Source organism: Paenibacillus sp. MSJ-34 (genome assembly GCF_018918005.1).
GTDB lineage: Bacteria > Bacillota > Bacilli > Paenibacillales > Paenibacillaceae > MSJ-34.
The window spans coordinates 1-92,234 of sequence record NZ_JAHLPR010000025.1; the positions used below are offsets into that span (position 1 = coordinate 1).

Sequence of the window (92,234 nt, forward strand, 5' to 3'; positions counted from 1 at the left end):
ATTGATACACCAAAAAGCTTTCGACCTATGATCTGCCCATATTAATTACCCCAAAAACGGATACAGTTTGCAACTCTATTTTCATTTATGGCGATGGTCGTCAGGCCATGGGGGATTTGTGTGAAGATTACAGTCCGTCATTTATCGAAAATATATGGCAGCGGCGAAAACAAAGTGACCGCCCTAAACGATGCCAGTTTCGACATCGCTTCGCGCGATTTTATTTCCGTCATGGGGCCGTCCGGCAGCGGCAAAAGCACGTTGCTTCACCTCATCAGCGGATTGGATAAGCCCACTGCCGGTACTGTCCTTTACGACGGTCTCGATATTCACCGCGGAAACGATAAGGAGTTGTCCGCTTTCCGCCGACAAAGAATCGGATTTATTTTCCAACAATTTCATCTCCTGCCGGTCCTGAGCGCAAAGGAAAATATAATCATGCCGTTGCTGCTTGATAAAAAAGATCCGGATGAGGTCTATGTATCGGAGGTCGCAGATTTGCTAGGGATCGGAGACCGATTAACTCATTTGCCCGGCGAACTGTCCGGCGGACAGCAGCAACGGGTCGCTATTGCCAGAGCTTTGATTGCCAAACCGGATATTATTTTTGCCGACGAGCCGACCGGCAATCTTGACAGCAGAAGCGGCAGCGAGGTCATGAGGATGCTCTGCGATATCAGGGAGCGGCTTGGAAAAACAATCGTTGTCATTACGCATGACAGCCGGATTGCAAACATGGCGGATCGCCGGTTTACGATCGCAGACGGCGCGCTTACGGAGGTTACGGCATCATGAGTATGAAATCCTATCAATCCTATGCATGGAAAGAAATGAAATCGCATAAAGTTACTTCGATCCTTATTCTGATTGCCGTCATCCTCTCTACCATGATGACAACGGCGATCGGCCAGTCCATCGGAATATTGGACGCTATGCGTCAGCAACAGGCGGCGTCGCTCAACGGCAACCGCTATGCAACATTCCACCAGCTCGCCGGAGAACAGATGGAAACGCTCATGAAGAACGATCGGATTGCATTTGCGGGCAGCTTCGTTACGGTTGGCGTTGCGGACTTGGGTACGAGCGGCATGTCCGTACAGCTTCGGGAATATTTCGGCGAAGGTTTATCCGTTTATCCGACAATTTCCCAACTTAAGGAGGGACGTTTGCCGCAAAAAGCGGGCGAAGCGGCTCTGCCTGAGGATGCGCTCCAATTTTTAGGCTTCAAAGGGGAAATTGGCGATACGATATCTCTCGACGCCAAGATTTCGTTGCTGCGGGATACGCAATTACCTTATGAATATACCGCGGATTTTACGTTGACCGGAATATTGAAGAGCAATTACCTCGGATACGCTTCCGGCACGGTAAGCGGTATCGTAGGGGCGGGGACGGCGTCGGAATTATTGCCCGAACGTTATATGCTATATTCCGCCGATTTCCGGACGAAAGGGAAAGCGAATTTTCAGCAAACCGTTTATCATTTAGCCGATCAACTGAACGTGCCCGAAGAACATATCCAATACAATTGGGTATATCTGAACGCTTTAGGGATTCCGTACGACAAAAAGGAGGCGGGCGCGGCAAAAGGTTCGGGCTTCTCCTATATGAAGGCAGCGGGCATCTTCGCCGGTTCCTTGACGCTGATGGCTGCCGGGCTTGTCATCTATAATATCTTGAAGATCGCGGTTGCCAAGCGTATGAAAGAATATGGGATTTTGCGGGCCATCGGAGCGGAAAGGGGCCAGCTATATCGACTGGTGGCTATGCAGCTTCTCTTGCTGTGCGCCATCGGCATCCCGCCGGGCGCGATTGTCGGCGTTCTTTCGGCCGAAGGCATAACGGCGGCAGCGACCGGTTTATTCTCGCCCGAAGCATTGTTGGCGGGCAGCCCGGAGGAACTGGCCGCCCTGGTTGCCGGGAATCGTACGGGAAGGCTTCTGCCATTGATCATAAGCGCCGTTGTCACCCTGTTGTCTTCGTTCATCGCCGCCATGCCTGCCGCCCGTTACGCGGCAAAAGTTTCCCCGATGATTTCGATATCCGGCCGGACCGCCGCATTCAAGCGCAAGAATCGAAAAAGCAGGCGCATCCGCCGCTTTGAAGCGTATTACGCGAAACTGAACTTGAAGCGCAACCCGGGCCGTACGGCGATCACGATATTGTCTATGGCGATGAGCTTTACCGTGTTCGTAGCGCTGCAAAGCTTTTCCAATCTGCTTGATACTTCAAACGAAGTACGGAAAATGCACTTGGGCGATTACTCTATTACAAATGATCTGGTAGGGTTTGCACCCTCTATCGCGGACGAGCTAAAAAAACAGCCGGAAGTCGTCTTTTTACATACGTTAAAATTTAGTCTGTATAAACAAGATAAAAACGGTATGCTCCCTATTCGTACAAGCGTTGCGTTATCCCCCGGCGAAACGTTCCAGATCGTCGGCGTTGACGCGAAGCGGCTTCCATCGCTCGCCCCATCCCTTACGGCAGAAGAGATGCAGAAGTTAAAGGACGGGAAAGCATGCTTGATCAAAAATCCGATTGCACTCTCTTATGAAGGCGCTCCGCTGGCTGCAACTTCGATTTCAGCCGGCGACACGATCTCTGTCGGGGGCATGGAACTTGATGTGATTGCAATTTCCGACCGTTCCGTAGGGCTGGACAATGCCGGATTTGTCAATGGGGTTCAAGTCATTGTGTTCGATACGGTTTACGATGCGCTCACCGGTCAAGACGCGTACTCCGAGGTGTACCCGGTGTTGGCGGATAAGGCGGATGCCCGCGCCTTCGAAGCGAAGATCGAAGAAATTGCCGGTACAACGCCCGGCAGTCGCTGGCTTTCTTACCGGGACGCGGACCGCCAGCTGGAAGAAAGCTATCGACAAATCCAAACGCTTGCGTGGGGTGTGATTTTGTTTATCGGTTTCATCGGCGTTTTGAATATCGTCAATACGGTTTATACCAATATTCATACCCGCATTGCCGAAATCGGCGTCCAACGGGCGATCGGAATGAGCGCTTCCGGCCTCTATCGAACTTTCATGTGGGAAGGCGCCTATTACGGTATGATCGCCTCGGCCATCGGCGCAGCGGCCGGATCTATTTGTACCGTTTTGATCGGCGCAGCGGCCGCGGAGTCGGTTTCGTTCACGGCTGTGCCTGTGATACCGATGTTGCAAGCAACTGTCATTTCGATCCTTGCCTGCCTGCTCGCGACATGTATTCCGTTGCGGCAAATTGCAAGCATGAATATTGCGGACTCCATTGAAAGGGCTGCATTATAAGCCGGATCGCCGGCTCCCAATTTACGGCTTTGCGACTTGAATGGAAGCCGTCATGCCGGCTTCCTGGTGGCCCGGCAAAGTACAGACGACTTGATAGTATCCCGCTTTCTCGAAACGAACGAGCGCGCTGTTTCGATCGCCGGGTGCGGCGTGAATGTGCACGTTCGTTCCGACGATTTCAAAATCATGCTCCGTTCGGCCCGCGTTCTCCAAAGTAATTGTAATGTTTTGGCCTGCATAGAGTCGGATGGAGGAAGGGGAAAAGGAATATTCCGTCGCACTCACAAGAAGTTCTTGGTCCGCTTGATCCGGCGATTCGGTTCGATTCGAGTCGTGCGCATGCCCCGAATGTTCGGCAGATTGGCCCGGCGGAGACGGACGGGCGTCTTCCGGATCGTCGTATAGCGAGCTCGCCTGAATGGATAGCAACGCAATAAGAATGACGGAAAACATGGAGACCGGTTTTGCCAGCACAAAAGATTTTTGTCCTCTCTTGTCGGAGTTCACTTCTCCGTGCAGCGTAACAAACAGTAGAAACAAGATGCCGCTGCATAGGACCGACATGATGTTGACCGTGGTTTCGGCGTAGGGCGCAGGCACCATCACCATGAGCATCGTTCCCATCATGCCGCCCATGATGCCCGATAACAATCCCTCGATCAATGCCAAGAAACCGACAGGGATGCCGGCAGCCGCCCCTGCGGCCCCGCCGATTATCATTCCGACCATGGTAGAATGGAAGAATTGTCCCGGAAGCCAGAGGGCGAGCAGAGCGCCCATCGCCAAACCGATCGTCATTCCTGCCGCCATCGCCGCCGTCATGCCAACCATGCCGTTTATATTTTTGCGAAAAAAGACGATGAATCCTATCGTCCAAACGGTAAGCGCACCGAATAAAGCACTAACCAGAATCAAACTCATATACCATACCCCCTTATCCTATATAACATACCAATATGGCTTGACCCAAAGATTTATGACAAAATCCAAAATGGATGGTAAAATGCCCCTTGAAATGGGTGGTGACTGCGTCATCGTTCTGTACTAGAGTAAACGATAGGTATACTGCGAACTTTGGAGGGATTGTCAGTGGATGTGCCGGTTATCGTATGGATTGCGTCGGTTATTATCATTGTACTCATTTCCTATATTACGTTCTGGGTCACGAATAAGGCCTATTCAAGAAAATGGGAAGACAGCGAATAGTGCGTTCATTAGACGGAGCTCTTCATTTCAATATGAAGAGCTTTTTGCATGGATTTGTTGTGAATAAAGTTTGTCAATTTTATTGCAATTCTTTGAAAATGGCTGGTTCATTCATGTCGATAGCGGTTGGTGACATTTATCGCAATTCCCCTTAAAGTAAGACGTGATCATTTTAAAAAATACAACATGGAGGGTCAACACGATGAAAAAATATAGTTTCCTGCTGGCTGGTCTAGTTCTTCTTTTACTCGTCTCCGCTTGCTCCGATTCCGGCACCGCCGAGCCGTCCGAACCGCTTCAAGTTGAAATCAGCACGGTACAGGACATTTTGCAACCGGGACGGGCCATTCTGATTGACGCAACCGTTACACAGGGGGCGGAGAAGGTGACAGACGCCCAGGAGGTCGAATTCGAAATTTGGAGGAAAGATCAGGAGAAACATCGGACCGTCACTGCGAAGCATTGGTTGGACGGCACTTATCGCATCAAAACGATGTTCCCCGAGGATGGCGTCTATTATGTCGTTGCTCACGTTACGTCCGGGGATATGCAGGCGATGCCGAAAAAAGAATTGGTCGTTGGCAATGTAACGGCGGGTTAACCGGCTCTCCTTGGATCATACGAAATAGAAAGGTGAATGAAGCGGCTCGTATGTTCGGATATACGCCTTCATTCACCTTTTTGCTATGTTAGGAACCTAGAACCGCGCGAATCGCTGCGGCAAATTTGGCAACGCCCGGGACGATCGTATCCGTATCGGGCCGAGCGTACGTAAATCGCACATAACCCGAGTCCGAACCGTATACGCTTCCGGGAACGAAAACGACTCCGTGTCGGATCGCTTCCTCCAGCAGTTTTGCATCGTTCACCTCGGGCAATATGTTGCACCATAGATGCAAGCCTCCCTCCGGAACGGAGAAACGGACCGAATCCGGCAGTTCTTTCCGAAGCGCTTCGACCAATAGATCCCGCTTAAAGATCAGCTGCGTTCGCAAACGTTCGAGATGAGGCCGGATATAGGAGGATTTCAGGAACTGCGCGGCAATCTGCTGAGGGACGACGCTAAGTCCGAAATCCATTTGCTGCCTGGCATCGGCCAGCCGTTTGACAACGGAATGCGGGGCGACCATCCAGCCTACGCGCAGCCCGGACGCCGCGATTTTGGAGAAAGAGCCGATATAGAGGACCGAGCCGATCGAATCCATCGATTTAAGCGGCTTCGGCGGCGTTCCGTCATAAGCCGTCAAACTGAAGGGATCGTCTTCAACAATCGGCAGCCCCAGTTCGCTCGCGACGTTAAGCAATTCCTTACGGCGTTCCGTATCGAGGACAGTGCCTGTCGGATTCTGATAATTCGGATTGATGAATACCATTTTGATCCGATGTTTTTTGTACAGAGAGCGGACATCTTCAGGGTTGATCCCTTTGGCATCGACCGGAAGCCGGAACAGTCGAAGGCCAGCCGATTGAAACATGGGCAACGAGTAGCAATAAGAAGGATCCTCAATCGCGACCGCGTCTCCCGGGGCCAGCAAACATTGCGTAATTAAATATAAGGATTGCTGGGAGCCGGACGTAACGAGAATCGACGAATCCGACGTTTCAATCCCCCGATATTGGCGTAGATAGGGGACAAGCGTTTCTCTAAGCGGGACGTATCCTTGTGGATTGTCATATCCCAGATATTCCGTGTAGTAATGTTCGCCGATGAGCGTATTGATTTCATGGACGGGCGAAATATCCGCGCCCAGTTCGCCGCTGGCAAAATCGATTAGCGTCTTGTTTTGTTGAAGAGCTTCCCGGATCCGACGCAGAAAAGGCAGATTAGGCAAAAAACTGCCGCCTTCCACATACCTGTGCCAGTTCGGCGTATGCTTCGGCGTAGCCCCCCACTTATATTTGTTTACGCGAGTTCCGCTGCCCGAACGGCTTTCGATAATCCCAAGCGAGCGCAACTCGGCGTAAGCGAGAATCACCGTGCTGCGATTCACTCCCAATTGTTCGGCTAATTTGCGCTCGGAGGGCAGCATACTGCCCGGCGGAAACTCCCCGTATGAAATTCGCCGTTCGATATCGTCGGCAATTTGTTGATACAAAGGTTGGTCGCTGGAACGGTCGGGTTTCCGTATGATCATCACCTTCTGCCTTGTGTTTAAATTGGGTTATCTGACTATGTGACTATGTGACTATGTTCATCATAACATTTGGCTTATGAACGAAGAGCCGCTTTTTATGGCAATGTATTGCAATTTGTTGAACATGGCGGGCAAAGTTGTTTGCCGCTAGGAACGTTCCAACGTAACGAATGATGCTTATTTACAATATTGACTATTTTTGAGTTGTTATAATGGCAATTGCGAAAAAACTAAGGTTTTGAGTCCTTGCGCAATCGCCGCCGGCATGCTATTCTCTCTTTAAGACCGATCGGTCTCTTGAAGGAGGAGCCATAACAATGCGAAAAGGAACGATCACCCGGGAACGCATCATTATACAAGCCGCTGAGTTATTCAATCAGCAAGGCTATGCCGGTTCTTCGGTTTCCGACATTATGCGTGTAACCGGACTGCGCAAGGGAGGCATTTATAATCATTTTGGCAGCAAGGATGAGCTTGCGCTTGAAGCGTTCGATTATGCCATCAACCGGATGCGCCGCAAATACGCGGAGGCGATCAAGGGAAAAACGTCCTCCATCGACCAGTTAATCGCGATTGTCTCGATCTATCGCAATATTGTCGAAGACCCTCCGTTGAAAGGCGGCTGTCCTTTGTTGAATACGGCCATCGAGAGCGACGATACGCATCCGGCCCTGCGCGATAAAGCCCGCGAAGCGATGGAACAATTTTTGAAATTTATTCGTATCGTGATCAACAGAGGAAAGCGCAAGGGGGAAATCCTTTCTTCCGTCGACGAAGCATCGGTATCCGTCTATATCGTTGCGGCGATGGAAGGAGGCGTGATGATCAGCCAGTTATATCGCGATAGCGGCTATATGCGGCATACGCTGGAACATTTAACGCATTATTTTGAGAGCTTTCGTGCATGACCCTTCTTTTTTTTAGGCAAAAAACAGACCGATCGGTCTTAAACTAAGAAGAAAACTCGTGGGAAGGTGGAATAGCGATGGTTGTTATGATAAGTATTTTTCTGTTGGCGATTGCGATTGCAGGGATAGCGGCGGGAATATGGTGGATGGTTGTGAAAAGCCAGACGCCGAAGCGGGTGCCGACGAACAAGACCCCGGATGTGCCCTATCGGGATGTTGTCATTCCGAATGGAGATGCCAAGCTGAAAGGATGGTTTATACCGGCCCCAACAGGCAAGCGACCAAGCCCTTTGATCATTATCGTGCATGGCTGGGGATCGGGGAAAACGCGAGTGCTGCGCTACATGAATCCGCTGCATCGTGCCGGCTACGCGATTCTGATGTTCGATGCGAGAAGTCATGGCGAAAGCGATAGCGTAAAAGCGCCAACCGTAAAAACATTCCGTGACGATCTTCTCGCTGCCGTGGAGTATGCCCGTCAGAGAGAAGAGATCGACCCGCGGCGGATCGGAGTGCTTGCCCACTCGCTCGGCGCTTTCGGCGGCATTATCGCCAATACGAAGCCGCTCGGCATCCGGGCGATCGTTACCGATTCGATGCCGACAAGGTTCCGCACGATTATGGAAGCGTCGTTAAGCCATTACAAGCTGCCGTACTTCCCCTTGGGGCCGATTCTGTCCAAGCTGATGTTCATGAGGGCGGGACTATCCAAACAGGAACTGCGGCAGTTCGATGTCCTTGAGGCGATGGACCGTCAGCAAGCGCCCGTATTGATGGTGCATTCCAAATATGATCACTATGTGCCGCCAACGGAGCTCGCTTATTTGCTCGATCATCATAAAGCGGATGGAACGATGAAGTCGTATCTATATGTCGAAAGCCAAGGCCACCGCAGTTCCGAAACGGACCCGCAATTTTGGCCCAAAGTGCTTGAATTTTTTCAAAAGCATGTCACCGGGAACTGAGTTATAATTAGACAACATATACATAGAAAACGATCCCTCTGCTCATCTTCACGCTCGGTTCGGGCTATGCGCCTGACTACGGCTTGATTATGACGGCGCTCGTGATCGCGACCTTGCCGACGGCGCTCGTATTTTTTCTGATGCAGAAACATTTTGTGGCGGGAATGATGGGATCCGTGAAATAGAACGGGAAACATCCCGGTCCGGTTCGACGGATCGGGATGTTGTTTTGTCCGGGGCAAGCGCGTCGTTGGCAGAAGCCGCTGTCGGCCTTTACGGGGATTTCGTGTCACTATGTCTTGTTTTGCCCGCTTTGACGTACTTCAACTGTGCCACGATAATGACGCTGATAATGACGAGCAGAAACCACGAACTGATTTTGCCGAAGCCGACGGGCTGCCATATAACATGTTGATCGGGATATTTCCAGGCGCCGAAAAATGTCGCGATGTTCTCCGCCAGCCAGATGAAAAAGCCGACGAGCAGAAAGGCAACCGTTAACGGCATCCGGTACGTCGTGGCGCGAACCGTGTACCAAATCCGGGTTTTCCAAAAAACGATCGCTACGAGTGCCATGAGGTACCAGCGGAAATCAGGAATAAAGTGATGGGTGAAAAAATTGGCGTAGATCGCCGCCCCGAGCAAGCAGGCAGGAACCATGCCCGGCCAGCCGGTCATATCCATCTTCAGCCTCCGCCATACTTGGCACATATAGCTCGCTACGCTTGCGTACATAAAACCGCTATAGAGCGGGACGCCGAGCCATTTTGTGTACCCCGGTTCGGGATACGACCATGAGCCCATATGTACTTTATACAGTTCCAGCATGAGGCCGATAATATGGAACACGCAAATGACCTTGATTTCGTCAAGCGTCTCCAGGCGGCTGCGATACATGAAGTATTGTACGGCAATCAGGAGAAGCAGAATGAAATCGTACCTGTGGATGAACGGGACGGCAAGCCATTTGGAGACGGCCAGCGTGCCGAAGATCGCCACCGGAAAGATGCAGCTCATCGCCTGTTGATAACCGAAATGAAGCAATTGCAGAAATGCGCGGCCATAAAGGTTCTGGCGCCGTATCGTTACTCCCGTCCCATTCGATTGTTTCGTTTGCATGCGCGCCTCCTTTGAATCTCTCTATCATTGGAATTGATCAGGTTTCTTTGGAATATTCCAATAGATCCCCCGGTTGACAATCCAGCACTTCGCATATTTTTTCCAAAGTCGAGAAACGAACCGCCTTCGCTTTCCCATTTTTCAAAATGGAAAGGTTCGCCATCGTGATTCCCACTTTCTCGGAAAGCTCCGTTACGCTCATTTTTCTTTTTGCCAGCATGACATCGATATTGATTATGATCGCCATATGAACACCTCAAACCGTCAAGTCAATTTCCGTTTTCATTTCAAGCGCATGGGCTAACAGTTCCTGGAGAACAGCCGCAAACACGGCTACGGCCGAAGCGGCGAAAATAATGACAGCTCCGATGACGGCAAGGACAGATTGGAACCCGGTCAGGAAGCCGATGAACGCTACACCTGCTGCATAGACGATGACGATCGAAATGGCGCAATACTTGATGGATTTCAACGATTCGATCGCCAGTTCGGAAAAAGCGTTTTTCCGTTCGATAAGATGCAATAGTTTGAATGCCTGGTACAGCACGAAATAAAACGGTATCGCGGTAATATACACGACGATAAGCACGGGATATCTCATATAAGCGAAATCGGGATTGTTGTCTGCGGTATGTCGAGCCAAATCCGGCAGCCAAACGATGCACAGAATAAGAGCCAACACGCCCATCATGACAATCACTAGTTTCAGGAACGTTGTTTTTCCTTGCAACATGGAGCACCTCGCAATCGTTATTGGCAATAGCATATCATGCGATTTATCGTTTTACAATAAATTTTTAGTTTTTTACAGCAAAAATTTATTATAAATCGGAGATGGGACGTTCCGGATTTCCCGCTGCCACTTAACACAAGCGGCATTATGGAAATCGTATTTTTGTATGAAAAATCGCCCATTATGCTCGTACAGACGATTGAAAATTGAAGATTGTATGAAAAATCATATACATTTAATATTGACATCAAAACCCAAAAGATATAAACTGCTAAATGATAGTCAATGTCAAAAAATGAAAGGGTGATTGGAGCTGAATTCGCAATATCAACAAAGATGGTGGGTACTGGCTTCGCTTGCGTTCGGAATTCTTGCGGTCGGACTGGACATGACGATTTTAAATTTGGCTTTGCCGATAATGGCCCAAGATATGCATGCAACAAATGCCGAGCTTCAATGGTTTGTCGATGCTTATAATCTTGTTTTTGCCGCGTTGCTGCTGCCGATGGGGATGCTGGGGGATAGAATCGGGCGCAAGCGGATGCTTCTTGCCGGATTGCTCGTTTTTGGCGCAGCCTCTCTTGCGTGTGCGTATGCCGCATCGCCATGGGAACTCATAACAGCACGTGTCTTTCTTGGCTTGGGCGCTTCCTTGATCGTGCCTTTGTCCATGGCTGTGATTCCGGTGATGTTCGCAGAAAAGGAAAGGCCGAAAGCCATTGCCGTTTGGATGATGGCCAATGCGGTCGGAATACCGCTTGGTCCTATTCTTGGCGGTTGGCTCCTGAACAACTATTGGTGGGGCTCGGTCTTTATCATCAATCTTCCGCTGGTTATTGTAGCGATCACGGCAGTATTTTTCCTTTTGCCTGAAACTCGAAGCGAAGAACGCCGCCCTGTGGATTTGCCGGGGGTGTTGATTTCAAGCTCAGGGTTGATCGGTTTAACGTATGGGGTTATTGAAGCGGGTGAAAGAGGCTGGGACGACGTAATTGCATTAGCATCCGTTCTTGCAGGCATGCTTCTCCTATTGTGGTTTATTGTCTATCAGGCTCGAACCCCTCATCCGCTGGTTGATCCTTCGTTATTCCGATCTCGAAGTTTTGCGGGCGGAACATGGATAGGTTCTATCATCTCTTTTGCTCTATTCGGCGTCTTGTTCGCTTTGCCTCAATATCTTCAGGCCGTATTGGAAATGGACGCGCTAAGCGCCGGTTTGAGACTATTGCCGCTCGTAATAGGCCTATTGATTGGAACGCCGATATCCGATGCTCTGCAGTCGCGCTTCGGAACCAGGACGGCGATTGTTATCGGATCCGTACTGCTTGGAATCGGATTGGCGATGGGCAGCGCCACAGATCTATCGACCGGACACGGATTTACTTCCATTTGGATTTCTGCAGTGGGACTTGGCATTGGATTAGCTCTTCCGGCTGCGATGGATGAAGCCGTCTCGGCGCTTACACCCGAGAGAAGCGGCGTGGGATCGGCACTTCTTATGGCCATGAGACAGGTTGGAGGAACGTTAGGGGTTGCAATTCTAGGGGCTGTTTTGAGCGCTGGTTATCGCAATCATCTCAACCCGGATGAATGGCCTGCGGAAGCGGCTGAAATGGCGCAGCGAAATCTGTCTTCCGGTCTGGCGGCTGCGCGTCAAATCGGTTCGGATTCACTCGTTCATTCGGCGAAAACCTCTTTTGTCGGCGGCATGGCCTATATGTTATGGGTATGTGCGGGAGCTGCGGTGGTTGGAATTGTTTTTGCCTTCTGTGTCTTAAGAGCGCGCCCAGTGAAGAGTAAAAACGCCACGACGAGTCTTGAAGCTAAGGAATAATTTCGATGTGTCTTATCAATTGCGGAAAGGAAGTGCTCGCGTTGGAGCGCCAAAAGACGTTAGCCATTCATATGAACAATGTAAATAAATATTACGGTTTGAAACGCGGAGTGGCTGATATAAATCTAGCCGTAAAAAAAGGCGAGATCGTTGGATTTATTGGGCCAAACGGCGCAGGAAAGTCGACTACGATCCGTTTGCTCATGCAGATGATCAGCCCTACGTCCGGGGATATCTCGGTTCTTGGAGAACGAATACAGAAGGATCATCCAATGATACGCAGCCGAATCGGCTATCTGCCTTCCGAGATTAGACTTTACCAGGATTTAACCGGAAAACAGATGCTGGAGCTTGCAGCAGGCATTTATGGGGTTGATTTGAAAAAAACAAGGATTCCCGAGTATGCGCAGAAACTGCAATGGGAGATGAAACCCCGGATCCGAACCTACTCATTAGGAAATCGCAAGAAACTAGGCATACTGCTGGCACTTCTGCATGAGCCCGAATTGCTTATCCTGGATGAACCCACCTCCGGGCTTGATCCCCTCGCTCAGCAGAGCTTCTTTGAAATTATTCGTGAATTAAATGAGTCGAACGGTACAACGGTATTCTTGTCTACTCACATATTAACCGAGGTGGATAAGGTCTGCCACAGGGTCGCGTTTATACGAGACGGGAAGATCATTCAAGATGCTTCTGTTTCCGATCTAACCAGAGGAGGGGCTCATCTATACGAGGTGATCTTTAAAGAATCGGGTGATCTAAGGCGAACGTACGGACTGCTAAATATCGATCCCAATTCGAAATATATCGATGGGGTTTGCAGCGGAAGGGTAGAGGATCATCGCCTAAATGAATTGATTTCTATTCTTGCCGATAAGCCCATGAAAGATTTGAACCTTCGAAAAATGTCTCTTGAGGAGAGATTTATGGAAAAGTATAGCCGGAACAAAGAGAAGAAAGATGAGGGACCCAATGATGAGCAAGTTGTTTGAGTTGGAGTGGCGTCAAAATCAACGGAGTTTTTGGATCGCTCTTTGCGTGATTGCGGCAATTCAAGCCATCCCGGCCGCCGCTTCCAAGGCTTATCTAGATAGCCAAATCTCCGGCGGAACAGATCATGCGGATTCCATCGCACTTTCCACTTTTGAAGGATGGATGGCCGGCCAGCCGTTTATGTTTTTCGTGCTTCTTCTAGGGTGCTTCGCCATCAACTGGTCGATAGGATCCATTGTCAAGGAGCGGGATCGTCAAACGGCCGAATTTCTGTTCGCAACCCCCCGCAGCAGAACGGCTATCTATCTGGCAAAATGTGCGGCGCATGTTGCGAAAGTCGGGATGATCGCCGGTGCATCCACTGGTATTGTGCTGCTGATTGGCAAAGGTTTAGGCGTGATGAATGACGTTGTCGCCGTAAGCAGCGTCATGGCGGCCGGTCTGTTAATCATTCTCGGATTTATGGGAATCGGTTATGCGCTAACGTCTTGGCTTACGTCCGAACGCGGTGCGTTATCGCTTGGAATCGGAATTGTGTTTCTCATGTTCTTGCTCTACATGCTTTCTGATTTGGCAGCATTAGAATGGCTGGGGGCCGTGTCGCTCTTTAACCTGTTTGATGTGTACGCAATAAGCCAGGGTGGCGGGCTTGCATGGGGTTCTGTGATTGGAGCGCTCGCCGTCTTTTTGATCGGCGGATGTGTGGGCTGGAGGAGGTTAGTTCATAGCGATTTGTAAAACAATCGGCGATCGGTGAAAGTTGATAGTTTATGAACTTGAGTGTAAGTTGACATTGACTCTAATGTAAGTGACAATATGCTTGAAGTTACAGTTTTCGAAGTTTGATTCGAACTTGGTTAGGAGTGCAAAGGGATGTCTGAAGGTGCGAAACAAAAAGTCGGATTGCGTGAGCGAAAAAAAGCGAAAACGATGGCCAATGTTCAGATGCATGCATTAAGGCTTTTTCGAGAAAATGGTTATCATGCGACAACGGTTGAACAAATTGCCGAAGCTGCGGAAATCTCCCCGAGTACGTTTTTTCGTTATTTTGGAACAAAAGAGGATGTCGTATTAACCGATAATTACGATCCTGTTCTCGTCGCTGCATTGGAAAACCAACCGTCAGAGTTGAGTCCCTTGCAAGCCGTTCGGAATGCAATGATTTCGGGAATTGCCGAAATGACTGACGATGAGTGGGAAACAGTACGTCAGCGAAATGAACTGATCTTGACGGTCCCGGAGCTGCGCGCGGCAGCGATGAATAACTTAACTCAGATGATGCAGCTGTTAACTCAGATTGTCGCCAAACGAACAGGCAGAAATTCCGACGATCCGGCCGTACGAACCTTTGCCGGCGTGGTCGTTGGGGTAAATATATCGTTAATGGATTATAATGCTAAGGCTACAAAATCAGAGTTTGCCAAATTGTTGGATGAAGCTTTAGACGTAGTGGAGAAAGGTCTGCGGATATAATGAAAATCTTGCCGGAATGTTCCGTAGCTCGATCGACAAACAATATGAATATTGGTTGAAAAATCATAAAACTCATGTCCAAGGCATGGGTTTTTCTTTTGGCAATGGGTATGATAACCTCAAAATATAACTTGGAAATATCCAGAAAACAAGGAGGTGTTGCCCTATGTCAACGAACAATAACCCCAATCGATTAGCCAAGGAAAAGTCGCCGTATTTGCTGCAGCATGCTTACAATCCGGTTGATTGGTTCCCTTGGTCGGATGAGGCTTTTGAGAAAGCGAATCGTGATCATAAGCCGATCTTGTTATCTATCGGTTATTCAACTTGCCATTGGTGCCACGTTATGGAACGGGAAAGCTTCGAGGACGAAGAAGTCGCTTCCTTATTGAACAACCATTATATCTCGATCAAGGTCGACCGGGAGGAGCGGCCGGATATCGACCATTTGTATATGAGCGTTTGCCAGTCGATGACGGGACATGGGGGATGGCCGCTTACTATTTTCATGACGCCGGATAAGAAGCCTTTTTTTGCCGGGACGTATTTTCCGAAGCATAATCGATTCGGCCGCACGGGACTCGTCGAGCTTCTGGTGAAAATTCGCGGCATTTGGGAAAAGGAGCCGGAACAAATCAAGGAGGTAAGCGCGCAAATTACGGAGCAGGTCAAGGCGCATGAAACGGCGCATTTGCATGGCGAATGGGACGAACGCGTGCTGCATCGCGCCTTCGAACAATTTCAAGCCGAATTTGACGTAATGTTCGGCGGATTCGGCTCGGCGCCGAAATTTCCGACGCCGCATAACTTATCGTTTCTGCTCGCTTACGGACGGACATACGATCGGAAGGAAGCGATCGCGATGGCCGAACGGACGTTGGAAGGGATGGCGCGCGGGGGCATTCGCGACCATGTCGGGCACGGCTTCGCCCGTTATTCGACCGACGAACGGTGGCTCGTGCCGCATTTCGAGAAAATGCTGTACGATAATGCGCTGCTTGCGATGGCGTATTTGGACGCCTATCAATGGACAGGAAACAAGCGGTATGCCGATTTAGCCGAGTCGATCTTCGCTTATGTGCTGCGCGACATGACTTCCCTCGAAGGGGCGTTCTATTCGGCGGAGGATGCCGACTCCGAAGGGGTGGAGGGCAAGTTCTACGTATGGACGCCGCAACAGGTGAAGGAAGCGCTTGGAGCGGAGCGGGGCAGCCGGTACTGCGAGCTGTATGACATTACGGAAGAAGGAAATTTCGAAGGGAACAGCATACCGAATTTGCTGCAGCGGACAGTAGAGCAATATGCGCGGGAACGCGGTTTGGATCCGGAGACGCTCGAAGCGGAGATGGAAGCGTCGAGAGCGGCCTTGTTCGAATGGCGCGAACGGCGCATCCATCCGCATAAGGACGATAAAATATTAACCGCCTGGAACGGATTGACGATCGCGGCGCTTGCCAAAGGAGCCAAGGCGTTGCAATCATCCGAATATGCGGATGCGGCCGCGCGCGCCGTACGTTTCATCGAAACGCATTTGCGCAGAACGGAAGACGGGCGGCTGCTGGCGCGCTATCGCGACGGAGAAGCGGCGCTTCTCGGCTATATCGACGATTACGCCTTCTACATATGGGGCTTGACCGAATTGTACGAAGCGTCGGGCGATGCCTCGTATCTTCACAAGGCGCTTGCGCTGCTGCGGCAAATGATCGATTTGTTCTGGGACGGGGAACGCGGCGGCTTCTATTTCTATGGCCGGGACGGCGAACGGCTTCTGACCCGGATGAAGGAAATATACGACGGCGCGCTTCCTTCCGGCAATTCGGTGGCGGCGATGCTGCTGTCCAAATATGCTGCCATAACGCAAGAGGCTGAGCTTTCGCAGCTTGCGGAACAACAATTGAAAGCTTTTGCCGGAGCGGCGATGCGCTACCCTGCCGGATATTCGATGCTGATGCAAGCGATGCTTGGTGCGTTCCGCGGATCGCGGGAAATCGTCATTGCCGGCGCCGGCGACGATTCGGAGGTGCAACGGATGCTAGCTGCGGTTCGGCAAACGTATTTGCCGAATTCGATCCTCCTGTTCGTTCCGGACGGGGAAGAGGGGGAACGGCTTCGAAGCTTGCTGCCTGCGCTGCAAGACAAAACCGCGATCAACGGCAAGCCGACCGCATACGTATGCGAAAATTTCGCCTGTCAACAACCGGTGCATGACGCGGATGAATTGAAACGGCTTTTGTCTCGAGGATGATGTAAGTTCTTCGCGATTGAAATGGGAGGGATTAGATTGAACATTCAGGAAGAACTCAAACCAACCGCTCATGAGTTGATGGAGCTCCATATTGAAGCGCTGTTCACCCATGACCGGAATATGCGGCTCCGGACGGTTAACGAGCCTTGGCCCGGGGATAAGGATCCTGCTCCCCGATTTATATTAGGGCGAACGATAGAGGGGACGGCCGTCTGCCGGTTTCGGCACGATGTTCCGGATGCAATCGCCGGGCAATTGGAAGAGTTATGCGCCGATGAACCGAAAATGTCGGATATTCATATGAAACCGAAACATTTCGAGTCGTATATGGCACTTCTGCAAGGGAGGGAGCATACGGCGGGACCTTGTTATCTCGTGCCTGCCGTCACCTCTCCGTCAACGGATGCGGTCGCCATTACCCGCGATAATATTGCCGAGCTCCTGCACGACGATTTCGAATGGCTGGTCTCGGAGATTGATTTTGTGCAGCCTTGCATCGCAATGGTGCGCGATAACAAGGCGGTTTCGATCTGCCGCAGCGTCCGCATCACACCGAGGGCGCATGAAGCGGGGCTCGAGACATTGACTTCTTATCGCGGAAGAGGCTGCGCCGCCGAGGCCGCGGCCGGATGGGCAGCGGCTGTAAGGCGACTCGGGCGCCTTCCTCTGTACAGCACTTCCTTGGAAAATCTCTCTTCCCAAAGCGTCGCGAGGAAGTTGGGATTGTTTTTATACGGAGTAAATTTGATTATCAAATGAGTCAATTTCATAATAGCTTGCACGGCTGACAGCCCGTCGAGCGAGCTAACGAAACGCTAACACGCTAATGCCTGCTAAATCACCTTGTTGCCGATGCAACGAAACTGAAACACGCTAATGAGGGGAAAAAGGCGGTAAAACAGCCGATTTCCGGGGAATAACGATACCTGCTTTCGTTAGGATTGGAACGTCTTCATTTTGAGCCCAATAAGGATTGTTAGTTTCGTTAGCGCCAAACAAGAAGCGTAGGTCCGCGGGGGATCGCCTTCGAAATACTTGAATATCTGCAATAGCTCATGCGCGACCAGGAGGTGAATCGTTATTGGGGCTATGCCCGTCAAGGATCGTATGAAGAAATCGTAAGCGTATTTCAAGAATATGTAACCGGAGATGAACCGACCGACCCTTATTTGATTCTCTATGGCGACTTCCAATCGGATATATACAAACGTTGAAGGGAGTGAAGTGATTATCCAGACGATGGACAATATGTCGATCTTACGAATGCGGCGGTTGCGTCATCAATCCGGAGACGAGCAATAAGGCGGCCATTCGCGTCTATGAAAACGCATTATACGGGAAAGCGAATATGCTTCAGTTGCGTTTTCAAACGTTCGAGTCTTCTTCCCAACTTTCCTTTGCGATCGGGCCGCAAGCCGACGTTCGCCATCGAGGCAATCGTTTCCGCAACCTGCTCAATCGACATCCGATCCGTATCCAGATGATGCTTGAAAACATCGTCAGACAAACCTTGCACGCATCGATCAATCTGCCGCATCGGCCATGAACTGCTTCGTTCGCCTCGTTTGCGCAGTCTTTGCCGCAGCACTTCCTTTGAAGCGCATAATGCAAAATGATGGACGACGACGCCGTCATTCCTTAACCTCCCGACGATTTCATCAAAATATTGGGGGTTAACGATTGTCATAGGCACAATGATGGTCCCTCCATATTCGCTGTATATATGTTTCAACATCGAGACATTAAATTCGCGCCACATCGCATAATCTTGAAAATCGTCCCTGGACATTTCTCTGGGGATGTTTTTTCGGATATAATAGCCTGCATTTTCCGGATCGAATACGAATGAATCGGACAATCTTCGATGTAGCTCAAAAGCGGTCTGCGTTTTCCCGGCCCCGAACGCGCCGTTTAACCATATAATCATCGTCTTGCCTCCCATCATTTCATTTTTTTTCATTATTGCCTAAATATCGTTCCGCGGCAATATCGATCGATCGCTTCATCTATGTTACAATTTTATGGAAATGATCATAGGAGGCGTTGTTATGGTTAGCGATACGATTACGATACGGGTACAACAAGCGAGGGAGAACCGCATCATCGCCCGATAAACTGCGTGATTCCCCTCAATATGAGAAAGGGGTATCCCATTGAACGAAGAATTGGCAACAGATGAAGCGAAAGACAATGAACGCAATGAGCGCGAGGAGGAAAGGGTATTGTCCGCCGCCAAATCCGTCAGCCATAAGTACAATATGGTGCTGCGGCCGGCGGGAGCATGGTCCCGGAGCGTACATGCAGTGCTCAAACATTTAGAGTCGTGCGGTTTCGCGGCGGCGCCGCGTGTGATCGGCTCCGGCTTTGATCTTGAAGGCCGCGAGACGCTCGGTTATATTGAGGGCGAATTTGTGCATCCCGGCCCTTGGAGCGACGAAGGACTGGCCGCAGTCGGCCGGATGCTTCGCCGGCTTCACGACGCGGCGGCTTCCTTCGAAGCGCCTGTCGATGCCGAGTGGCAACCATGGTTTTTGCGCGAATTGGGCGGAACGCAACGAATTATCGGTCACGGCGATGTGGCGCCTTGGAATACGGTGACGCGCGGCGGGATGCCGGTTGCGTTCATCGATTGGGAGTATGCCGGCCCGATCGATCCGATGGTCGAACTGGCGCGAGCATGCTGGCTTTTTCCGCAGCTTCATGACGACGATGTAGCCGAAATGGCTGGTTTGCCGCCATTGGACGTCCGGGCGCGGCAGCTCCGTCTCTTTGCCGACGCTTACGGCGTTGCCGCCGATCAGCGGCGGACTTTGGCGGATCGAATGATCGAAGTCGCGATTTGCGAGACCGCCGAGGAAGCGATCGAGCGACATATTACCCCGGACAGCGAAGGGCCGCTGTGGGGTTTGGCGTGGAGAGCCCGCGCGGCAGCCTGGATGTTGAAGAACCGGGCCGTCTTGGAACGAGCGCTGTACTAACTGAAGTGAGAAGGAGATTAGCATGATTTCTGTATCCGAAATTATCGAAGAGACAACGAAAGCGTTGCAAGACGCGCCCGGCATTGTAGGCATTGTCCTGGGCGGTTCAAGGGCAAGAGGAACGCATCATCCAACATCCGATATAGATATCGGCATTTATTACGATGAATCGGCAGGTTTTGACGTAAGGCATATCGGACCCATCGCCGCGAAATTGGACGACGAGCATCGAGAGAATTTGGTTTCGGAGTTGGGCGGATGGGGACCGTGGGTCAATGGCGGAGGATGGCTCGTTGTGCAAGGATTTCATGTCGATCTTATTTTTCGCGATGTAACAAGAGTTGCGAAGGTGATCGACGAATGCTTATCCGGTTCCGTCACGGCGAATTACCATGCGGGGCATCCTCACGCATACTTGAACGTCATGTATATGGGCGAAATATCGATTTGCAACATTTTATCGGATCCGACCGGTCGAATTGCCAAGCTGCAGGCGAAGACGGCGCCGTACCCGAAAGCGGTGCAGGATGCGATCATTCGCTATTTTATGTTTGAAGCTTCTTTCTCGCTGATGTTCGCGGATAAGAATGTCGATAAAGACGATATTTCTTATGTTTCCGGCTGTTGTTATCGAACGATTTCCTGCTTGAATCAAGTTTTGTTCGCCATCAACAACGAATATTGCATTAATGAGAAAAAAGCGGTAGCGACGGCGGATCGATTCGCAATGAAGCCCCATGGTTACAAGAAAAGAATAGATCGGATCGTCACGCTGTTGTCTTCGAACACCGGCAGCGCCAGGGAAGGCGTCGACATGCTCAAAGACCTTGTTGCCGAAACGGAAAAGCTGCTTCCGATTCAAACTAACTGAACATCGAAGGTGTGTAAAATGAATATGGCGGTAGACAACCAATATGCGAAATCGATTCAACGCATATACCCCGAGCTGTTCATACATTCTGTCGAGCGCTTCGGTTCCGGGCAAAATAACGATACGGTGCTCGTTAACTCGGAGCTCGTATTTCGTTTTCCAAAGTATGAGGAAGGGATCGAGCAGTTAGAGCGCGAGGCTGTTTTTTTGCATCGTATCGTCGACCGCGTTCCGATGGAAGTTCCCCGTCCGATATACCGCAGCTTTTACCCGAACGGCATAGGGGACGCGTTTATCGGGTACAAGAAAATTGCCGGAGAACCGCTCGAGACGGAAATGCTTCATACGATTCGAGACGAATGCGAACTGCGTCGATTAGCCGGTCAATTAGGCTTATTCCTGAAACAATTGCATACGATGGAGCCGGACGATATCGGCTTGTACGGGACGGCTGACGGCGTTTATGCGGAATGGTCGAATATGTACGAACGCATTCAAACGAAGCTCTATCCCTATATGAAACAGGAAGCCCGGCATTGGACAGATTTCCATTTCACGGGCTTTCTGAAGGACAAAGGAAACTTCGAGATCGCCCAGGTGCCTATTCATGGCGATTTCGGCACTTCGAACATATTATATGATTCGCACAGAAGGCATATTAGCGGCATCATTGATTTCGGTTCGGCCGGCATCGGCGATCCGGCTGTCGATTACGCCGGTCTGCTAGCTTCTTATGGGGAACGCTTCTTCCGTTTCGTCGCGGATGAATATCCGGAAGCGACGGACATGATGGACCGAATCGTCTTTTATCATGGTACGTTTGCTCTGCAGGAGGCCTTATTTGGCATCGAGAATAACGATCCCGCAGCGTTCCGGAACGGTATGGAACGTTTTCGCTAGCGGACTGAACGGTAGATAAGAAAGAGGGGCATTGAAATGCAAGAGATTAAGATTGTCAATTATAACGAGAATTGGAGCGAAGCTTTTGAAACGGAGAAAAACAACATATTCGCTCTTTTCGAGGGCGAAGCGGCGGCCGTCGAGCATGTGGGAAGCACGTCCATTCCCGGCCAAGCGGCCAAGCCGATTATCGATATTTTCGTCGGCGTAAACTCATTGCAACCGTTGGCATTTTACGAATCGAAGTTTGATTCCGATTGCTACCGTTATGTCCCTACGGGCATGAACGGAAGATATTTATTTGCCAAATATACCGATGGAACATGGACGCACAATATTCACATCCTCCCGTTCGACGATGGATTTTATGCGCGGAATGAGTTTCTTTTGCGGGATTATTTGCGAGAGCATCCCGATTTGGTGCGGGAATATGGAGAAATGAAAAGGCGTTCCGCCCAATACGATGGAATGACGATGGAACAATATACCCGCTCGAAAACGGAGTTTATCCAAGCGGTCGTCGATGCGGCAAGAACGGAAAAGGGATTGCCGCTGCAAAATGTTTGGGAAGATTGATGAATCTGTATCGTGCGGATGAAGGAGTTTGCGAAAGATGGACATTATTGAACATAATAAAGGGAATTGGAATGATAAGGTAGCGAAACAAAATCAATGGACCGTTCCTGTCGGCCGCGAGGAAATCAAGCGAGCGCGGGAAGGGGAATGGACGATCGTCGTTACGACGGAAAAACCGGTTCCGCACGAGTGGTTTCCGGAACTAAAGGGCAAGCGGGTATTATGCCTTGCCTCCGGCGGAGGGCAGCAAGGCCCGATCTTGGCTGCGGCGGGAGCGGAGGTAACCGTACTCGATTTCTCGGAAGAGCAATTGAAGCAGGATGCATTCGTGGCCGAACGCGACGGCTTAACCATTCATACGGTTCTAGGTTCGATGACGGATTTAGGCATGTTCGATGACGCGACGTTCGATCTCATTGTGCATCCGGTATCCAATGTGTTTATTCCGGATATTCAACCGGTATGGGAAGAAGCCTATCGCGTATTAAAGCCGGGCGGAACGTTGATCAGCGGGTTTATGAACCCGGTCTTCTATTTATTCGACTGGAAATTGCAGGAACAAGGCATTCTTCAAGTGAACCATAAGCTTCCGTATTCCGATTTGGATTATGCCTCCGAACAAGAAATCGCTGAGAGCGGGGACGCTCTGGAATTCGGGCATACCTTGGAACAACAAATCCAAGGGCAGATCCGCGCCGGGTTTATGATTGCCGGATTTTACGAGGATACGTTCGGCGGAACCCGGTTATTGGATCGCTATTGCAGCAGTTTCATCGCGACGAGAGCGATCAAGCCGTAACGCTGTCCGCAATGCGAACAAACGACCTCCGTCATTTGGACGGGGGTCGTTTCCGTTTCGTTCGCAAGTGGCGGATAGACGGGAAAAGTCGTGCCTGCGCCAAGCGGACTCGCGACGTTGAAGCGCAAGCACCTAGCGTTTCGGTGGCACCGCCGTCCGAATGAGGCTCTAACGGAAGTCAGCGACCTTATTTTGCCGATAGAGCCTCTTTTTGAAATGTAACGGATCTGAGCGACCTTATTTGAGTTTTTTCCTACGGAAAAACGCGAATGATTAGCAAATAGCGGCGTATAGTTCCGTTACAATTTCAAAAGGGCCGATTTTTCGGAAATAGCGGCCGTGACATCCGTTAGAGTTGCTGCGCAAGGCGGCACGTACGATAGCGCTAACCTCGCTTTAGAGGGGACACGTACGATAGCGCTAACCCTGCTTTAGAGTTGCTGCGCAAGGCGGTACGTACGATAGCGCTGAACCCCGCTTGCGATGGAAAGCAAATTTTTGTCCACTAATTGATGAAGAATTAGTCTCGTTCGGCGCTCCGAGAGCCTCAAATGTTCGGCTAGCTCTTTGGGAGCGAAGGGACGTAAGAGCCTGCGGGCAAAACGCAACGTTTCCGCTTCCGCCCAGTCAAGCTGCGGCAACAATTCAATCGACAAAAACTTGCCGACAAAGGAAAGCGTCAGCTGCTTGCAAACCCCGGGATCGTCGCGAATCGATAAGTAGGCGACAGGAAGGAAATACCAATCGTCAAGGACGAGCAATGCCTGCTTCATACATAAATCTTTAAAACGGCTGACCTCGACATCCCTGGCATGGGAGCGATAACCATGAATTTCGATGCAGCCTTTCGCGCCGCCGGGCATATAAGCGAGGTCCAGATAACGGTATCCGTTATTGAAATCGCGCACCTCATATTCGGGATATAGATGATCCAGACTGCCGATCACGGGAAACCAGATCGATCGCAAAAACTCAATCGTTCCATGTCCCAACCCCTTTCGCAAAAGTTCACGCCGCCTCGGATTGTTCTCTTCGTTCGTTTGTTTCTGCAGCCAATCTTCATAAACCTGTTCGAATATACTCATTCTTATCGCCATCCTAACTCTATGATAAATGCAAAAAAGCCGCCTTGACACACAACATTAGAGATGTGCGATCAAAGCGGCATGTGCTTCACGCCGGTCGTTTTTTCAAAAGTATCATATTTTGGAGAACGGATCAAGCAGCTTCAATGACATTTATCTTCAAGCGAAAGCATGTTCGAAGGCACAATTGCTCATTTACGATACTTCAATCACATACGAAGTGATTTCTTTAATTTTGGCATTTTTCGCAGAACTGTTGAACAGATAGACATTGCAAAAAGCGTAACTTTTATTGTTCCCCAATCTCATGATGCCGTTGGCGGAGCCGGTATAGCCGTGCGTAATAATGTTGCTGATTTCCAGCTCGGTTATCTTGCTGTTCTTCATTTGCTTCAGCGCTTCGACCAATCGTTCTTTCCCTTGAATTCGTTTGCCGCCGACAATATTCCAAATGACGTCTTCCGTCATATTCTCGATTATGAAGGCGATATCGTGTTTGGCAAAAGCGATGTTCAGTTCTTTCAGCTGTGCTTTTTTTGGCGCGTTCCCGCAATCTACCGGGCATATCAATGTCAGGTTATCGTAATCTGGTTTCGTTGCAGTCATGAAATCGATCCTCCTTCACTTCGTTCGTTACGGAAAATAGGTTCGTGCAATTTCAATATACCATAAGTTATGTGCGAAAATTTCTTCCGGATTGCTCCAACCTGACATAGGGTTGTCAGCGGGACCAAGTAAAATAAAACGCAACGGACCGCGTAATTCCATGAATAAAGGAGAGGATCGATGCTGCAAGAGTATATCGTCATAAAAGGCGCAAGGGAAAACAATTTGAAAAACGTGTCGCTTAAACGCGAAAAAGGAATCGCGTCCTCTTCCGAATGCGATTCCTCTTTCGTCCGATTATCGAATGTCAGCCCAGATCTCGTCATCGAGCCCGAGTTGAATTTGATCCCGGAATACGCGCCGATCGTATTCGGTAAACAAATAACGTTCGATCGCCTCAAGGATATTGGCTTCCACCAAATATTGACTGCGTCCGTGCACCCATACTTCCGCGGTGTACCCGTGATCTTCATCCCAGCTCAGTTCCACTTCCACATCGGTCGGTTTCACTTGCTTGCGCTCCGCCATATGCAGGCAAATTGCGTTAATGATTTCATCCATACTTAAACGCATCGATCAATACCTGTTATTGTTATTGTCCGTCGCTTTGCGGCGCTGCGTAAAGTAAGTGAAGATCGAACGAATAACGAGGAACAAAATAAAGATCGCGGCTACATTCACTAAAAGCCCGAGCATGTTGCCCAAGAAGCCTTCGCCAAGCATGCTTCCGAACAGCATGCCCGCCAGGCCGCCCATCATTAAGCCGCCCAAAAAGCCTCCGCCGAATCCCCGATTGCCGGTCGTTCCCGCCGTCCCGGTATTTTGATTTTTCGTTCCGCTATTAGAGGAATTGACCGTGTTGTCGGTTTGCGATTTTTTCGGCGTGGTCGTGAACGATCTTTTCCCGGAACTGAATCCGCCGCCGCGTTTGGCATCGACGACGCTGGGAGCCGCAATCGCAAAAATCAGCGTGAATGCCATCAATACTGCAACAAATTTGCGCATGTTCTCTACCCCTTCTTGTTGAAATGATATGATAACCAAGAAGTATTACGCAGGCAAGGGGCATAGGTTTCAAAATTTTTCGGACGAAATTGAAAAAAATCGTCTTTTTTCTATTTAGTACCTTGCATCATTCACTACTGAATGTTATATTGATTTAGGTAGTGAATATTGTTCCATACTGAACGGCGATTAATAGCACGGCAACGTGCATGCGCTGAGATCTCGAAATGGCGATGCGCAAAGTGGAAGGAGGGGCGGTTATGAACGTTAATATCCAATTTAAAAAGGGTGTGCTTGAGCTTTGCGTATTGTTTCTAATCCAACGAAAGGACCAATACGGATACGAACTGGCGCAGCGGATTTCCAAGCATATCGAAGTCGCGGAAGGGGCTCTCTACCCGCTCTTGCGCCGTATGGTGAACGACGGTTATTGCACGACCTACTTGCAAGAATCTAGCGAAGGGCCGCCGCGCAAATATTACAAGCTGACCCTTAAAGGGGAATTATATTTACGGGACTTGATGGATGAGTGGAGAAAGTTCGTCGCAGGCGTGACCGGTTTGATCGAGGAGGGAGATGGACATGAATAAAGCGCAATTTATATGGTTGTTGAACAGCCAATTAACGCCGCTAAGAGAAGAGGAACGGCGGGAGCTGATGGCCGATTACGAGGCTCATTTCGCATTCGGCTTGCAAAACGGAAAAACGGAAGAAGAAATCGTAAACGAATTGGGAGATCCCGTGGAGTTGGCCAAGGAAATAGTAGGCGATCGGTATGAAGTGCCGAACCTCAATCGGCAAACGTATCAACCGTATTCGTCCAATCGGCCGAATGCCGGTAAAGGCCGTTCGGCCATAAAGGTTACCGCTCTCGTATTTCTGAATTTGCTCGCCGTGCCGATCGGTCTGGCGGCATGGTGCGTTTGGTTCAGCTTGGCGTTGGCGGGCGGCGCCTTGATTCTAGCGCCGTTGCTGTTTGCGGTGGATACGGCATTGACGCAAGCATTCGACGCTTCGAAAATGTATGCCTCTATTCTGTTGACCGGCCTGGGCATCTTGCTGGCCCTTGGGGCCGCCAAGCTGTTCCGCATCTTTAAAAAGACTTCGGCAGCGTATATCCGGTGGAATGCCGACGTTTCGAAAGGAAGAGCGTAACGATGAGAAAAATATGGGTTGCATTAGCGTTGATCTGTATCGTTGTCGGGCTGGGAGGACTGATATTTACCGGCTTCGATTTTATATACAATACGGGAGAAACGGAATATTCGAAAAAATGGACGTTTGAGCCAGGCCAATTGAATGCGTTGGACATAAAAAGCGATTACCGCGTTCGCGTGGAGTTCGTGCAAAGTCCCGATCATACCAATTTTATCGAAGTGAGAGGGAAGGCGTCCGAGGAAGTGGCCGGGAAAGTTGAGAAAGCGGCAATTGCCGGCACAGAGCTGCGGTTGGATTTGAAAAATGAATGGAAACTCGAGTTGAGGTTTTTAAACTTTTCGGGTATTGGGGAACAGGTCGTTACCGTGTCTTTGGCGGACGGTGCGATACTGGATACGCTTAGGGCCGATACGGGAAGCAATAGATTAACGATCGATCGCGCCCGTGTCAAGAACGCCTCTCTTGTGACAAGCTCCGGCGGGCTGCGCATCGACGGTTTGACCGCGGACGACATTCAATTGGCGTCAAGCAGCGGCTCAATCAGAGGAGAGAAGATTGCCGGCAATATCACGGTGAAGGGAAGTTCTGGGAAAATTTGGATTGAACAGTCGGAGGGAGCGGCCCGAATTCATTCGACATCCGGAAACGTCACGCTTACGCAAGAGAGAGTGAGCGAGACGGACGTACGTGCAAATTCAGGCAGCGTACGGATTACGGTTCCCCGCGATTTCGCCGGCGTCTATGACGTGCAGACCGGTTCAGGTTCGAAGAACGTGCCGGAATCGAAGGGACAGACCGATGAAGTCGTGAAAGTGAGGACTTCTTCGGGCAGCGTGAGAATTGTTCCATCATGAATGAAATGAAAGGCCGCCGGGAATTTCCGTTCCCCGCGGCCTTCAGTCGATATTATTTCGTTTTAATCCCGTCGTATCCGTCAATAATGAGATCCAGCTTGCCGGTTTCCGGATCCATCACTAATCCGTGAACCGGAATATGCGCCGGGAGAAGCGGATGTTTGCGAATCACCTCGACGCTGTGGGACACGCCTTCCTCGACGCATTCGAACCCGCGCAGGAACCGTTCCATCCGAATGCCGGAATTGGCAATCGTATCGAGCACGGTTTCGGAAATGCCGTTTTCTTTCATTTTCTCGACAACCGCGTTCGTATCCACTTTCATCATGCCGCAGCCGTGATGCCCGATCACGAGCACTTCGCTTGCGCCCAATTCGTATATGGCGATCAGAATGCTGCGCATCGCGCTGCCGAACGGCTGAGTAAGGATGGCGCCGGCGATTTTAATAATTTTGGCGTCGCCGTTGCGCAAGTTCATCGCTTTCGGCAGCAGCTCGACCAAGCGGGTATCCATACATGTGAGGATAACCATCTTTTTATCGGGAAATTTGTCGGTTAAATAGGCTTCATATTCTTTCTTCTCTACAAATTCTTTGTTGAATTCCATAATCGATTGAATCATTGACATATCACTAACTCCTTACTTGATAGAATACCGCGCAAGTTAACGTTTGTCGGTCAACTGCACGTTCGTACCGTATATTTGCTGCGGACTGGACAATTTAAATACGCCCGTTTTCGGGTCCGCATCCATATGCAATGTATCTTCGAAAAAAACTTCATGCCTTTGATCGATCCATATGGACAAATCGTCACTGTCTATCCGCCTGTCAAATTCGGTCGCTTCGTTTACAAGCCATAGACTCGGCACACCGTTGACTGCACAGCCGCATCCGTCCGTATCGTATATCAACTTGACGTTGCCGGGAGTTTCGCCGATCCGCCGCTTGATCGTTTGCAAAGCGTGTTCCGTAAAATGCATTCTCATCGCTATGAAGCACACTCCCTCGATTTCATATTTTCACTCTTATAAAAGTTGATTATACGGATTGCAAAAAGTATCATCAAGAGGTGAAAGAAAAAAAGTTGCGAGAGGTGACGGATTGATGAGTCAAAATGTTGAGCAAACGACGGAAAATTTTCGCAAACTGGTGCAAAAAATAAAAAGTTACGAGGAAGCGCTCGCGGTCATGTATTGGGATTTGCGTACCGGCGCGCCGCGCAAAGGGATGGAGGCCCGATCCGAAGTGATCGGCGTATTGTCCACCGAGATGTTCAAGCTTTCTACATCCGATGAGATGGGCGCGTATCTCGATGCGCTTACCGAGCCGGAGGCAAACGAACGGCTGGACGAGATCAACCGGAGAACGGTTGCGGAATGCAAAAAGGAATACGACCGCAGCAAAAAAATTCCGGCCGAAACGTATCAGGTGTACGTTGTGCTGACGTCGCAGGCGGAAACGATCTGGGAAGAAGCGAAGCATAAAGACGATTTCGCGATGTTTCAGCCTTATTTGGAAAAGATCGTCGCGTACAACCAGCAATTTATCGATTTATGGGGCGCGAAGGAGACGCGTTACGATACGCTGCTCGACATGTACGAACCGGATTTGACCGTCAGGAAACTGGATCAAGTGTTCGGCGAGCTCCGCGCCAAATCGGTGCCGCTTGTCGCCGCCATCGCGGAATCGGCCCATCAGCCGGATATGGCTTGTTTGCAGCAATCGTTCGACAAAGAGAAACAGCGAGCATTCAGCTTGTTTATGCTGGAGCGGATGGGATACGACTTCGAGGCGGGCCGACTGGATGAAAGCGTCCATCCGTTCGCGACCGGACTCAATCCGGGGGATGTGCGGATTACGACCCGATACGCCGTTGACGATATGGCGAATGCGCTGTTCAGCACCATTCATGAGGGCGGCCACGCGCTATACGAGCAAAATATTTCAAAAGACTTGATCGGCACGCCGCTATGCACGGGGACGTCGATGGGGATTCACGAATCCCAATCCCGTTTCTGGGAAAATATGATCGGCCGCAGCCGCGCGTTCTGGAACCGGTATTACGGCGATTTGCAAGCGCATTTCCCGGGGCAGTTGAATGTACCGGCCGAAACGTTCTACCGGGCGATCAATCGAGTCCAGCCGTCGTTCATCCGTACCGAGTCCGACGAGTTGACGTACAACTTGCATATCATTATCCGTTATGAAATCGAGAAGATGCTGTTTAACGAAGGGCTGAACGTGGCCGATTTGCCGGAAATATGGAACGAGAAATATAAACAGTATTTGGGTATCGTACCTAAGACTTACGCGGAAGGCGTACTGCAGGACGTTCATTGGTCCGGCGGAGGCTTCGGTTACTTCCCGTCTTACTCGCTCGGCAATATGTACGCCGCCCAATTCATGCATACGATCAAGCGGGAAATACCGGAGTTCGACCGTTTGATCGAACAAGGAAATTTCCAGCCGGTCAAAGCTTGGTTGATCGACAATATTTATCGTCACGGCAAGCTGCTGACGCCGGCGGAAATCGTACAAAACGTGACCGGGGAACCGCTCACCCCGTCCTACTTGATCGATTATTTGGAAACGAAGTTTAAAGATATTTATCGTCTGTAACGGAAACGCACGGAAACGCAAAAACTCTCCCAACGCTTGCCGCTAGGAGAGTTTTTTTGGTTAGTACCCGTAGATTTTGGTACTGTATATCACGAGAGTCAGTATGATAATTAGAAAAATAATAGCATAAAATACGAGGCCGATAATTCCGCATACCAATCCTGCGATTGCCATCCCTTTTCCGCCGTCTCCCGAACGTTTGATTTCGTTAAACGACAGTTTCGACATAATAATCGCGATAATCCCGATAATAAAGCCGATATATGGGATAATGATTGCGCAAATGCCCAGCACGAGCGCGGCGATCGCTTTGCCGTTCGTCTTCGGGCTCGTCGGATAAGACGGATACGGAGGGGGATAGTGTTGCGGTTGAAACTCGTTCATAGACATAGCTCCTCATGGAAATTTTTAGATTGATATCTTTACATAGTCCATTCTACTTATTTAAGCCGTTTTTTTCAAAATGTTTTTTTCTGCCGCCCGCGCGAAGGGCGGTTTTCTTTTTGCGGTTCGCGATTAACGCTTTTTTGGGCGCATGCATACATTACAATACAGCTTTAATTCGAGAAGATTGGAGGGATAAGCATGCATAAGCGAACCATGATCGTCGCATTGGTCTTTCTGTTGTGCAGCAGCCTTGGATTAGCGGCCTGTTCGGGGGGAAACGGCGGCAACGCGAAGGTCAAAATCGGGGAAGTAACGCGCTCGATTTTTTATGCGCCGCAATACGTCGCCCTTTCGCAAGGATTTTTCGCCGATGAAGGGCTGGATGTGGAATTGCAGACGACGGCGGGCGGCGACAAGACGATGACGGCATTGTTGTCGGGCGTCATCGATGTCGCATTGGTCGGGTCGGAAACGTCGGTTTATGTGTACCAGCAAGGATCGGAAGATCCGGTCATCAATTTCGCACAGCTCACGCAAACGGATGGAACGTTTCTCGTTTCGCGCACGCCGGACGATGATTTTCAATGGGACGATTTGAGAGGAAGCACATTTCTTGGGCAGCGCAAAGGGGGCATGCCGCAAATGGCCGGCGAGTTCACCTTGAGAAAACATGGCATCGATCCGCAGCAGGATTTGAATTTGATTCAAAATGTCGATTTTGCCAACATCTCTTCGGCGTTCGCTTCGGGAACCGGCGAATACGTTCAATTGTTCGAACCGGAAGCGTCGATTTTCGAAAAAGAAGGCAGAGGTTATGTGCTCGCTTCCTTCGGCGTGGAAAGCGGCCGCTTGCCGTATACCGTGTTCATGACGAAACAAAGCTACATGCAGAAAAATAAAGAAGTGGTGCAAAAATTTACGAACGCCGTCCATAAAGCGCAATTATGGGTGGATGCGAACAGTCCGGAGAAGATCGCGGATGCGATTTTGCCCTATTTCAAGGACGCCGATAAAGATATCGTCCTTCGCGTCGTGAAACGGTACAAAGATCAAGGCTCCTACGCCGCCGACCCCGTGTTGGACGAAGAAGAGTGGGCAAACCTGATGGCTGTAATGAGCGGCGCGGGAGAATTGAAGCAGGAAGTGCCGATCGACCGTATCGTCGATAACTCCTTTGCGAAGGAAGCGAAAGAGAAAGTAAAGCCGTAAGCAGGGAGGTCATACCAATATGATGCCAATGGTGGAATTGAAAGAAGTAACGCAAGTGTATGTGACGGACCGGGAAGCGACGCTTGCCGTCGACTCTTTTTCCATGCGCGCCGCTTCCGGCGAGTTCGTCAGCTTGGTTGGTCCGAGCGGCTGCGGCAAGACGACGATATTGTCCATCATTGCCGGACTGATCCGGCCGACGAGCGGCGAAGTAACGGTAAACGGCGTGTCCGTTCGCGGTCCTTCGCCTCAAGTCGGGTATATGCTGCAGCAAGATTACTTATTTCCTTGGCGGACGATTTGGCAGAATGCCTGTATCGGGTTGGAACTGACAGGCGGGCTGACTCCGCATAAGCGGGATTATACGCTTCATTTGCTGGAAGGAATGGGGCTTGCGGACACGATGAAGCTGTATCCGCATCAATTGTCGGGGGGAATGCGGCAGCGCGTCGCCCTTGTCCGGACGCTTGCGACGGATCCCGATATTTTGCTGCTGGACGAACCGTTTTCCGCGCTCGATTATCAAACGAAACTGCAATTGGAAGATCTAATCGTCGCCGCGATGCAACAACATCGCAAAACGGCGATTTTAGTAACGCATGACTTGTCTGAAGCGATTGCGGTCGGCGACCGCGTCATCGTGTTGGAACGAAATCCGGGCCGGTTCCGGAAAGCGTTCGACATCCCGCAGCATATTCGCGATACGCAGCCGCTGTATGCCCGCGAACAGGAAGGATTCAATCAATTATTCCGCGACGTCTGGAAAGAACTCGAAACGTCGGAAGAGAAGGGGTGATGTGCCGTGGCGAACATGCAAGACGCCCTCCAATCGATCTATCAATCGCATCGGAAACGGTTTAAGAAGAAGCAAAGGCTCGTCCTTTCGGTCCAAATCGTCATCTTAATCGCGTTTTTCGCCATGTGGGAAATTGCCGGTCGCCTGAAGTGGATTGACGTTTTATTGTTCAGTTATCCCAGCAAAGTGTTCGCGCAAATTGCCCGGGATTCGTTAGACGGATCGTTGTGGCCGCATCTCGGAATCACCGTCGGAGAGACGATCGTCGGTTTCCTGCTCGGCACATTGTTCGGGACGGGGCTGGCCATGTTGCTATGGTGGTGGGATTTTCTGGCGAAAGTTGTCGACCCCTATATGGTTGTATTGAACAGCATGCCGAAGGTGGCGCTCGGGCCGCTGTTTATTGTGAGCTTCGGTCCCGGTTTTATGGCGATCGTCGCGACGACGTTGTCAATTACCGTCATTATTACGACGCTAGTCGTGTACCAAAGTTTTCGCGAAGTCGATCCGAACTTCGTCAAGGTCGTCCGCGTGTTTGGCGGGAATAAACGGACGGTATTCCGGAAAGTCATCTTGCCCGCATCCGTTCCTGCTATCGTATCGACACTCAAGGTGAACGTCGGCCTGGCTTGGATCGGAGTCATCGTCGGCGAATTTCTCGTCGCCAAGATCGGACTCGGTTATTTAATCGTATACGGTTTCCAAGTGTTTAATTTTACGCTTGTCCTCTCTACATTGATTGTCATTGCGGTCGTAGCTACCGCTATGTATAAACTGGTCGCCTACATCGAGCGCAAATTGGCCTGAGTTGTGCGGCAATCGCATATGAAGTACCATAGAGAAGAACCGAACGTTGCCCGCATGGATCGAATCGGTAGAAATTTATGCTGCAGAGGGTTGAATCTATGGGAATACGTGTCATCAAGACTGCGATCGCAACGATGCTCGCGGTCATCGCCGCCGATCTCGCCGGGCTCCAATCGCCGCTGTCGGCGGGCTTGCTCGCCATACTCGGCGTGGAAGTGACGAGGAGAAGAAGCGTGCGCACGATCGTCGCCCGCTTTACCGGCTCCTTGCTCGGCCTGTTTCTAGCCAGCTTGCTCTTTAAGCTGCTCGGCTTCGACATATGGGTGCTCGCGCTTTACATTTTAGTTGCGTTTCCGCTGCTTGCCCGCGCCAATTTGAAAGACGGTATCATTACAAGCTCCGTCGTCGTATTTCATATTTTCGGCAAACAGGAAGTGAGCATGCTCGCGATCGGCAATGAACTCGCTTCCCTCGCCGTCGGTTTTGGCGCGGCAACGGCGGTGAATTTGATCTATATGCCCAAAGTCGACGAACGTTTATCTACGGTAAGGAACCAAGCGGAACAGCTCTTCTCCGCGATATTCGTCCAAATCGCCAACCATTTACGAGACGGCAACTACATATGGAGCGGCCGGGAATTGCTGGAAGCCCAAGAAGCGATCGACAGCGGCATCCAACTCGCGAATAAATCGGTCGAGAATCAATTGATTCGTCCCGACGATTCATGGCTTGTTTATTTTTATATGCGACAGCAGCAATTGGAATCGATTGAAAGAATGATGGCTATAATCTCTCAAGTATACCAAATTTTACCTCAAGGGGCGTTGGTGGCGGAATTGTTCGAACATTTGAGCGAAGACGTGAAGGAATCTCATTATACGGGCCGGGTGGAATTGTTGTTAGGCCGATTGGAAGAAGAGTTCCGCAATATGGAGCTGCCGCGCTCGCGAACGGAATTCGAAGTGCGGTCCGCTATATTGCAACTATGCCGGGAACTTGGGCAGTTCTTGGCAATAGCCAAAAAAAATAAGCCCTTATCTATGGCGGAAAAGTAAAATATATTAATTGCCGCGAGAAATTATTGTCACCCTAGACGAATGTCCTGCATACACTTTAATTGAATGATTGTATGGAGGAGGTTAATTCGATGGCAATGACAGATAAACATCATTGTAGAGAGATCATCACGAAAGCGATCTGCGGCAAAGGTCGTAAGTTCTCCACCGTAACGCATACCGTAACTCCGCCTCATAATCCGACCAGTATATTGGGGGCATGGATTATAAACCATCAATACGAAGCGGTTCGTGCAGGCGACGGGATTGAAGTGATCGGTACTTACGATATCAACATCTGGTATTCATACGACAAAAATACGCAGACGGATGTAGCTAAAGAAACGCTATCATACGTTGACCTCGTTCCATTGTCGTATCTGGATCCGAAACATAGAGCTTCTACGGAGGAAGTGTCTGCGGAGGCAACGCAAGAGCCGAACTGCGTAGAAGCTAACGTTTCTTCGAACGGAACAAGTGTATCGATACGTGTGGAACGGGAATTCGCGGTAGAAATGGTCGCCGAAACGAAAGTTTGTGTGAAAGTATGCCCGAACGGCTGTGGGGATCTGGATGACAAGGATTATGATTTCGGCGGCGAAGATAGCGATTTTGAAGATTTGGATCCGGATCTGTTGGATGAAGAACTGTAGATCGTTTTTTGTTACTCTATCATATGCAGCAGGTACGACAGCGTAGAGGGCGGGAGCCCTCCTTTTTTTCCGCATCGGAAAAAAATTTTCGAATTGCATTGCCGAAAGGCTCATCTCATGGTTTCAGGCCGGGAGGGACGGACTTGGAAGAAGATGCCGTATGGACGGACGGGAGAGGTATTTTCGTTCAATATGTCCCGCGCCGCAAACCGGAACGTTTGCTGCGCGCCATTAGCGAACGCGGCGCCGGCAAGAAGGCGGCATTGGAATCGGCTGCGGAGCCGAATAGCGCGGGAGCGCCGCATGCCTTGTGGATCAATTGGAGCGGCGGCCGGATACCGCCGCTGGCGGATCGGGCGGCCCCGGCCCGGCTGCGCAAAACGATCAACGAGCGGGCCGACGCCTTCCAGGCGATGACCCCGGAACGGATCGATCGCGCGCTCCGGCGAAACGGGCTCGCTTCGGCATGCGCGCAAACGGAAGGCGAAGCGCGGCGGACGGGTTACGATAGGATCTTGTTCTCCCGCCGCTATAAGCTGTACGTCTTCCACTTGCGGATCGCCGCCATCGTTCGGCTGGCCGATCGTCCGGGCGATCCGGTCGGCGAACGGAGAATCGATGCCGATGCGGACGTACCGCTGTTCAAGAAGATGACGCGTACCGCGGTGCGAGCCGCGTACAGCTTGGGAATCGACGCGGCGGAAGTGATCGTCGCGGCAAGAGAGCAGGGCCGATTGCATGTCGAATCGGTCTCGTTGCCGTGCGCCCGTATGGCCGATTGGCTTGCGGAGGCGTATGCGAAGGAGATCGTCGCATGCCTGAATCGGTTCGCGGAGGAACAGGAGCGGACGGAACCTGCCGTGCTCGGCATGGACCCGGAATTTATCCTGTTCGATTCCGAGCGGGAGAAAGTCGTTGCGGCGTCGCGCTATTTGCAAGTTCAGGGCGCCGCAGGATGCGACGCCTTCCGCATCGCAAGCCGGGACCGATCGTTGCATCCGCTGGCGGAATTGCGGCCGGAGCCAAGCGCCGAACCGCGCCAACTCGTCGTCCATTTGATGCGAACGATGCGGATCGCCGCCCGGCAAATAACCGACCCTTCGCTGCATTGGCTGGCCGGCGGCATGCCCCGGCGCGGTTGGGCGCTCGGCGGGCATATCCATTTCAGCCGTATATGGCTGAACGCCGAATTGCTGCGCGTGCTGGACAATTACATGGCATTGCCGCTTGCGCTCATAGAGGATCGTTCCGCCGCCGGACGCAGGCCTCGTTACGGCAGCTTGGGCGATTTCCGCGAGCAGCCGCACGGCGGATTCGAATACCGTACGCTGCCCAGTTGGATCGTTTCCCCGGTCGTGACGAAAGGCGTAGTCGCTTTGGCGCAGCTGCTCGCGATGCGGTACCGGCGTTTGAATCGCCGTCCCGCCTTCGAGGAAAGGCTGCTGCAGGCGTATTGCGACGGGGATGCCGACATGCTGTACGACGCCTTCCCGCCGTTGTACGAAGATTTGTCCCGGCTCGAAGAGTACGACCGTTACGCGGATTACATCGAGCCGCTCATGCGGCGGATCATGGCGCGCAAGCGGTGGGACGAACAAGCCGACATTCGCCGTTATTGGAAAATCGGCATCTTCTCATGAACATCGGGTTTGTTTCTGTTATAATAAAAAGATCAGGATAGTAGTTGGAGGTTCATGCATGCCGAAATATACGCCAATGATCGAACAATATTTATCCGTCAAAGCCGAAGCGCAGGACGCCTTTTTATTTTTCAGGCTGGGCGATTTTTACGAAATGTTCTTCGACGACGCCGTACTCGCGGCGAAGGAACTCGAAATTACGCTGACCGGCCGCGAAGGCGGAGCGGAAGAGCGCATCCCGATGTGCGGCGTGCCGTATCACTCGGCAGAAAATTACATACATAGACTTATTGAAAAAGGGTATAAAGTCGCGATTTGCGAACAGGTGGAAGATCCCGCGGCGGCGAAAGGCGTCGTGCGCCGCGAAATTGTACGCGTCGTGACGCCGGGCACGGTCATGGAGGGCAAAACGGTCGGAGAGCGGTCGAACAACTATATCGTCTGCGCAACCGAGCATGACGGCTATTACAGCATCGCGGCGGGAGATCTGTCGACGGGCGAATTGTACGTCACTTCGTTCCCGCGTTCCGACGAACGGCTGGCGGATGAAATCAACGTTTACTCGCCTTCGGAAATGATCGGCGACGGAGCCGCATTGGAACAAATGCGCAAAAGCGCGGCAAGCGTCAGCCATCCGGTCTTAATCACGGAATGGAGCCGATCCGACGACGAGTTGGCGCGGCGTCAATTCGGCGAGCCGGCATGGGCGCGGCTCGAATCGGCCCGCCGCCGCAGCGTATCGCTCCTTGTCGCCTATTTCAGCGAAACGCAGAAACGTTCGTTAGGACAATTCACGCAAATTCGCGATTACGAACCGGAACATTATTTGATTTTGGATCCTTTCACGCGCCGCAATCTGGAATTGGTCGAAACGGTGCGCGACCGCTCGAAGAAAGGCTCTTTGCTATGGCTGCTGGACCGGACGGAAACGTCGATGGGGGCCCGACTGCTGCGGCGCTGGATCGACAAGCCGCTGCTGCAGCGCGCGCTCGTCGAAGAACGCCAAGAAGCGGTGGACGTGCTGTATCATCAGTTGATTGTGCGGGAAGACATTCGCACGCAGCTGAAAGAAATATACGATTTGGAACGGCTTGTCGGACGGATCGCGTTCGGCAACGCGAACGGCCGCGATCTGCTCGCGCTCAAGACGTCCTTGCGCCAAATTCCGGCGTTAAAGGCGATTTGCGCCGAATCGGCGTCTTCCACGCTGCGGCGCTTGGCCGCCGGCCTGGACGAATGTACGGATGTAGCCGATTGGATCGACGCGGCGCTCGTGGACGAGCCTCCGGTATCGGTGCGCGACGGCGGCGTCATCAAGACAGGATACGATCCCCGCTTGGACCAACTGCACGAGGCGAACGTCAACGGCAAACGGTGGATTGCCGATCTGGAGCGGCGCGAACGGGAAGCGACGGGCATTAAATCGCTCAAGATCGGATTCAACAAAGTGTTCGGCTATTATATCGAGGTGACGAAGGCGAATGTCGGCGCGTTGCCGGAAGGACGGTACGAGCGGAAGCAGACGCTGACGAACGCGGAGCGTTACGTCACGCCGGAATTGAAGGAGAAGGAAGCTTTAATTCTTGAAGCGGAAGAGAAGATGACGGGGCTTGAATACGAGCTGTTCGTGGAGCTGAGAACGCGGATCGCCGGGCAAATCGGCCGATTGCAGGAGCTGGCGGAGAAGGTGGCCGAAATCGACGTATACCAATCGTTCGCTTCCGTAAGCGCAGCCGGACGATTTACGAAACCGAAGCTGACCGACGGCTACAGCCTCCATATCGAGGAAGGGCGCCATCCGGTCGTCGAAGCGGTCATGGACGGCGGCTCGTTCATCGCGAACCGGACGAGCCTCGACAAGAACGACGCCAACATTCTGCTCATTACCGGTCCGAACATGGCGGGGAAGAGCACTTATATGAGACAGGTGGCGCTCATTTGCATTATGGCGCAAATCGGCTGTTTCGTTCCGGCGCAGTCGGCGGAAATTCCGATGATCGACCGGATTTTCACGCGGATCGGGGCCGCGGACGATTTGATCGGCGGCCAGAGCACGTTTATGGTCGAAATGATGGACATCCAAGTGATGACGGAAAAGGCGACGCCGCGCAGTCTGGTCATTATCGACGAGCTCGGGCGGGGAACGTCGACCAGCGAAGGGATGTCGATCGCGCAAGCCGTGATCGAATACGTCCATAACTTTATCGGCTGTAAAGCGCTCGTATCCACCCATTTTCACGAGCTCGCGCATCTGGAGCAAAGTTTGCCCGGATTGCGCAACTACTGTATGGCCGTCCAGGAGAGCGGGGATAAAGTCACGTTTTTGCGCAAGCTGATTCCCGGCGCGGCGAGCACCAGCTACGGCATTTATTGCGCCCGTTTGGCCGGGCTGCCGGACAGCGTTATCGATCGTGCCTATGCCCTTCTGCAAGGCTTCGAGCAGGCCGAGGTCGCCGCGGCGGCTTCGTGGGCGCGGGGGGACGAAGCGGGCGGGGAACGGAAGGCCGCCGAATCTGTTGAGGCGGAAACAGCGGTTGCGGATGCTGCGGATGATACCGTTAGGGCCGAAACGGCGGCAATCGAGACGGAGATGGAAGGGCCGCAGGTCGTGCAGCTTGCCATGTTCGGCGAAGAGACCGAGCCGGCACCGAAGCCGTCCAAGAAACGTGAATTGAAAATGGAACGGGTCATCGAGCAATTGAAGGCGGCGGACGTCATGAATATGACGCCGCTGCAGGCCATGCATTTGCTGAATGAGTTGAAAATGCAAATGAAAGATCTGTAACGCGCGGCAAGGGAGGGAGAACAATGTCGAAAATTCAAATTTTGGACGAGCATATCGCCAACCAAATCGCGGCCGGCGAGGTGGTGGAACGGCCCGCGTCCGTGGTGAAGGAACTCGTGGAGAACGCGATCGATGCGGGCGCCACGAAAATCGACGTTTCGGCGGAGGAGGGCGGTCTGCAATCGATCCGCGTTGCCGATAACGGGGCAGGGATTGAAGCCGACGATTGCGAGGCGGCTTTCTACCGTCACGCTACGAGCAAAATCGCGTCAGGGCGCGATCTGTTCCAAATTCGCAGCCTCGGGTTCCGCGGCGAGGCTCTCCCGAGCATCGCCGCGGTGGCCAAGGTGGAATGCGTTTCTTCCGCGGAAGAGAGCGGCTTGGGACGCCGCATCGTCATCGAGGGCGGTTCGCTTAAAACGAACGAAGATATAGCAGCCGCCAGAGGAACCGATTTCCAAGTGAAGGAATTGTTTTATAATATGCCGGCGCGGTTAAAGTATATGAAGACGATTCAAACCGAGCTCGGCCATATTTCCGATACGATGTACCGAATGGCGCTCGCTTATCCCGGCATTGCCTTCACGCTCAAGCATAACGGCAATTTGCTGCTGCAAACGGTGGGCAACGGCGATCTGCTCCAAGTGATTGCGGCCGTTTACGGAACGGCCGCCGCGAAAGCGATGCTGCCTGTCGAAGCCGAGCATTTGGATTTTACCGTATCCGGTTACGTGAGCAAGCCGGAACAAACCCGGTCCAACCGCAATGCGATTTCCACTATCGTCAACGGCCGGCATATTCGCAATTACGTATTGAACCAGTCGCTGCTGCAGGCTTATCATACGTTTCTGCCGATCAATCGCTTCCCGCTTGCCGTGCTGCATTTCCGAATGCATCCGTCGCTCGTCGATGTCAATGTGCATCCGGCGAAGCTGGAGGTTCGCTTCAGCAAAGAGCAGGAATTAAGCCAGTTCGTACAGCAGGCGGTCGGCGATACGCTGAAGCGTCAAGTGATGATTCCGCAAGGAGCGAAGCCGGCGGCGGCCGCCAAATCCGGCGATTCGGTCATCCAGGAGCAGCTGCAGTTCTATGCGGCGGCGGCCGAATCGGCGCGAACGCATTCGGCGCCGATTCCCGGTGCGCCGCAATCCGGCGGCGCGGCAAGCGGCGCGCAGGAAGCGCCGCCGGCTCAGCGCGGCGAGCGGGAACTGCCGCCCCGGCCGGGCGCCGCTGCGGGCGACGTCGCCGAACGGTACGCGCCGGAGCCGCCGCGCACCGGCGCTGCGCCGCAAGCGCCCGCCACCCGCGGCCGGGCGGCGGAACCGCGGGAAGCCGCCGTGCCGCCCGCCGCGGCGCAGCGCGCGCAGCAGGCATACGCCGCGGCGGAGTCCGCGCGGCTGCCGGCGTTCCCGCAGTTGTCGCTGATCGGCCAAATGCATGGCACGTACTTGATCGCGCAGAACGAGAACGGACTATACCTGATCGATCAGCATGCCGCGCACGAACGGATCAATTACGAATATTACTTCGAACAATTCGGCAATCCCGCAGACGCCGCGCAAGAGCTGCTGCTTCCGATTACGCTCGAATTTACGCCGTCCGAAGCCGAATTGCTCAAGACGCGGTTGCCGCTGTTCGAACAGGCCGGAGTCGTATTGGAGCATTTCGGCGGCCAGACGTTTCTCGTTCGCGCGCATCCGTACTGGTTTCCAAAAGGGGACGAACAGGAGCTTATTCAGGAAATGGCCGAGTGGGTGTTGAAGGAAAAAGCGGTCGATCTGGCCAAATTGCGGGAAAAATCGGCGATTATGTGCTCATGCAAAGCGTCGATCAAGGCGAACCAAAAAATATCGGCATTGGAGGCGGACGTATTGATTGAGCGATTGGCCGCATGCAAGCAGCCGTATACATGCCCGCACGGCCGTCCGATTATCGTCAGCTTTTCAACATACGAGCTGGAAAAAATGTTCAAGCGCGTCATGTAGGCGGCCTGAACCCGCGCTATTTATCCGGCTGGAAATGGGATTTATTAACTAAGAACATCGGTGTCCGAGAGGACCTTTGATTCATTTTTTCCCGTCAGGAAAAGGAATTTGTGGGCGGAGAGATAAAAAGATTATAATAGGGGGGAGATCATGCTTGTAACGACGGCGGATTCCGCTTCAGTACATATGATCCGGCGGGCGGAGAAGCTCGCGGAGGAACTTGGCTGCCGTTATGCGCCGAGGGCGAAATTGTCGCTCGGCAAATTGATCCGCAAGTACAATGAAGCGGATGTACTTGTCGTGACGGAGCAGCAAATACGTTATGTCCGGCTGGACGGAGAGTCGCTGTCCTTCCATCCGAGCATGTCGTTCGTTCGGGTGAAGCGGCTCATTCGCGGCGATGCCGATGCGATGATCGAGGCATGCGGTTTGCGGCCAGGCGACTCGGTGCTTGATTGTACGGCAGGATTCGCGTCAGATTCGATCGTATTCGCCTATGCCGTCGGCAGCGGCGGTTCGGTCACCGCGCTCGAGAGCGAACTGCCGATGTACGGTCTCGTCAAGACGGGGCTGCAATCGTACGAGACGGATGTGCCGGAAATGAACGAGGCGATGCGCCGCATCCGCATGGTGCATGCCGATCATAACGAATATTTGCGGCAAATGCCGGCGGGGAGCGTGGATTTCGTCTATTTCGATCCGATGTTTCGCGACCCGTTGACACAGTCGTCCGCGATGAATCCTTTGCGCGCATTGGCCAATCACGCTTCGGTAACGGATGAGGCGATCCAGCTGGCGAAACGGGCCGCCCGCAAGGCGGTCGTGCTCAAGGAACAGCGCGGCAGCGCCGAATTCGGCCGGCTGCGGTTCACGGAAATTTGCGGAGGAAGCCATTCAAAAATTGCATACGGAGTGATCAGGATTGCCGCTAACGACGAATAGACCCCGCTTGCTCGTGCTGGTCGGCCCAACGGCCGTCGGCAAAACGAAACTGAGCCTGGAGATTGCCAAAACGTTCGATTGCGAAATCATCTCGGGCGATTCGATGCAAGTGTACCGCATGATGGATATCGGCACGGCCAAAATTCCCGAGCGGGAACGCGAAGGCATTGCGCATCACATGATCGATATTCACGATCCGGATGATGCGTTCTCGGTCGCCGAATTTCAAGCTCGATGCGGTGCGCTGATCGAGGAGATCGGGGCGCGGGGCAAGCTGCCTTTCATCGTCGGCGGCACCGGGTTGTATGTCGAATCGGTCTGCTACGGCTTCGAGTTTACCGAAGGCGGGTCGGACGAAGCGTTCCGGCAACGGCAAGCGGATTATGCCGCGCGGTTCGGTGCGGACGCCCTTCATGCCAAATTAAGGGAAACCGATCCGGCCTCGGCGCAGCGATTGCACCCGAACGATCAACGCCGCATTATACGGGCGTTGGAGATTTATCATTTGACCGGCCGTACGCTGTCGGAGCAATTGGCCGCGCAAAGCAAACAGTCGCCGTACGATCTGTGCATCATCGGTTTGACAATGGATAGGCAAATGCTATATAAACGAATTGAGCAGCGAGTTGACGAGATGATGGAACAAGGTCTCGTGGAAGAGGTAAGGAGACTGCTTGCTCGCGGATACGGCAGCGATCTTGTGTCGATGCAAGGGCTCGGATACAAGGAAATCGTTCTATATTTGCAAGGAAAAGCCGAGTTGGCGGAGGCGGTAGAGCTGCTGAAGCGGAATACGCGGAGATTCGCCAAGCGGCAATTGTCATGGTTTCGCCACATGAATGACATTCATTGGGTCGATATGACACAAGTTGAAAATTTTTCTGCTCCCCTGTCCACGATTCGTGATATAATAGCAGGAAAGTTTCAATTAAATCTTGAATATACATCAGAACAGCCTAATTGATAATATTTGGGGGTACGTGTAATGAATAAAACCATTAATATCCAGGATACGTTCTTGAACCAATTGCGCAAAGAAAATATACCGGTAACGGTATATTTGACGAATGGTTATCAAATCAGAGGGGTCATCAGAGCTTTTGACAATTTCACGATTGTCATCGACAGCGAAGGACGCCAGCAAATGGTTTACAAGCATGCCATTTCAACCTTTCAGCCGCAAAGAAACGTCTCGCTGATGCAGGACAATCAGAACGACGCTTAGCAGGAAACGAAACTTTTTCCCCTTTTGTTGCGTTATAAATGAATAGAATGAGCCCTGAGCAACCCATCAAGGGTTGTTCTTTTCATTCAAACTATAGAGAGAGAAACATTAAAGCAAGGGAGTCGGTGAACTTGACGAAGAAACCGGAGTCACGAAGCGACAACAGCAAGAAGCCACAACCGAAGAAAAAAAGAAAATGGGGGAAACGGCTTTTTTGGTGGTCGTTCTTCACGGTTGCGCTAGCCGTGTTTTGCGCCATCGCAGGTTTTCTATTTATTATTTTGAATGGAGAAAGAATTTTGGCGGCGAGCGGGGACGATCCTTTTATTATGGATGAAACGTCGATCGTATACGATATTAACGGCAACGAGGTGTCCAGGCTGTTCGCTGAAAATCGCGAGCCCGTCAAATATAGCGAATTGCCCGAGATGGTCGTCGATGCGTTCGTTGCTACCGAGGACCGAAGATTTTTCGAACATCAAGGGGTCGATCTGTGGTCGATCGGACGCGCGGCGGTGAAAGACGTGATCGCCCGCAGCGCGGTCGAGGGCGGCAGCACGATTACGCAGCAGCTTGCCAAAAACTTGTTCTTGTCGATGGACAAGACGTTTTTCCGGAAAGCGACCGAAGTTTCGATCGCCTTAGCCTTGGAAAACCATAAGACGAAGGAAGAAATATTGGAATTGTATTTAAACCGCATCAATTTCGGGAAAGGGGCGTACGGCATCAAAGCGGCGTCCAAACGATATTTCGGAAAAGAAAATTTGGACGATCTGGAGCTATGGGAAATCGCGACGTTAGCGGGGATTCCGAAAGCGCCGACCCATTACAACCCGATCAACCAGCCGGAAAAATCGAAAAACCGCCGCGCGGTCATCTTGAAACTCATGTACGACCAAGGCTATATTACGGCCGAACAGATGAATGAAGCGGCCGCGGTGGAATACGATCCGGACAAGGCGCAAGTAGCGAAACATTCCGAATCTACCATTGTCGATTATGCGATCGCGGAAGCGGAGGAAGTATCGCAATTGACCGAAGACGAGCTGAGACGGGGCGGCTACAAAATTTATACGACGATGGACGCGGGCGCCCAGAAGGCGATGGAAGCCGCATTCGAGAACGACGAATTGTTCGAGAAGGGTCCGGAAGATCAGCAAGTGCAGGGAGCGATGGTCATTACGGACCATCATACGGGGGGCATCGTGGCCATGGTCGGAGGCCGGGATTACGTGCGCAAAGGATTGAACCGCACGCTCGTGCCGCGCCAGCCGGGTTCGGCCTTCAAGCCGATCGCCAGCTTCGGTCCCGCTCTGGAAACGGGCCAGTGGTTCCCGTGGTCGATGCTGAGCGACGAGAAGCAATGCTTCGGCGATTATTGCCCTTCCAATTTGAGCAAGCGGTATGCCGGTCAATTATCGTTGGAATATGCGTTGCAGCAATCGATCAATACGCCGGCCGTCTGGCTCTTAAATGAAATCGGCGTGAAGCAAGGCTACGAATTTGCCCAAAAATTAGGCATTCCGCTTGGTAAAGACGATCGCAACCTGGCGATTGCATTAGGCGGATTAACGCATGGGGCCACGCCGCTGCAAATGGCCGATGCGTACAGCGCGTTTGCGAACGGGGGCAAATATTTGCCGTCCTATTCGGTCGTTCGCATCGAGGATCGCAACGGCAAAACGGTATATCAATACAAGCAGCCGAAAGGCGAACGCGTCATGAGCGAGAAGACGGCTTACTATATGACGGAATTGCTGCAGAAGGTCGTAAACGAAGGAACCGCGAAACGGGCGAAATTGGATCGGCCGGTCGCCGGGAAAACCGGAACCGCGCAGCATGGCATTAAAGGATTTAACAGCAGCGCCAACCGCGACGTCTGGTTTGTCGGATATACGCCGGAATGGACGGCCGCGGTATGGATGGGATACGATAAAACCGACCGGCAGCATGTGCTGAAGAACGGCAGCGGCCAGGCGGCCACAATGTTCAAAGAAGTCATGTCCAAGGCGCTCAAAAACCATGAGAAGAAAAAATTCGAGAAACCGGAAGGGATCGACGAGGTCAAAGAGCCGGACGTTCAAAAGGTGACCGGTCTAACGGCCGAGTATTCCGTGCAAACCGGATTGGTTACGCTGAATTGGAACTCCATATCGTCCGATCAAGATGTGACGTATCGAATTTATCGCAAAGAAGATACGGAAAGCAAAGCGACTCTTATCGGCGAAGTCGTCTCGAACGATTATGAGGATATCAACGTATACCCGAACGCCACATACGAATATTACGTCACTGCATATATTGCTTCCCTTCGCTTGGAGACGGAGGCTTCCGGCAAAGTGAAGCTGACGATCGACAGCGATCTGCCGCCGATCGATACGCTGCCGCCGGATACGACGGATCCCGGCCAGGCGACTGACCCGCCGGACGAATGGAATCCGGGAGAGGATCCTGATTTCGGCAACGGATCGCAGGATGGATCGGATCCCGCGAACGGCGGCCAAGGAAACGGCGGCAATCAGGGCAATAGCGGGAACAATGGCAACGGCCATGGCAATAACGGGAATAACGGCAATGGGAACGGGAACGGCAATGGCGGCAATGGGGGCGAAGGCGATTCCGATCAGGGAATGCCTCCGGACGGGTCGATCAACGGGGGCTTGGAAGACATGCTCCCGAATTTCGACGATCCTAACGCCGGGCGCTAATCTGCGATGCGTGGTTTGCCATCGTATGATTGCATAGTGAAAACAAAAATAGGGGGCAACATATGAAATCCAAGAAAAAGCAATGGACGTTGTTACTCGTCGCTGCATTAAGCGCCCTGCTCGTACTGGGCGGCTGCGGGCAGAAAAATCAAAATGACGCCGACGGCAACGGGCATCCGGTGCAAGAGCAAGAACAAAGCCAGGGACAAAATGAAGAGCAAGATCAGGGCAAAACGATGTCTTGGGATCATCCTCCGGAGATGAAGATCGATCCGAAGAAACAATATACCGCTTTGGTTCAAACGTCCAAGGGCGATTTTACGATCGAACTGTTCGCCGACGAAGCGCCGATTACCGTCAACAACTTCGTATTTCTGGCACGGGAAGGATATTATGACGGCATCGTATTCCATCGCATTATGGAAACATTCATGATTCAAGGCGGCGATCCGTTAGGCAACGGCAGGGGCGGGCCGGGCTACACGATTCAGGACGAGCTTGACACGACGCGCAAGTACGAGCCGGGCATTGTCGCGATGGCGAAGACGCCGAAGCCGAATTCGGCCGGAAGCCAATTTTTCATCGGCACCGGAGCCGATATCGATGTTCTCAACTCGATGCCGGACTATCCGATCTTCGGGAAAGTAACCGAAGGGATGGATGTTGTGAAGGATATTGCGGCCACGCCGACGGACTGGGACCCGAGCGGAAGAGAGCAAAGCGTGCCGAAGGAAAAAGTAACGATTAAAACGATCGAGATTACGGAAAAATAAATATAACCGCGATGAAACGCGTTTCGAACTTGGTTCGGAACATTCGTTTGAACAATACGCGCCCAGGGCGCGTTTTTTGTTTCGAAGTCGACATCGTAAGTGTGGTGAAACTTTTCCAAGTGTGGTAACATTTTTTGTAGAACCGACGGAAAGGGTTATTTCATGAAACGTAAATTTTCTGATCGCGCCAACTGGCGCAGAATTATTAGCAAACAATTTATATCGCATTATATGGAGCAGCCGGAATTTACCGGATATGTCACCCTATATACGATCGAACGGTTGAAGGAGCCGTTGTGGAAAGAATACGACGGACAGACGTTATGCTTGGCGGATGAAGGATACTCCTGGTTGCAATATTTTCCGAAAGGAGAGCATTTTATCGTAACCGCAATGTTCGACGACCGTCAACGCATCATTCAATGGTATATCGATATTTGCAAATCGCAAGGCGTTACCGAACAAGGAGTGCCTTGGTTCGACGACTTGTTTCTGGACATCGTCGTCCTCCCGTCGGGAACCGTTATTTTGATGGATGAGGACGAATTGGACGAAGCGCTGATCCAAGGCGAGATTTCTCAGGAGGATTACGAGCTGGCGACGGAAACCGCGCAACATTTGCTAAGGCAAATTTCGGCGCATGTATTCCCATATTTTGTGATGTCGCAGCGTCACCGCAGCCATGAATTCGGTTCCGACCGAGGGCCGGAACATCGATGAACGTTCATATCGCACGCAAGCGCCGGACTCCGGCGAGGAAACGGATCGCGCTTCTCATACTGTTCGTTGCCGTCTGCGGCCTGCTATGGTTCGGATATACGCAATGGATTATTCGGACGGCCGCCGATTCGCCGCTGCCGGCCCGTTCCGACGTGGGCATCGTTCTTGGCGCATCGCTCTGGAACGACCGTCCGAGCCCGGGCTTGGCGGAACGGTTGGATCATGCTTTGTCGCTCTACAAGAGAGGCGTCTTCCGCAAAATCATCGTTACCGGCGGATTGGACAGTCCCGAGATGACGCTGACCGAAGCGCAAGGGATGCAGCAGTATCTTGTCGAGCGCGGCGTGCCGCCGGAAGATGTGTATCTGGAGAACGAGGCGACGAGCACGCTGGAAAATTTGCTGTTCAGCAGCCGCATCATGGCCGACCATAATTGGACATCGGCCATCGTTGTGACTCATTCGTTTCACGGCGCCCGCGCGCTGGAGATCGCCCGATTTCTCGGCTATGCGGACCCTGTCGTTTCCACGATCGAATCGAGGGTGCTGAACATGCTGTGGTATCAAACCCGCGAATCGCTCGCTTATACGAAATGGAAGCTCGATCGGCTGTTGATTTCGCTTCGGCTCAAAACTGCTAATATGTGAGACGAAGATAGAATACATTGATAAAGAGTTCAGCCCCTAGAATAAAATGAGGTGATGCTGCAATGGACGGACGTATGCTGGCGTCAGGGCAATCGAACGCGGCTCGGCCTTCTCGGCAAATCAGTGTTATTCTAAGAAATCAGGAGCCGCCGACCATTTCGCAAGCCGCGGCGGAACCCGCGGCGCAACCATTCGGGAAGACGTTGCCCCAGCACGGCCATTTTGCCGAAATTCAGAAGGAATTGGAACAGCTTATCGGCTTGGATAATATTAAAGAATTAATGTTTGAAATATACGCTTTGCTGCAAGTTTCGCAAATGCGAAACGAGGCGGGCCTGCAAACGGGAACGCAAGTATACCATATGGTGTTCAAGGGGAATCCGGGAACCGGCAAAACGACGGTGGCGCGCATTGTCGCCAAGCTGTTTCAGCAAATGGGTGTCTTGTCGAAGGGCCATCTAATTGAGGTGGAGCGCGCCGATCTTGTCGGCGAGTATATCGGGCATACGGCTCACAAAACCCGCGATCTTGTCAAGAAAGCGCTCGGCGGCATTTTATTTATCGACGAAGCATACAGTTTGGCGCGCGGCGGCGAGAAAGATTTCGGCAAGGAAGCGATCGACACGCTCGTCAAAGCAATGGAAGATTACAAAAATCAATTCGTTCTTATTTTAGCCGGATATAACGATGAAATGGATTTTTTTCTGCAGACGAATCCGGGCTTGCCGTCAAGGTTCCCGATTCAGGTCGATTTTCCCGATTACTCGATTGACCAGTTGATTCAAATCGCCGAGTCGATGGCCAAGGAACGCGATTACATGTTTATGCCGCAGGCGATCGCCAAGCTGAAGCAGCATTTGCAGCAAGAGAAAACGGATTCGCTCCATTCGTTCAGCAACGGCCGCTATGTAAGAAATGTGATCGAGAAATCGATTCGAAATCAAGCGGTTCGCCTGCTGCATCAGTATCAGCAATCATCGCCCGGCAAGCTGGAATTAATGACGCTGAAGATCGAAGATTTGCGGTTGGACCAATCGTAGTTGCAATACGGGACGATTTCGGCGCGAACGGACAAAAGGAGCTAACATTTTCGATGTCAAAAACGACTTACGATACGGAACGCCAGGTGCAGGATCGGGCGGTTCTGGTCAGCCTTGTTACCAGTGAAATGAAACGGAATGAGATCAATTACGAGCAATCGCTGCTAGAATTGATCAAGCTGGCAGAGACGGCCGGCGTCGAGGTGCTTGCGACGATGACGCAGCAGCGGGAGACGCGGGACGCCAAATGGTTCGTCGGCAAAGGGAAAGTGGAAGAATTGAAGGCGCTTGTCGATGAGCTCGGTGCGAATACGGCGATTTTCGATCAAGAATTGGCCGGCGCGCAAGTGCGCAACCTGGAAGAAGCGCTTGATATGAAAATAATCGATCGGACGCAGCTCATATTGGATATTTTCGCGCAACGGGCGAAAACGAAGGAAGGGATCATTCAAGTCGAGCTGGCGCAATTGACTTACTTGCTGCCGCGGCTATCGGGCCATGGCAGAAATTTGTCGCGCCTCGGCGGCGGCATCGGAACGCGCGGGCCGGGGGAGACGAAGCTGGAAACGGACCGGCGCCATATTCGCGGACGCATCGGCGAGTTGAAGAGGCGATTGGAAGAGGTGGTTCGGCATCGTCAGCTGCATCGGGAACGCCGCAAGAAGACGGGCATTTATCAAGTGGCGCTCGTCGGCTATACGAATGCGGGCAAATCGACGCTCCTCAAGCAATTGACGCATGCGGACGTCTATGTGGAAGACCGGTTGTTTGCTACGCTCGATCCGACGTCGCGTACGCTCGAACTGCCAAGCGGCAAGGAAGTGGTCTTGACCGATACGGTCGGCTTTATTCAAAATTTGCCCCATGATCTCATCGCCGCCTTTCGCGCTACGTTGGAAGAAGTATGCGAGGCGGATTTAGTGCTGCATGTCGTGGATTGCTCTTCGGACATGCGCGAGGAGCAGATGGAGGTCGTCGATCAAATATTGCAGGAACTCGGGGCGGCCGATAAACCGCAAATTACGCTGTTCAACAAAATCGACATTTGTTCCCCGGAGCGACTGGAATTGCTTCCGGCAGGCGATGACTTTCTGAAGATCAGCGCATACCGCCCGGCCGACCTTGAACGGATCCGGACGGCAATTCAAGAGAAGCTGATGGGGGACACGCGCATTTTCCGCATTCCGGCAGATCGGGGAGATGCGATCGCGTTGCTCTACCGTTGCGGGGAAGTATTGGAGCGGACCGAAGACGAGCGGGAGGATGGGACGCTTGTTTTCCATGTCAGGCTGCACAAGTCGGACTATGGCATTCACGGCTACAAGCTGGAGCCGTACAGCGAATAATAAGCAATTGCAGCAAGGGAGAGACCATCGAAATGACGATATTTACGGAAGCATTGTTACAAGCGAAAGAACAAGTGGAAGAGATGATCGCCGGGAGACTGCGCGAGGTGGAGCGAATCGTCGAAGCGAATCAGTGGAAGGTGATCCGGGCATTCCAACGCCGGCAAGTTAGCGATTTTCATTTTGCCGGCTCGACCGGTTACGGGTATAACGACCGGGGAAGGGAAATATTGGACGAAGTCTATGCGGATGTGTTCGGCGCGGAGGCCGCGCTGGTGCGGCCGCATTTTGCTTCCGGGACGCATACGATTGCGACGGCGCTGTTCGGTGTATTGCGACCGGGCGACGACCTGTTGTATATTACAGGAAGACCTTACGACACGCTTCATAAAGTGATCGGCAAACCGGGAGACGGAACGGGCTCGCTGCAAGATTTCGGCATCGGCTACGGCGAAGTTCCGCTTCACCCGACCGGGGAAGTGGACTGGGCGGAAGTCGAACGCAGCGTCTCCGGCCGGACGAAGGTGATCGGCATTCAGCGTTCGCGCGGCTACGATTGGCGCTCGTCGTTTACAGTAGAGCAAATCGGCGAGATGGCGCGGCGCGTCAAAGCGATCAAACCCGACGCGATCGTCTTTGTCGACAATTGCTACGGAGAATTTACGGAAGTGCAAGAACCGACCGAGGCGGGCGTCGATTTGATGGCGGGCTCTTTAATCAAAAATCCGGGCGGCGGCTTGGCGGAAACCGGCGGATATATTGCCGGCAGACGGGACTTGGTCGATTTGGCCGCCTGCCGGTTGACGGCGCCGGGCATCGGGTCGGACGTTGGAGCGATGCTCGGCACGACCCGCTCGATCTACCAAGGGCTATTTCTTGCGCCGACATTGGTTGGACAAGCGGTCAAAGGCAGCGTGTTCGCCGCCGCCATGTTCGAGCGCCTCGGCTTTACGACGCGACCGCGTTGGGACGAGGGCCGGACCGATTTGATCCAGGCGATTCAATTTACAAGCGCTGAACATTTGATCCAATTCGTGCAAGGAATTCAGAAGGCGGCGGCCGTAGACGCGCATGTCGTGCCCGAGCCGTGGGACATGCCCGGATACGAGCATCCGGTTATTATGGCCGCAGGAACATTCATCCAGGGCGGCAGCCTAGAATTGTCGGCCGATGCTCCGATTCGCGCGCCGTATATCGCTTATATGCAAGGCGGACTAACGTACGCCCACGTGAAATTCGGCGTGCTGACCGCCGTCGAAGCGATGATAAAAAAAGGTATTGTAAAGTTATCTAACATATCTTGACACCTTTTTTTGCAAAAGTTAAAATGAGTACAGATTAAAATAATTGAAAGGCGGATGCATGATGGGGGATGAATTGCGGAGAAATATGGCGCTTTTCTCGATCGGAACCGTCATCAAGCTGACCGATTTGACAGCAAGACAGATACGTTACTATGAGCAGCAGAAGCTGGTCAATCCTGTGCGCACTGCCGGGAATCAACGTATGTTCTCGTTTAACGACGTCGATCGGCTGCTGGAAATCAAGGCTTTAATCGAAAAAGGCGTGAACATTGCGGGAATTAAACAAGTAATGACGCCGATCGAACAGTCCGAGGAAGCGACTGCGATCAAGAAAGAGAACGGAGCGAAGCGGGAAGAACTTACGGATACCGATTTGCATCGCATTTTGAAGCAGCAAATTATGTACGGTAGAAAACCAGGACAAGTTACGATGATTCAAGGCGAGCTGTCCCGTTTTTACAATAAATAAACAATATAAGGCGAGGGAGAGAAACTGTGAGTTACACGAAAGAGGATATTTTACGCATCGCGAAAGAACAAAACGTTAGATTTATTCGTCTGCAATTTACGGATTTGCTCGGTACGATCAAAAATGTGGAAATCCCTTTAAGCCAACTGCCGAAAGCGCTCGACAACAAGATGATGTTCGACGGTTCTTCGGTCGAGGGTTATGTGCGGATCGAAGAGTCCGACATGTATTTGTACCCCGATTTGGAAACATGGCTCATCTATCCTTGGGTCGCGGAAGATCGTATCGCCCGTTTGATCTGCGATGTGTACATGCCGGACGGCACTCCGTTCAGCGGCGACCCTCGCGGCATTTTGAAGCGTTGTTTGAAAGAAGCGGAAGCGCTCGGCTACACAACGATGAATGTCGGGCCGGAACCGGAGTTTTTCTTGTTCAAAACGGACGAGAAGGGCAATCCGACAATGGAATTGAACGACCATGGCGGTTATTTCGATTTGGCTCCGACGGATCTCGGGGAAAACTGCCGCCGCGATATCGTATTAACGTTGGAAGAGATGGGATTTGAAATCGAAGCTTCCCATCATGAGGTGGCGCCGGGGCAACACGAAATCGATTTTAAATATGCCGACGCGGTAAAAGCCGCCGATCAAATTCAAACCTTTAAACTCGTCGTCAAAACGATCGCAAGACAACACGGCCTGCATGCGACCTTCATGCCGAAACCGCTGTTTGGTGAAGCCGGTTCGGGGATGCACTGCCATCAATCCTTGTTTAAAGGCAAAGTAAATGCGTTCTACGACGAGTCGGACAAGCTCGGATTAAGCGATGAAGCGCGTCAATATATGGCCGGCATTTTGAAGCATGCGCGCGCCATGGCCGCCATTACGAATCCGACGGTGAACTCCTACAAGCGCCTTGTGCCGGGATATGAAGCCCCTTGCTATGTGGCTTGGTCCGCTTGCAACCGCAGCCCGATGATCCGCATTCCTTCATCGCGCGGATTGAGCACGCGCGTTGAAGTCCGCAACCCGGATCCTGCGGCGAACCCGTATTTGGCTCTGGCAGTCATGCTGAAAGCCGGTCTGGACGGCATCGTCAACAAACTTGAGCTGATCGCGCCGACGGACCGCAACATTTACGTCATGTCGGAGCAAGAGCGGATCCAGGAGGGCATTCCTAGCTTGCCTTCCGATTTGAAGGAAGCGCTCGTCGAAATGGCGAAGAGCGAATTGATCCATTCCGCCTTGGGCGATCATGCGTTCGCGCATTTCTACGAATTGAAGGAGATCGAGTGGGATATGTTCCGCACCCGGGTCCATCAATGGGAACGCGACCAATACATGACCTTATATTAAGATTATTCTCGAATGGAAAGAGCCCTTGCGGGCTCTTTTTTTATACATCTGCAGCGCCGAGCGGGGGCCCATCAACCCGGAAACATATCAATTAGCGGTATTTGCTACTGTTATTTTGGAGTAACTGGCTAGTTTATCGAAACTAGCTGGAATTTCTGGCGCTAATTTTGAGCAATTTGGCTGCGATGAAGATGTGGCTTCTATTAACGGTAGGATTTACCGCTAATTTCGATATTCTTAGGATATCAGGGGAATTAGCGCCTGATTTTGGAGCTAATCCAAGTAATTCCATACTCCGGGCGCCAGTTCATACCGAACGATTCGTTCTCCGTTGCCGCGGTAAGAGGGGAGGAGCCAACCTTGGGCGCATAATCGTTTCAGCATGAGGACGGCCGGTTTATGATTGACGTCCAGATGACGTTCCACATCCTTCGGCCTGATCGGACCGGCACATTGGATAGCGAAACGAATGATTTCTTTCTCGGCGAACGAAGCGCGCGACGCTGGAGTCTGATTGGACAAATATCTGCTTAACACCATTTGCAGCAATGTCATGCATAATTGGGGATGCTGTTCCACATCGTCGTACGCAAAGGAGATGACTTGATATCCCATCGCATGCAGGAATGTTTCGCGGTTTAACTCGTTGCAATATTTTTGCCGGTCCATCTCCCGTACGTGGGCAGCGTATCCTTTCACTTCAATAATCAGCTTTACATGCCCGGGCAGCCATGCAAAATCCGCGAAGTAGGTTCGTCCCCGCCAATCCAGCACTTCGTATTCGGGATGGAGATGCTCCAAATTCCCGCGAAGCGGCCACCATACGTTTCTGAGAAATAAGGACTCGGCATGCCGATGCCCTCTTTCCAGCCGGCCCCGGCGTTCTCCCGTTCTGCTGGCTAGATGGCGCTGAATAAATTGATCGTAAACTTCTTCGAACATCGAATCGTTCCTCCTTCATAAATGACAAAAACGCCCCGCTTTCATTCGTTAAGAATGAAACGGGACGTTCTTCGTCTCCTTAAGCAGTATAGATCAATAAGTCGGATGCGTCGAGCCTTCATCGGCGACTTAGCGCCCGGAATTGGCTTTGTAATTACAAGCAAGCCTTCCGCAATGCAATTGGAAAAACGTGCAGCCGCAAGGGCTCGAGGTAAAAGCTCTTTATCCAACCTATGTAACCGATCAATGGATATCGCGGAATACGCCGATCACTTTGCCGAGGATGGTGACATGATTGAGACGAATCGGCTCCATCGTGGCGTTCTCCGGCTGAAGGCGGATATGGTCCTTTTCTTTGTAGAACGTTTTCACAGTCGCTTCGTCATCCTCCGTCATCGCCACGACAATGTCTCCGTTATCCGCGGTTTGTTGCTGCCGAACGATGACATAGTCTCCGTTATGAATGCCGGCTTCGATCATACTGTCTCCGATGACCGATAGCATAAATACGTTATGATCCCCAACAAAATGTTCGGGCAGCGGGAAATAATCCTCAATATTCTCGGTGGCCGTAATCGGCATGCCGGCCGTTACTTTCCCGACGACAGGAACTTTGGTAATCGAATGTGTATATAAATGGGTTTGCTCGTCTTCCTGGCCCAAAATTTCGATCGCACGCGGCTTGGTCGGATCGCGGCGTATCAGCCCTTTCTTCTCCAACCGGTCGAGATGCCCGTGTACCGTTGAACTTGAAGCCAAACCTACGGCTTCGCCAATTTCCCGTACCGAAGGAGGGTAGCCTTTAGCCCGTACTTCGTTGCGAATGAATTCCAGAATCGCTTGCTGCCGATTTGATAACTTGGACATTGCCGTATCAACTCCAATGCTTTTTATCAAAATTATACCATAGAACTTCAGTTCGCACAAACGTAAGTTCTAAATATTTTCAATAGGAAAGAAACAAAAAAAGAACAAACGTTCGAAAAACGGATTGACTCAAACAAGTGTTCGTGTTATGATGTGGATATCGTAAATAGAACAAGTGTTTGGGGTGTTGATATATGATCAACCAATACAGTACTTATAAGAGCATTTATCATGATTCGCCGCTCATAACGGACCGTCAAGTTCGGCAAAACCGCAAGGTTGGGCAAGTTTTCTTATTTGCTGCGGTCTTGCTGCTGCTCACCAGTTTCGGCATTGTCAAGGCATTTGCCTCTTCAGACGATGACGAATGGGCGTTCGAATCGACCCCCGCCAAACAAATTATCGTTACGCAAGGCGAAACGATGTGGAGCATCGCCAAGCGTTATAAGCCTGAACGTATGGACATTCGCAATTATATTGAAGATATGAAGAAATTGAACCATAAACGTACTTCCGCCATTCAGGCCGGGGAACTGCTATCTATTCCTTAACCGCAGGTTTCCTCGCTTGCATCCCAGCTTACCTTCATAATATAATGAAACGCCCAGGCGAGTGAGCGCCTGGGCTATTCGCATTCCCTTGACAACCTGTTATGTACATGTCAAAGTAAAGAATGTACTATGTTTACAATCGGTTTCACGCAGTAAACGTGGAGGAGGGACAACATGGAAATCGATGCTTTGGTCGCGCGAATTAACGAGTTGGCGCGCAAACATAAATCCGTCGGTTTGACGGAAGAAGAAACGTTGGAACGCGAAAAGCTGCGCAAACAGTATATCGAAGGCTTCAAACGGTCGCTTCGTCAGCAATTGGATTCGATCGAATTCGTAGACGAAAATTCGAATACGATTAAGCATTAATCGCATTCGAATCATTTCGGCGCGGCTTCTTCATCGTTCGGAAAATAAAAGTCAAACGCGATATCAGCTATAGGAGGATCAATTCACATGTCTCGTTCTTGGGAAAGAATGGTTCGCAAAAATACGCAAGCGGTTAACCGTGCGCGGAAGAAGCAAGGGAAAGGAACAATCACCACGGCATCCAAGTCGGAATTCGATAAATTTTTGGGCCGCAGCATTATATTGCCTACGGTTTTGATCGGGTTTGCGCTGATGTACGCCGTGATGACGGCCGGCGTAACGCCGGAAACTTCGTCGACTCTCTATTGGGTTACGATCGGATTGTACATTTTGCTCGGGGTCACTTTTATATTCCGCCGGCCTTATTTGGCAGTCGGCAAATCATCGGTGATGACGCGCCGGCTGAATCGGGATCGCCGTTTAGAAGCGGGGCAAATCAAGCAAATTACGGTTCAGAAAGGTTATGTCGTCATTGAGCCGAGTATTAAAGGTTCTGCTTGGGTATTTTCGCGTTTGACGAACCGATACGACACGCAGGCGATGGCCGAACGGTTGGAGGAATTCGCCAAAGCCAACAACGTGCCGTTCGAAAACAAAGAAAAGCGGGAAGATCAGGCGGAAGTAGAAGAAAAGTGAACAACCTCTATATATAGAAGAAACTTGCGCAGGAAAGGGAGAGGAACATGGCCATTAAGGCGGTATTATTTGATTTGGACGACACGCTCTTGTGGGACGACCGCAGCGTACAGGAAGCGTTTGAAGCGACTTGCGAAGCTGCGCGGCAAAGCCATCCGGGCATCGATCCGTCGGAACTGGAGCAGGCGGTACGCACGGAGGCGAGAGCGTTATACGCAACGTACGATACGTTCCCGTTCACGCAGATGATCGGCATTAACCCGTTTGAAGCGTTATGGGGAAATTTTACGTCAGGGGAACAGCCGGAGTTCCGGAAGCTGCAGCAATTGGCACCGGCTTATCGCAAAGACGCGTGGACGCGCGGTTTGAAGGCGTTAGGCATCGATGACGCGGAGACAGGCGCAAAGCTTGCGGAGCGGTTCGCCGCCGAACGCAGAACCCGTCCGTACGTATACGAAGAAACGTTCGCCGTATTGGATCAGTTGAAAGGCAGCTTCAAGCTGTTGCTGCTGACGAACGGTTCGCCCGATTTGCAGCAAGAAAAATTGGACGGCGTACCCGCATTAATTCCTTATTTCGATCATATCGTCATTTCCGGCTCGTTCGGCGAAGGCAAGCCTGCCGGCTCCATATTTAGATATGCGATGGAAAAGCTCGACATCGAGCCGCATGAAGGCTTGATGGTTGGCGACAAGCTGACAACCGATATAAAAGGGGCTTTGGGAGTCGGCATGCCGGCGGTTTGGATCAATCGGAGAGGCGCCGTACGCAATGGCGAAATCGTCCCGGATTACGAAATTCGCCATCTATCCGAATTGCATCGAATTATCGCCGAACGATAACTTTCCGCCTTCCGAAGACGACATCTTCGAGCGTTTCCCGTTGTTCCGTTCGCGAATGACGGGTTTTTTTTTGAGCTTAACGGCATATTGATTCAAAAATGTCACAATTATATAACGAAAATGGCCCGACAGAGCCATTCGAAATCGGTACAATGGGTTATATAATAGCTGCAAGGGGGATAAACTGTGAGAAAAGTTATAGCCATATTGGCAAGTATGATGATTTTGCTCAGCGCTTGCGGAGGGGGCGGCAGCTCCAAGGGACTAGGCTGGGAAATCGGATCGTTTTCATTCACGGATCAAACCGGGCAAACGTTCGGGAAAGACGATCTGGCCGGAAAGGTATGGATCGCCGATTTTGTGTTTACGAATTGCGTAACGGTTTGCTCGCCCATGACGTTTAATATGACGGAATTGCAGAAACGCGCCAAAGCCGAAGGGTTGGAGCTCGAAATCGTATCGTTCAGCGTCGATCCGGAACGGGACAAGCCGGAAGTGTTGGAGCAGTTCGGAGGGAAGTTCGGCGTAGATTTTGCGAATTGGCATTTTCTGACCGGGTACTCGTTTGACGATATTAAACAATTCGCCAACACTTCGTTCAAAACAATCGTAGAAAGAGAAGCGGATTCCGATCAATTCATTCACGGAACTTCGTTCTTCCTCGTCAGCAAATCGGGCACGGTATATTCCCGGTATAGCGGTGTAGAGGATGTGCCTTACGATCAAATGATCAAGGATATTAAAAAACTGAATAAAGCGAAATCGTAATTTGAGAACGGAACAAAGGATTGAGTTGGAGTGAAATTGCAAATCAGATGGATGTCTGCATTGATGCTTGTCATCGTTCTGCTGGCGGGCTGCGGGGCTCAGGATCAAGGAGCGGACCAAAACGGAATGGATATGGGGGACGAATCGCTCGTACCGATCAAGGTGGAGATCCGTTTGAATCCGGAATCGTTTGCCGCCCAGGAAAAAGCGGTGATCGAGGCGAAGGTGACGCAAGGCGGCGATCCCGTTGACGACGCGCGGGAAGTATTGTTCGAAATTTGGAGAGACGATCAGGAACAGCATGAGAAAATCGAGGGCAAGCATACGAAGGATGGCGTATACCAAATTGAGAAGCAGTTCGCCGAACCGGGACAATACCATGTGATCGCTCATGTGACCGCACGCGATATGCATTCGATGCCGCAAAAAAACTTTGAAGTGAAATGAAATAAAAAAGCATGCCTGGATAAAACGCCCGGCATGCTTTTTCTCATTATTTTTGAAAACTCGGGTCCTCGTACGGATGCGCGATCCAACCTTCCGTTTCGATGAACAAGCGAACCGCGACAATTTGACGATTATCCATCAGCGTGAAAAAGTGCGGCGTACCTTCGGGTACGGAAATGACATCGCCCGCTTCCAGTTCCACATCGAAATAGCCGACATCGTCCGCGCCTTTAATGATGAAAATGCCCTTGCCCGCTGTGATGGCGCGCACTTCGTCTTCGGTATGGGTATGCACTTGCTCGAATTTTTTTAACAATTCGTCCAAATTCGGCGTAGCGTCGGACAGCGAAATAATATCCCACGTCGTATAACCGCGGCGGGCTGCCAAATCGCGAATTTCTTCATTGTATGTGGAGAGGATTTGATTTTTCTCCTCATCGCTCAAGACGAAGCGTTCCTGCAGTTCGGCAGGCAATTTATTTTTGTCCCAATGTTCGTAAAGCACTTCTTGACTCGTTAAAAATTCTCGTACATTATTTTCGCCTGAAATGCGTTCATTTGTATTCCGGATTCGAATTTCTGCCAAGCTAATCCCTTCTTTCCAAGTTAATTGATCGATATTATAGTTAATTATAGTGGATTTTACGGATGGTGTCGACTATTAATGCTTTTCTATTCATTCGTATTCTGGTAAACTAAGTCTTAACGTTTTGGCGGAGAGTGAAGGAGTTGTTGGAGATTTGACGAAACCTAATCTGCAAGATCAAATAAAACGGAAAATATTAATTCTGGACGGTGCGATGGGCACGATGATTCAGCAAGAAAATTTGACTCCCGACGACTTCGGCGGAGAAGAATTGGAAGGCTGCAACGAAATGCTCGTTTTGACGCGTCCGGATGTCATTCAGCGGATTCACGAAGCGTATCTTCAAGCGGGCAGCGATATTATCGAGACGAATACGTTTGGGGCGACAAGCGTCGTTCTGGCCGAATACGGTTTGCAGGATCGCGCGGCAGAGATTAACCTTGCCGCAGCGAAGCTGGCGATCGCCGCCGTAGAGAAGTATTCCACGCCGGAATGGCCGCGTTATGCAGCCGGGGCGCTGGGACCGACGACGAAGACGCTGTCGGTAACCGGCGGCGTAACGTTCAAGGAACTGGAGGACAGCTATTACGAGCAAGCGCTCGCGCTCATCGAAGCCGGCGTGGATGCGCTGCTGCTGGAGACTTCGCAGGATACGCTTAACGTGAAAGCGGGCAGCATCGGCATTCGCCGCGCGTTTGAAACGGCTGGCCGCACGTTGCCGATTATGATCTCGGGGACGATCGAACCGATGGGCACGACGCTTGCGGGGCAAAATATCGAATCGTTCTACATTTCGCTTGAGCATTTAAACCCGATTTCCGTCGGATTGAACTGCGCGACAGGACCGGAATTTATGCGCGACCATATCCGTTCGTTATCGGAGATCGCGGGCACCGCGATCAGTTGTTACCCGAACGCGGGCCTCCCCGACGAGAACGGACATTACCACGAATCGCCGGAATCCCTTGCCAAAAAAATGGCCGCCTTCGCCGAGCAAGGCTGGTTAAATATCGCGGGAGGCTGCTGCGGAACGACGCCCGAACATATTCGCGTTCTTGCGGAGACGCTCTCGGCTTACAAGCCTCGATCGGAATTCGGCTCGCATCCGCCGGCCGTGTCCGGCATCGAAACGGTATACATCGAGAACGAAAACCGTCCGTATATGGTTGGAGAGAGAACGAACGTTCTCGGTTCGCGCAAATTTAAACGGTTGATTGCGGAAGGCAAATACGAAGAAGCGTCGGAAATCGCCCGGGCCCAGGTGAAGAGCGGGGCGCATGTGATCGACGTCTGTTTGCAGGATCCGGACCGGGACGAAGCGTCCGATATGAAGCAATTTTTGGAGCTTGTCGCGAAAAAAGTCAAGGTGCCGCTCGTCATCGACACGACCGACCCTTCCGTCATCGAGCTGGCGTTAACCTATTCGCAAGGGAAAGCGATCATTAACTCCATTAATCTTGAAGACGGTGAAGAAAAATTCGAAAGAGTCGTGCCGCTGATCCACAAGTACGGCGCGGCTGCGGTCGTCGGGACGATCGACGAGCGCGGACAGGCGATCACGCGCGAGGATAAGCTTGAAGTCGCCAAGCGATCGCATGATTTGCTTGTGCATAAATACGGCATGAAGCCGGAAGACATCATTTTCGACCCGCTTGTATTTCCGGTCGGTACCGGAGACGAGCAATATATCGGTTCCGCGAAAGAAACGATCGAAGGCATTCGGCTCATTAAACAGGCGTTGCCGAAATGCCAAACGATTTTGGGAATTAGCAATATTTCGTTCGGCTTGCCGGAAGCCGGCCGCGAAGTGTTGAACTCGGTCTTTTTGTACGAATGTACGAAAGCCGGTCTGGATTACGCGATTGTAAACACGGAGAAGCTGGAACGGTACGCCTCCATACCCGAAGAGGAACGGAGACTGTCGGAAGCTCTGTTATACGACACGAACGACGATACGCTCGCCGCTTTCGTGGCGGCTTTTCGCGAGAAGAAAGTCGTCAAAAAAGAAAAAACGACGAATCTGACCTTGGAAGAGCGGCTTGCTTCCTATGTCGTCGAGGGAACGAAGGAAGGGCTCATTCCCGACTTGGAAGAGGCGCTTAAGAAATATACGGCGCTTGAAGTGATCAACGGACCGCTCATGGCCGGCATGGAAGAGGTCGGCCGGCTGTTTAACAATAACGAACTGATCGTGGCCGAGGTGCTGCAAAGCGCCGAGGTGATGAAAGCGTCGGTCGCGTTCCTCGAGCAATTCATGGAGAAGAACGAAACGAGCGTGAAAGGGAAAATATTGCTCGCAACGGTGAAAGGCGATGTCCACGATATCGGCAAAAACCTGGTGGAAATTATATTGTCCAACAACGGGTTTCAAATCGTGAATCTGGGGATCAAAGTGCCGCCGGAGCAATTGATCGAAGCGTACCGCAAGGAAAACCCGGACGCGATCGGTTTGTCCGGCTTGCTGGTCAAGTCGGCGCAGCAAATGGTAACGACCGCCCAAGACTTGCGCAATGCGGGCATCAAGGTCCCGATTTTGGTCGGCGGCGCCGCGCTGACGCGCAAATTTACGAAAACGCGCATTTTGCCGGAATACGAGGGCGCGGTATTGTATGCGAAAGATGCGATGGACGGCTTGGATATCGCCAATAAATTGATGGATCCGAAGCAGCGCGCAATCATGATGGAAGAAATCGAAGCCGCGCGGCAATCGGCGGGCGAAGAGGAAGTCGCCAAGAAGCCGCTCCCGGAACTGACGAGAGCCGTTCGTTCCGACGTGTCGCAGGATGTCCCGGTTTCCGTTCCGCCAGACTTGGACCGCCATATCTTGCGCGATTATCCGCTCGGGCACATTATCCCTTACGTCAATATGCAGATGCTGCTCGGGCATCATCTTGGCCTGCGCGGCTCGGTGGAGAAGTTGCTGGCCGCCGGCGATCCGAAAGCGCTCGAGTTGAAGGAAACGGTAGACGGCATGCTGCAGGAAGCGATGGCGAAACATACGATACAGGCTCACGGAATGTACCGGTTCTTCCCTGCGCAATCTTCCGGCAACGATATTATTGTTTACGATCCGCAAGATCGGAGCAAAGTGCTTAAAACGTTCTCGTTCCCGCGTCAGCATGTGGAACCGTTCCTATGCTTGGCCGACTATTTGAAACCGATCGAGAGCGGCGTCATGGACTATGTCGGCTTTATGGTCGTCACGGCGGGGCATGGAGTACGGGAACAAGCCAACGCGTTGAAGGAACAGGGAGATTACCTGCGCTCGCATGCGATTCAAGCTGTCGCTCTGGAAGTGGCCGAAGGCTTCGCCGAACGTTTGCATCATATGATGCGAGACATTTGGGGATTCCCGGATCCGCAAGATATGACGATGAAGCAGCGGCTTGGCGCGAGATACCGCGGCATGCGCGTATCGTTCGGTTATCCCGCCTGCCCGAATTTGGAAGACCAAGCTTTGCTGTTCGATTTAATGAAGCCGGACGATATCGGAGTTCATTTGACCGACGGATATATGATGGAGCCGGAAGCATCCGTATCCGCTATGGTGTTCGCCCATCCGCAGGCGCATTATTTCAATGTGGATAAGGCATAATAGGTACCATTAAGGCCCAAAACCTTCGAGAGACTCGCAAGTCGGTTCGTCGGGAAGTCTGCGGCGGCATAAGTGGCCAGAAGACTTGACGACATGCCCGTTACGCGCAAACTCGAAGGTTTTTTGCTGCGCGAGAGAAAGGAGGTCACGCGTATGGAACTTTATTTTCTCGGTACGGGGGCGGGCATGCCGTCGCCGCAACGAAACGTAACGTCGATCGCGCTGCGGCTTTTCGCCGAGCGGGGGACGTTCTGGCTGTTCGACTGCGGCGAAGGCACGCAGCACCAAATATTAAAGTCGCCGCTCAAGCTTCGCAAATTGGAAAACATATTTATCACTCACTTGCATGGAGATCATCTCTTCGGATTGCCGGGCTTGCTGTCCAGCCGCGCTTACCAGGGCGGCCAAGATCCGCTTGCCGTTTACGGTCCTCCCGGAATTCGCGATTGGCTCGAAACGACGCTTCATCTTAGCCAATCCCGATTGCATTATCAATTGACGATCCATGAAATTGCCGAAGGGACGGTTTTTGAGGACGACCGGATGACGGTGGAAACGGCGAAGCTCGACCATCGAATTGACAGTTACGGCTACCGCATCGCGGAGAAGGAAAGGCCCGGCAAGTTGAAGGCGGAAGAGCTTCGGCGCCGCGGCCTGAGACCGGGACCGCATTACGGAGCGTTGAAACGGGGAGAAGACGTAACGCTGCCGGACGGAACGACCGTGACGGCCGCAGAAGTGACGAGCGGGCCGCAGCAAGGGGCTACGGTCGTTATATTGGGAGACACCCGTCCTTGCGAAGGCGCGTCGAAGCTCGCCCGCCAAGCGGATATGCTCGTGCATGAAGCTACTTATTCGCATGATTTGAGCGATCTGGCGCATGAATATTATCACAGCACGTCCGCGCAAGCCGCGCAAACCGCATTGGCCGCCGGGGCGAGGGGGCTGATCGTGACGCACTTCAGCAGCAGATATAAAGATATCGAAGCGCTGCAACCGCTGCTCGGCGAGGCGAAAGCGATCTTTCCCAACACAATGCTGGCGGAGGAACATGTTTTATACCCTGTCTCGGCCCGAACGGGCCGAGCATCCGGGCATACATAGCGCCGATACGGGAAATGGGCGTCCAGTGGGAAATACGCAGCTCTTTTCCCGGGAAAGCGCAGGAAATGACAGGTTACAGCAAGGCGCACGAAGATTTTGGCGGCCGCCGTTCGATTTCATTCGACGCTTTTGCCGCGGAATAGTTTCATTTTGACTTCTTTCACACAATTTCTTGAAAAAATAGGCCGCAAACTATAATATGGTAAGAAACGCGGAATCGACCGGAAAGGATAGAGAAGAGTATGCCGGAATTACCGGAAATGGAAATTTACAAAAAACTGCTCTCCGACCGCATCGTCGGAAAAACGATTACGAATGCAACCGTCAATCGGGCGAAATCGGTTAACATAGATGCGCGGCAATTCGAAAGCGAGCTTGTCGGCAAACAAATATTGTTTGTCGAACGCCGCGCCAAGTATTTAATTTTCCATTTGGATAACGGGCGCAGATTGCTGCTTCATTTGATGCTCGGAGGATTGATGTTTTACGGCACTCCCGATGAGAAGCCGGATCGCACGACACAGGTGGAAATCTCGTTCGGCGATGCGACGCTCTATTTTATCGGGCTTCGCTTGGGGTATCTTCATTTATTGTCCGTGAACGATACGGATGAGGCGTTATCCGACCTGGGGCCGGAACCGTTCGATCGGAGAATGACGGCGGATAAATTCAGTCAATTATGCCGGAATAAACGCGGGACGCTTAAGTCGGCGCTTGTCAATCAAAGCTTTATCGCCGGCATCGGCAATTGTTATTCCGACGAAATCGCATTTGGCGCTTCATTGCTGCCGTCGGCCAAGCTGCAGGATCTGGAGCCGCCTGCGATCGAACGGCTTTACCGATCGATGCATTCGATATTGCGGGAAGCGGTGGAATCGGGCGGTTACGTGGAGATGCCGTTAACGGCAGACGATGCGTTGACGGGCGGGTATAACGCCCGCTTGAAAGTATACGATCGGGAAGGGGAAGCTTGTCCGCGTTGCGGCACCGCGATCGTAAGAACGGAAATCGCTTCCCGCAAAGCTTTCTTGTGTCCCGGATGCCAGCATGCAAAGTAAAACGCCGTTGATCGGATGTCATGTAAGCATACGCGAAGGTTATTATCAAGCGGCCGTCGCCGCAGCCCGGCTCGGTGCGAAATCGTTTCAGTATTTTCCTAAAAATCCGCGCGGCTTGAGCGTGAAAGCATTCGACCGAAGAGACGCCGAACGATGCGCCGCCTTTTGCAGGGAGCAAGGAATGCCGTCCATCGCCCATACGCCGTATCCGACCAATTTGGCGGTGGACGCTTCCGCAAGTCGCGAGCAGTTCGAGCGGACGGTCGCTTCCTTGGTAAACGATCTGCAAATTGCCGACGCCTGCGGTTCCGTCGGAGCGGTCGTTCATTTCGGCATCTACAAAGGACAGGATCCGCTGCAAGGCTATAAAAATATAATACAATGTCTTAATACCGTGTTATACGCTTGGGAAGGCGCCGCGCTGCTCCTGATCGAAAATCAGTCCGGCGATCATGCGAAAATGGGGATGGCGCTGGAGGAATTGGTGCAAATCCGCAATTTAACGTCATTTCCCGAAAAAATCGGCTTTTGCTTCGATACATGCCATGCGTTTGCGAGCGGGATATGGACGGGGACCAATACGGACGAATTGCTGCGGAAAGGACAGGAACTGCATTATTGGGAATATTTGCGCGCCGTTCATTTGAACGATTCGAAATATCCGGCGGGGTCGCACCGCGATCGGCACGAAAATATCGGAAAAGGGCATATTGGGGCGGCTGCGCTGAAGTCGCTGCTGGCAGCCAAACCGTTCGGCGATTTGCCAGCCGTTCTTGAGACGCCTGTTCCGGCCAGCGGATCGCATCGGGAGGAAATCGAATATGCGTCAGCAATGGCAGAGGGGATGAAACGATGATTCACGTTTTTCTGGACGATTGCCGCCGCCCTCCGGCGGGATTCGTGCTTGCGCGCACGGCGGAGGAATGCTTGCTGCTGTTGGAGGATGGCGACGTCGACATGTTGTCGCTTGATCACGATCTAGGTTTCGACGAGGCGAACGGAACGGAACTCGTCAAGCAAATGGTGCTGCGGAATGTATATCCGCGCGAAATCTTCCTGCATACGTCAAGTCCGTTCGGCAGAAGGGAAATGTACGAGCTGCTGTATCAACATAAGCCGGAACATGTGAAGCTGCATTACGGCCCGATGACGCCCGAGGCGCTGGAAAGAGCGAGGTTGGCCTCCGATGATGCGAGAGATTAGCGAGCATGACGTCTTGCAGACGATCGCCAGTCGGCGGGAGCCCCTCTTTCTTTATTTATATACTCCGTTATGCGGAACTTGCAAAGCGGCCGAACGCATGTTGGACATCGTCATGGAAACGTTGAATACGGAAGCGATGAAGACGAATGTCAATTTCGCGCCGCGGCTTGTAGCGGAATTCCGGATCGAAAGCGTCCCGTGCCTGCTTGCTTTCCGTTCCGATGAGGGCGAAGCGCCGGAGAAATTGTACGCATTTCAGTCCGTCACGCATTTATTCCATTTCATGAACGATAAAAGGTGTGATCATCCATGATTCAATTACGAAATATTACGTTGCGCCGCGAGGACCATCTCATTCTCGATCGCGTCAATCTGGAAGTGAAAGAAAACGAGCATTGGGTGATACTGGGACGCAACGGATCCGGCAAGACGACGCTGCTAGAGTTGATTACCGGCTACATATTTCCGTCGGACGGACAGGTGAAAGTGATGGGCAACTTGTACGGCGATTGCGACGTTCGCGAAGTGCGTAAACGGATCGGTTATCTTAGCCAGTCGCTGATGGAAAAGTTGGCGCTGCGCGATCCGGTATGGGAAGTTGTCGCCACGGGCGAATACGGCTTTCTCCGCTTTTACCAGTCCGTTCCGGACGAGGTGCGGGCGAAAGCCGAGGCGTTGCTGGATGAAGTGGATCTCGGCCGGCTGCGGGACCATCCGTTAGGGACGCTGTCCCAAGGCGAACGGAAAAAAGTCATGCTGGCGCGCGCCTTAATGTCCGAGCCGTCTGTCTTGATTATGGACGAGCCTTGCGCCGGGCTTGATTTGTATGAACGTGAAAAATTTCTCGACCAATTAAACTTGCTGCAAAAACGCGACATCACCTTAATTTACGTCACCCATCATATGGAGGAAATGATTCCGATATTTACTCATGTAGCGCTTATGCACCAAGGAAAAGTGATTGCGGCAGGCGACAAACGAAGCGTTCTAACAAGCGAAACGCTCATGCGGGCATACGAGGTTCCCGTTTCGATCGATTGGCAGGACGGCAGACCGTGGACGCGCGTTGTATCCGCACATGACGGAGGTTCGTAACAGTTGAAAACAGAACGGCAACCAAATGAACGACAATGGGAAAGCAACATCAACGATGCCGAAGAAAACGGCGGCACGCGTTGGATCGCCACGGCGAATCACAGCTTTGCGCCGTACGCGCAAGAAGAATTCCGGCGTTTGTTCGGGCAAATCAAGAGCGTGCAGCTCATACCCGGCGAAACGTTTCTGATCGAGCTTCCGGCAAGCGCCGAAGAAGTGGGCGCCCGCCTCAAGGCGGAGCCGCCGATCTTTGTCCGCCATATCCAGCCGGTGGATCGCTTCTGGAAGTTGGAGGACGGCGTGGAAGAGTTGAAGGCGCTCCGTTCTTTTATTGCAGCGAATGAGCAAAGGCTGAGCGGAAAGCGCGCCGCGGTTCAAATACGCCGGACGGAAGGAACGGCGACGTCTCTTGCGGTCGCGGAAGCGAAGGCCGAGTTGGAAGAGGCACTACGCGCCGTTTCAAGCGAACCGGTTCTTCGCGACGCGGATTGGGTACTATCCGTCTTCGCCGCGACCGGCATGCTGTATGCCGGCATTTCGCGCCCGGAAGACAATATAAGCGATTGGTCCGGCGGAGCGATCCGTTTCAAGCGGGAAGAAGGGCAAATATCGCGGGCGAAATTCAAGCTCCTCGAGGCGGAGCGCGTATTTGGGCTCGACTTGGCAAGTTGCCGGGAAGGGCTGGATATCGGCGCGGCGCCGGGCGGCTGGACATCTCTTTTGCTGGAACGCGGGTTGCGGGTCACTGCCGTCGATCCTGCCGAGCTCCATCCGTCGCTTATTCGGCATCGCAACCTTACCTATTTGCGCAAGAACGCCTCGAAGGTCCGGTTTCGGCCGGATCAATTCGATTTGCTCGTTTGCGATATGAGTTGGAGCCCGATGCAGATGGTCAAGCTCGTGTCGGAATTGTTATATTCGCTTCGACAAGGAGGCATCGCGATCGTAACCGTGAAGCTGATGCATAAGAAGCCGATGCAGACGATTCGCGAAGTGATCGTGCGATTCGGCGAGCAGCGGCTGCAATTGCAGCAAGCGAAGCAGTTGTTTCACAACCGCGACGAAATTACGCTTTATATGATTAAATATTAAAGAAATTAATGAAATACGGTAAAAAAACGGCAGCCGAACCGCTTGGGTTCAGGCTGCCGTTCGTTGCCGCACCCGCTGCTTGCCCAGTCGTGTCAGCGGTTGGCATGGGCGTCAGGCGCCTTGTCCGCGACAAGATTCAACGTAACGTTATGTTCGAGAAGAGCTTTCAAACCGCAGAGGACCATCGTGTATCCGCCCATCGAGTCAATGGCTTGATTGACGATTTCGTCTCCGCTGCCCGCAAACCCCGAGTGGGTAATCGTAACAAACGTTTCGCGATCGGCACGGACGGCGAATGTCCACTCGGTCAAGGTTCCGTCGTACGACGATTCGATCAAAATCCGCTTGTTCGGCTCGATCTCTTTCACCAAAACTTCGTCCCAAACGCCATACATTTCCCAATCCCAACGGATACGCTTTCCCGCTTCCAATTTTCCGCTCGCTTTCGTAAACCAAAATCGTGCCGTAATCGCCGGGTCGATAAAAGCTTCGAACACTTCTTCCACCGGCCTGCGAATCAGCATTTCCGCTTTCACTACAGGCGGATGATTCCATTCAGCCATCTTGATCGTTCCTTTCTTTCGTTTTTTCTAGAATAGCATACGGCCGTTACAAAAATTTCTTATCAATTGCGCTTCATACATTATTTTATCCATCGAGACAACATTGCAAAAAAATAGACTGGACAAAACAGGAAGCGTTGTTCTATAATAAATCACAAATTGAACATCATATTTCCAATTCAGGGAAAGCATCCCGAAACGTATGGACGAAGCGGACGAACCGTTCGCAAAGCGCCGTATTTTTCGGAGGCTTTCCTTTTTTTGTTTGCCGCGATTGCCATCGAAGCGGACAAACGATGACAGGGGGGATCGATCGGGATGAACATGAAATCCAAATTAGTTCCTCAAAGCGTCGTCGGCGGCAGATACCGGGTAATCGGCCGGATCGGCGCGGGGGGAATGAGCAGCGTATATTTGGTCGAGGACGACAAGTTGAAAGGGAAGCGATGGGCGCTTAAGGAAACGGTCGTCCCGGACAAAACGGCATACCGGAACGTTGCGGAGGAAGCGGAAATGCTAATCCGTCTCAATCACCCGTTCTTGCCGCGCATCGTCGATTTCTTCGCGCCCGACGAGGACGGATTGATGTATTTGGTGATGGATTATATCGAAGGGGAGACGTTGGCCTGTTATTTTGCCCGTCATAACGGGAAATTGCCCTTTAAGGCGGTCGTCGGCTACGGGCTGCAATTATGCGAGGTGCTTCATTATTTGCATACCCGGAACCCGCCGGTCGTGTACCGGGACATGAAGCCGTCGAACGTCATGGTGACGCCGCAAGGACAAATCCGCCTGATCGATTTCGGGATCGCCCGCCGTTTCAAGCCGTCGCAATCCGACGATACGATTCGTCTGGGTACGGTCGGCTTCGCCGCGCCGGAGCAATACGAAGGCCAGCAAAGCGAGACGCGCAGCGATCTTTACGGATTAGGCGCGCTGCTGATGCATTTGCTGAGCGCGGGCAGAGCGACGGTTCTATCGCCCCAATACGAACGGCTGTTGCAAGACGATGTGCCTCCGGGCTTCCGTCCCGTGCTGGCGAAACTATTGCAATACGATCCGAAGGATCGGTACAGCAGCGCGGAACAAGCAAGGAATGCGCTGTTGCCGTTCGCGCAACCGGAAGCTAGCGGGATCGCCCGCCAATCCGCCGCAGCCGCCTTCGCCTGGATCGGCACGGCCGTCGTAGCCGTCGGGGGCGTTTCTAAGGGCGTCGGCACGACGCATACGGCCATTGTGATTGCGCACTATTTGGCGCGCAGGAAGGTGCGGGTCGCAATTAGGGAATGCGGCGGCGAAGAGGCGTTCGCGCGAATCGAAAGCGCCTACGAAGGATTGGACGGGCAATTTCAACCGACGGAACGATTCGCGGTCAACGGGGTGGAATACATCAAAGGACATGCCGACTTGGACATGCAGTCGATGCTTGCGGAAGGATACGACTTTTTGGTTCTCGATTTGGGAAACGTTTGCGAGTCGAACGATTTGTCCGAATTTTTCAGAGCGAACTTTCCCATTGTCGTCGCGTCCGGCGCCGAGTGGAGGCAGCAGGATTTGCGCCGTTTTTTGCAGCGGTATGGCGACAAAGAGAAGGGGAATTGGAAGTACTTCATTCCGCTTGCGAATCGACGGACGGTGCGCGACATTCAAAAATCGTTTCAATTGCGTTCCGTCACGGCGCTTCCGTTTCATCCCGATCCGTTCGCGGCGGGCATCGAAACGAATCAGCGGCTGGACGCCGTCTTCGCCGATTGGATCGCCTCAAAGGGGAAGGGGGGACGGACGTTTAGCCGCTTTGGAATGAGGATAGGCCGATAAAGGAGCGAAAGAGATGTCAAAGATTAGACAACGAACGAAAAATTTACTCTATGCCGGTTTCGTCGGCGCCTTGACGATGGGATTGATCGCAGGCGGGATCGGCGCGTATTTCTATGTGCAGCATGTTAAGACGGAGAAGAGGATCCGGTCGGAATACGAAACGAAGCTGACGGAGGCGGAACGGTTGTTGAACGATCGGAATGCCGCGCGGGTAACGATTGTGGCGGCCAATACGGATATGAAGGCCGGGGAAAAGGTGCAGCCTCAGCATATCTCCACGGTCCGAATCCCCGTTAGCGAGGTTCCGCAAGATGCGATCGTGAACGAGAACGACGTATTGAACAAAACGCTTAAAATCGATTTGAAAAAAAATAGCGCGCTGCTTCCTTCGATGCTGTTCGACGACGGCCCGACGCCCCGCGATTTGCGGTATCAGGAATTCCAAGCGATCAGGCTGCCGTCCAAATTGCAAAAGAACGATTTCGTCGATGTGCGGATCGGCTTTCCGACCGGACAAGATTATATCGTACTGGCAAAGAAGAAAGTGATCGACGTTCTGGACGGCACCGTCTGGCATCAGTTGAACGAGAAGGACATTTTGCTAATGTCGAGCGCGATGGTCGACGCCTATTTGCATGGCGGCCAAATCTATGCGCTTCGTTATGTCGATCCGTATATGCAGGCGGAAGCGGTCGTCAATTATCCGGCCAATGCGCAAGTGCTCGAGTTGATGGAGCAGGACCCGAACGTGCTGGAAAAGGCGAAGACGGCGCTCGCCAAAACGGCGCGCAAAGCGCTCGAAGGCGATTTGGAGCGTCATGCGGGAAGAAATGCGGACAGACAGAGCAGCTATGTGCCGCATGAACGTCCGGCTGCGAGCGGCAGCGGATATGGGGTAACGGCGAAAGATCCCTACGACCGCGCGCCGCAATCCCAAGCGACGTCTTCGCCTGCGGAGCCTTCCGGCCAATGGGACAAAAACGAGATCGTTCAGCCGCTGCCCGCGGATGCCGCCATCGAGCAAAGCGTATTCGATCAGTCGCTGGCGCAGCGCAGCGAACCGGAAGAGGAGTGAGAGCCGTGAGGAAAATTTTATGGATAGGCGCATGCGATCATAGCGAACTCATTCTCGGCTTGTGCAAAATCATCGCCGCGGCAAACCGCAGCGTATTGCTGGTCGACGGAACGAGCGATCGTCAAACGCTCCGCATCGTTCCTGCGGGAAGCAAGCGCGAACGGTTGGTCGAATTCGACCGGTTTGACATTGCGTACGGTTTCGCAACGTGGAACGAAGCGCTGGACATGCGTAGGGAGGACGAGCAGCCGAATTACGATTATGTATTCGTAATGACGGATCAAGACCGATTTATTGCCGGCCATGCCGGCGGTTCCTTCGATCGGCATGTGCTCGTAACAAGCTTGGAAAAGGAATGTACGGTGCGCAATGCGGAAACGCTCCGCCGATGGCTTGCAGGCGGCGGACAAACGGCAACGCTGACGCGGGTTTTTTATCAGTTCGTCGAATGCAGCGTAGATGAAGAATATGTCGAGCGGATGACGGACGATTTGCCTGTCGTTTGGTCCGAACATGTCTATTACATACCGTTCGACGAGAAAGATTATGAAACGAAAATCGATAACCAGTACGCCGGCATGCTCGATATCAGGCCGTTGTCCGGCGAATATAAACGGACGTTGCGGAGACTGGCGATGGACATGACGGATCTGGATCGTAAAGCGATCAAGCGCGCGTTTCATCAAGCGCAAAAGGGGGGGTTATGATGAGGAAGGGAAAGCAAATCGCATTTTGGTCGCCCGCCTGCGGACAAACCGGAACGTCGACGAATCTAGCGGCGGCAGCGGCCGTAATCGGGTTGGATTATTATATGAAAACGCTGGTCGCGTATACGAAGCCGGGCTCGGCCTTGGAGCCGTCGCTCGTCCGCAAGCCGGACGAATTAGCCGCACCCGCCTTCGACAATACCGGGCTGGACGCCCTGAAGCGGCTTGCGCGCAGCAATCGCCTCACGGCGAATATCGTTAAAGATTATACTCGTCCGATTTTGAAGGATAGGCTCGATTTCTTGCCGGGGCCGACCGATTTCAACGAGCAAGAGGATAAAGCGGGGGCAGGCGAGCTTGTGCAGCATATATTCGCTTGCGCCGGCCAATTTTACGATACGGTGCTGGTGGAAGTCGGCAGCGGTACGAGCGACGAATTGACGAACGCCATACTGGAGGCGTCGGACGTGATCGTTGTGAATTTGAATCAGAATGCGGCATTGCTCGACCGATGGCTCGGACGAGGGGGAAGCTTCGATACGCTTCGCGGCAAAACTTGCGTTTATTTGCTCGGGCGCTATGACAGGCAATCCCGTTACAAGGCGGGGAATATCGCCCGCAAGTACCATTGCAAAACGCTGTTTACCGTACCGTATTCCGCCGGGCTCATGGACGCGTGCAACGATCATGCCGTGATCGAGTTTTTCATGCGCAATCGCAACGTCCGTCAAGGACATGACCATTATCATGTCGTCCATGAAGTGAGAAGGCTCGCGAAGACGATATTGGAACAAGCCGACGTGGACAGTCTCGCGTTCCGGGAGAGAGGAGCGTAGCGCATGTACTTCGGCGACAAGTTCAACTTGATCGTGACGGCGGCTTTTCTCTTTGCCGTAGGCGCGCTGCTCTATATAAGGTTGTCCGGGCGCAAGACGGAGCAAGCGGTCCTCCCTCCTGCCGAAGGGAAATATACGATCGAACGGATGACGGAATACGTGAAACAATGCTTGAATGAAATGGTCGCAGCGAATTGGTATCATACGGGATTCATCGGCGAAGAATTGCAAAGGCGCAACAACAAACGGCTCGAACTCAAGCGGGCGCTGAAAGGCTGCGTATACGGCGATTTGAGCGATAAAAATTACGTCAAAAACGTAATATACGATTTGCTTCTGCAAACGTACGGCCTGAACGAAGGGAACGTCAACCGGGTCATTCCGTTTGAAGACGCGCGGCGATTGACCGAACAAGACATGTTCGAAATCATCCTTCACGATTATAAGAAGAAATACCGTTACGACGCTTTGCATCGGATCATTGCGCGCTACCGTTTGGACGAACCGAAGTCTTCCCCGGCGGAAGGAGACGCCGAGTGTTACGTCATTACGGGGGAGGAAGTGCGGACCATTTATAACCGGGAGGCGCCCGCGCTAACGTTTGACGACAAGCTGCAACTGATCGTGCAGCGGATTTATCAACAATATAAAGGCTTTAGCGTCATCGATGAAATTCGCGATATGAATATTGACGGCGTGTCGGGCGGCGTGTCGGGTTTGCCGCCGTCTTTTGCGGGCATGCCGGACGAATTCCGCGCGCATACCCGGCGAAACGACCCGGAGCAGCTTCCGTCGGCCCACGACAGCGTATGGATCTTTTACAAAGGAAAATCGATTCATTTATCCTTCTTGTCGTTCGGTTCGGAATGGGAATTAAAGCGGGTTTGCCAAAACATATACAAGTACAACAACCCCGGCCAGTTGTCGGAGACGAACGGTTATAAAGTGAATGAAATGAAGGACGGTTCCCGCGTCGTTGTCGTACGGCCCCATTTTTCCGAATCGTGGGCGTTTTTCGTACGCAAATTCGACATTCCGAACGTTTCGCTGGAACAGCTCATTCGCGACCGCAATTCGGAACTTGCGATCGGGACGATCAAATATTTAATGAAAGGATCGCGCATCACGGCCGTTACGGGGGCCCAAGGAAGCGGCAAGACGACGCTGCTCATGGCGATGGTGAAGCATATTTACGCGACGCTCACACTGCGCGTGCAAGAGATGGCTTTCGAACTGCATTTGCGCAAAATTTATCCTAACCGCAATATTTTAAGTTTGCGGGAGACGGATCATATATCCGGCCAGGCGGGATTGGACGTACAGAAGAAGACCGACGGCAGCGTCAATATCGTGGGCGAAGCCGCTACCGATCCGGTCGCCGCCTGGGTCATCCAAACGTCGCAAGTCGCCAGCCTTTTTACGCTCTTTACCCATCATGCGAAAACGTTTCGCGATTTGGTACATTCGCTGCGCAACTCGCTCTTGAAAACCGGCGTGTTCAGCAACGAACAAATCGCGGAGCGCCAAGTGACGAGCGTCATTAATTTCGACATTCACTTGAAGCTTGAGAAAAACGGACGCCGTTATATCGAACGGATTACGGAATGCGTGCCGGTCGAACATGCGGGGACGTATGGCGGATCGATTGCGCAGGCCGCGACGCTGAACGAGAAGATGGAACGGTTCATGGAGACGGCGGCCGATTATTTGGAACGGGCGGCAGACCGGAGAACGTATGTCGAGCGGAACATCGTCGAATATCGGGGCGGCGAATACGTTGCGGTTCATCCTATATCGGCGGCTAACGCGGCGGAGATGATCGAACAGATGACGGAGCAGGACGCTAATGCGTTCAAGGCATTCGTCGCGTCATATTGGGGGGATAACCATGGAACTTAAAACAGCTCTATATGGAATTGTCGCCGTCTCGGTGCTAATCTTCCTGATCCTCCTTATCGTTTATCAATGGATGTCCCGCCGAAGCGCAAGGGACGGGCCGGGGCGAGCGTCCCGCGACGACCGGGAACTGCTGCCGCCCCAGCGCAGAAGGTCGGCGCGCCTTATGCACCGCCTGCTGCATCAATCGTATGCCGATTCCATGAAGATTCCTCTCCTTCGGCGCTACGTTTCGGAAATACGCAGGAGAATGGCCGGCATCTATAGTTACGATGAGACGACCGTTCGCAGCGAAACGATGAAGATTGTCTGGATGACCTTCGCGATCGCCTTCATCGCCGCTTTGCTGCTCGTAATATGGCATCGCGATATCCTATCCGTGATCGTCGTTTTGCTCGTCGTCCTCATGCTGCACAATACGATCGTCGATACGTTCGTCAGCCGGGTGGAGAACAGACTGTTGCGGCAATTAAGCCATATGATAAGCGATGTCAGGCATCATTATCATGCGCACGGCATGGTGGAAGAAGCCATTTACGAAGCGTCGGAAACGGCTTCCTACGAAGCGGCCGAGCATGGCAAGAAAGTGTATGAAATGCTAACCTCCAACAATCCGGAGGAAAGCCTGGATCGATATTACGAAGTCGCTCCGAACCGCTTCCTGAAAGGTTTTGCCGGCATATCGCATTTCATCCGCGAATTCGGGGATAAAATGCGGCCGAACGGTTCGATGTATTTGCACGCTCTAACGAAGTTGAACGCCGAAATCAAGCTGGAAGCGATGCGCCGGGACAAATTGAACTATTTGCTGAAAAGTTTGACGCTGGTCGCGGTCGCGCCCGTTCTTTTTACGAAACCGATCGAGTCATGGGCCCGCAACAATTTTCCGGCAATGGGGCAATTTTACGATTCAAAATTCGGTTTCATCGTCGCCTGCTCCGTTTACTTCGTCATTCTTGCTTCTTATCTTTTGCTTCGCAAAATTCAAGAAACCGACGAAGGCAAATATGCGGCCAAAACGAGAAAAGGGGCATGGGAGAAAAAATGGTACGGAATAGCGATCGTTCGCCTGCTGGTGGAACGCGTCGCTCCGCCGCCCCGGCATCGTTTATATTACAAAACGTCGGCGCTGTTGAAAGACGCGAACATCCCGCTGCCGGTGGAATGGTTTTATTTGCGGCGCATTTTGTTATGCGTGCTGTTCGTCATGGGCAGCCTGTCCGCGAGCGTCTATTTGCATGCGCTCGGCACGAACAACGTGCTGTACGGGCCGACGAGAAGCGCTGCGATGTTCGGAACGGCGGACGAGACGGAGATGCGAAAAGCCTACGAACGGACGGAATTCGACCGTCAATTGATCTTGCGTCTCGGAAAGGAAGGAGCGTACGGACGGGAACAGATCGCGGCTGCATTGCGAAACATGCCGCAGCTCTTCCGAAACCAGACGGAAATGGGCGAGGCCGCGAAGCGGATCGCAACCAAAATCGAGATGTTGAACGCCGAGTATCTCAAATGGTGGGAAGTGATGATCGCCGTTTCCTTCGGTTGCGCGGCTTACTACGCTCCGGTATGGGTCGCGATGTTTCAAAAACGGATGCGCTCGATGGAGATGAAGAACGAGGTGGATCAATTCCATACCGTAATCGCGATGCTGTGCGAATTCGACCGAATCTCCGTCGAAAATATTCTAGAATGGATGGAACGCTTTGCCTCGATTTTTAAGGAACCGCTGCAAAACTGCCTGCTCCATTATGAAGCCGGCGCGGACAGAGCGCTGGAGGAGCTGAAGATGCATGCGCCGTTCGTTCCGTTCGTGCGGACGGTCGAGAAGCTGCAGCTTGCGGCAGATAAAATTCCGGTAAAGCAAGCGTTCGACGATTTGGAATCGGAGCAGGCATTCTATTACGAAGAGCGCAAGCAGGAGTATGAACGCATGATTGACGCCAAGGCGGCCTGGGGCAAAATGATCGGCTTTACTCCGCTGTATACTCTCGTTTTTATGTACCTGGTTATTCCGCTCGTCTATATGAGCATGAATCAAATGAACGTTTATTACGAACAAATTCAAAAAATCAATTAACCGAAAGGCAGGTCTTATCCATGAATAATGCTCAAAAAGCGCTCGTTATGGCGGCGGGCATTTTCCTCGCTATCGCTTTGATTACGATTGCCGTCGTCCTCTTTATCTCCGCCCAGGAAGCGACGAAATCGGCGCAAAACAATTTTTCCAACATTCAAACGGAATTGTCGCAAACCGCGTTCACCGTTTACGACAATACGGTCGTCAGCGGTTCGCAAGTGATTAACGCGCTGCGCAAATATTCCGACAAGGATCAATTCGGCATCCGCGTCGTTACCGGAAAAAATCGGGCGGGAGCATGGTACGGCAAAGTGCTGAAAACGAACGTCGGCGTCGAAAGTCCGGAGTACGGCTCCATCACCGATATCGAACCTGACGGCAGGCTTGCGTTCGCGACGGATGAAGCCCAGATCGATTACGTCAACCCGAGCGGCAAATTCCAGGCCAATATCGTTCAAGACAGCAGCAATGTTATCCGCGGCATTATTTTCGTACAGAAATAATCCGTCATGGGAGACAATACACGCAATATGTTGATGGCAAGCGCGTACGTTGCTTTTTTTATCGGCGCGTTGACGCTTGCCTTGCCATTATTCGGCGGCATCGCCAAAACGCTTGACGTAACATATGTTGCGAATGCCGGAGACGATCGGACGGTTCATTCCGGCATGCGCGAAACGGGAGATTACAAAGTGAACGGAGCGGTCGTATTGCATACGGTTTTGCAAATCGGGCAATTGCATGCGGATATCGAGGTGGACGGGCAGCGGTATGCGCATACGGCCAAGCCGGAATCGGCCGATGTCTCCGTCATCGACGTGCACGCTTCCTACCGTGTGACGCATGTTCGCGACGGAAACGGGACGATCATTCTTGTGCGTTACGACTCCGTACGGACGTAAAGACACTTCGCAAACGTTTGGAGGGACTCCAGATGAATACGGTTGGCAAAGCATTCGCATTGATTGTCGCCGTTCTGCTATTGTACATCTTTCCGATAGCCCACTCGTTCGACAAGCAGGACGATATTTCATATCTGATCGCGCTGCAATCGGTAACCGGATTTGTCGATGCCGCGCGGGACAAAGGCTATATTACGCCGACGATGTATAATGATTTGGAACGAAGACTCGCGGCTACCGGCAATACGTTTCGCGTCGAAATGGAACATTTGCATAAACGGTATGTTCCGGTATACGGCGATCCGGCCGATCCGCGGACGTTCGAACACGAATTCGCCGTCGATTACGAAGGGTTTTACACGCATCAGATCAAAGCGGTTTTATTCCCGGACAATGCGCTTGCCCCGGGCGATCCGGCCAGAAGGTATACAATGAATGCGGGCGATTTCTTTCGCGTTTCGATCGTCAACACGAACAAAACGAATGCGACGGTAATGCGCGACTTTTTGAGCAATGGGCATACGGAGCGCGGGACGATCGATATCCCTTACGGAGGGATGGTGCGCAATGAAGATTACTAGCCTCGCGGCGGCGTTCGCCATGATCGTGTTTCCTTTCTTCATCATCAATCAAATTCATACGGATGGGCAGAAGCTATCGCTGCGAACGGAATTGCGCTATAACGCGGCGATCGACGCCGCGGTGCAGGATGCCGCTCTAATGCTCATCTCGAACGAAAAACAAGGATTCGAAGCTCAGTACGAGTCTGCCAAAAACGTTCGCGCCAATCTCGATGCGGCCATGGACGCCTTCTATCGGACGCTGTACGTCAATTTCGGCATTGCCGACGATCCGCAGGCGCAGGCGCTGCTCGACGTATACATTCCCGCGATCGTCGTGATCGGCTACGACGGTTATTATTTGTACGCCGACGACGAATTCGCCAATCGCGGCGGCGAAACCGAATCGCGGCATGTTTGGTATGCCAAAAAGCCGTATGCGTACCGCGATGCGGCCGGAAACTCGCTGTCCTTTACTTTGGACGAATACGTGACGGCATACGAGCCAGGGACGCAAACATGGCGCCAAGGGTTTCGGCGCGATATCGCCCCGTCGTCGGCCGTTCCGCTGTTGCAGGATGCCGCCGTTTTCGAGCAAGTGCGCCGATGGACGATCGTTAGTTCCATTCAAGAAGATTTGCAATACTATATCAACCGGCATAATGCGCTCGCCAAGCGCTACGGCGTTTCCTATACGTTCACGCTGCCCGCGATCAGCGGGGAGGAGTGGAACAATACGATCCAGGACGTCGGCGTGATCGCTTTCGTGCAAGGCATTGCGATCGGGGACCGCTATTACAACAATTATGCGCTCGGCGGCGCGAGGATTGTGAAACGGGACGAGTTCGCGGGAATCGTCGCGAACGGCATCAAATATTATTACCGCCGCTCCGAATGCTCTTCGCCGTTGCCGACGCAAGAAACGTTCCAAAGCGAGAAGGAAGCCGCCCGCAACGGATATTATCCGCTGGCTTGCGCAAATTCGCATTCTACAGTACGCGATTGAACCGATAACTTTTGATAAAGCCCATTGACACCTCAACTACTCTATGTTATTGTGTAGCAGTACCCAATATAATTGATTACCAACGTCGTTGAGTACCAGGGGGTGATATTCTGGAGAATTTAAGCGAAATGCTCAAGGGCGTACTGGATGGAATCGTGCTGGAGATCATCAGCCGCGGGGAAATATACGGATATGAGATTGCCAAAAGGTTACACGCAATGGGTTTTGAAGGGCTTGCGGAAGCGACGGTGTATGCGCTCTTGTTGCGGCTGGAAAAAAACAAGCTGGTGCGTATCACCAAAAAACCTTCGGAATTGGGCCCTCCCAGAAAGTTTTACACGCTCAACGAACGGGGATTTGAAGAGCTTGCATCCTTTTGGGCAAGATGGGATTTTCTAAGCGGGCGTATTCAGTGCTTAAGAAATCATGGAGGTGAAGATCATGAGCTTTAGTCAAGAGACGAAGGACAAAATCGTTCAATTTGCAAAGGAGCAATCCCGGCATTACTTGGAAGAAGCCGAGATGACCTACTTGGAGAAGCTTCGGCGGAAAACCGGCCAGGCCAAGAGCAAGATCACGAAGAAACTTGCAAAGTTCAAAAACCGCTCGGAGACCTCGCTTGAAGCGCAAAACGATATGATTCTCTATATGAGCGATTACATGAACGACTTGATTGCGGAAGGGATTTCCGAGCAAGAAGCGTTTCAACGCGCGAAGGAGGAACTTGCGTTTCGCAGCGAAACTGCGAAATCCGCCGATTTGCAGGAGAGGTTTGCAGAATATTATGAAAACCGCAGCCCTGCCGATCACGAAGCCATCGGCCTGTTCTACGCAGGATTTATGTTCTTTGGGATATCGATCGGCTCGCTTGCCGGATTTCTCGGCAGCGGCGGGCGGGAAATATTTCTCTCCGGCGGTTGGATCGATACGCTCATTGGCGCTGCCGTCGGCTTTATTATCGGAATGGGATTAGGGTTAATCAGCAACGCCATCATTGTTTTGAAGAAAGGCAAATGATTTGGGGGGATTGTATGCCGAATGCTATTGAAATCGCAGATTTAAGAAAAAGCTTTTCGGTCAAATCAAAAGGCAGGGCATCGACGGTTGAAGCGGTGCGCGGAGTTACGCTTTCGGTAAAGAGCGGCGAGATTTTCGGTTTTCTCGGACCTAACGGGGCCGGCAAGACGACGACCCTTCGCATGCTGACGACGCTTTTGCCGATTGACGCGGGGAAGGCGGCCGTTTGCGGGTACGATCTTGTCCGTCAGCCCAAAGAAGTGCGGCGGCATATCGGATATGTCAGTCAGCTTGGCGGGGGAGACTCGGAAGCGACCGGGCGCGAAAACTTGATCCTTGCCGGACGGCTGTTTGGGATGAACCGTCACGACGCCGAACAACGCACGAACGAATTGCTCGATGTTTTCGAATTATCCGAACTGGCCGATCGGATTGTAAGGACGTATTCCGGAGGACAAAAGCGCCGGCTTGAAATCGCGCTGGGCATGATCAACCGTCCGGAAATCCTATTCCTCGACGAACCGACGACCGGGCTTGACCCGCAAAACCGCGCCAATCTTTGGGAGCAAATCAAGAAGTTGCAAGCAGACGGCACGACGATTTTCCTGACGACGCATTATTTGGACGAAGCGGATGCATTAAGCGATCGGCTTGCCATTATGGATTACGGAAGGATCGTGGCGGAGGGTACGCCGCAAGAACTCAAAAATCGAATTTCCGGCGACGTCATTCAAATACGATTTTCAAACCGCATTATAGAACAAGCGGCAAAACGATTGGGAACGTTGAGTTTTATCCACGAAATCCGGCTTGAGGGCGAAAACCTCTATCTTTATGCAAAAGACGGAGCACAGGCTCTGCCCCGCATATTCGACATGTTGGAGGCCGAAGGCATGCAATCGCAATCGGTAACCGTATCCGCGCCGACCCTTGACGATGTATTCCTTAAACAGACGGGAAGATTATTGCGCGATGGTAAGGAGGGAATCGCATGAACATCGTTTTCGAAACAAGGCTGCTTTTCAAAAGGAGATTAATGGAGCAATTCCGCTCTCCCATATGGCTGTTTATGGGATTCACGACGCCTCTGTTGTATCTTGCTTTGTTCGCGCCGCTTTTGGGCGGGATTCCCACCGTAGGGGGAGAGGGGGTCGCCGACGCCTTCGTTCCCGGCTTGCTGGCTTTATTTGCGTTAAGCAGCGGCATGGGTATTGGCTGGACCATCGTCCATGAGCTGAAAACAGGGGTTATCGAACGCTTCAGGGTTTCGCCGGTGAGCCGCTTTTCCCTGCTGATGGGAAACGTGTTGAAAGACGTTGTGATGTTTTTGCTGCCTGCATTGATCGTTATCGCGGTTTCGAGTTTGGCCGGATTTCACATTCACGCAGGCGGGCTTGCCGTCTTGCTGGTTCTGCTCTGCCTATTGACTGCTGTGGTGTCCGCCGTAAGCAGCAGTTTAGGGCTTATATTTAAAGATATCGGCACATTAGCCGCGGTTGTCACCGGTTTGCAGCTTCCGATCACCTTGCTGGCAGGAGTTTTGCTTCCTATTTCCCTCGGGCCGACATGGCTGCAAGTTGTCGCGCACTTTAACCCTGTCTTTTATGTGGTGGAAGCCTCCCGCGCATTGGCCGCCGGCACGATTTGGGATATGAAAGTTCTTTTGGCGTTTGCCGTTATGGTCATTTTGCTCGTGATAACTCTTGGTTGGGCAACGAATGTTTACAGAAAAGCCGTTGCATAACTGCGGCAACGCCGGTTGGTCATTTGCTTGCATTTCTTCTGAAACGCTCCGAAAAGATATATGGATCTCCGCCAAAATATGATACAATTAGAAACTGTAATTTCATGAAAATATCGAATAGGAGCATGCGTTTCAATATGAGCTTATTGACAGTGGAAGACGTTTCGCATAATTTCGGAGAGCGCACGTTGTTCAAAAATGTGTCGTTCCGCTTGCTGGCCGGCGAGCATGTCGGTTTGGTGGGAGCGAACGGTGCCGGCAAATCGACGCTAATGAATATTTTAACGGGACAATTATTGAAAGACAGCGGCAAAGTGGAATGGATGCCGAAGGCGCGCTACGGCTATTTGGACCAACATACGAAGCTGACGCCGGGGAAGACGATCCGCGACATTTTGAAGGATGCCTTCTTGCCTTTATTGGAATTGGAACAAGAGATGATGGCGATTACGGAAAAAATGGCGGAAGCGGATCCCGACGAGCTGGAGTCGCTGCTCGAACAGATGGGCGAAATTCAGGAACAGCTTGAAATCGGCGATTTTTATATGCTGGACGTGAAGGTCGAGGAAATGGCCAACGGGCTGGGCCTGGACGCGATCGGCCTGGAACGCGACGTTGCGTCGCTAAGCGGCGGGCAGCGCACGAAAGTATTGCTTGCCAAACTGCTGCTGGAGAAACCGACCGTCCTGCTGCTCGACGAGCCGACGAACTATTTGGATGTCGAGCATATTCAATGGTTGACGAATTATTTGAAAGAATATCCGTACGCTTTTATATTAATATCGCATGATACGGAATTTATGAATCAGGTCGTCAACGTCATCTATCATTTGGAATTTGCGAAGCTGACCCGTTATTCGGCGAACTACGAGAAGTTTCTGCAAATGGCGGATATCAACAAAACGCAGCATATCGAAGCTTACGAGAAGCAGCAGGAATATATTAAGAAGCAAGAAGATTTCATCCAGCGCAACAAAGCGAGATATTCCACGTCCGGCCGCGCCAAAAGCCGGGAGAAGCAATTGGAGCGGCTCGAGAGGATCGATCGTCCGGACGAAGCGCCCAAGCCGACGTTTGTGTTTAAAGAGGCGCGGGCGAGCGGCAAAACGGTATTCGAAGGGATCGATTTCGAAATCGGTTATACTCATGCTTTATTGCCAAAGATGTCGATGACGATCGAGCGCGGCGAGAAGATCGCTATCGTCGGCTGCAACGGCGTCGGCAAATCGACGCTGCTCAAAACGATTCTCGGTAAAATTCCGCCGATCAGCGGCAAGACGTATCAGGGCGACTTCTTGTATCCCGCATACTTCGAGCAGGAGGTCAAGGCGGGGAATATTACGCCGATCGACGACGTTTGGAACGAATTTTCCCATATGAATCAGCATGAAGTGCGAGCGGCGCTCGCGCGCTGCGGCTTGAAGAACGAGCATATTACCCGTCCGCTGAATATGCTGAGCGGGGGAGAGCAAGCGAAGGTGCGCCTTTGCAAATTGCTTATGCGGGAAAGCAACTGGATTTTATTCGACGAGCCGACGAACCATTTGGACGTCGTCGCCAAAGCGGAATTGAAGCGCGCGCTGAAAGAATATAAAGGCACGATCTTGCTCGTATCCCATGAGCCGGATTTCTACGAGGATTGGGTCACGAAAATATGGGATGTCGAGAAATGGTCGCTGCAAAACGCTTGAAACGGATCACAGATGCGGAAGCCTTCCTCCGGGAGGCTCCCGCATCTTTTGTTTTGATCCGAATCCCCGAAATTTCAATTCAGGCGATTTTACATGAATCTAATGCAAAAACGGTAAATTTTCTGCTTATTTTTTACGAAAGCTTACATTTACGCATTTGACTGGACATTGGCAATGAAAGTATACTACTAAATAGTTTAACTCTAATTATTTTAGTGCTAAAATAATTCGAAGGAGCTGCGACATGCCTGAGAGCGAGTTAATGAAACTTTCAAGTATTTTTCGGAGTTTAATCAAGATGATGACACAGGAATGGAACAAACGGATGGTGCATAATCTTACGTTCTCTCAATGCCGCGTTTTGTTCCGGCTTCATTCGATCGGCCCGATGAAGGTTTCCGAATTGGCGGATGCATTATCCTTTACATCAGGGGCGATTACCGGTATTACCGACAAGTTGATTGCAGCAGGATTCGCCGTGCGAACAAGAGCCGAAGACGACCGGAGGGTCGTTTATGTGGAAATCACTCCGAAGGGAAGGGAGGCGCTTGACGAAATCCAAGAGAAACAACAAGAAATGATTGCCGTCTTTTTCGAATGGTTGTCGGATGAAGACAGACAACATCTTACGCGTATTTTTACGCAGATTTTAGATAAGGTAGAGGAGTACCAAAAGGAGTAGGAGATGTTATATGGAACATTTATCGCATAAGCGAAAATTGACGATTATGATTGCCATTATGGCGGCGATGTTCTTCTCGGCGATCAACCAAACGATCGTTGGAACGGCTTTGCCGCGAATTATCGCCAAGCTGGGGGGAATGGATTACTATACCTGGGTTGTCACCATTTATATGCTAACCTCGACGATCGCTACGATCTTGGTCGGTAAATTGTCCGATATATACGGACGGAAGCCGTTTATACTGACCGGTATCGTTTTTTTTATGATCGGCGCGTTTTTATGCGGATTTTCGACCGATATTTTTCAATTGATCATTTATAGAGGGATTCAAGGGATCGGCGCAGGGATCATTATGGCTACCGCTTTTACGGCTGTCGGCGACCTGTTCGCTCCGCGCGAGCGCGGAAAATGGACCGGCGTCATGACCGCCGTATTCGGATTTTCCAGCGTCATCGGTCCGGCGCTCGGCGGATACATTGTCGATCATATGGAGTGGCATTGGGTATTCTGGATTTTCCTGCCGCTCGGCATTGTCGCTTTTTTTATGATTTTAACGCTGTTTCCGAAGGTGGATCGCAAGGAATCCGAATCGATCGACTATTTCGGCTCGTTGTTCCTGACGCTGACGATCGTGCCGCTATTGCTCGCATTTTCTTGGGCGGGAACGAAATACGATTGGGGCTCGCAGCAAATCATTTTGTTGTTCGTTTGGGCAGCGGTCGCCTTGGCCATCTTCCTGTTCATTCAGACGAAGGTCAAAAGCCCTGTCTTGCCGCTGACTCTATTTAAAAACGGAATTGTAACGATTTCCAACATTATCGGCTTTATTATGAACGCGGGCATGATGGGAGCGCTCATCTATCTTCCGTTCTTCGTGCAGGGCGTGATGGGCGTTTCGCCGACCTATTCCGGCTATGTGACGATGCCGATGTCGATCGCTATGGTCCTCACAAGCGCCATTGTCGGCCAATTGATCAGCAAAAAAGGAAAATATAAAAGATTTGCATTGATCGGACTGCCCATCATGTTTGCCGGCATGATCATTATGTGCTACATGCATAGCATTTGGATGGCGGTCGTCAGCATGATCGTATTCGGCCTCGGCCTCGGCATGGGTATGCCGGTATTCTCGCTGACCATCCAAAACGCGGTTCCGCATAAAGAGCTCGGGGTCGTCACGGCATCGATGCAATTATTCCGGAATCTTGGCGGAACGATCGGGATTGCCGTTATGGGTACGATCATGTCGTCCACCTTGGCGTCGAATTTGAAAGAGGCTGCAGCTTCGGGCAAAGGCGTGGACGTGTCGAAGTTGGATCCGCAAATGGCAGAGCAGCTATCGGCGTTCCATAATCCGCAATTGCTGCTGGATCAGCCGAAATTGGCCGAAATCCAAAGCAGCATGCCGGCTGAAATGCAATCGATATTTACGCAAATGGTCGATATGCTGCGCGACGCGTTAAGTTCGTCGCTATCCACCGTATTTTTCGACGGCGCGATGTTTTTGCTGGTCGCTCTTATCCTTACGTTTTTCCTGAAAGAAATACCGCTCCGCACGTCGAACCGGATGCCTGGCTCAGACGCCTCGGGGCAAGCGGGCGAAGGCGATCAAGCTTCCAATGCGCAAAAAGCGCTCGTTGAACAACCGGCGAAATAAAATACAGACGTCGCGACCCCGTATCGTTTGCTTCGAGCGATGCGGGGTTTTTCCGTTCAAAATGCGTTCAAAATTTTACATGAATAAGCGATTTTAGTGCGCTGCGGTTTACAATTTGCTGTTACAATGAAATGTGGAAGAAAACAGGCGCTCGGAAAAGAGACCATTCTATCGAAATAAGGGGATTGAACCATTTGTCTGGACAAAGACATCGATATAGAGAAGTGTTTCTCGCCGCATTAAAGCTTGGCATGACGTCGTTCGGAGGGCCGATTGCGCATATCGGTTTTTTTCGCGATGAGTACGTGCAGCGCCGGAAGTGGCTCGATGAACGAACGTTCGCCGATATGGTCGGACTATGCCAAATGCTTCCCGGACCGTCAAGCAGCCAGCTTGGCATCGGCATCGGATTATACCGGGCCGGATGGAAGGGAGCGGTTCTGGCTTGGCTGGCTTTTACGCTGCCCTCGGCCGTCGCGATGGCGGCGTTCGCGTTGATCGTTCAGCGGTATCCGTTCGCGGATGCAAGCCCGGGGTGGCTGCGCGGCTTGCATATCGCGGCTTTAGCCGTCGTCGCGCAAGCGGTGTGGGGGATGGCTCGCACGCTCGCTCCCGATGCGGTGCGAGGGACGTTAGCTATAGGAACGGCTGTCGCGGCGTTATTGATTCCCGGTACAGTGGGGCAGATCGTACCGCTCGTATGTTCCGGTTTGCTGGGCTTGCGGCTGTTCCGCACGCCAAAGAGCGACGATAGCGCTTCAGCGGACGGCCGCCTGCATCTTCAAGCTACCGAAATGGGAACGAATTCGAGCCATAGGCCGCGTATGAGATGGGCGTATGCCGCTTTATCCGCCTTCATCGGTTGTCTCTTGCTTCTGCCGCTGCTAAGACATCTGTTTCCGGGCCGATTGTGGTTAGCATTGGCGGACAGCTTCTACCGTGCCGGTTCGCTCGTATTTGGGGGCGGTCATGTTCTTCTGCCGATGCTGGAGCAGGAAACGGTATCGCGCGGCTGGCTTGCGCAGGAGCAGTTTATGGCGGGATACGGAGCCGTTCAGGCGGTTCCCGGTCCGATGTTTACGTTTTCCGCTTATATCGGCGCCCTCGCCGGACATGGCGGCATGAGCGTATTTTACGCGGCTTTGGCGTTAACGGCCATCTTCCTGCCTTCTTTTTTGCTGATAGCGGCCGCCATTCCGCATATGCACCGTTTAAGGGAGCATGCCAAGTTTCGCGCAGCGCTCACCGGGGTGAACGCTTCGGTCGTCGGGATTTTGCTTGCGGCCTTATATGATCCCGTGTGGGTCGATGCGGTCCGCACGCCGCTCGATTTTTGCATCGCGCTTGCCGCTTTTGCCATGCTGGCGTTATGGAAGGCGCCGCCCTGGATCGTCGTGCTGTTCGCCGCATTCGTAGGCATCGTATTGCTCTAAGAGACCGCTTGTCGCCGTTCCGGGTATTTATTTGCCGTTGTTTACGCAAACTACGTGCAGAAATGTTAACGAATGCCGGGTGACGCAAGTGAGCGAGCGTATTTTGATCGTAGAAGACGACGACGATATAGCAAAATTATTGGAGCAAACGTTAGTGCATGAAGGTTACGCGGTACAGCGCGCCCGGGACGGGGATGAAGGCGCGACGCTTGCGCTGGGGCAAGCGTGGGATTTGCTGCTTCTTGACCTGCTGCTGCCCGGACGCAGCGGAATGGAATTGCTCACGCTTCTGCGGGACGCCGGCCAAACGATGCCCATCATCATCTTGACGGCCATCGGCCAACCCGACGAAGTCGTGCGGGGGTTCGATCACGGCGCGAACGATTACGTGACGAAACCGTTTGTCATGAAGGAATTGCTGGCGCGTATCCGCAATTTGCTGCAAATCTTTCGCCGGGATCGTACGGAGGATTCGAAGCCGAAGGCGATTCGGGCCGATCATCTCACTATCGATCCGGAGACACGCGAAGTCCGGAGGAACGGCCAAACGATCGAACTGACCCCGAAGGAATTCGATTTGCTCTATTATTTGGCGCAAAACAAAAACAAAGTATGTTCCCGGGAAGCGATTTTATCGGAAATATGGGGCTACGATTTTGCGGTGGACACGAATGTCGTCGATGTATATATCCGCTATTTGCGGCAAAAAGTCGACAAAGGCAGAAAGCCGAAGCTGATCCAGACAATACGCGGAATCGGATACCGTTTGCTGGATCCGCAGACGATATCGGAATTCGAGACAGAGTTCGGCGACGATTGCATTGCGGAATGGGACGAAGACGGGGAGGCCTTCCATTGAAACGCAAAAGCTGGCATTCTCCTTGCGGAGAATGCCAGCTATGATGAAATGTTGAAGGTAGGAGCGTGTTGAATGTTTCGTCAAGGTGTCGTAATCGTTCGTTAGTTAATGACGCGGCGAATCGTTACAATTTTCTTTTCCCAAGCGCTCAACTTGGAGAACGTAACGCCCGGTTTGCCGTAAGTATGCAATATTTGACCGTTGCCGGCATATACCGCAACATGATCGATTCCTGGGCGGCTTTTCACTGAATCGAAGAAAATCAGATCGCCGACGCGCAGGTTGCTCTTCGAAACATATTTGCCGACTTTCGATTGCTGCTTCGAAGAACGAGGCAGTTCAATGCCATGTTGCTTGAAGATGTACTGCATAAAGGAAGAGCAGTCGAATGCGCTTGTTATTCCGGATTTGGCGCCGAATTTATATTTTACGCCCAAATATTTTTTGCCTGTGTTAATAATGCTTGTCCCCACCGAGTTGGCCGATACGCTTTGTTCTTGAGATTGGTCGTCGGATTGCTCTTGCGACGAATCTTGGCTCTGGTTCTGATCCTGATCTCGATCTTGATACTGGTCTTCATATTGATCTTGGTATTGCCATTGATATTCGTCGTATGCTTCCGTCGCGTCGGCAGCATGTCCGACGTCCGCTCCGATAAAACCTAATGAAGATAAACCGATTGTTGCGGACAACGCCACAGTAACTGTTTTCCGGATCAATGTTTTAGAATAAGTCATATTGTCCCTCCAAAAATGTTTTCTATCAGGTGTCGACAACCAGAGTATAACAGAGAATACATCTCCTAAAATTTACTATAAAAAGCAAATATATAGGATCCATGGGGGATTGCAGCGAATTATTAAAAAATGATGAAAATATATGAATAACTTTTTACTTGACAAATCGGTTTATGTAATGATGAAAAGTGATTTGCTTGATACAAAGCTATTTTCAAAGCGTTGATAGCAAATTTAAAAGTAACAAAAACGTAACTATTATGATATCAATCGCATTCATCTTTCGATTGTATCACCAATAATTTCCCTGTTTGCACAGAGACGACCCCTTCGTCTGCGATCAATTCATTGCTGACGGACAGCGAATTGCCGAGCGTCAACGTCGCGTTGTCCAGCGGATAGCGAAAACCATCCAAGGTGACGCCCGTAACCGTAGAAGAGAGAGGGAGAAGCGATGCATAGGCAAAATGTTTGCGCGTTATTTTCACCGGGCGATTCGCGCCCGCAATCGTAATCTCGTTCTGTTCGTCCGCGATCATGCAATCGATACGACGATCCAAAGCCTTGACAAGCAATTGCACATTGGAGAGCGAATGGTCGAAACGGGAGCCTAGCGCGCCGCATATGACAATTGCCGCAGGGTTTTGCCGCAAGGCGAATTCGAATGCCATCTGCGTGTCGGATGCATCCTTCATGACAGGATCGCATTCGATAAACTGCCCACTATTCGCGCGAATCGATTCTTTCATGGAATCGGTAACCGAATCGAAGTCGCCGAGCGCCGCATACAACGAATATCCTCGTTCCGTCAAATAGGCTGCGCCGTTATCCGCGCCGATGAGCAGGTCCCCGGGTTGAATGTACTTCAGAGCCCAATCGTCCAAGCGTCCTCCGGTAAAAATAATCGCTCTTGCGCCAGTATTCGTCATATTCGTCCAGTTCCTTCCGTAATCGATAATGTTGAAAGTAGGCAACAAACCTAGCTTACCAATTCGCTCCTTTTCTAGCAAGCGTTCCGGCAAGCCATAATGCGCTATAATTCGCCTTCATCCGCGAAATCGCTACTTGCGCATGTCGAACTGTGCGGATAAAATAAATACATTATGGGTACAGGGAAAAAGCAGGGGAATACGCGATCGGATTATCCGCATTCGCGATTCAAGGGGCGCTGTACGCTGCCGGAATGAATCACCCCCTCAGCGCGGTCGTCGTTGCGGGAGTTTTGACGGGGATCGGCGGAGGAATGATCAGGGATCTGCTGGCCGGGAGGAAGCCGCTCGTGCTGCGGGATGAAATTTATGCCGGTTGGGCGATTGCGGGCGGTTTGGTCATCGGTTTAGGTTGGGCGACGACATCCTTTCAATTGCTGGTATTATTCGCCATGATTATTGTTATGCGCATGTTTTCCGTTCATTATAAATGGAAACTGCCGCGCCGTTCGCTGCATCCTTTGCAGCCGCAGCGGTCCAAAAACCGTTCCGTCTAGTTCATCAAATGTAAGTCCAGCGGTAAGATGTCAAGTCCCTGATTCTTGAGAATTGGAAATTTTCTTGGCCGTAAAGCAAGGGAGTCAGGGAAAATGACAGCACCAAACTAAACCCAGCCCGAAAATCAAG

94 protein-coding genes and 2 pseudogenes are annotated in these 92,234 nt (G+C 51.9%); 76 read left to right on the forward strand and 20 right to left on the reverse strand.

All coding sequences use genetic code 11. From position 1 onward, the window contains the following. The first annotated feature begins 120 nt into the window (after window positions 1-120). Together KQI79_RS13720 and KQI79_RS13725 are read left to right on the forward strand one after the other, a co-directional pair. Window positions 121-795, forward strand: a complete 675-nt coding sequence (locus KQI79_RS13720) for an ABC transporter ATP-binding protein (RefSeq protein WP_230193092.1) — start codon at window positions 121-123, stop codon at window positions 793-795. Continuing rightward, window positions 792-3,284 carry an ABC transporter permease gene (locus KQI79_RS13725; RefSeq protein ID WP_216538819.1) on the forward strand — a complete coding sequence of 831 codons (2,493 nt, stop codon included), beginning with the start codon at window positions 792-794 and terminating at the stop codon, window positions 3,282-3,284. Before KQI79_RS13720 ends, KQI79_RS13725 begins: the two co-directional genes overlap by 4 nt. A 21-nt stretch (window positions 3,285-3,305) precedes the next feature. Here KQI79_RS13725 and KQI79_RS13730 read toward each other — a convergent pair whose 3' ends face one another. Then, a complete protein-coding gene (locus tag KQI79_RS13730) occupies window positions 3,306-4,205 on the reverse strand; it encodes a cupredoxin domain-containing protein (RefSeq protein WP_216538820.1) in 900 nt (299 codons plus the stop codon). A 487-nt stretch (window positions 4,206-4,692) separates the two neighbouring features. On the opposite strand from KQI79_RS13730, the gene KQI79_RS13735 reads away from it, so the two are divergent. Continuing rightward, complete coding sequence (locus KQI79_RS13735) at window positions 4,693-5,091, forward strand: FixH family protein (protein ID WP_216538821.1); 399 nt, start codon at window positions 4,693-4,695, stop codon at window positions 5,089-5,091. 88 nt (window positions 5,092-5,179) lie between these two features. Here KQI79_RS13735 and pdxR read toward each other — a convergent pair whose 3' ends face one another. Continuing rightward, on the reverse strand, window positions 5,180-6,619 hold the full coding sequence (pdxR, locus tag KQI79_RS13740; RefSeq protein WP_216538901.1) for a MocR-like pyridoxine biosynthesis transcription factor PdxR: 1,440 nt from the start codon (window positions 6,617-6,619) through the stop codon (window positions 5,180-5,182). 323 nt (window positions 6,620-6,942) lie between these two features. Here pdxR and KQI79_RS13745 point away from each other — a divergent pair, with 323 nt between their 5' ends. From KQI79_RS13745 to KQI79_RS27600, 3 genes and pseudogenes are all read left to right on the forward strand, one after another. Continuing rightward, entirely contained in the window at window positions 6,943-7,533 is a 591-nt protein-coding gene (locus KQI79_RS13745; RefSeq protein ID WP_216538822.1) for a TetR/AcrR family transcriptional regulator, read from the forward strand. Window positions 7,534-7,610: 77 nt separating this feature from the next. Next, window positions 7,611-8,498, forward strand: a complete 888-nt coding sequence (locus tag KQI79_RS13750; RefSeq protein ID WP_216538823.1) for an alpha/beta hydrolase — start codon at window positions 7,611-7,613, stop codon at window positions 8,496-8,498. 26 nt (window positions 8,499-8,524) lie between these two features. Next, a pseudogene (locus tag KQI79_RS27600) lies at window positions 8,525-8,683 on the forward strand (carbohydrate ABC transporter permease); the annotation flags it as partial. 88 nt (window positions 8,684-8,771) lie between these two features. Here the strand turns inward: KQI79_RS27600 and KQI79_RS13755 are convergent. Genes KQI79_RS13755 through KQI79_RS13765 form a run of 3 tightly spaced genes read right to left on the reverse strand, consistent with a single transcriptional unit; the run spans window position 8,772 to window position 10,350 of the window. Continuing rightward, window positions 8,772-9,617, reverse strand: a complete 846-nt coding sequence (locus KQI79_RS13755) for a DUF817 domain-containing protein (RefSeq protein WP_216538824.1) — start codon at window positions 9,615-9,617, stop codon at window positions 8,772-8,774. Between the two features lie 37 nt (window positions 9,618-9,654). Beyond that, a complete protein-coding gene (locus KQI79_RS13760; RefSeq protein WP_216538825.1) occupies window positions 9,655-9,864 on the reverse strand; it encodes a helix-turn-helix domain-containing protein in 210 nt (69 codons plus the stop codon). A gap of 9 nt (window positions 9,865-9,873) precedes the next feature. Further along, the gene (locus KQI79_RS13765; protein ID WP_216538826.1) at window positions 9,874-10,350 is read right to left on the reverse strand and encodes a DUF2975 domain-containing protein; all 477 of its coding nucleotides are present in this window, start codon (window positions 10,348-10,350) and stop codon (window positions 9,874-9,876) included. A 307-nt stretch (window positions 10,351-10,657) separates the two neighbouring features. Here KQI79_RS13765 and KQI79_RS13770 point away from each other — a divergent pair, with 307 nt between their 5' ends. The 7 genes from KQI79_RS13770 (at window position 10,658) to KQI79_RS13800 (ending at window position 18,112) form a co-directional block, all read left to right on the forward strand. Then, the gene (locus KQI79_RS13770; protein WP_253298144.1) at window positions 10,658-12,184 is read left to right on the forward strand and encodes an MFS transporter; all 1,527 of its coding nucleotides are present in this window, start codon (window positions 10,658-10,660) and stop codon (window positions 12,182-12,184) included. Window positions 12,185-12,225: 41 nt separating this feature from the next. Continuing rightward, window positions 12,226-13,179 carry an ABC transporter ATP-binding protein gene (locus tag KQI79_RS13775; RefSeq protein WP_216538827.1) on the forward strand — a complete coding sequence of 318 codons (954 nt, stop codon included), beginning with the start codon at window positions 12,226-12,228 and terminating at the stop codon, window positions 13,177-13,179. Beyond that, window positions 13,160-13,918, forward strand: a complete 759-nt coding sequence (locus KQI79_RS13780) for an ABC transporter permease subunit (protein ID WP_216538828.1) — start codon at window positions 13,160-13,162, stop codon at window positions 13,916-13,918. Before KQI79_RS13775 ends, KQI79_RS13780 begins: the two co-directional genes overlap by 20 nt. A 135-nt stretch (window positions 13,919-14,053) precedes the next feature. Beyond that, on the forward strand, window positions 14,054-14,653 hold the full coding sequence (locus KQI79_RS13785; protein ID WP_216538829.1) for an acyl-CoA-like ligand-binding transcription factor: 600 nt from the start codon (window positions 14,054-14,056) through the stop codon (window positions 14,651-14,653). Between the two features lie 166 nt (window positions 14,654-14,819). Further along, window positions 14,820-16,898: a thioredoxin domain-containing protein gene (locus KQI79_RS13790; protein ID WP_216538830.1), complete on the forward strand. Its 2,079-nt coding sequence runs from the start codon at window positions 14,820-14,822 to the stop codon at window positions 16,896-16,898. Between the two features lie 36 nt (window positions 16,899-16,934). Next, a complete protein-coding gene (locus tag KQI79_RS13795) occupies window positions 16,935-17,657 on the forward strand; it encodes a GNAT family N-acetyltransferase (RefSeq protein ID WP_230193096.1) in 723 nt (240 codons plus the stop codon). A 311-nt stretch (window positions 17,658-17,968) separates the two neighbouring features. Next, window positions 17,969-18,112, forward strand: coding sequence for a hypothetical protein (locus tag KQI79_RS13800; RefSeq protein ID WP_216538831.1), 144 nt, complete (start codon window positions 17,969-17,971; stop codon window positions 18,110-18,112). Between the two features lie 116 nt (window positions 18,113-18,228). Here KQI79_RS13800 and KQI79_RS13805 read toward each other — a convergent pair whose 3' ends face one another. Then, complete coding sequence (locus tag KQI79_RS13805) at window positions 18,229-18,825, reverse strand: AAA family ATPase (RefSeq protein ID WP_216538832.1); 597 nt, start codon at window positions 18,823-18,825, stop codon at window positions 18,229-18,231. A 226-nt stretch (window positions 18,826-19,051) separates the two neighbouring features. Here KQI79_RS13805 and KQI79_RS13810 point away from each other — a divergent pair, with 226 nt between their 5' ends. From KQI79_RS13810 to KQI79_RS13830, 5 genes are read left to right on the forward strand one after another with little or no spacing between them, the layout of a single operon-like run. Next, window positions 19,052-19,876, forward strand: coding sequence for a phosphotransferase (locus KQI79_RS13810; protein WP_253298145.1), 825 nt, complete (start codon window positions 19,052-19,054; stop codon window positions 19,874-19,876). A gap of 22 nt (window positions 19,877-19,898) precedes the next feature. Further along, the gene (locus tag KQI79_RS13815; protein WP_216538833.1) at window positions 19,899-20,747 is read left to right on the forward strand and encodes a nucleotidyltransferase domain-containing protein; all 849 of its coding nucleotides are present in this window, start codon (window positions 19,899-19,901) and stop codon (window positions 20,745-20,747) included. A gap of 18 nt (window positions 20,748-20,765) precedes the next feature. After that, window positions 20,766-21,647, forward strand: coding sequence for a phosphotransferase family protein (locus tag KQI79_RS13820; protein WP_253298146.1), 882 nt, complete (start codon window positions 20,766-20,768; stop codon window positions 21,645-21,647). Between the two features lie 36 nt (window positions 21,648-21,683). Further along, a complete protein-coding gene (locus KQI79_RS13825) occupies window positions 21,684-22,223 on the forward strand; it encodes a GrpB family protein (RefSeq protein ID WP_216538834.1) in 540 nt (179 codons plus the stop codon). A gap of 37 nt (window positions 22,224-22,260) precedes the next feature. Further along, window positions 22,261-23,022, forward strand: a complete 762-nt coding sequence (locus KQI79_RS13830; protein WP_216538835.1) for a class I SAM-dependent methyltransferase — start codon at window positions 22,261-22,263, stop codon at window positions 23,020-23,022. On the opposite strand, the gene KQI79_RS13835 is transcribed toward KQI79_RS13830, so the two are convergent. The 5 genes from KQI79_RS13835 to KQI79_RS13855 form a co-directional block, all read right to left on the reverse strand. Beyond that, a complete protein-coding gene (locus KQI79_RS13835) occupies window positions 22,980-23,150 on the reverse strand; it encodes a hypothetical protein (protein ID WP_216538836.1) in 171 nt (56 codons plus the stop codon). The two genes, KQI79_RS13830 and KQI79_RS13835, sit on opposite strands and share 43 nt — an antisense overlap. Window positions 23,151-23,453: 303 nt before the next feature. Continuing rightward, window positions 23,454-24,107 (reverse strand): transcriptional regulator, encoded by a 654-nt coding sequence (locus KQI79_RS13840; RefSeq protein ID WP_216538837.1) that lies wholly within the window; start codon window positions 24,105-24,107, stop codon window positions 23,454-23,456. 195 nt (window positions 24,108-24,302) lie between these two features. Further along, window positions 24,303-24,713, reverse strand: coding sequence for a nuclear transport factor 2 family protein (locus KQI79_RS13845; RefSeq protein WP_216538838.1), 411 nt, complete (start codon window positions 24,711-24,713; stop codon window positions 24,303-24,305). 297 nt (window positions 24,714-25,010) lie between these two features. Continuing rightward, window positions 25,011-25,286, reverse strand: coding sequence for a YxcD family protein (locus tag KQI79_RS13850; protein ID WP_216538839.1), 276 nt, complete (start codon window positions 25,284-25,286; stop codon window positions 25,011-25,013). Between the two features lie 3 nt (window positions 25,287-25,289). Further along, on the reverse strand, window positions 25,290-25,718 hold the full coding sequence (locus KQI79_RS13855; protein WP_216538840.1) for a hypothetical protein: 429 nt from the start codon (window positions 25,716-25,718) through the stop codon (window positions 25,290-25,292). 260 nt (window positions 25,719-25,978) lie between these two features. Here KQI79_RS13855 and KQI79_RS13860 point away from each other — a divergent pair, with 260 nt between their 5' ends. From KQI79_RS13860 to KQI79_RS13870, 3 genes are read left to right on the forward strand one after another with little or no spacing between them, the layout of a single operon-like run. Next, window positions 25,979-26,308, forward strand: a complete 330-nt coding sequence (locus tag KQI79_RS13860) for a PadR family transcriptional regulator (RefSeq protein WP_216538841.1) — start codon at window positions 25,979-25,981, stop codon at window positions 26,306-26,308. Continuing rightward, window positions 26,301-26,873 carry a DUF1700 domain-containing protein gene (locus KQI79_RS13865; protein WP_216538842.1) on the forward strand — a complete coding sequence of 191 codons (573 nt, stop codon included), beginning with the start codon at window positions 26,301-26,303 and terminating at the stop codon, window positions 26,871-26,873. Before KQI79_RS13860 ends, KQI79_RS13865 begins: the two co-directional genes overlap by 8 nt. Before the next feature lie 2 nt (window positions 26,874-26,875). Then, complete coding sequence (locus KQI79_RS13870) at window positions 26,876-27,730, forward strand: DUF4097 family beta strand repeat-containing protein (RefSeq protein WP_216538843.1); 855 nt, start codon at window positions 26,876-26,878, stop codon at window positions 27,728-27,730. Window positions 27,731-27,782: 52 nt separating this feature from the next. Here KQI79_RS13870 and KQI79_RS13875 read toward each other — a convergent pair whose 3' ends face one another. Both KQI79_RS13875 and KQI79_RS13880 read right to left on the reverse strand, forming a co-directional pair. Next, window positions 27,783-28,358 (reverse strand): beta-class carbonic anhydrase, encoded by a 576-nt coding sequence (locus KQI79_RS13875; protein WP_216538844.1) that lies wholly within the window; start codon window positions 28,356-28,358, stop codon window positions 27,783-27,785. Between the two features lie 36 nt (window positions 28,359-28,394). Continuing rightward, window positions 28,395-28,718 carry an iron-sulfur cluster biosynthesis family protein gene (locus KQI79_RS13880; RefSeq protein WP_216538845.1) on the reverse strand — a complete coding sequence of 108 codons (324 nt, stop codon included), beginning with the start codon at window positions 28,716-28,718 and terminating at the stop codon, window positions 28,395-28,397. Between the two features lie 118 nt (window positions 28,719-28,836). On the opposite strand from KQI79_RS13880, the gene KQI79_RS13885 reads away from it, so the two are divergent. Next, window positions 28,837-30,351, forward strand: coding sequence for a carboxypeptidase M32 (locus KQI79_RS13885; protein ID WP_216538846.1), 1,515 nt, complete (start codon window positions 28,837-28,839; stop codon window positions 30,349-30,351). 60 nt (window positions 30,352-30,411) lie between these two features. Here the strand turns inward: KQI79_RS13885 and KQI79_RS13890 are convergent, their stop codons facing one another. Continuing rightward, window positions 30,412-30,735: a DUF4190 domain-containing protein gene (locus KQI79_RS13890; protein WP_253298147.1), complete on the reverse strand. Its 324-nt coding sequence runs from the start codon at window positions 30,733-30,735 to the stop codon at window positions 30,412-30,414. Window positions 30,736-30,936: 201 nt separating this feature from the next. Here KQI79_RS13890 and KQI79_RS13895 point away from each other — a divergent pair, with 201 nt between their 5' ends. From KQI79_RS13895 to glnA, 20 genes are all read left to right on the forward strand, one after another. Then, complete coding sequence (locus KQI79_RS13895; RefSeq protein ID WP_216538848.1) at window positions 30,937-31,947, forward strand: ABC transporter substrate-binding protein; 1,011 nt, start codon at window positions 30,937-30,939, stop codon at window positions 31,945-31,947. A 19-nt stretch (window positions 31,948-31,966) separates the two neighbouring features. Continuing rightward, window positions 31,967-32,743 (forward strand): ABC transporter ATP-binding protein, encoded by a 777-nt coding sequence (locus KQI79_RS13900; RefSeq protein ID WP_216538849.1) that lies wholly within the window; start codon window positions 31,967-31,969, stop codon window positions 32,741-32,743. 15 nt (window positions 32,744-32,758) lie between these two features. Continuing rightward, the gene (locus KQI79_RS13905) at window positions 32,759-33,550 is read left to right on the forward strand and encodes an ABC transporter permease (RefSeq protein ID WP_216538906.1); all 792 of its coding nucleotides are present in this window, start codon (window positions 32,759-32,761) and stop codon (window positions 33,548-33,550) included. 98 nt (window positions 33,551-33,648) lie between these two features. Then, the gene (locus KQI79_RS13910) at window positions 33,649-34,605 is read left to right on the forward strand and encodes an aromatic acid exporter family protein (protein WP_216538850.1); all 957 of its coding nucleotides are present in this window, start codon (window positions 33,649-33,651) and stop codon (window positions 34,603-34,605) included. 92 nt (window positions 34,606-34,697) lie between these two features. After that, on the forward strand, window positions 34,698-35,258 hold the full coding sequence (locus tag KQI79_RS13915; RefSeq protein WP_216538851.1) for an outer spore coat protein CotE: 561 nt from the start codon (window positions 34,698-34,700) through the stop codon (window positions 35,256-35,258). A gap of 143 nt (window positions 35,259-35,401) precedes the next feature. After that, window positions 35,402-36,898, forward strand: a complete 1,497-nt coding sequence (locus tag KQI79_RS13920; protein WP_216538852.1) for a putative amidoligase domain-containing protein — start codon at window positions 35,402-35,404, stop codon at window positions 36,896-36,898. 58 nt (window positions 36,899-36,956) lie between these two features. Further along, on the forward strand, window positions 36,957-39,683 hold the full coding sequence (mutS, locus tag KQI79_RS13925) for a DNA mismatch repair protein MutS (protein WP_216538853.1): 2,727 nt from the start codon (window positions 36,957-36,959) through the stop codon (window positions 39,681-39,683). A 23-nt stretch (window positions 39,684-39,706) separates the two neighbouring features. Beyond that, on the forward strand, window positions 39,707-41,668 hold the full coding sequence (gene mutL / locus KQI79_RS13930) for a DNA mismatch repair endonuclease MutL (RefSeq protein ID WP_216538854.1): 1,962 nt from the start codon (window positions 39,707-39,709) through the stop codon (window positions 41,666-41,668). Window positions 41,669-41,818: 150 nt separating this feature from the next. After that, a complete protein-coding gene (locus tag KQI79_RS13935; RefSeq protein ID WP_216538855.1) occupies window positions 41,819-42,610 on the forward strand; it encodes a class I SAM-dependent methyltransferase in 792 nt (263 codons plus the stop codon). Continuing rightward, entirely contained in the window at window positions 42,591-43,574 is a 984-nt protein-coding gene (miaA, locus tag KQI79_RS13940; RefSeq protein WP_216538856.1) for a tRNA (adenosine(37)-N6)-dimethylallyltransferase MiaA, read from the forward strand. The genes KQI79_RS13935 and miaA overlap by 20 nt, the downstream gene beginning before the upstream one ends. 21 nt (window positions 43,575-43,595) lie before the next feature. Further along, complete coding sequence (hfq, locus tag KQI79_RS13945; protein ID WP_216538857.1) at window positions 43,596-43,835, forward strand: RNA chaperone Hfq; 240 nt, start codon at window positions 43,596-43,598, stop codon at window positions 43,833-43,835. Between the two features lie 125 nt (window positions 43,836-43,960). Beyond that, window positions 43,961-46,543, forward strand: coding sequence for a transglycosylase domain-containing protein (locus tag KQI79_RS13950; protein WP_483311388.1), 2,583 nt, complete (start codon window positions 43,961-43,963; stop codon window positions 46,541-46,543). 62 nt (window positions 46,544-46,605) lie between these two features. Beyond that, window positions 46,606-47,316, forward strand: coding sequence for a peptidylprolyl isomerase (locus KQI79_RS13955; protein ID WP_216538858.1), 711 nt, complete (start codon window positions 46,606-46,608; stop codon window positions 47,314-47,316). Between the two features lie 162 nt (window positions 47,317-47,478). Beyond that, complete coding sequence (locus KQI79_RS13960; RefSeq protein ID WP_216538859.1) at window positions 47,479-48,036, forward strand: ribonuclease FAU-1 family protein; 558 nt, start codon at window positions 47,479-47,481, stop codon at window positions 48,034-48,036. Continuing rightward, window positions 48,033-48,683, forward strand: coding sequence for a YdcF family protein (locus KQI79_RS13965; RefSeq protein WP_230192475.1), 651 nt, complete (start codon window positions 48,033-48,035; stop codon window positions 48,681-48,683). The genes KQI79_RS13960 and KQI79_RS13965 overlap by 4 nt, the downstream gene beginning before the upstream one ends. A 62-nt stretch (window positions 48,684-48,745) precedes the next feature. Further along, the gene (spoVK, locus tag KQI79_RS13970) at window positions 48,746-49,723 is read left to right on the forward strand and encodes a stage V sporulation protein K (protein WP_216538860.1); all 978 of its coding nucleotides are present in this window, start codon (window positions 48,746-48,748) and stop codon (window positions 49,721-49,723) included. A 53-nt stretch (window positions 49,724-49,776) separates the two neighbouring features. Then, window positions 49,777-51,069: a GTPase HflX gene (gene hflX, locus KQI79_RS13975; protein ID WP_216538861.1), complete on the forward strand. Its 1,293-nt coding sequence runs from the start codon at window positions 49,777-49,779 to the stop codon at window positions 51,067-51,069. Between the two features lie 32 nt (window positions 51,070-51,101). Further along, window positions 51,102-52,373: a methionine gamma-lyase family protein gene (locus KQI79_RS13980; protein WP_216538862.1), complete on the forward strand. Its 1,272-nt coding sequence runs from the start codon at window positions 51,102-51,104 to the stop codon at window positions 52,371-52,373. A 61-nt stretch (window positions 52,374-52,434) separates the two neighbouring features. Continuing rightward, complete coding sequence (locus KQI79_RS13985; RefSeq protein ID WP_290370052.1) at window positions 52,435-52,842, forward strand: MerR family transcriptional regulator; 408 nt, start codon at window positions 52,435-52,437, stop codon at window positions 52,840-52,842. A 26-nt stretch (window positions 52,843-52,868) separates the two neighbouring features. Then, window positions 52,869-54,197, forward strand: a complete 1,329-nt coding sequence (glnA, locus tag KQI79_RS13990; protein ID WP_216538864.1) for a type I glutamate--ammonia ligase — start codon at window positions 52,869-52,871, stop codon at window positions 54,195-54,197. 273 nt (window positions 54,198-54,470) lie between these two features. Here glnA and KQI79_RS13995 read toward each other — a convergent pair whose 3' ends face one another. Both KQI79_RS13995 and lexA read right to left on the reverse strand, forming a co-directional pair. Beyond that, complete coding sequence (locus KQI79_RS13995; protein ID WP_216538865.1) at window positions 54,471-55,139, reverse strand: DUF559 domain-containing protein; 669 nt, start codon at window positions 55,137-55,139, stop codon at window positions 54,471-54,473. 243 nt (window positions 55,140-55,382) lie between these two features. After that, window positions 55,383-56,006: a transcriptional repressor LexA gene (gene lexA, locus KQI79_RS14000; protein WP_216538866.1), complete on the reverse strand. Its 624-nt coding sequence runs from the start codon at window positions 56,004-56,006 to the stop codon at window positions 55,383-55,385. A gap of 194 nt (window positions 56,007-56,200) precedes the next feature. On the opposite strand from lexA, the gene KQI79_RS14005 reads away from it, so the two are divergent. The 6 genes from KQI79_RS14005 (at window position 56,201) to KQI79_RS14030 (ending at window position 59,619) form a co-directional block, all read left to right on the forward strand. Next, window positions 56,201-56,557, forward strand: coding sequence for a LysM peptidoglycan-binding domain-containing protein (locus KQI79_RS14005; protein ID WP_216538867.1), 357 nt, complete (start codon window positions 56,201-56,203; stop codon window positions 56,555-56,557). A gap of 174 nt (window positions 56,558-56,731) precedes the next feature. Beyond that, complete coding sequence (locus KQI79_RS14010; RefSeq protein WP_216538868.1) at window positions 56,732-56,926, forward strand: DUF896 domain-containing protein; 195 nt, start codon at window positions 56,732-56,734, stop codon at window positions 56,924-56,926. An 87-nt stretch (window positions 56,927-57,013) separates the two neighbouring features. Then, window positions 57,014-57,562 carry a methyltransferase gene (locus KQI79_RS14015; protein WP_216538869.1) on the forward strand — a complete coding sequence of 183 codons (549 nt, stop codon included), beginning with the start codon at window positions 57,014-57,016 and terminating at the stop codon, window positions 57,560-57,562. Window positions 57,563-57,609: 47 nt separating this feature from the next. Beyond that, entirely contained in the window at window positions 57,610-58,404 is a 795-nt protein-coding gene (locus KQI79_RS14020; protein ID WP_216538870.1) for an HAD family hydrolase, read from the forward strand. A 186-nt stretch (window positions 58,405-58,590) separates the two neighbouring features. Continuing rightward, a complete protein-coding gene (locus KQI79_RS14025; RefSeq protein WP_216538871.1) occupies window positions 58,591-59,172 on the forward strand; it encodes an SCO family protein in 582 nt (193 codons plus the stop codon). A gap of 30 nt (window positions 59,173-59,202) precedes the next feature. Next, on the forward strand, window positions 59,203-59,619 hold the full coding sequence (locus KQI79_RS14030; RefSeq protein ID WP_367398197.1) for a FixH family protein: 417 nt from the start codon (window positions 59,203-59,205) through the stop codon (window positions 59,617-59,619). Window positions 59,620-59,665: 46 nt separating this feature from the next. Here KQI79_RS14030 and KQI79_RS14035 read toward each other — a convergent pair whose 3' ends face one another. Continuing rightward, window positions 59,666-60,205: a 1,2-dihydroxy-3-keto-5-methylthiopentene dioxygenase gene (locus KQI79_RS14035; protein WP_216538872.1), complete on the reverse strand. Its 540-nt coding sequence runs from the start codon at window positions 60,203-60,205 to the stop codon at window positions 59,666-59,668. A 154-nt stretch (window positions 60,206-60,359) separates the two neighbouring features. Between KQI79_RS14035 and metH the strand changes: the two genes are divergently transcribed. The 8 genes from metH (at window position 60,360) to KQI79_RS14075 (ending at window position 69,352) form a co-directional block, all read left to right on the forward strand. Next, window positions 60,360-63,800 carry a methionine synthase gene (gene metH / locus KQI79_RS14040; protein ID WP_216538873.1) on the forward strand — a complete coding sequence of 1,147 codons (3,441 nt, stop codon included), beginning with the start codon at window positions 60,360-60,362 and terminating at the stop codon, window positions 63,798-63,800. 153 nt (window positions 63,801-63,953) lie between these two features. After that, window positions 63,954-64,904: a ribonuclease Z gene (gene rnz / locus KQI79_RS14045; RefSeq protein WP_216538874.1), complete on the forward strand. Its 951-nt coding sequence runs from the start codon at window positions 63,954-63,956 to the stop codon at window positions 64,902-64,904. Between the two features lie 242 nt (window positions 64,905-65,146). Next, window positions 65,147-65,962, forward strand: a complete 816-nt coding sequence (locus tag KQI79_RS14050) for an Fpg/Nei family DNA glycosylase (RefSeq protein WP_216538875.1) — start codon at window positions 65,147-65,149, stop codon at window positions 65,960-65,962. Then, the gene (locus KQI79_RS14055) at window positions 65,952-66,818 is read left to right on the forward strand and encodes a deoxyribonuclease IV (RefSeq protein ID WP_216538876.1); all 867 of its coding nucleotides are present in this window, start codon (window positions 65,952-65,954) and stop codon (window positions 66,816-66,818) included. Before KQI79_RS14050 ends, KQI79_RS14055 begins: the two co-directional genes overlap by 11 nt. Further along, window positions 66,815-67,165: a cyclic-phosphate processing receiver domain-containing protein gene (locus KQI79_RS14060; protein ID WP_216538877.1), complete on the forward strand. Its 351-nt coding sequence runs from the start codon at window positions 66,815-66,817 to the stop codon at window positions 67,163-67,165. Before KQI79_RS14055 ends, KQI79_RS14060 begins: the two co-directional genes overlap by 4 nt. Then, a complete protein-coding gene (locus tag KQI79_RS14065) occupies window positions 67,149-67,478 on the forward strand; it encodes a thioredoxin family protein (RefSeq protein WP_230192478.1) in 330 nt (109 codons plus the stop codon). Before KQI79_RS14060 ends, KQI79_RS14065 begins: the two co-directional genes overlap by 17 nt. After that, window positions 67,475-68,260, forward strand: a complete 786-nt coding sequence (locus KQI79_RS14070; protein ID WP_216538878.1) for an ABC transporter ATP-binding protein — start codon at window positions 67,475-67,477, stop codon at window positions 68,258-68,260. The genes KQI79_RS14065 and KQI79_RS14070 overlap by 4 nt, the downstream gene beginning before the upstream one ends. A 3-nt stretch (window positions 68,261-68,263) precedes the next feature. Continuing rightward, window positions 68,264-69,352, forward strand: a complete 1,089-nt coding sequence (locus tag KQI79_RS14075) for an SAM-dependent methyltransferase (RefSeq protein WP_253298148.1) — start codon at window positions 68,264-68,266, stop codon at window positions 69,350-69,352. Window positions 69,353-69,444: 92 nt separating this feature from the next. Here KQI79_RS14075 and KQI79_RS14080 read toward each other — a convergent pair whose 3' ends face one another. Then, window positions 69,445-69,915: an SRPBCC family protein gene (locus KQI79_RS14080; protein WP_216538879.1), complete on the reverse strand. Its 471-nt coding sequence runs from the start codon at window positions 69,913-69,915 to the stop codon at window positions 69,445-69,447. A gap of 318 nt (window positions 69,916-70,233) precedes the next feature. Between KQI79_RS14080 and KQI79_RS14085 the strand changes: the two genes are divergently transcribed. The 19 genes from KQI79_RS14085 to KQI79_RS14175 all read left to right on the forward strand — a co-directional run bounded on the left by KQI79_RS14085 (window position 70,234) and on the right by KQI79_RS14175 (window position 89,881). Continuing rightward, window positions 70,234-71,733, forward strand: coding sequence for a serine/threonine protein kinase (locus tag KQI79_RS14085; protein ID WP_216538880.1), 1,500 nt, complete (start codon window positions 70,234-70,236; stop codon window positions 71,731-71,733). A gap of 13 nt (window positions 71,734-71,746) precedes the next feature. Next, window positions 71,747-72,808, forward strand: coding sequence for an SAF domain-containing protein (locus tag KQI79_RS14090; RefSeq protein WP_216538881.1), 1,062 nt, complete (start codon window positions 71,747-71,749; stop codon window positions 72,806-72,808). A 5-nt stretch (window positions 72,809-72,813) separates the two neighbouring features. Continuing rightward, entirely contained in the window at window positions 72,814-73,515 is a 702-nt protein-coding gene (locus tag KQI79_RS14095; RefSeq protein WP_216538882.1) for a hypothetical protein, read from the forward strand. Next, window positions 73,512-74,351: a CpaE/TadZ family protein gene (locus tag KQI79_RS14100; protein ID WP_216538883.1), complete on the forward strand. Its 840-nt coding sequence runs from the start codon at window positions 73,512-73,514 to the stop codon at window positions 74,349-74,351. The genes KQI79_RS14095 and KQI79_RS14100 overlap by 4 nt, the downstream gene beginning before the upstream one ends. 3 nt (window positions 74,352-74,354) lie before the next feature. Continuing rightward, window positions 74,355-76,250 carry a Flp pilus assembly complex ATPase component TadA gene (locus KQI79_RS14105; protein ID WP_216538884.1) on the forward strand — a complete coding sequence of 632 codons (1,896 nt, stop codon included), beginning with the start codon at window positions 74,355-74,357 and terminating at the stop codon, window positions 76,248-76,250. Beyond that, on the forward strand, window positions 76,240-78,327 hold the full coding sequence (locus tag KQI79_RS14110) for a hypothetical protein (protein WP_216538885.1): 2,088 nt from the start codon (window positions 76,240-76,242) through the stop codon (window positions 78,325-78,327). The genes KQI79_RS14105 and KQI79_RS14110 overlap by 11 nt, the downstream gene beginning before the upstream one ends. 20 nt (window positions 78,328-78,347) lie before the next feature. Beyond that, window positions 78,348-78,830 carry an ABC transporter permease gene (locus KQI79_RS14115; protein ID WP_216538886.1) on the forward strand — a complete coding sequence of 161 codons (483 nt, stop codon included), beginning with the start codon at window positions 78,348-78,350 and terminating at the stop codon, window positions 78,828-78,830. 27 nt (window positions 78,831-78,857) lie between these two features. Continuing rightward, window positions 78,858-79,229, forward strand: a complete 372-nt coding sequence (locus tag KQI79_RS14120) for a hypothetical protein (RefSeq protein WP_216538887.1) — start codon at window positions 78,858-78,860, stop codon at window positions 79,227-79,229. A gap of 32 nt (window positions 79,230-79,261) precedes the next feature. Further along, a complete protein-coding gene (locus KQI79_RS14125) occupies window positions 79,262-79,810 on the forward strand; it encodes a hypothetical protein (RefSeq protein WP_216538888.1) in 549 nt (182 codons plus the stop codon). Beyond that, window positions 79,797-80,795: a hypothetical protein gene (locus KQI79_RS14130; protein ID WP_216538889.1), complete on the forward strand. Its 999-nt coding sequence runs from the start codon at window positions 79,797-79,799 to the stop codon at window positions 80,793-80,795. The genes KQI79_RS14125 and KQI79_RS14130 overlap by 14 nt, the downstream gene beginning before the upstream one ends. A gap of 128 nt (window positions 80,796-80,923) precedes the next feature. Beyond that, the gene (locus KQI79_RS14135; RefSeq protein ID WP_301287922.1) at window positions 80,924-81,247 is read left to right on the forward strand and encodes a PadR family transcriptional regulator; all 324 of its coding nucleotides are present in this window, start codon (window positions 80,924-80,926) and stop codon (window positions 81,245-81,247) included. Further along, complete coding sequence (locus KQI79_RS14140; RefSeq protein WP_253298149.1) at window positions 81,237-81,812, forward strand: hypothetical protein; 576 nt, start codon at window positions 81,237-81,239, stop codon at window positions 81,810-81,812. The genes KQI79_RS14135 and KQI79_RS14140 overlap by 11 nt, the downstream gene beginning before the upstream one ends. A 14-nt stretch (window positions 81,813-81,826) precedes the next feature. Next, a complete protein-coding gene (locus tag KQI79_RS14145; protein ID WP_216538891.1) occupies window positions 81,827-82,807 on the forward strand; it encodes an ATP-binding cassette domain-containing protein in 981 nt (326 codons plus the stop codon). Further along, a complete protein-coding gene (locus tag KQI79_RS14150) occupies window positions 82,804-83,556 on the forward strand; it encodes an ABC transporter permease (protein ID WP_216538892.1) in 753 nt (250 codons plus the stop codon). The genes KQI79_RS14145 and KQI79_RS14150 overlap by 4 nt, the downstream gene beginning before the upstream one ends. Window positions 83,557-83,693: 137 nt before the next feature. Further along, on the forward strand, window positions 83,694-85,247 hold the full coding sequence (locus tag KQI79_RS14155; protein WP_216538893.1) for an ABC-F family ATP-binding cassette domain-containing protein: 1,554 nt from the start codon (window positions 83,694-83,696) through the stop codon (window positions 85,245-85,247). 298 nt (window positions 85,248-85,545) lie between these two features. Then, the gene (locus KQI79_RS14160) at window positions 85,546-85,929 is read left to right on the forward strand and encodes a MarR family winged helix-turn-helix transcriptional regulator (RefSeq protein ID WP_253298150.1); all 384 of its coding nucleotides are present in this window, start codon (window positions 85,546-85,548) and stop codon (window positions 85,927-85,929) included. A gap of 10 nt (window positions 85,930-85,939) precedes the next feature. Next, a complete protein-coding gene (locus tag KQI79_RS14165; protein ID WP_216538895.1) occupies window positions 85,940-87,589 on the forward strand; it encodes an MDR family MFS transporter in 1,650 nt (549 codons plus the stop codon). A 194-nt stretch (window positions 87,590-87,783) separates the two neighbouring features. Next, window positions 87,784-89,022: a chromate efflux transporter gene (chrA, locus tag KQI79_RS14170; protein WP_253298151.1), complete on the forward strand. Its 1,239-nt coding sequence runs from the start codon at window positions 87,784-87,786 to the stop codon at window positions 89,020-89,022. A gap of 88 nt (window positions 89,023-89,110) precedes the next feature. Then, entirely contained in the window at window positions 89,111-89,881 is a 771-nt protein-coding gene (locus KQI79_RS14175) for a response regulator transcription factor (RefSeq protein WP_216538897.1), read from the forward strand. Window positions 89,882-89,982: 101 nt separating this feature from the next. Here KQI79_RS14175 and KQI79_RS14180 read toward each other — a convergent pair whose 3' ends face one another. Together KQI79_RS14180 and KQI79_RS14185 are read right to left on the reverse strand one after the other, a co-directional pair. Next, entirely contained in the window at window positions 89,983-90,618 is a 636-nt protein-coding gene (locus KQI79_RS14180; protein WP_216538898.1) for a C40 family peptidase, read from the reverse strand. A gap of 266 nt (window positions 90,619-90,884) precedes the next feature. Then, entirely contained in the window at window positions 90,885-91,547 is a 663-nt protein-coding gene (locus KQI79_RS14185) for a thiamine diphosphokinase (protein ID WP_216538899.1), read from the reverse strand. A gap of 203 nt (window positions 91,548-91,750) precedes the next feature. Between KQI79_RS14185 and KQI79_RS14190 the strand changes: the two are divergent. Further along, window positions 91,751-92,104, forward strand: a pseudogene (locus KQI79_RS14190) (trimeric intracellular cation channel family protein); the annotation flags it as partial. Window positions 92,105-92,234 lie beyond the last annotated feature (130 nt).

Bases quoted from the DNA above. Each gene is read 5' to 3' on its own strand.
- KQI79_RS13755 (WP_216538824.1), bottom strand. From the start codon at position 9,617: ATGCAAACGAAACAATCGAATGGGACGGGAGTAACGATACGGCGCCAG.
- KQI79_RS13965 (WP_230192475.1), top strand. From the start codon at position 48,033: ATGAACGTTCATATCGCACGCAAGCGCCGGACTCCGGCGAGGAAACGG.
- KQI79_RS13860 (WP_216538841.1), top strand. From the start codon at position 25,979: ATGAACGTTAATATCCAATTTAAAAAGGGTGTGCTTGAGCTTTGCGTA.
- KQI79_RS13760 (WP_216538825.1), bottom strand. From the start codon at position 9,864: ATGGCGATCATAATCAATATCGATGTCATGCTGGCAAAAAGAAAAATG.
- KQI79_RS14160 (WP_253298150.1), top strand. From the start codon at position 85,546: ATGATGACACAGGAATGGAACAAACGGATGGTGCATAATCTTACGTTC.
- KQI79_RS14180 (WP_216538898.1), bottom strand. From the start codon at position 90,618: ATGACTTATTCTAAAACATTGATCCGGAAAACAGTTACTGTGGCGTTG.
- KQI79_RS14150 (WP_216538892.1), top strand. From the start codon at position 82,804: ATGAACATCGTTTTCGAAACAAGGCTGCTTTTCAAAAGGAGATTAATG.
- KQI79_RS13765 (WP_216538826.1), bottom strand. From the start codon at position 10,350: ATGTTGCAAGGAAAAACAACGTTCCTGAAACTAGTGATTGTCATGATG.
- KQI79_RS14120 (WP_216538887.1), top strand. From the start codon at position 78,858: ATGTTGATGGCAAGCGCGTACGTTGCTTTTTTTATCGGCGCGTTGACG.
- KQI79_RS13850 (WP_216538839.1), bottom strand. From the start codon at position 25,286: ATGCGTTTAAGTATGGATGAAATCATTAACGCAATTTGCCTGCATATG.
- KQI79_RS13750 (WP_216538823.1), top strand. From the start codon at position 7,611: ATGGTTGTTATGATAAGTATTTTTCTGTTGGCGATTGCGATTGCAGGG.
- hfq (WP_216538857.1), top strand. From the start codon at position 43,596: ATGAATAAAACCATTAATATCCAGGATACGTTCTTGAACCAATTGCGC.
- KQI79_RS13955 (WP_216538858.1), top strand. From the start codon at position 46,606: ATGAAATCCAAGAAAAAGCAATGGACGTTGTTACTCGTCGCTGCATTA.
- KQI79_RS13820 (WP_253298146.1), top strand. From the start codon at position 20,766: ATGAATATGGCGGTAGACAACCAATATGCGAAATCGATTCAACGCATA.
- KQI79_RS14005 (WP_216538867.1), top strand. From the start codon at position 56,201: ATGATCAACCAATACAGTACTTATAAGAGCATTTATCATGATTCGCCG.
- KQI79_RS13910 (WP_216538850.1), top strand. From the start codon at position 33,649: ATGGGAATACGTGTCATCAAGACTGCGATCGCAACGATGCTCGCGGTC.
- KQI79_RS13825 (WP_216538834.1), top strand. From the start codon at position 21,684: ATGCAAGAGATTAAGATTGTCAATTATAACGAGAATTGGAGCGAAGCT.
- KQI79_RS14085 (WP_216538880.1), top strand. From the start codon at position 70,234: ATGAACATGAAATCCAAATTAGTTCCTCAAAGCGTCGTCGGCGGCAGA.
- KQI79_RS13840 (WP_216538837.1), bottom strand. From the start codon at position 24,107: ATGAGTATATTCGAACAGGTTTATGAAGATTGGCTGCAGAAACAAACG.
- KQI79_RS14165 (WP_216538895.1), top strand. From the start codon at position 85,940: ATGGAACATTTATCGCATAAGCGAAAATTGACGATTATGATTGCCATT.
- lexA (WP_216538866.1), bottom strand. From the start codon at position 56,006: ATGTCCAAGTTATCAAATCGGCAGCAAGCGATTCTGGAATTCATTCGC.
- KQI79_RS14065 (WP_230192478.1), top strand. From the start codon at position 67,149: ATGATGCGAGAGATTAGCGAGCATGACGTCTTGCAGACGATCGCCAGT.
- KQI79_RS13830 (WP_216538835.1), top strand. From the start codon at position 22,261: ATGGACATTATTGAACATAATAAAGGGAATTGGAATGATAAGGTAGCG.
- KQI79_RS13790 (WP_216538830.1), top strand. From the start codon at position 14,820: ATGTCAACGAACAATAACCCCAATCGATTAGCCAAGGAAAAGTCGCCG.
- KQI79_RS14080 (WP_216538879.1), bottom strand. From the start codon at position 69,915: ATGGCTGAATGGAATCATCCGCCTGTAGTGAAAGCGGAAATGCTGATT.
- KQI79_RS14020 (WP_216538870.1), top strand. From the start codon at position 57,610: ATGGCCATTAAGGCGGTATTATTTGATTTGGACGACACGCTCTTGTGG.
- KQI79_RS14115 (WP_216538886.1), top strand. From the start codon at position 78,348: ATGAATAATGCTCAAAAAGCGCTCGTTATGGCGGCGGGCATTTTCCTC.
- KQI79_RS13915 (WP_216538851.1), top strand. From the start codon at position 34,698: ATGGCAATGACAGATAAACATCATTGTAGAGAGATCATCACGAAAGCG.
- KQI79_RS13735 (WP_216538821.1), top strand. From the start codon at position 4,693: ATGAAAAAATATAGTTTCCTGCTGGCTGGTCTAGTTCTTCTTTTACTC.
- KQI79_RS13900 (WP_216538849.1), top strand. From the start codon at position 31,967: ATGATGCCAATGGTGGAATTGAAAGAAGTAACGCAAGTGTATGTGACG.
- KQI79_RS13730 (WP_216538820.1), bottom strand. From the start codon at position 4,205: ATGAGTTTGATTCTGGTTAGTGCTTTATTCGGTGCGCTTACCGTTTGG.
- KQI79_RS14010 (WP_216538868.1), top strand. From the start codon at position 56,732: ATGGAAATCGATGCTTTGGTCGCGCGAATTAACGAGTTGGCGCGCAAA.
- KQI79_RS13780 (WP_216538828.1), top strand. From the start codon at position 13,160: ATGATGAGCAAGTTGTTTGAGTTGGAGTGGCGTCAAAATCAACGGAGT.
- KQI79_RS14140 (WP_253298149.1), top strand. From the start codon at position 81,237: ATGAGCTTTAGTCAAGAGACGAAGGACAAAATCGTTCAATTTGCAAAG.
- KQI79_RS14055 (WP_216538876.1), top strand. From the start codon at position 65,952: ATGCAAAGTAAAACGCCGTTGATCGGATGTCATGTAAGCATACGCGAA.
- KQI79_RS13785 (WP_216538829.1), top strand. From the start codon at position 14,054: ATGTCTGAAGGTGCGAAACAAAAAGTCGGATTGCGTGAGCGAAAAAAA.
- KQI79_RS13935 (WP_216538855.1), top strand. From the start codon at position 41,819: ATGCTTGTAACGACGGCGGATTCCGCTTCAGTACATATGATCCGGCGG.
- KQI79_RS13980 (WP_216538862.1), top strand. From the start codon at position 51,102: ATGACGATATTTACGGAAGCATTGTTACAAGCGAAAGAACAAGTGGAA.
- KQI79_RS13870 (WP_216538843.1), top strand. From the start codon at position 26,876: ATGAGAAAAATATGGGTTGCATTAGCGTTGATCTGTATCGTTGTCGGG.
- KQI79_RS13875 (WP_216538844.1), bottom strand. From the start codon at position 28,358: ATGTCAATGATTCAATCGATTATGGAATTCAACAAAGAATTTGTAGAG.
- KQI79_RS14130 (WP_216538889.1), top strand. From the start codon at position 79,797: ATGAAGATTACTAGCCTCGCGGCGGCGTTCGCCATGATCGTGTTTCCT.
- KQI79_RS13745 (WP_216538822.1), top strand. From the start codon at position 6,943: ATGCGAAAAGGAACGATCACCCGGGAACGCATCATTATACAAGCCGCT.
- KQI79_RS14135 (WP_301287922.1), top strand. From the start codon at position 80,924: ATGCTCAAGGGCGTACTGGATGGAATCGTGCTGGAGATCATCAGCCGC.
- KQI79_RS13885 (WP_216538846.1), top strand. From the start codon at position 28,837: ATGAGTCAAAATGTTGAGCAAACGACGGAAAATTTTCGCAAACTGGTG.
- mutS (WP_216538853.1), top strand. From the start codon at position 36,957: ATGCCGAAATATACGCCAATGATCGAACAATATTTATCCGTCAAAGCC.
- KQI79_RS13865 (WP_216538842.1), top strand. From the start codon at position 26,301: ATGAATAAAGCGCAATTTATATGGTTGTTGAACAGCCAATTAACGCCG.
- spoVK (WP_216538860.1), top strand. From the start codon at position 48,746: ATGGACGGACGTATGCTGGCGTCAGGGCAATCGAACGCGGCTCGGCCT.
- KQI79_RS13805 (WP_216538832.1), bottom strand. From the start codon at position 18,825: ATGATTATATGGTTAAACGGCGCGTTCGGGGCCGGGAAAACGCAGACC.
- KQI79_RS14060 (WP_216538877.1), top strand. From the start codon at position 66,815: ATGATTCACGTTTTTCTGGACGATTGCCGCCGCCCTCCGGCGGGATTC.
- KQI79_RS14050 (WP_216538875.1), top strand. From the start codon at position 65,147: ATGCCGGAATTACCGGAAATGGAAATTTACAAAAAACTGCTCTCCGAC.
- KQI79_RS13725 (WP_216538819.1), top strand. From the start codon at position 792: ATGAGTATGAAATCCTATCAATCCTATGCATGGAAAGAAATGAAATCG.
- KQI79_RS13905 (WP_216538906.1), top strand. From the start codon at position 32,759: ATGCAAGACGCCCTCCAATCGATCTATCAATCGCATCGGAAACGGTTT.
- KQI79_RS14100 (WP_216538883.1), top strand. From the start codon at position 73,512: ATGATGAGGAAGGGAAAGCAAATCGCATTTTGGTCGCCCGCCTGCGGA.
- hflX (WP_216538861.1), top strand. From the start codon at position 49,777: ATGTCAAAAACGACTTACGATACGGAACGCCAGGTGCAGGATCGGGCG.
- KQI79_RS14090 (WP_216538881.1), top strand. From the start codon at position 71,747: ATGTCAAAGATTAGACAACGAACGAAAAATTTACTCTATGCCGGTTTC.
- KQI79_RS14105 (WP_216538884.1), top strand. From the start codon at position 74,355: ATGTACTTCGGCGACAAGTTCAACTTGATCGTGACGGCGGCTTTTCTC.
- KQI79_RS14125 (WP_216538888.1), top strand. From the start codon at position 79,262: ATGAATACGGTTGGCAAAGCATTCGCATTGATTGTCGCCGTTCTGCTA.
- rnz (WP_216538874.1), top strand. From the start codon at position 63,954: ATGGAACTTTATTTTCTCGGTACGGGGGCGGGCATGCCGTCGCCGCAA.
- KQI79_RS13960 (WP_216538859.1), top strand. From the start codon at position 47,479: ATGAAACGTAAATTTTCTGATCGCGCCAACTGGCGCAGAATTATTAGC.
- KQI79_RS13845 (WP_216538838.1), bottom strand. From the start codon at position 24,713: ATGACTGCAACGAAACCAGATTACGATAACCTGACATTGATATGCCCG.
- KQI79_RS13985 (WP_290370052.1), top strand. From the start codon at position 52,435: ATGGGGGATGAATTGCGGAGAAATATGGCGCTTTTCTCGATCGGAACC.
- KQI79_RS14185 (WP_216538899.1), bottom strand. From the start codon at position 91,547: ATGACGAATACTGGCGCAAGAGCGATTATTTTTACCGGAGGACGCTTG.
- KQI79_RS14070 (WP_216538878.1), top strand. From the start codon at position 67,475: ATGATTCAATTACGAAATATTACGTTGCGCCGCGAGGACCATCTCATT.
- KQI79_RS14110 (WP_216538885.1), top strand. From the start codon at position 76,240: ATGGAACTTAAAACAGCTCTATATGGAATTGTCGCCGTCTCGGTGCTA.
- KQI79_RS13895 (WP_216538848.1), top strand. From the start codon at position 30,937: ATGCATAAGCGAACCATGATCGTCGCATTGGTCTTTCTGTTGTGCAGC.
- KQI79_RS13880 (WP_216538845.1), bottom strand. From the start codon at position 28,718: ATGAGAATGCATTTTACGGAACACGCTTTGCAAACGATCAAGCGGCGG.
- KQI79_RS13890 (WP_253298147.1), bottom strand. From the start codon at position 30,735: ATGAACGAGTTTCAACCGCAACACTATCCCCCTCCGTATCCGTCTTAT.
- KQI79_RS13815 (WP_216538833.1), top strand. From the start codon at position 19,899: ATGATTTCTGTATCCGAAATTATCGAAGAGACAACGAAAGCGTTGCAA.
- mutL (WP_216538854.1), top strand. From the start codon at position 39,707: ATGTCGAAAATTCAAATTTTGGACGAGCATATCGCCAACCAAATCGCG.
- KQI79_RS14145 (WP_216538891.1), top strand. From the start codon at position 81,827: ATGCCGAATGCTATTGAAATCGCAGATTTAAGAAAAAGCTTTTCGGTC.
- KQI79_RS14155 (WP_216538893.1), top strand. From the start codon at position 83,694: ATGAGCTTATTGACAGTGGAAGACGTTTCGCATAATTTCGGAGAGCGC.
- KQI79_RS13855 (WP_216538840.1), bottom strand. From the start codon at position 25,718: ATGCGCAAATTTGTTGCAGTATTGATGGCATTCACGCTGATTTTTGCG.
- KQI79_RS14015 (WP_216538869.1), top strand. From the start codon at position 57,014: ATGTCTCGTTCTTGGGAAAGAATGGTTCGCAAAAATACGCAAGCGGTT.
- KQI79_RS13995 (WP_216538865.1), bottom strand. From the start codon at position 55,139: ATGTTCGAAGAAGTTTACGATCAATTTATTCAGCGCCATCTAGCCAGC.